Origin of the sequence: Enterocloster aldenensis (assembly GCF_003434055.1) — a bacterium.
Taxonomy (GTDB): domain Bacteria; phylum Bacillota; class Clostridia; order Lachnospirales; family Lachnospiraceae; genus Enterocloster; species Enterocloster aldenensis.
This window is the reverse complement of sequence record NZ_QVEX01000003.1, coordinates 1-115,343: the sequence shown is the minus strand read 5'-3', so window position 1 is coordinate 115,343 and position 115,343 is coordinate 1. Positions and strand designations below refer to the sequence as shown.

At 50.6% G+C, this 115,343-nt stretch carries 102 protein-coding genes, 1 tRNA gene, 2 pseudogenes and 1 riboswitch (1 of these 106 running past the window's edge); of the genes and pseudogenes, 35 read left to right on the top strand and 70 right to left on the bottom strand.

Going from position 1 to position 115,343, the window contains the following annotated elements:
- Nucleotides 1-29, top strand: the 3' end of a protein-coding gene (locus DWX59_RS08865) for a GHKL domain-containing protein (protein ID WP_235844987.1). 1,063 nt of this gene lie to the left of the window's left edge; only the last 29 of its 1,092 coding nucleotides appear in the window; its start codon lies beyond the left edge, outside the window; it ends in the stop codon at nt 27-29.
- 126 nt (nt 30-155) lie between these two features.
- Here DWX59_RS08865 and DWX59_RS08860 read toward each other — a convergent pair whose 3' ends face one another.
- The 8 genes from DWX59_RS08860 to DWX59_RS08825 form a co-directional block, all read right to left on the bottom strand.
- Nucleotides 156-2,153 (bottom strand): bifunctional 4-hydroxy-3-methylbut-2-enyl diphosphate reductase/30S ribosomal protein S1, encoded by a 1,998-nt coding sequence (locus tag DWX59_RS08860; RefSeq protein ID WP_117558195.1) that lies wholly within the window; start codon nt 2,151-2,153, stop codon nt 156-158.
- Nucleotides 2,150-2,833, bottom strand: coding sequence for a (d)CMP kinase (gene cmk / locus DWX59_RS08855; protein ID WP_117558193.1), 684 nt, complete (start codon nt 2,831-2,833; stop codon nt 2,150-2,152). Before cmk ends, DWX59_RS08860 begins: the two co-directional genes overlap by 4 nt.
- 53 nt (nt 2,834-2,886) lie before the next feature.
- Complete coding sequence (locus DWX59_RS08850; RefSeq protein WP_117558191.1) at nt 2,887-4,131, bottom strand: BaiN/RdsA family NAD(P)/FAD-dependent oxidoreductase; 1,245 nt, start codon at nt 4,129-4,131, stop codon at nt 2,887-2,889.
- Nucleotides 4,128-5,633, bottom strand: coding sequence for a phosphate--AMP phosphotransferase (locus tag DWX59_RS08845; RefSeq protein WP_117558189.1), 1,506 nt, complete (start codon nt 5,631-5,633; stop codon nt 4,128-4,130). The genes DWX59_RS08850 and DWX59_RS08845 overlap by 4 nt, the downstream gene beginning before the upstream one ends.
- A gap of 74 nt (nt 5,634-5,707) precedes the next feature.
- Entirely contained in the window at nt 5,708-6,793 is a 1,086-nt protein-coding gene (locus DWX59_RS08840) for a YkvI family membrane protein (protein WP_117558187.1), read from the bottom strand.
- 147 nt (nt 6,794-6,940) lie between these two features.
- A complete protein-coding gene (locus tag DWX59_RS08835; RefSeq protein WP_117558185.1) occupies nt 6,941-8,260 on the bottom strand; it encodes an aspartate kinase in 1,320 nt (439 codons plus the stop codon).
- Nucleotides 8,261-8,470: 210 nt separating this feature from the next.
- A complete protein-coding gene (locus tag DWX59_RS08830) occupies nt 8,471-10,555 on the bottom strand; it encodes a sodium-translocating pyrophosphatase (RefSeq protein ID WP_117558183.1) in 2,085 nt (694 codons plus the stop codon).
- A 212-nt stretch (nt 10,556-10,767) separates the two neighbouring features.
- Nucleotides 10,768-11,358 (bottom strand): hydrolase, encoded by a 591-nt coding sequence (locus DWX59_RS08825; protein WP_117558180.1) that lies wholly within the window; start codon nt 11,356-11,358, stop codon nt 10,768-10,770.
- Nucleotides 11,359-11,609: 251 nt separating this feature from the next.
- On the opposite strand from DWX59_RS08825, the gene DWX59_RS08820 reads away from it, so the two are divergent.
- Nucleotides 11,610-12,122 (top strand): GNAT family N-acetyltransferase, encoded by a 513-nt coding sequence (locus DWX59_RS08820; protein WP_117558178.1) that lies wholly within the window; start codon nt 11,610-11,612, stop codon nt 12,120-12,122.
- A gap of 107 nt (nt 12,123-12,229) precedes the next feature.
- Here DWX59_RS08820 and DWX59_RS08815 read toward each other — a convergent pair whose 3' ends face one another.
- Nucleotides 12,230-16,006, bottom strand: coding sequence for a phosphoribosylformylglycinamidine synthase (locus DWX59_RS08815; RefSeq protein ID WP_117558177.1), 3,777 nt, complete (start codon nt 16,004-16,006; stop codon nt 12,230-12,232).
- Nucleotides 16,007-16,307: 301 nt separating this feature from the next.
- On the opposite strand from DWX59_RS08815, the gene DWX59_RS08810 reads away from it, so the two are divergent.
- Nucleotides 16,308-17,786 (top strand): DUF1846 domain-containing protein, encoded by a 1,479-nt coding sequence (locus DWX59_RS08810; RefSeq protein ID WP_117558175.1) that lies wholly within the window; start codon nt 16,308-16,310, stop codon nt 17,784-17,786.
- A 107-nt stretch (nt 17,787-17,893) separates the two neighbouring features.
- Here the strand turns inward: DWX59_RS08810 and DWX59_RS08805 are convergent, their stop codons facing one another.
- The 3 genes from DWX59_RS08805 to DWX59_RS08795 form a co-directional block, all read right to left on the bottom strand.
- Nucleotides 17,894-19,141, bottom strand: coding sequence for a 6-phosphofructokinase (locus tag DWX59_RS08805; protein ID WP_117558173.1), 1,248 nt, complete (start codon nt 19,139-19,141; stop codon nt 17,894-17,896).
- A gap of 79 nt (nt 19,142-19,220) precedes the next feature.
- A complete protein-coding gene (locus DWX59_RS08800; protein ID WP_117558171.1) occupies nt 19,221-19,823 on the bottom strand; it encodes a histidine phosphatase family protein in 603 nt (200 codons plus the stop codon).
- A 13-nt stretch (nt 19,824-19,836) separates the two neighbouring features.
- Entirely contained in the window at nt 19,837-20,430 is a 594-nt protein-coding gene (locus DWX59_RS08795) for a sigma-70 domain-containing protein (protein WP_117558169.1), read from the bottom strand.
- A gap of 137 nt (nt 20,431-20,567) precedes the next feature.
- On the opposite strand from DWX59_RS08795, the gene DWX59_RS08790 reads away from it, so the two are divergent.
- Nucleotides 20,568-21,443, top strand: coding sequence for a LysR family transcriptional regulator (locus tag DWX59_RS08790; protein ID WP_117558167.1), 876 nt, complete (start codon nt 20,568-20,570; stop codon nt 21,441-21,443).
- Nucleotides 21,444-21,467: 24 nt separating this feature from the next.
- Here the strand turns inward: DWX59_RS08790 and DWX59_RS08785 are convergent, their stop codons facing one another.
- Both DWX59_RS08785 and DWX59_RS29910 read right to left on the bottom strand, forming a co-directional pair.
- Nucleotides 21,468-23,831, bottom strand: a complete 2,364-nt coding sequence (locus DWX59_RS08785) for an ATP-dependent DNA helicase (RefSeq protein ID WP_117558628.1) — start codon at nt 23,829-23,831, stop codon at nt 21,468-21,470.
- A 245-nt stretch (nt 23,832-24,076) separates the two neighbouring features.
- The gene (locus DWX59_RS29910) at nt 24,077-24,196 is read right to left on the bottom strand and encodes a DUF6783 domain-containing protein (protein ID WP_319638807.1); all 120 of its coding nucleotides are present in this window, start codon (nt 24,194-24,196) and stop codon (nt 24,077-24,079) included.
- On the opposite strand from DWX59_RS29910, the pseudogene DWX59_RS29905 reads away from it, so the two are divergent.
- Nucleotides 24,155-24,289: pseudogene (locus DWX59_RS29905) on the top strand (DUF6783 domain-containing protein); the annotation flags it as partial. The gene DWX59_RS29910 and the pseudogene DWX59_RS29905 overlap by 42 nt on opposite strands.
- On the opposite strand, the gene DWX59_RS08780 reads toward DWX59_RS29905, so the two are convergent.
- From DWX59_RS08780 to DWX59_RS08765, 4 genes are all read right to left on the bottom strand, one after another.
- Nucleotides 24,276-24,521, bottom strand: coding sequence for an HPr family phosphocarrier protein (locus DWX59_RS08780; RefSeq protein WP_117558165.1), 246 nt, complete (start codon nt 24,519-24,521; stop codon nt 24,276-24,278). The pseudogene DWX59_RS29905 and the gene DWX59_RS08780 overlap by 14 nt on opposite strands.
- A 320-nt stretch (nt 24,522-24,841) precedes the next feature.
- A complete protein-coding gene (locus DWX59_RS08775) occupies nt 24,842-26,080 on the bottom strand; it encodes a 6-phosphofructokinase (protein ID WP_117558163.1) in 1,239 nt (412 codons plus the stop codon).
- Between the two features lie 31 nt (nt 26,081-26,111).
- Complete coding sequence (locus DWX59_RS08770; RefSeq protein WP_117558161.1) at nt 26,112-26,513, bottom strand: PH domain-containing protein; 402 nt, start codon at nt 26,511-26,513, stop codon at nt 26,112-26,114.
- Nucleotides 26,514-26,757: 244 nt separating this feature from the next.
- A complete protein-coding gene (locus DWX59_RS08765) occupies nt 26,758-27,210 on the bottom strand; it encodes an NUMOD1 domain-containing DNA-binding protein (RefSeq protein ID WP_117558159.1) in 453 nt (150 codons plus the stop codon).
- A gap of 257 nt (nt 27,211-27,467) precedes the next feature.
- Here DWX59_RS08765 and DWX59_RS08760 point away from each other — a divergent pair, with 257 nt between their 5' ends.
- On the top strand, nt 27,468-27,890 hold the full coding sequence (locus DWX59_RS08760) for a bacteriohemerythrin (RefSeq protein WP_117558157.1): 423 nt from the start codon (nt 27,468-27,470) through the stop codon (nt 27,888-27,890).
- 105 nt (nt 27,891-27,995) lie between these two features.
- Here the strand turns inward: DWX59_RS08760 and DWX59_RS08755 are convergent, their stop codons facing one another.
- From DWX59_RS08755 to DWX59_RS08750, 3 genes are all read right to left on the bottom strand, one after another.
- Nucleotides 27,996-29,150: a DUF4317 domain-containing protein gene (locus DWX59_RS08755; RefSeq protein WP_117558155.1), complete on the bottom strand. Its 1,155-nt coding sequence runs from the start codon at nt 29,148-29,150 to the stop codon at nt 27,996-27,998.
- 111 nt (nt 29,151-29,261) lie between these two features.
- Complete coding sequence (locus DWX59_RS28670; RefSeq protein ID WP_165641135.1) at nt 29,262-29,408, bottom strand: hypothetical protein; 147 nt, start codon at nt 29,406-29,408, stop codon at nt 29,262-29,264.
- A gap of 15 nt (nt 29,409-29,423) precedes the next feature.
- Nucleotides 29,424-31,721, bottom strand: a complete 2,298-nt coding sequence (locus tag DWX59_RS08750; protein WP_117558153.1) for an EAL domain-containing protein — start codon at nt 31,719-31,721, stop codon at nt 29,424-29,426.
- Between the two features lie 196 nt (nt 31,722-31,917).
- Here DWX59_RS08750 and DWX59_RS08745 point away from each other — a divergent pair, with 196 nt between their 5' ends.
- Together DWX59_RS08745 and DWX59_RS08740 are read left to right on the top strand one after the other, a co-directional pair.
- Nucleotides 31,918-33,465, top strand: coding sequence for a GntR family transcriptional regulator (locus DWX59_RS08745; RefSeq protein WP_117558151.1), 1,548 nt, complete (start codon nt 31,918-31,920; stop codon nt 33,463-33,465).
- Between the two features lie 85 nt (nt 33,466-33,550).
- Nucleotides 33,551-33,823: a GNAT family N-acetyltransferase gene (locus tag DWX59_RS08740; RefSeq protein ID WP_117558149.1), complete on the top strand. Its 273-nt coding sequence runs from the start codon at nt 33,551-33,553 to the stop codon at nt 33,821-33,823.
- A 57-nt stretch (nt 33,824-33,880) separates the two neighbouring features.
- Here the strand turns inward: DWX59_RS08740 and DWX59_RS08735 are convergent, their stop codons facing one another.
- The 7 genes from DWX59_RS08735 to DWX59_RS08705 all read right to left on the bottom strand — a co-directional run bounded on the left by DWX59_RS08735 (nt 33,881) and on the right by DWX59_RS08705 (nt 40,334).
- Nucleotides 33,881-34,954, bottom strand: a complete 1,074-nt coding sequence (locus tag DWX59_RS08735) for a 5'-3' exonuclease (RefSeq protein ID WP_117558147.1) — start codon at nt 34,952-34,954, stop codon at nt 33,881-33,883.
- Nucleotides 34,955-34,994: 40 nt separating this feature from the next.
- Nucleotides 34,995-35,480, bottom strand: a complete 486-nt coding sequence (locus tag DWX59_RS08730; RefSeq protein ID WP_117558145.1) for a deoxycytidylate deaminase — start codon at nt 35,478-35,480, stop codon at nt 34,995-34,997.
- A gap of 10 nt (nt 35,481-35,490) precedes the next feature.
- Nucleotides 35,491-36,693: an RtcB family protein gene (locus tag DWX59_RS08725; protein WP_117558143.1), complete on the bottom strand. Its 1,203-nt coding sequence runs from the start codon at nt 36,691-36,693 to the stop codon at nt 35,491-35,493.
- Between the two features lie 96 nt (nt 36,694-36,789).
- Nucleotides 36,790-37,536, bottom strand: a complete 747-nt coding sequence (locus DWX59_RS08720) for an MBL fold metallo-hydrolase (RefSeq protein WP_117558141.1) — start codon at nt 37,534-37,536, stop codon at nt 36,790-36,792.
- Nucleotides 37,533-38,060, bottom strand: a complete 528-nt coding sequence (locus tag DWX59_RS08715; protein WP_117558139.1) for an O-acetyl-ADP-ribose deacetylase — start codon at nt 38,058-38,060, stop codon at nt 37,533-37,535. The genes DWX59_RS08720 and DWX59_RS08715 overlap by 4 nt, the downstream gene beginning before the upstream one ends.
- Before the next feature lie 373 nt (nt 38,061-38,433).
- A complete protein-coding gene (locus DWX59_RS08710) occupies nt 38,434-39,543 on the bottom strand; it encodes a hypothetical protein (RefSeq protein ID WP_117558137.1) in 1,110 nt (369 codons plus the stop codon).
- A gap of 17 nt (nt 39,544-39,560) precedes the next feature.
- Nucleotides 39,561-40,334, bottom strand: a complete 774-nt coding sequence (locus DWX59_RS08705; protein WP_117558135.1) for a PP2C family serine/threonine-protein phosphatase — start codon at nt 40,332-40,334, stop codon at nt 39,561-39,563.
- Nucleotides 40,335-40,790: 456 nt separating this feature from the next.
- Here DWX59_RS08705 and DWX59_RS08700 point away from each other — a divergent pair, with 456 nt between their 5' ends.
- Nucleotides 40,791-41,123, top strand: a complete 333-nt coding sequence (locus tag DWX59_RS08700) for a sporulation initiation factor Spo0A C-terminal domain-containing protein (protein ID WP_117558133.1) — start codon at nt 40,791-40,793, stop codon at nt 41,121-41,123.
- 544 nt (nt 41,124-41,667) lie between these two features.
- Here the strand turns inward: DWX59_RS08700 and DWX59_RS08695 are convergent.
- Nucleotides 41,668-41,738, bottom strand: a tRNA-Trp gene (locus DWX59_RS08695).
- A 206-nt stretch (nt 41,739-41,944) separates the two neighbouring features.
- Nucleotides 41,945-43,489: a hypothetical protein gene (locus DWX59_RS08690; protein ID WP_117558131.1), complete on the bottom strand. Its 1,545-nt coding sequence runs from the start codon at nt 43,487-43,489 to the stop codon at nt 41,945-41,947.
- Between the two features lie 134 nt (nt 43,490-43,623).
- Here DWX59_RS08690 and DWX59_RS08680 point away from each other — a divergent pair, with 134 nt between their 5' ends.
- From DWX59_RS08680 to DWX59_RS08645, 6 genes are all read left to right on the top strand, one after another.
- Entirely contained in the window at nt 43,624-44,049 is a 426-nt protein-coding gene (locus DWX59_RS08680; RefSeq protein WP_008787628.1) for a hypothetical protein, read from the top strand.
- A gap of 31 nt (nt 44,050-44,080) precedes the next feature.
- Nucleotides 44,081-44,305 (top strand): hypothetical protein, encoded by a 225-nt coding sequence (locus DWX59_RS08675; protein WP_008787629.1) that lies wholly within the window; start codon nt 44,081-44,083, stop codon nt 44,303-44,305.
- Between the two features lie 279 nt (nt 44,306-44,584).
- A complete protein-coding gene (locus DWX59_RS08670) occupies nt 44,585-45,013 on the top strand; it encodes an RNA polymerase sigma factor (protein WP_008787630.1) in 429 nt (142 codons plus the stop codon).
- Nucleotides 45,006-45,245 carry a helix-turn-helix domain-containing protein gene (locus DWX59_RS08665; protein ID WP_025487352.1) on the top strand — a complete coding sequence of 80 codons (240 nt, stop codon included), beginning with the start codon at nt 45,006-45,008 and terminating at the stop codon, nt 45,243-45,245. Before DWX59_RS08670 ends, DWX59_RS08665 begins: the two co-directional genes overlap by 8 nt.
- A gap of 374 nt (nt 45,246-45,619) precedes the next feature.
- Complete coding sequence (locus DWX59_RS08650) at nt 45,620-45,823, top strand: excisionase (RefSeq protein WP_004613735.1); 204 nt, start codon at nt 45,620-45,622, stop codon at nt 45,821-45,823.
- Nucleotides 45,824-45,900: 77 nt separating this feature from the next.
- Complete coding sequence (locus tag DWX59_RS08645; RefSeq protein ID WP_009271880.1) at nt 45,901-47,091, top strand: site-specific integrase; 1,191 nt, start codon at nt 45,901-45,903, stop codon at nt 47,089-47,091.
- Between the two features lie 312 nt (nt 47,092-47,403).
- On the opposite strand, the gene DWX59_RS08640 is transcribed toward DWX59_RS08645, so the two are convergent.
- A complete protein-coding gene (locus tag DWX59_RS08640; protein WP_117558129.1) occupies nt 47,404-48,480 on the bottom strand; it encodes a M24 family metallopeptidase in 1,077 nt (358 codons plus the stop codon).
- Nucleotides 48,481-48,513: 33 nt separating this feature from the next.
- On the bottom strand, nt 48,514-49,701 hold the full coding sequence (locus DWX59_RS08635; protein ID WP_117558127.1) for a CD0519/CD1768 family membrane protein: 1,188 nt from the start codon (nt 49,699-49,701) through the stop codon (nt 48,514-48,516).
- Between the two features lie 491 nt (nt 49,702-50,192).
- On the opposite strand from DWX59_RS08635, the gene DWX59_RS08630 reads away from it, so the two are divergent.
- From DWX59_RS08630 to DWX59_RS08620, 3 genes are all read left to right on the top strand, one after another.
- A complete protein-coding gene (locus tag DWX59_RS08630) occupies nt 50,193-50,894 on the top strand; it encodes a DUF5058 family protein (protein WP_165641129.1) in 702 nt (233 codons plus the stop codon).
- Nucleotides 50,895-50,908: 14 nt separating this feature from the next.
- The gene (locus DWX59_RS08625) at nt 50,909-51,649 is read left to right on the top strand and encodes a hypothetical protein (RefSeq protein WP_117558123.1); all 741 of its coding nucleotides are present in this window, start codon (nt 50,909-50,911) and stop codon (nt 51,647-51,649) included.
- A gap of 68 nt (nt 51,650-51,717) precedes the next feature.
- Nucleotides 51,718-52,455 carry a helix-turn-helix domain-containing protein gene (locus tag DWX59_RS08620; protein WP_117558121.1) on the top strand — a complete coding sequence of 246 codons (738 nt, stop codon included), beginning with the start codon at nt 51,718-51,720 and terminating at the stop codon, nt 52,453-52,455.
- Between the two features lie 51 nt (nt 52,456-52,506).
- Here the strand turns inward: DWX59_RS08620 and DWX59_RS08615 are convergent, their stop codons facing one another.
- The 10 genes from DWX59_RS08615 to DWX59_RS08570 all read right to left on the bottom strand — a co-directional run bounded on the left by DWX59_RS08615 (nt 52,507) and on the right by DWX59_RS08570 (nt 63,232).
- Nucleotides 52,507-53,421 (bottom strand): YitT family protein, encoded by a 915-nt coding sequence (locus tag DWX59_RS08615; RefSeq protein WP_117558119.1) that lies wholly within the window; start codon nt 53,419-53,421, stop codon nt 52,507-52,509.
- 90 nt (nt 53,422-53,511) lie between these two features.
- Nucleotides 53,512-53,811 (bottom strand): hypothetical protein, encoded by a 300-nt coding sequence (locus tag DWX59_RS08610; RefSeq protein ID WP_147325790.1) that lies wholly within the window; start codon nt 53,809-53,811, stop codon nt 53,512-53,514.
- A 123-nt stretch (nt 53,812-53,934) separates the two neighbouring features.
- Nucleotides 53,935-55,368: an NCS2 family permease gene (locus DWX59_RS08605; RefSeq protein ID WP_369911109.1), complete on the bottom strand. Its 1,434-nt coding sequence runs from the start codon at nt 55,366-55,368 to the stop codon at nt 53,935-53,937.
- 143 nt (nt 55,369-55,511) lie between these two features.
- A riboswitch (purine riboswitch) is annotated at nt 55,512-55,608 on the bottom strand.
- 62 nt (nt 55,609-55,670) lie between these two features.
- The gene (locus tag DWX59_RS08600) at nt 55,671-56,471 is read right to left on the bottom strand and encodes an HD domain-containing protein (protein WP_117558113.1); all 801 of its coding nucleotides are present in this window, start codon (nt 56,469-56,471) and stop codon (nt 55,671-55,673) included.
- 18 nt (nt 56,472-56,489) lie between these two features.
- Entirely contained in the window at nt 56,490-57,881 is a 1,392-nt protein-coding gene (radA, locus tag DWX59_RS08595; RefSeq protein WP_117558111.1) for a DNA repair protein RadA, read from the bottom strand.
- 115 nt (nt 57,882-57,996) lie between these two features.
- Nucleotides 57,997-58,413, bottom strand: coding sequence for an endosialidase (locus tag DWX59_RS08590; RefSeq protein ID WP_117558109.1), 417 nt, complete (start codon nt 58,411-58,413; stop codon nt 57,997-57,999).
- Between the two features lie 87 nt (nt 58,414-58,500).
- Nucleotides 58,501-61,104 (bottom strand): ATP-dependent Clp protease ATP-binding subunit, encoded by a 2,604-nt coding sequence (locus DWX59_RS08585; protein ID WP_227116227.1) that lies wholly within the window; start codon nt 61,102-61,104, stop codon nt 58,501-58,503.
- Between the two features lie 25 nt (nt 61,105-61,129).
- Complete coding sequence (locus DWX59_RS08580; protein ID WP_117558107.1) at nt 61,130-62,170, bottom strand: ATP--guanido phosphotransferase; 1,041 nt, start codon at nt 62,168-62,170, stop codon at nt 61,130-61,132.
- A gap of 4 nt (nt 62,171-62,174) precedes the next feature.
- A complete protein-coding gene (locus DWX59_RS08575; RefSeq protein WP_117558105.1) occupies nt 62,175-62,783 on the bottom strand; it encodes a UvrB/UvrC motif-containing protein in 609 nt (202 codons plus the stop codon).
- Nucleotides 62,784-62,821: 38 nt separating this feature from the next.
- Entirely contained in the window at nt 62,822-63,232 is a 411-nt protein-coding gene (locus DWX59_RS08570) for a GntR family transcriptional regulator (RefSeq protein WP_117558103.1), read from the bottom strand.
- A 249-nt stretch (nt 63,233-63,481) separates the two neighbouring features.
- On the opposite strand from DWX59_RS08570, the gene DWX59_RS28665 reads away from it, so the two are divergent.
- Complete coding sequence (locus DWX59_RS28665) at nt 63,482-63,625, top strand: N-acetyltransferase (RefSeq protein WP_173906061.1); 144 nt, start codon at nt 63,482-63,484, stop codon at nt 63,623-63,625.
- Here DWX59_RS28665 and mobB read toward each other — a convergent pair.
- Both mobB and DWX59_RS08555 read right to left on the bottom strand, forming a co-directional pair.
- Nucleotides 63,615-64,727 carry a molybdopterin-guanine dinucleotide biosynthesis protein B gene (gene mobB, locus DWX59_RS08560; RefSeq protein WP_117558099.1) on the bottom strand — a complete coding sequence of 371 codons (1,113 nt, stop codon included), beginning with the start codon at nt 64,725-64,727 and terminating at the stop codon, nt 63,615-63,617. The genes DWX59_RS28665 and mobB overlap by 11 nt on opposite strands.
- 21 nt (nt 64,728-64,748) lie before the next feature.
- Nucleotides 64,749-65,780 (bottom strand): transglutaminase domain-containing protein, encoded by a 1,032-nt coding sequence (locus DWX59_RS08555; protein WP_117558097.1) that lies wholly within the window; start codon nt 65,778-65,780, stop codon nt 64,749-64,751.
- 226 nt (nt 65,781-66,006) lie between these two features.
- Here DWX59_RS08555 and DWX59_RS08550 point away from each other — a divergent pair, with 226 nt between their 5' ends.
- Nucleotides 66,007-66,381, top strand: a complete 375-nt coding sequence (locus tag DWX59_RS08550) for a hypothetical protein (protein ID WP_235844985.1) — start codon at nt 66,007-66,009, stop codon at nt 66,379-66,381.
- A gap of 9 nt (nt 66,382-66,390) precedes the next feature.
- Entirely contained in the window at nt 66,391-66,600 is a 210-nt protein-coding gene (locus DWX59_RS08545; RefSeq protein WP_117558095.1) for a hypothetical protein, read from the top strand.
- 240 nt (nt 66,601-66,840) lie between these two features.
- On the opposite strand, the gene DWX59_RS08540 is transcribed toward DWX59_RS08545, so the two are convergent.
- Nucleotides 66,841-67,728: a fructose bisphosphate aldolase gene (locus DWX59_RS08540; RefSeq protein ID WP_117558622.1), complete on the bottom strand. Its 888-nt coding sequence runs from the start codon at nt 67,726-67,728 to the stop codon at nt 66,841-66,843.
- A 296-nt stretch (nt 67,729-68,024) separates the two neighbouring features.
- Between DWX59_RS08540 and DWX59_RS08535 the strand changes: the two genes are divergently transcribed.
- The 5 genes from DWX59_RS08535 to DWX59_RS08515 all read left to right on the top strand — a co-directional run bounded on the left by DWX59_RS08535 (nt 68,025) and on the right by DWX59_RS08515 (nt 70,503).
- Nucleotides 68,025-68,594 (top strand): DNA-deoxyinosine glycosylase, encoded by a 570-nt coding sequence (locus DWX59_RS08535; RefSeq protein WP_235844984.1) that lies wholly within the window; start codon nt 68,025-68,027, stop codon nt 68,592-68,594.
- 612 nt (nt 68,595-69,206) lie between these two features.
- Nucleotides 69,207-69,479: a hypothetical protein gene (locus DWX59_RS08530; RefSeq protein WP_180215686.1), complete on the top strand. Its 273-nt coding sequence runs from the start codon at nt 69,207-69,209 to the stop codon at nt 69,477-69,479.
- The gene (locus DWX59_RS08525) at nt 69,460-69,774 is read left to right on the top strand and encodes a YbjQ family protein (RefSeq protein ID WP_117558090.1); all 315 of its coding nucleotides are present in this window, start codon (nt 69,460-69,462) and stop codon (nt 69,772-69,774) included. Before DWX59_RS08530 ends, DWX59_RS08525 begins: the two co-directional genes overlap by 20 nt.
- Nucleotides 69,775-69,799: 25 nt before the next feature.
- Nucleotides 69,800-70,312 carry a ferritin gene (locus DWX59_RS08520; RefSeq protein WP_117558088.1) on the top strand — a complete coding sequence of 171 codons (513 nt, stop codon included), beginning with the start codon at nt 69,800-69,802 and terminating at the stop codon, nt 70,310-70,312.
- Nucleotides 70,312-70,503: a (2Fe-2S)-binding protein gene (locus tag DWX59_RS08515; RefSeq protein WP_117558086.1), complete on the top strand. Its 192-nt coding sequence runs from the start codon at nt 70,312-70,314 to the stop codon at nt 70,501-70,503. The genes DWX59_RS08520 and DWX59_RS08515 overlap by 1 nt, the downstream gene beginning before the upstream one ends.
- 143 nt (nt 70,504-70,646) lie before the next feature.
- Here the strand turns inward: DWX59_RS08515 and deoD are convergent, their stop codons facing one another.
- The 6 genes from deoD to DWX59_RS08485 all read right to left on the bottom strand — a co-directional run bounded on the left by deoD (nt 70,647) and on the right by DWX59_RS08485 (nt 76,781).
- Nucleotides 70,647-71,351 (bottom strand): purine-nucleoside phosphorylase, encoded by a 705-nt coding sequence (gene deoD, locus DWX59_RS08510; protein WP_117558084.1) that lies wholly within the window; start codon nt 71,349-71,351, stop codon nt 70,647-70,649.
- A 4-nt stretch (nt 71,352-71,355) separates the two neighbouring features.
- Nucleotides 71,356-72,123 (bottom strand): GntR family transcriptional regulator, encoded by a 768-nt coding sequence (locus DWX59_RS08505; protein ID WP_117558618.1) that lies wholly within the window; start codon nt 72,121-72,123, stop codon nt 71,356-71,358.
- 105 nt (nt 72,124-72,228) lie between these two features.
- The gene (locus DWX59_RS08500) at nt 72,229-73,134 is read right to left on the bottom strand and encodes an ABC transporter permease (protein WP_117558081.1); all 906 of its coding nucleotides are present in this window, start codon (nt 73,132-73,134) and stop codon (nt 72,229-72,231) included.
- A 3-nt stretch (nt 73,135-73,137) separates the two neighbouring features.
- Nucleotides 73,138-74,169 (bottom strand): ABC transporter permease, encoded by a 1,032-nt coding sequence (locus DWX59_RS08495; protein WP_165641126.1) that lies wholly within the window; start codon nt 74,167-74,169, stop codon nt 73,138-73,140.
- Nucleotides 74,153-75,667, bottom strand: coding sequence for an ABC transporter ATP-binding protein (locus tag DWX59_RS08490; protein WP_117558078.1), 1,515 nt, complete (start codon nt 75,665-75,667; stop codon nt 74,153-74,155). Before DWX59_RS08490 ends, DWX59_RS08495 begins: the two co-directional genes overlap by 17 nt.
- Nucleotides 75,668-75,683: 16 nt before the next feature.
- Nucleotides 75,684-76,781, bottom strand: coding sequence for a BMP family lipoprotein (locus DWX59_RS08485; RefSeq protein ID WP_173906059.1), 1,098 nt, complete (start codon nt 76,779-76,781; stop codon nt 75,684-75,686).
- Between the two features lie 519 nt (nt 76,782-77,300).
- Here DWX59_RS08485 and DWX59_RS08480 point away from each other — a divergent pair.
- A complete protein-coding gene (locus tag DWX59_RS08480; RefSeq protein WP_117558076.1) occupies nt 77,301-78,260 on the top strand; it encodes a hypothetical protein in 960 nt (319 codons plus the stop codon).
- 118 nt (nt 78,261-78,378) lie between these two features.
- On the opposite strand, the gene DWX59_RS08475 is transcribed toward DWX59_RS08480, so the two are convergent.
- The 8 genes and pseudogenes from DWX59_RS08475 to mgtE all read right to left on the bottom strand — a co-directional run bounded on the left by DWX59_RS08475 (nt 78,379) and on the right by mgtE (nt 90,210).
- A complete protein-coding gene (locus DWX59_RS08475) occupies nt 78,379-81,363 on the bottom strand; it encodes a glycoside hydrolase family 2 TIM barrel-domain containing protein (protein WP_117558614.1) in 2,985 nt (994 codons plus the stop codon).
- A 30-nt stretch (nt 81,364-81,393) separates the two neighbouring features.
- Nucleotides 81,394-82,005, bottom strand: a complete 612-nt coding sequence (locus tag DWX59_RS08470; protein WP_117558074.1) for a sugar O-acetyltransferase — start codon at nt 82,003-82,005, stop codon at nt 81,394-81,396.
- A gap of 76 nt (nt 82,006-82,081) precedes the next feature.
- Nucleotides 82,082-82,915, bottom strand: a pseudogene (locus DWX59_RS08465) (carbohydrate ABC transporter permease).
- A gap of 2 nt (nt 82,916-82,917) precedes the next feature.
- On the bottom strand, nt 82,918-83,808 hold the full coding sequence (locus DWX59_RS08460) for a carbohydrate ABC transporter permease (RefSeq protein ID WP_117558072.1): 891 nt from the start codon (nt 83,806-83,808) through the stop codon (nt 82,918-82,920).
- A gap of 163 nt (nt 83,809-83,971) precedes the next feature.
- Nucleotides 83,972-85,360 (bottom strand): ABC transporter substrate-binding protein, encoded by a 1,389-nt coding sequence (locus DWX59_RS08455; RefSeq protein ID WP_117558612.1) that lies wholly within the window; start codon nt 85,358-85,360, stop codon nt 83,972-83,974.
- A gap of 101 nt (nt 85,361-85,461) precedes the next feature.
- On the bottom strand, nt 85,462-86,991 hold the full coding sequence (locus DWX59_RS08450) for a response regulator transcription factor (RefSeq protein ID WP_117558070.1): 1,530 nt from the start codon (nt 86,989-86,991) through the stop codon (nt 85,462-85,464).
- 27 nt (nt 86,992-87,018) lie between these two features.
- Nucleotides 87,019-88,809 (bottom strand): sensor histidine kinase, encoded by a 1,791-nt coding sequence (locus DWX59_RS08445; RefSeq protein WP_117558068.1) that lies wholly within the window; start codon nt 88,807-88,809, stop codon nt 87,019-87,021.
- Between the two features lie 51 nt (nt 88,810-88,860).
- Entirely contained in the window at nt 88,861-90,210 is a 1,350-nt protein-coding gene (gene mgtE, locus DWX59_RS08440) for a magnesium transporter (RefSeq protein WP_117558066.1), read from the bottom strand.
- Nucleotides 90,211-90,626: 416 nt separating this feature from the next.
- Between mgtE and DWX59_RS08435 the strand changes: the two genes are divergently transcribed.
- Together DWX59_RS08435 and asnB are read left to right on the top strand one after the other, a co-directional pair.
- Nucleotides 90,627-92,000: a citrate transporter gene (locus DWX59_RS08435; RefSeq protein WP_117558064.1), complete on the top strand. Its 1,374-nt coding sequence runs from the start codon at nt 90,627-90,629 to the stop codon at nt 91,998-92,000.
- 36 nt (nt 92,001-92,036) lie between these two features.
- The gene (gene asnB / locus DWX59_RS08430) at nt 92,037-93,890 is read left to right on the top strand and encodes an asparagine synthase (glutamine-hydrolyzing) (RefSeq protein ID WP_117558062.1); all 1,854 of its coding nucleotides are present in this window, start codon (nt 92,037-92,039) and stop codon (nt 93,888-93,890) included.
- On the opposite strand, the gene DWX59_RS08425 is transcribed toward asnB, so the two are convergent.
- Nucleotides 93,866-95,263 carry a sensor domain-containing diguanylate cyclase gene (locus tag DWX59_RS08425; protein WP_117558060.1) on the bottom strand — a complete coding sequence of 466 codons (1,398 nt, stop codon included), beginning with the start codon at nt 95,261-95,263 and terminating at the stop codon, nt 93,866-93,868. The genes asnB and DWX59_RS08425 overlap by 25 nt on opposite strands.
- 132 nt (nt 95,264-95,395) lie before the next feature.
- On the opposite strand from DWX59_RS08425, the gene DWX59_RS08420 reads away from it, so the two are divergent.
- On the top strand, nt 95,396-95,743 hold the full coding sequence (locus DWX59_RS08420) for a helix-turn-helix transcriptional regulator (RefSeq protein ID WP_117558058.1): 348 nt from the start codon (nt 95,396-95,398) through the stop codon (nt 95,741-95,743).
- Nucleotides 95,744-95,910: 167 nt separating this feature from the next.
- On the opposite strand, the gene DWX59_RS08415 is transcribed toward DWX59_RS08420, so the two are convergent.
- The 3 genes from DWX59_RS08415 to DWX59_RS08405 all read right to left on the bottom strand — a co-directional run bounded on the left by DWX59_RS08415 (nt 95,911) and on the right by DWX59_RS08405 (nt 99,556).
- Nucleotides 95,911-96,270 carry a cupin domain-containing protein gene (locus tag DWX59_RS08415; protein WP_117558056.1) on the bottom strand — a complete coding sequence of 120 codons (360 nt, stop codon included), beginning with the start codon at nt 96,268-96,270 and terminating at the stop codon, nt 95,911-95,913.
- A 37-nt stretch (nt 96,271-96,307) separates the two neighbouring features.
- Entirely contained in the window at nt 96,308-97,516 is a 1,209-nt protein-coding gene (locus DWX59_RS08410) for an FprA family A-type flavoprotein (RefSeq protein ID WP_117558054.1), read from the bottom strand.
- 102 nt (nt 97,517-97,618) lie between these two features.
- Nucleotides 97,619-99,556, bottom strand: coding sequence for a leucine-rich repeat domain-containing protein (locus DWX59_RS08405; RefSeq protein WP_117558052.1), 1,938 nt, complete (start codon nt 99,554-99,556; stop codon nt 97,619-97,621).
- Nucleotides 99,557-99,773: 217 nt separating this feature from the next.
- Here DWX59_RS08405 and DWX59_RS08400 point away from each other — a divergent pair, with 217 nt between their 5' ends.
- Nucleotides 99,774-101,030 (top strand): RelA/SpoT protein, encoded by a 1,257-nt coding sequence (locus DWX59_RS08400; RefSeq protein ID WP_117558050.1) that lies wholly within the window; start codon nt 99,774-99,776, stop codon nt 101,028-101,030.
- 95 nt (nt 101,031-101,125) lie between these two features.
- Here the strand turns inward: DWX59_RS08400 and asrC are convergent, their stop codons facing one another.
- From asrC to DWX59_RS08370, 6 genes are all read right to left on the bottom strand, one after another.
- Complete coding sequence (gene asrC, locus DWX59_RS08395) at nt 101,126-102,172, bottom strand: sulfite reductase subunit C (RefSeq protein WP_117558048.1); 1,047 nt, start codon at nt 102,170-102,172, stop codon at nt 101,126-101,128.
- Between the two features lie 17 nt (nt 102,173-102,189).
- The gene (asrB, locus tag DWX59_RS08390) at nt 102,190-102,981 is read right to left on the bottom strand and encodes an anaerobic sulfite reductase subunit AsrB (RefSeq protein ID WP_117558046.1); all 792 of its coding nucleotides are present in this window, start codon (nt 102,979-102,981) and stop codon (nt 102,190-102,192) included.
- Between the two features lie 3 nt (nt 102,982-102,984).
- Nucleotides 102,985-104,031: an anaerobic sulfite reductase subunit AsrA gene (gene asrA / locus DWX59_RS08385; protein ID WP_117558044.1), complete on the bottom strand. Its 1,047-nt coding sequence runs from the start codon at nt 104,029-104,031 to the stop codon at nt 102,985-102,987.
- A gap of 223 nt (nt 104,032-104,254) precedes the next feature.
- A complete protein-coding gene (locus tag DWX59_RS08380) occupies nt 104,255-106,024 on the bottom strand; it encodes a cadherin-like beta sandwich domain-containing protein (RefSeq protein ID WP_117558042.1) in 1,770 nt (589 codons plus the stop codon).
- Nucleotides 106,025-106,061: 37 nt separating this feature from the next.
- Nucleotides 106,062-108,329: an SH3 domain-containing protein gene (locus tag DWX59_RS08375; protein WP_117558040.1), complete on the bottom strand. Its 2,268-nt coding sequence runs from the start codon at nt 108,327-108,329 to the stop codon at nt 106,062-106,064.
- Between the two features lie 149 nt (nt 108,330-108,478).
- Nucleotides 108,479-109,870, bottom strand: a complete 1,392-nt coding sequence (locus tag DWX59_RS08370) for a D-alanyl-D-alanine carboxypeptidase family protein (protein ID WP_117558038.1) — start codon at nt 109,868-109,870, stop codon at nt 108,479-108,481.
- A 98-nt stretch (nt 109,871-109,968) separates the two neighbouring features.
- On the opposite strand from DWX59_RS08370, the gene DWX59_RS08365 reads away from it, so the two are divergent.
- The 4 genes from DWX59_RS08365 (at nt 109,969) to DWX59_RS08350 (ending at nt 113,761) form a co-directional block, all read left to right on the top strand.
- Nucleotides 109,969-110,898, top strand: a complete 930-nt coding sequence (locus DWX59_RS08365; protein ID WP_353626758.1) for an AraC family transcriptional regulator — start codon at nt 109,969-109,971, stop codon at nt 110,896-110,898.
- A gap of 73 nt (nt 110,899-110,971) precedes the next feature.
- Nucleotides 110,972-111,211 carry a ribonuclease HII gene (locus tag DWX59_RS08360; protein WP_117558036.1) on the top strand — a complete coding sequence of 80 codons (240 nt, stop codon included), beginning with the start codon at nt 110,972-110,974 and terminating at the stop codon, nt 111,209-111,211.
- A gap of 345 nt (nt 111,212-111,556) precedes the next feature.
- Nucleotides 111,557-112,825, top strand: a complete 1,269-nt coding sequence (locus DWX59_RS08355; RefSeq protein ID WP_117558608.1) for a DNA polymerase Y family protein — start codon at nt 111,557-111,559, stop codon at nt 112,823-112,825.
- 45 nt (nt 112,826-112,870) lie between these two features.
- Nucleotides 112,871-113,761 carry an RluA family pseudouridine synthase gene (locus tag DWX59_RS08350; RefSeq protein ID WP_117558034.1) on the top strand — a complete coding sequence of 297 codons (891 nt, stop codon included), beginning with the start codon at nt 112,871-112,873 and terminating at the stop codon, nt 113,759-113,761.
- Nucleotides 113,762-113,768: 7 nt separating this feature from the next.
- Here DWX59_RS08350 and DWX59_RS08345 read toward each other — a convergent pair whose 3' ends face one another.
- Complete coding sequence (locus DWX59_RS08345; protein ID WP_117558032.1) at nt 113,769-115,259, bottom strand: RsmB/NOP family class I SAM-dependent RNA methyltransferase; 1,491 nt, start codon at nt 115,257-115,259, stop codon at nt 113,769-113,771.
- Nucleotides 115,260-115,343 lie beyond the last annotated feature (84 nt).

Here is a 115,343-nt window from a genome sequence, read left to right as displayed (position 1 = left end):
CCCTGCTGCTGAACCCATTGATGAAATAGTCCAAAGCCAAGAATGGGCCCATAAAAAGGAATATTAAAAAAGGCTATGGATGCATACCGCGCCCATAGCCAGTCCCTTAATGCTTTGCCACATCCCCGCAATTCACCTATCGCGGGCTTATGGTATTATTCTTCTGTGTACTGTGAAATATCCACGTCAGCCACATCAGCATCCTGCTGTACAGGTGCCATCATAGCCTTGATGCTCAGGCTGATTTTATGGTCTGCCTCGTTAAAATCAACGACCCTTGCCTCAATCTCCTCGCCAATCCTCAGCACATCAGCAGGCTTTTCCACATGCTCCCTGGAAATCTGGGATACATGAAGGAGTGCGTCCACGCCTGGCTCCAACTCAACAAATGCGCCAAAATCAGTCATACGTGCCACACGGCCAACCACGATATTGCCAACCGCATACTTTTCAGATGCCTGTACCCATGGATTTGCCTCCGGGAACTTCAGGCTCAGGGCAATCTTCTCGCCCTGTATGTCCTTAATCAGGACCCTTACCTGGTCGCCGGCCTTGAATACCTTCTTGGGATTCTCAACACGGCCCCAGCTCATCTCAGAGATATGAAGCAGTCCGTCAGCGCCGCCCAGGTCAATGAATGCGCCGAAGTCAGTTACGTTCTTAACGGTTCCTTCCACTGCATCACCAATCTGGATCCTGGAGAACAGTTCTTCCTTCAGCTGTGCCTTCTGTGCAACCAGCAGCTGCTTTCTGTCGCCGATAATCCTTCTTCTCTTAGGATTGAATTCAGTGATGACGAACTCAATATCCTGTCCTGCATACTTGGACAGGTCTTTCTCGTAGCTGTCAGATACAAGGCTTGCCGGGATGAACACCCTTGCGCCCTCAACCTCGACGCTTAAGCCGCCGTCCAATACCTGCGCTACCTTTGCGGTCAGGACTTCCTGGTTCTCAAATGCTTCCTCCAGGCGCTTGTTGCCCCTGTCTGCCGCCATACGCTTATAGGATAAAGAAACCATGCCCACGCCGTCATTCAGCTTAATGACCTTGGCTTCCATCTCCTCACCAATCTGTACTTTGGTAGTCAAATCTACATTACTGTCGTTGCTGTATTCATCACGGGTAATAACGCCTTCCGACTTATTCCCTGCAATACTCAGTATAATCTCATCTTTGCTGACTTCGATGACCTGACCGGTGACTATCTCTCCTGTACGTATTGGTTTGGTTGATTCTTCCTCTTCCTTTAATAACTCTGCAAAACTCTGCTCTGCCATTCTGGTATGAACCTCCTCAATAATCTTTTTTGGGGTGGATGCCCCAGCTGTAATACCTACGCTGCGCACAGAAGATACACTATCAGGATCTAAATCGCCGAGTGTCTGAATGTAAGACGTATTCTTACACTCCTTGAGGCAAATTTCATATAGCTTCTGGGTATTGGATGAATGCCTTCCGCCAATCACAATCATGGCGTCTACCTGAGAAGCAATCTTCGCCGCCTCCACTTGTCTTTCCTGTGTTGCATTGCAAATCGTATTTAAAACACTACTATCATAACCCTTTTTTAAAAATTTTTCAACTAATTCTTTAAATTTGTTGTAATTAAATGTCGTTTGGGACACGATACAAAGCTTTTTGCCCTGGGGAAGGACATAATTATCCACCCCCGCCCCATCCTTTACGACCGTAGTGTACTCATTCCCCCATCCCCTGATTCCTTCCACCTCCGGATGTTCCGGACTGCCGATGATCACGACCGCGTCCCCTGCCCCGGAGTGCTCCGACACAATGCGGTGGATTTTCTTCACAAAGGGGCAGGTGGCGTCCACTATCTCCACCCCGCGCCCTTCAAGGATGTCATAAATATGGCGGCTGACACCGTGGGAGCGGATGATCACGGTTCCCTGTCCCTTTGGCAGGAATCTGAGGGCGGCCTCATCCTCCAGCACCATGACCCCCTTTTCCTCCAGGTCCTTGACAACCTCCTCATTGTGTATGATGGGGCCAAATGTGTAGATAGGGCCTTTGGCCTTCCCTGCCTTCAGGGCGTCTATCTGCTGGTACACCTGGTCCACTGCCCGTTCCACGCCAAAGCAGAAGCCTGCGCTTTTTGCCACCACTACCTGGCGCCCCGTCCCTTCCCGGCTCACGCGCCCACCTCCAGACCGCGTTCACAGGCAATGCGGATAATGGCATCCGCCACCTGCTCAATGGTCATCCCGGAGCTGTCTAACAGAACGGCATCCTCGGCCTGCCTGAGCGGGGAGTGCTCACGGTTCATATCCCGGTAATCGCGCTCCCTGATGTCCTCCTCAATCTCCTTCAGGGTGCACCCCACGCCCTTTTCCGTCAGTTCCTTGAACCGGCGGCCTGCCCGTACCTCCACCGAGGCGGTCAGATAAATCTTGGCAGGTGCATCCGGAAGCACGCAGGTACCGATATCCCTGCCATCCATGATCACATCCGTCTTTCTTGCCAGCTCCTGCTGGAGTTCCACCAGCTTCTTCCTTACCGGCGCATAAACGGAGGTGGCCGAAGCCATGCCGCCCACCTCCTCGGTGCGGATAAGGCCGGTGACATTTTCCCCGTTCAGCATGACCTGCTGTGCCCCGTCCTTGTAACAGATGGTCACATCCACATCCCGGCACGCGCGGGCAATGGCTTCTTCATCCCCGGGGCTGATTCCCAGCCGGATAAAATGTAATGCCATGGTTCGGTACATGGCGCCTGTGTCCACATACACGAATCCAAGTTTTTCTGCCACCATCCTGGCTATCGTACTTTTGCCGGCTCCTGCCGGACCATCCACTGCTATGTTAAAATGTCCCATGTATCCAGTTCCTCTCCTGTCTTTTTGTATCTGGTAGGGCGGTGTCTGAAACGTCATTCCCTGGCAGCCCCCTTGCCGGCAGCCCAGCCCGTGGACCATGCAATCTGCAGGTTATACCCGCCTGTAACCGCATCCAGATCCAGTATCTCCCCTGCAAAGTACAGACCCCGGACATGCTTGGATTCCATGGTCCCGGGATTCACGTCCCGGACCGATATGCCGCCCTGGGTAATGATTGCCTCTTTGTAATCCCTGAGGCCTGTGAGGGTAAACTCCAGTTCCTTGGTGGTCCGCACCAGTCCGGACCGTTCCTCTTTCGTAATTTCATTGACCTTTTTATCCGGGTCAATGCCGCTGCGCTTTATGATGACCGGAATCAGCTTGGCCGGATACAGATGGGTCAGCGAGTTTTTAAACTGCCTGTTCCTGCTTTCTGAAAAGTCCCGCAGGATCCTCTCATCCAGATGCTCCCTTGTCAGCGCCGGCTTAAGGTCAATGACCAGCCGCAGGGGCTGTTTCCTGATGGCCTTGGCTGCAAATGAGCTGGCGCTCAGGAGCAGCGGGCCGCTGACGCCGAAATGTGTGAACAGCATTTCCCCGAAATCCCGGTACAGCTCTTTCCTGCCAGCGTATATGGCCGCCTCCACGTTCTTAAGGGACAGCCCCTGCAATTCCTTTACCGTATCCAGTTCCCCTGCCTCAAAAGGCACCAGGGCCGGGGACAGGTCTGTAATCTTATGGCCGCACTCCCTGGCCCATCCATATCCATCGCCCGTGGAACCGGTGGCCGGATAGGACAGGCCGCCCGTGGTCACGATCACGCGGTCCCCGCTTTGCACACAGCCGCCCACACGGATTCCCCTGCACACGCCGTCTTCCACGGCCAGACCTTCCACCCTGTGGTTCAGGCGGACTTCCACCCCCTCCCTCTTTAAAATAGAAGAAAGGGCTGCGATTACATCAGACGACTTGTCCGACTCAGGGAATACGCGGCCGCCCCGCTCCACCTTCAGCCTGAGTCCGGCCTGTTTAAGCAGCTCCATCATATCCTGGTTTGTAAACCCGTAAAAGCTGCTGTACAGGAACTTGGGGTTATTCACCACCGCTGCCAGCATTTCCTCCATATCACAGGCATTGGTCACATTGCAGCGCCCCTTGCCCGTAATGAATATCTTTTTGCCCAGCTTCTCATTCTTCTCAAACAGGTGCACGTGCGCGCCTTCCCTTACCGCTGCAATGGCAGCAACCATGCCCGCCGCCCCGCCGCCTGCAATTATTATCTCTTTTGTATTGCTCATCTTTTTTCTTTTACTTCCTTAATTTTCTTTTCCAGGGCATCCACAACCGTCCTTAAGACCTTTACCCTGGCATACCGCTTATCATTGCCTTCCACCACGATCCATGGCGCATAGGTGGTGGAAGTGCGCACCAGCATCTCGTTGACCGCTTCCTCATACATGTCCCACTTCTCGCGGTTGCGCCAGTCCTCGTCCGTTATCTTCCACTGCTTCATGGGATCTGCCTGGCGCTCCTTGAACCTGCGCTCCTGCTCATCCTTGTCAATATGGAGCCAGAACTTAAGCACCACGGCGCCGGCATTGGCCATGTGGGATTCCATCTCGTTGATCTCCTGGTATGCCCGTTTCCACTCCGCCTCGCTGCAGAACCCCTCAATCCGTTCCACCATGACCCTGCCGTACCAGGTGCGGTCAAAGATGGCAATATGGCCCGCCTTTGGCACATTGTTCCAGAAACGCCACAGATAGTGGTGTACCTTCTCAATGTCATTGGGCGCTGCCGTGGGGTTCACCCGGTAGCCCCTGGGATCCAGCTGGCTTGTCAGACGTTTGATGGCCCCGCCCTTGCCGCCTGCATCCCAGCCCTCAAACCCGATCACCACGGGAATCCTTAACCGGTACAGTTCACTGTGCAGTTCGGATAACCGCTTCTGAAGCTTTTTTACCTGCTCCTTGTACGCTTCTTCTGTCAGGCTCTTGGAAAGGTCAATCCCGGACAACACGCCGTTCTTAAAGCGCTCCCTGGTGGTGGCCGGCGCCGTACCCACTGTCCTACTGTCTGCTGAGGCCTTCCTTTTCTCCAGCTCGTACTGAAGCCTGTCCATGACAGAGGACACGATCTTGGTGGCAGCATAATCCTTATCCACTGATTCAATGATGGCCCACGGCGCATAATCCGTGTCTGTCTTCTCAAGCATTTCCTCATTCATCCTGAGATAGCGTTCATAGTGCCTGTTCCTCTCCCAGTCCTCCTTTGTGACCCTCCAGGAGGTTTCCTTGGAAGCGTCCAGCTTTTTAAACCGCTTTTTCTGTTCCTCCTTATCAATATACAGGAAAAATTTGATGATGACCGTCCCGCCATCGCTTAGCTGCTTTTCAAAGGACAGGATGTCCTGATAGGCGCCCTCCAGCTTGTCCTCGGTTGTCAGTCCGTCAAACCGGTCCACCTGCACGCTGCGGTACCAGCTTCTGTCAAATATGGCAATCCTGCCGTTGGCCGGGGTCTTGGTCCAGTAACGCCAGAGGAAGGGACGCATCTGCTCATCCTCAGTGGGCCTGTCGCAGGCATACACGTCAAATCCTCTTGGGTCCAGGGACTGGATCAGCCGGTTGATCTGGACCCCCTTGCCGGCTGCTCCCATGCCCTCAAACACAATCATGACCGGAATCCCCGCTGCCTTGCACTCCCGCTGCAGCAGCCCCAGTTTCCGGGAGGCCTCATCCATCACCCTGCGGTACGATTTCTTATCCACGGTTTTATTTAAATCAATCTTTTCCAGCATATGCAGTTCCTCCTTGTCTTGAAGCGCATCACCATAGGCTCTTTACTATTTTATCCAGTATACCATACTTTTTATCATTGGAGAACAAATAATCCTTTTATGCCCCTGTATAGGACGCAGGCAACGAACACAAGGCCCAGGTACCCCACCAGGGGATAGAACAGGTTCACCAGTTTAGCGAATGGAAGCATGCCCAGGATATAGGTAAATACGGTTACCGCCGCAGCCATGCCGTGTCTTCCGGTTCCCGGCGGCAGGGGAATCCGGTTGCAGACCGTCCACATCATGGTGGAACAGGAGGAAAAAATGCCCAGGACCAGTACGATGGAGAACACGACCCCCAGCACAAAGGAAATTTCCTTTGCAAGATACAGGGTAGGTACGGACAGGGACGCCGCTGTCCCGCCATGGAGCAGGATGGCCGTGTTCATGATTGCAATTGACAGGACCAGGGTGGCCGCGCCCCAGATTGCCCCCCATTTTGCGTCCTTCCTGCTTTTGGCAGTCATTCCCAGGGCAGTGAAATACGTACTGCCGCTGAGGAAATTAAGGGACAGGTACAAAACAGAACTGACCATCCAGCTGGGCGATGGCCGAAGCCCTGCCAGCGCCGTCCCATACTCCCCTGCCTGGGTGATGTTCCCAAAATCCCGGATTACGGTAACCACCCCCACAAACAAGGTAAATACGATAATCACAGGACCGATGGCAGACACGATCCGGATCAGGCGCTCAAACCCAACCAGATATGCCCCTAAGACCAGGGCCGACATAATCAGGGAGCCAATATACCGGTTCAGCCCATAATACTCAGACAGGGCGGCGCCTGCCCCTGAGACCAGGACGGCAATCAGCAGCAATAAGGTTCCCAGGACCAGCCATGAATAAAAGGTTCCCGCCCTTTTTCCGCAATAATAGGTAAAATGGTTAAATCCGCCGTCCTTTTTGTGGGCATATCCCGTGGTCATAAGCATATGCCCCAGAAACAGGAACCCAACCAGGTTCAGTACCACCACACCATAGCTGTAATAGCCATAGCTTGTGAAGAACTGGAGGATTTCCTGCCCGGTTGCAAAGCCCGAGCCAATCACCCAGGCAATAAAAGCCCCGGCGTATTTCATCACAGCCTTTTTATCACATCTGCCATCGATATTCCCCATCTTCCATCCTCTCCTGACCCTGCGTGGATTTTTTGTTTTCCCGGGCCGTGTCTTAAAAGAATGGCACGGTATCCCACCGTGCCACTCCATTCCTCATCTAAACCATCCTGTATCCCTGCACCCGGGCGGTGCAGGCATCATCCACTATCACAGCTCCGTAATCACGAAAATGTCGTAGATGGCGCGGATAGCTGTCTCAAAATCGTCATTCTCCACGCCTATGATGATATTCCATTCACTGGAACCCTGGTCAATCATCTTCACATTGACCCTTGCGTGGGCAAGTGCGGAGAATATCCTTCCGGCCGTGCCGCGGTTGGACCTCATGCCCCGGCCAACCACTGCAATCAATGCCAGGTCAGACTCCAGCTCCACCGTATCCGGCTCCACTGCCCTGTGGATGCCTGCAATCACGGACTGCTCATACTCCTCAAACTCAGGCTGATGCACATATACGGTCATGGTATCAATACCTGAAGGCATGTGCTCAAAGGAAATACCGTACTGCTCAAATACGCTTAAGACCTTCCTGCCAAATCCCACCTCGGCATTCATCATGGCCTTTTCAATGTTGATGGAGCAGAATCCCTTCTTGCCGGCAATACCGGTAACGGTATGGCGCGGCTTGCGGCAGGTGCTCTCCACAATCAGTGTGCCTTTATCCTCGGGCCGGTTGGTGTTCCTGATATTAATGGGAATCCCCTCCTTGCGCACCGGGAAGATGGCATCCTCATGAAGCACGCTGGCGCCCATGTAGGACAGCTCGCGCAGCTCCTTGTATGTAATGGTTTCAATGACCTCGGGGTCATCCACGATCCTTGGGTCCGTGACCAGCACGCCGGACACATCCGTCCAGTTCTCATACATATCCGCATGGATGGCCTTTGCCACGATGGAGCCGGTGACATCGGAACCTCCCCTGGAAAACGTCTTGACCGTTCCGTCATGGCGTGAACCGTAAAAACCCGGGATAACGGCCTTCTCCACATGCTCCAGGCGCTCGGACAGCTCCTTATTGGTCAGGTCAGGCTCAAAATTACCGTTATCGTCAAAGAAAATCACTTCCGCGGCATCGATGAATTCAAATCCCAGATAATTGGCAACCACGATACCGTTCAGGTACTCGCCTCTGGAAGCAGCGTAATCCCTTCCTGCCTTTGCCAGGAAGTCCTCCTCTATCCGTTCAAATTCGTGGTCCAGGTTCAGGTTTAAGTTCAGGCCGTCAATGATATCCATGTACCTGCTTTTGATCTTCTCCAGGATTTTCTTGTAGGACCTGCCTTCTGCCACCGCATCATAACAGGCATACAGCATATCCGTAACCTTCTCATCCTTGTCACTCCGCTTGCCTGGTGCGGAAGGAACCACATATCTCCTGGACTTGTCAGCCCTGATAATATCCGCAACCTTCTTGAACTGCCTTGCGCTGGCCAACGAACTTCCGCCGAACTTCACCACTTTTTTCATCGTATCTGTCTCCCTTGCTCTTACTTTGCACTGTCTCTATTCTTAACAAAATAAAACACGCTCTGGCCTTTACTGCGTTACAAGTGCAAATAATACCTTACTTTATCAAGGATGTCAATAGGTTTCGATGAAAAAATTTGCGTACAGAGGACATTTGTTTTTACAGGACGGACTTTCTTTGTGGAAAATGTTTGCCGTCCCCGGCCAATCCTACAGCAGGTGCACCGCCACCACCAGTCCTGCAAATACAATGGACACCATGGATGTGAGTTTAATCAGGATATTGATGGACGGCCCGGAGGTATCCTTAAAGGGGTCGCCTACCGTGTCACCGATAACCGCTGCCTTGTGCTGCGGACTGCCCTTTCCCCCGTAAGCGCCGCCCTCAATGTACTTCTTGGCATTATCCCAGGCCCCGCCTGCATTGGACATCATCACGGCCAGCACAAAACCGGTCACCGTGTTGCCTGCCAGAAGTCCTGCCACGCCCTGAGGCCCCAGCAGAAGCCCCACTGCCACGGGAACCGCCACCGCCACCATGGCCGGTGCGACCATAAGCCTCTGGGCCGACCTGGTACACATATCCACACATGCGCCGTAATCCGGCTCGGCCTTTCCTTCCATCAGCCCGGTTATCTCCTTAAACTGCCGCCGCACTTCCACCACAATGGACTGGGCCGCCTCGCCCACCGCCTCCATGGTCAGGGATGCGAACAGGAAGGGAAGCATGCCGCCGATGAACAGTCCGATCAGCACCGGAGGATTGGTGATGGACAGGTCCAGATCCAGTCCCGGCGCGATCTGCCTTACTTTGTCAATATAGGACGCAATCAGGGCCAGGGCCGTAAGGGCCGCGGAACCGATGGCAAATCCCTTGCCGGTGGCAGCCGTGGTGTTGCCCAGGGAGTCCAGGGCATCTGTCTTACGTCTGACATCCCCGGGCATATGGGTCATCTCAGCAATACCTCCCGCATTGTCCGCCACCGGGCCATAGGCATCCGTTGCAAGGGTAATCCCCAGGGTGGACAGCATTCCAACAGCGGAAACGCCCACGCCGTAAAGCCCTGCGTTAAAGTCACCCTTGCCTCCTGCGCAGAAATAACTGACCAGGACCGAAATCCCCACAACGACAACAGGCCCCACCGTGGACATCATTCCCAGGGACAGTCCGCTTATGATGACCGTGGCCCCGCCGGTCTCACTGGAGGCAGCAAGCTTCCTGGTGGGTGAATAGGAATCTGATGTATAATATTCCGTGATGGCGCCGATTGCCACACCTGCAGCCAGGCCGGACAGAATGGCCGCATATACCCCCATCTGTCCCGGAAGCAGGATGCGGATGGCAAAAAAGGCTGCAATCACCACCAGAACGGCGCTGATATAGGTCCCTGTCCTCAGGGCTGTCAGCAGGTTTTTCTGGGTCGCGTCCTCCTTTGTGTTCACGAAAAATGTTCCTGCAATGGATGCAACCACGCCCAGGGCAGCCAGCGTCATGGGCACAGCCACTCCCCTGACGCCGTAGCCCGCGGCCACTGCCAGGGCGGATGTGGAAACAATGGAACCAACATAGGACTCGTAAAGGTCAGCGCCCATTCCGGCCACATCGCCTACGTTATCCCCGACATTGTCAGCAATCACTGCCGGGTTCCTGGGGTCATCCTCGGGAATGCCCGCCTCCACCTTGCCCACCAGGTCCGCCCCCACATCCGCGGCCTTGGTAAAAATGCCTCCGCCCACCCTTGCAAAGAGGGCCATACTGGACGCACCCATTCCAAAGGTCAGCATGTTGGCTGTTATCTGGGCAATCCGTTCCCCCTCAGGCAGGGCGCCAAAGGCCATATTCAGTATGAAATACCACACAGTCAGGTCAAAAAGCCCCAGGCCGACCACCGTGAACCCCATGACGGATCCGGCAGAAAACGCAACCCTCAGGCCCTTGTTCAGGCTCTCCGAAGCGCCCTGGGCGGTCCGGCAGTTGGCCATGGTAGCCGTCCTCATGCCGATGAAACCGGACAGTCCGGAGAAAAATCCTCCTGTCAGGAAAGCAAAAGGTGTAAAAAAACTCAAAAAGCCGCAGATTGCCATTCCCATAAGGATGACAAAAACCGCGGCAAAAAATATTCCTACGCCTTTGTATTGACGCTTCAGATACGCATTAGCACCTTTCTGTACCGCGCTGGAGATTCCCAGCATCTCTTTGCTGCCCCCGGGTTCCTTCTTAACCCTGAAAAACATACAGGCTGCAAAGGCCAGTGCGGCCAGCGAACCGACAGCCACATAATACATAGCATACATAACACCCCTTCTTTCTCAATGTGCAACAAGTTATCCAACGATTCACCCTAATTATAAGATATTCATCGACACTTTTCAATATGTAACCTATTTTTTCTTGCAGATCATCGTATCATTATCTGTGCAAAGAGGAAGGGGCGTCCATTCTCCCCGGACGGGGTGCGGACGGCGCCTATGAATGTTCAATCACGCCTCAGGGTGTGTTTGAACATTCATTCCGTCAGCTGTGCCATCTGTCCATTTACGGATTCCTCGCAGGAACGCATGGCAAGGATAGCCTTCTCCATCAGTTCCTCCAGGCTCCATCCCAGGGCTTCTGCCCCGTCCTGGATTACATCCCTGGAACATCCGGCGGCAAACCGTTTATCCTTGAACTTTTTCTTCAGGCTGGACACCTCCATGTCCATCACGCTCTTAGACGGACGCATCCTGGCCGCTGCGCCAATGAGCCCGGTCAGCTCGTCCACTGCAAACAGTATCTTCTCCATCTGGTGTTCCGGCTTAATGTCCACCATGATGCCATACCCATGGCAGCAGACCGCACGGATGAAATCCTCCTCTGCCCCCGCCTCTTTCAGCAGCTCAGGCGCCTTGATGCAGTGCTCCTGCGGATACATCTCAAAGTCAATGTCATGAAGCAGACCCACAAGACCCCAGAAGTCCGCCTCATCCCCAAAGCCCTGGTCCTGGGCAAACCATCTCATGGCCCCCTCAACAGTCAGTGCGTGAAGGATGTGGAACGGCTCCCTGTTGTATTTCTTCAGTGCCTCCAGCGCCTGTTCCCTGGTCAGTTTTGTTTCCATAATCAAGATCTCCTTTCTTCCTGCCCGGTCCCTCCCGGCACTCCATTGGGGATCCGGGAAAATGCTACTTTCCAGTATAACACCATGATGCAAAAAATCAAGAACGGGTTGGGGAACGCGGCCTTTTTGCTTTTAGGCAAACTAATGGTTGACGGATGCTGTTTTCCTTCTATATACTGACCTTATGCAATAACGGCCAGTATCCTGTCCGGCCGGAACTTCAATCAGACTTATGATCAGGGAGGTACCATATGATATACCGTTTAGCAGACAAGGATGACCTGCCCCGGCTTCTTTCCATGGTGGAGCAGGCCAAGGTTTCTTTCCGGGCCAGGGGCATCGGCCAGTGGCAGAAGGGGGACCCGGACGGTCCGGGGCTTCTTGCGGCCATCGGCCGGAAAACCGTCCATGTGCTGGATGAGGAAGGGCAGGCCATCGGAATGATAACCGTGGTCCAGGGGCCGGAGGCCAGTTACAGGGACATAGACGGCGCATGGCTCAATGATGGGCCATACGCTGCCTTCCACCGCGTATGTGTGGAAGAAAACCACAAGGGCCAGGGACTGGCCGCCAGGCTGTTCGCAGAATCGGAGGACTTTGCCAGGTCCCAGGGATGGCGTAATGTCCGGATAGACACCCATCCGGACAACCTTTCCATGCAGCGTGCCCTGGAAAAAAGCGGTTACCGCCTATGCGGCAGCCTGATCCTGCAGGAAGGGACGGAAAAAGGGGATCTAAGGCTGGCTTACCAGAAAGTGCTCTGAACTGATATCCTGATTCCCCACCACAAACAGGGAATGCCCGGCCGAAACCAAGTCAGCCGTGTATTCCCTGTTTCCATGTCCAATCCAGCCCTTCATACATCACTTAATTACAGCTGGAAGTATTTTACTCCTGATTCGAATATCTTCATATCCTGTTCCCCGTAAATGTTAATGGCCACCGATTCCCCGCGCCGCTCAGAGTGGGCCATCTTGCCCAGGATGCGTCCGTCCGGGCTGGTGATGCCCTCTATGGCCATGTAGGAACCGTTGGGGTTCCAGTATTCGTCCATGGTGATATTGCCCTCATGGTCCACGTACTGGGTTGCCACCTGTCCATTGGCCATGAGCCTGTGGAGCCATGCCTCATTGGCAACAAAACGTCCCTCGCCGTGGGATGCCGGGTTGCAGTATACGCCGCCAAGCCCTGCTCCTGCCAGCCATGGGGATTTGTTGGACACTACCTTGGTATATGCCATCTTGGAGACATGGCGCCCAATGGTGTTCATGGCAAGGGTTGGCGAATCCGGTCCCTGCTCCACGATCCTGCCTTCCGGCACAAGCCCCAGCTTGATCAGGGCCTGGAAACCGTTGCAGATGCCAAGCATCAGTCCGTCACGCTCATTTAACAGCTTTTCCAGTTCCTCCTTCATCACCGCGTTGCGGAATACGGTGGCAAAGAACTTGGCTGAACCTTCCGGCTCATCCCCTGCGGAGAATCCTCCGGGGAACATCACGATCTGGGCGCCCGCTATGGCTTTCCTGTACTCGTCAACGGACTGCCGGATATCCTCAGCGCCCAGGTTCCTGAACACCTTTGTAACCACCTTTGCCCCTGCCCGCTCAAATGCCTTTGTGCTGTCATACTCGCAGTTGGTGCCCGGGAATACAGGAATGAATACGGTTGGCTGCCCCAGCTTATGGTCACATATATACACTGCCGGACTGCGGTAAAGCTTTTCTTCCAGGACGGCCTCCCGGCCGCAGGCAGACCTGCCCGTAACAGTGGGGAACACGTCCTCCAGCGTGCGGGTCCATGCATGGAGGGCTTCATCCATGGTGATGACCGTGCCGCCGTACTCAAATACGCCGCTGTCCGTCACCTCGCCAATGACCGTGTATGGGATGGAAAGCTCCCCTGTCCTGCCTTCTGCAACTTCGCAGACAATGTTGCCCCATCCTGCCCCGAAGAAGTCCCTTGGGTCCACATTATGCTCTATCTTCACACCCAGCTTATTGCCGAATCCCATCTTGCTCACTGCCTCTGCCAGGCCGTTTCCTTCCACTGCATAAGCGGAAATGATCCGGCCGGCCAGGATATCCTCACGCAGCTTTGTGTACCCCTCCATTACCCGGCCGTAATCCGGCAGGTCGTACCGGTCCCGTGCAATCCTGAATTCCACAATCCTGCTGCCTGGTTTCTTAAACTCAGGCGTAATGATATGCCTGCTGCTGTCCACATCCACCGCAAAGGACACAAGGGTTGGCGGCACGTTAATCTCGCCTTCTTCCGTGTCAAAGGTGCCGGACATGCTGTCCTTGCCTCCAATGGACCCAAGGCCAAGGCCAAGCTGCGCGCCATAGGCGCCCAGAAGGGCTGCAAAAGGCTGGCTCCATCTGGACGGGTCGGAGTTCATCCTGCGGAAATATTCCTGGAACGTGAAATGGATCTTGCTGCAGTCGCCGCCTGCGGCCACAATCTTGGCGACCGAGGACACCACTGCATATACGGCTCCGTGGTACGGGCTCCAGCTGGAAAGGTACGGGTCAAACCCATAACTCATCATGGTCACCGTATCCGTGTGTCCCTTCAGTACGGGCAGCTTTGCAACCATGGCCTGCGTCTCGGTCAGCTGGTACCTGCCTCCGTAAGGCATGAACACGGAGCCTGCCCCGATGGAGCCGTCAAAGCGCTCCACCAGACCCTTCTGTGAGCACACATTAAGTCCTGCCAGCATTTCCATCCATTTTGCCTTTACATCCCCCGTTTCCCTGCGCTCAAAGGGATTGCCCTCACGGTTTGGCACTTCCAGGGTCACGTCTGCTTCCTGGTGGGCGCCGTTGGTGTCAAGGAAGGCCCGGCTGATATCCACAATAATCCTGCCCCTCCAGCTCATCACCAGGCGCGGTTCTTCCGTCACCACTGCCACGGTCACTGCTTCCAGGTTCTCCTCAGCGGCATAGGCCAGGAACCGGTCCACATCCGCCGGGTCAACCACAACCGCCATCCTTTCCTGGGACTCGGAAATGGCGATTTCCGTTCCATCCAGACCCGCGTATTTCTTCGGCACCTTGTCAAGATCAATCTTAAGCCCGGCAGCCAGTTCCCCGATGGCAACCGACACGCCGCCTGCCCCAAAGTCATTGCACTTCTTTATGAGGCGGCTCACCTCCGGGCGGCGGAACATCCTCTGGATTTTGCGCTCCGTGGGGGCATTTCCCTTCTGCACCTCTGCGCCGCACACTTCAATGGACGCCGTGGTGTGGACCTTGGAGGAACCGGTGGCCCCGCCGATGCCGTCGCGGCCCGTGCGTCCGCCCAAAAGGATGATGATATCACCCGGGTCGGAAGTCTCACGGATTACATCTTTTCTGGGGGCAGCGCCCATAACCGCGCCGATTTCCATCCGCTTCGCCACATAACCCGGATGATATACCTCTTTTACATATCCGGTGGCAAGACCAATCTGGTTGCCATAGGAGGAATATCCCTGGGCAGCGCTGTTTACGATTTTCCTCTGGGGCAGTTTGCCCTTTAGCGTCTCGCTTAATGGTTTTGTGGGGTCTGCTGCCCCGGTCACGCGCATGGCCTGGTACACATAGGTACGGCCTGACAGCGGGTCACGGATGGCCCCGCCCAGACAGGTGGCGGCGCCGCCAAAGGGTTCAATCTCAGTGGGATGGTTGTGTGTCTCATTCTTAAAGTTAACCAGCCACTCCTCCTGCACACCGTCAATTTCCACGGGCACCACGATGGAGCAGGCATTGATTTCATCGGAAACCTCCATATCCGTAAGTTTTCCATCCCTGCGCAGCTTCCTCATTGCCATCAGGGCCAGGTCCATCAGGCAGACATACTTATCGTCCCGCCCCTTATATATCACTTCCCTGTCAGCCAGGTACTGCTTATATGTATCCTCAATGGGTTCCCTGTAATCCCCGTCCGTAAAGCTTACATTCTTAAGTTCAGTGGAAAACGTGGTGTGGCGGCAGTGGTCGGACCAGTATGTATCCAGCACACGGATTTCCGTTACGGACGGATTCCTGCGCTCTTCCTTTTTATAATATGCCTGGATATGGAGGAAATCCTTAAAAGTCATGGCCAGGTTCAGGGTATCATAAAGAGCCTTTAACCCTTCCCGGGAAAGATCCGTAAAGCCGTCAAAATCCTTAATATCCTCCGGCACCTCAAACCCGGTCACCAGGGTTTCCGGTTTCCTTTCCTCTGCCTCACGGCTGTCCACCGGGTTGATGCAGAAGCTTTTGATGGCAGCTTCCTGGTCCCCGGTCAGGGGCGCGGTGATTACATAGGTGGCTGCTGTCCTGATGACAGGCTCCTCGTCTTCCTTTAAAAGCTTGACGCACTGCTCGGCGGAATCCGCCCTCTGGTCAAACTGTCCAGGCAGGTATTCCACGGAAAATACAAGGTCACCCGGATTCTTTGGGAATTCCTCCTCATATACCTCGTCCAAGGGCGGCTCGGAAAAAATGGTCCCCAATGCCTTCCTATATGTTTCCTCCGACAGGTTCTCAATATCGTAACGGATTAAAACACGCACATTCCTCACATCATCCAGTCCCAGGTAGCTTTCTAACTCTTCCCTCAGCTCGCCTGCCTTAACTGCATAGTCCGGTTTCTTCTCCACAAATATTCGCCTTACGCTCATTTAGCAACCTCCTGCTTTTTGTGACCTTCTATATTGATACAGCCAAAAGGGACCAATGCCCTTTTATCTGTACTTATCATATCACAAGTTATATAAATTAGTAAAATTAATATATTTAATCTTTTTTCACATGTTTTCTTATAAACAATCTCCTGTATCCATGTTGCCTCCTGCAGATTAACTGCAGATCATCTGCATATCATCTTCAGATTCCGCGGAAACTATTATGGCACACATACGTAAATTGTGCTATACTAAAATGGTATGTGGTTAATTTTAGGACAGGGAGAATACAGAAGAAATGAAAATCGGATTTGATAACGAAAAATATCTGACCATGCAGTCAGAACACATCAAAAAGCGGATTGGGGAATTTGGCGATAAGCTGTATCTGGAATTCGGCGGCAAACTCTTTGACGATTTCCACGCCTCCAGGGTGCTTCCGGGCTTTGCCCCTGACAGTAAGCTGCGTATGCTCCTTCAGCTGGCCGACCAGTCCGAGATTGTCATCGTCATCAATGCGGCTGATATTGAGAAGAATAAAGTGCGCCATGATCTGGGCATTACCTATGATGAGGATGTGCTCCGCCTGATCCAGGAATTCAGGGACAAGGGCCTGTATGTGGGCAGCGTGGTGATTACCCAGTACAGCGGCCAGAACGGCGCCGACCAGTTTAAGGCCAAATTAGAGCACAGGGGCATCAAGGTATACCGCCACTACTGCATCGAGGGTTATCCCAGCAATATCCCCCTGATTGTCAGCGATGCGGGCTTTGGCATGAATGATTATATAGAGACCACCAGGCCGCTGGTCATCATCACGGCTCCCGGACCCGGCAGCGGCAAGATGGCCACCTGCCTTTCCCAGCTCTATCATGAGAACAAGCGGGGAATCAAGGCCGGATATGCCAAGTTTGAGACATTTCCCATCTGGAACCTTCCGTTAAAGCATCCGGTGAACCTGGCCTATGAAGCTGCCACGGCGGACCTTAACGATGTAAACATGATTGACCCCTTCCACCTGGAAGCTTACGGCGAAACAACTGTCAACTATAACAGGGATGTGGATATCTTCCCTGTGCTCAACGCGATTTTCGAAGGGATTTACGGCACCAGCCCTTACAAATCCCCAACGGACATGGGCGTCAACATGGCAGGCTTCTGTATCATTGACGACGATGCCTGCCGTGAGGCCTCCAACCAGGAAATCATCCGCCGGCATTATCATGCGCTGAACCGCCTTGCCATGGAGGAAGGGGATCAGGATGAGGTCTATAAGATCAACCTCCTCATGAACCAGGCCAAGATCACCACTGCCATGCGCCGCGTCATTGCCCCCTGCATGGAACGTGCCCAGAAGCTGGGTGCTCCTGCGGCAGCCATGGAACTGGATGACGGGCAGCTGGTGACCGGCAAGACCAGCAGCCTTTTAGGCGCTTCCGCCGCCCTGCTGCTGAACGCCATCAAGGTATTGGGCGGTATTCCCCACAATGTACACCTGATTGCCCCATCCGCGATTGAGCCCATCCAGACCCTTAAGACCCAGTACATGGGCAGCAAGAACCCACGCCTTCACACGGACGAGGTACTGATTGCCCTGTCCATGAGCGCGGCCACGGACAGTACGGCCAAAAAGGCCCTGTCCCAGCTCCCCAAACTGCGGGGCTGCCAGGTACACACCTCTGTCATGCTGTCTGACGTGGATATCAAGGTCTTTAAGAAGCTGGGCGTGGAGCTTACATCCGAACCGGTCTATGAGCACAAGAAGCTGTACCATTAAGATATATGGATTAAGATATACGGATTAAGATGCACCGGATTAAAACAGGGCTGCAGCCCCACTGGAAAAGCCAGCGGCCGCAGCCCTGTTTTTAATTTACCGTCCTGCTACTTTTTCTCCACATCCGTGTAATACAGGTGTCTTGGAAGCCCGTCCGTCATGATTGGGGTAAGTTCTGCCTGGATTAAAGGACGTATGTAATTCACAAATTCTTCCGTCACATAATCCCCATCCTGATTAATCCATTCCCTGGGCACCTTTTTCTCCACATTGGCAACCTTATGCACGTCATAGATATCCGTGACGCACACATAAGGGTCGTCGGAAACCCGTTTGAGGATGACCATCTTGCCGGTCTCCCCTTCAAAGGCCTCCTTCACGGCCGCCCCTCCAACCTGGAACGCCTCCGTGATATCCACCCTGGAGACAATATGGGACGCGCATCTTTGAAGTGAGTTAAACTCAATGGCCCTGGTCTTGCAGCCAACCTCCCGGTTGATTTTCTCCGCCAGGTATCTGGCTGTTCCGGTCAGCTGTTTATGTCCAAAGGCATCCACAAACTCAATCCCCTCTGTCAGTTCGCAGACATAACGGCCGTCCGCCAGCTTCACGCCCTCTGATACGGCAACCACCACCGATTTCTTGCGCCGGTGGAGTCCTTCCACCTTCTTCATGAAAGCATCCACGTCAAAGGTAACCTCGGGAAGGAAAATCATGTCCGGCCCCCCGCAGTCCTCACCCTTTGCAAGCGCGGCCGCGCCGGTGAGCCATCCCGCGTTCCGTCCCATGATTTCCAGGATGGTCACGTTCTGCTGGTCATAGACAAGGCCGTCCCGGATTACTTCTTTTGTAATGGCGCCAATGTACTTGGCCGCGCTTCCATATCCAGGCGTGTGGTCCGTTGCCGCAAGGTCATTGTCAATGGTTTTCGGCACGCCCATGAAACGGATCTTACTGCCATTTAATAAGGAGTAGTCGGACAGCTTCTTAATGGTGTCCATGGAATCATTACCGCCGATATAGAAGAAATACTCCACTTCCAGCCCGTGAAGGATTTCAAATATCCTGTCGTAAACAGTCCTGTCCTCACATATCTCCGGAAGCTTGAAGCGGCATGAGCCAAGATAAGCGGAAGGGGTCCGTTTTAAAAGCTCAATGTCCAGATCCGTCTTGATGTGGTCAGACAGATCCACATACCGCTCCTGCAGCAGGCCCTGGATTCCGTGAAGCATGCCGTATACCTTCCTTGCCCCTCTGTCCCTGGCAGTTTTATAGACCCCTGCCAGGCTGGAGTTAATCACTGCTGTAGGTCCTCCGGACTGTCCTACGATTACATTGCCTTTAACCTCTGTCATAAGAATACCTCCCATATTTAATTGTAAGCGCTTACAAAACTATCTCCATTTTAATATACCCTGGGGTCTGTTTGAAAATTCAGTCCAGGTGGCTGCAGTCATTCAGGTCCACCAGGCGGCAGGCCCCGGATTTCGGGTCATAGTCCATGGTGGTAATGCTTGCATTGCTGACCACAATCTCCTTGGCCTCGGGCTGGCCCTCCAGAAGATGTACGATAAAGTGGGCCAGCGTCCCGCCATGGGCCACCACTGCCGTGTCCCCCTTCATCCCTGACCGTATCATGTCCCAGGCCTGGCGGCAGCGTTCATCCACCTGGTTCAGCGTCTCTCCGCCCGGAGGCGCCACCGTGGCGGGGTGCTGCCACCAGGACTCATACAGTTCCCTGTCCGTGGTCAGTATATCTTCGGCGCTGCGGCCTTCCCAGTCCCCATATCCGATTTCCATCAGCTGTGGCACTGCCTTGACCGTAAGGCCCAGGGGGCCTGCTATGGCCTCTGCCGTCTCCATGGCCCGCTTCTGGGGACTGGAGTAGACAGATGCCACCGGGCGGGATTTCATGCCATCTGCCAATGCCCTGGCCTGCCTGCGTCCCATATCATTAAGCGGGATATCCTGCCTTCCCTGTATCTTGCCCTCCACATTCCAGTCCGTCTGTCCATGGCGTATGATATATAACTTCATGATCCAGTTCCCCCTACCGTTCTTCCATGCTCCATCCATCCTTAATGGGATTGGAGGAATCCGTGTCATCTTCTGTTTCCCCCAAGGCCCGGCCTTCCCCATTGACTGTCAGGGCGTCCAGTGCCAGCTTCATGATGTCCTTGATTTCCTCTTCCGTCATCTTCATCTTGGCAGCCAGTTCCTGGAGCGTGGCCTCCCGGCCCAGTTCCTTGGCCATCATCTGTGATACGGTCTGGAGTACATTGACCCTGGCAGCCATGTTTTCTTCTATTTCGGCTTCCGCTCTCTGTTCCTCAAGGGCCAGTTCCACGGCCTCCCTTACCCTGCGCTCCACAAGTCCGTCCCATGGCTCGCTTTCATCATATTCAATGGCCGCCAGCATCAGGGCCGTATTGGCTTCCTGGACAATATCGGACATGGGCAGCTCCCTGCCCTCATACCCTGATACCAGATCCAGCACATGCCTTAAACTGCCTTCCACCAAACGGCTGCGCGCCCCTGCATCCCCCCGGGCCGTCTCTTTTAAAAGAGCCTTTTTCTCCTGCTCGGTCAAAGGCGTGATACCGCCCATCTCTTCCAGATACATTTCATAAAAATTTTCTGCCATCTCAATCCTTATTCCTTTCAAGATATGTATTAGGATAATCCATCCACTTGTAGAAGTCAAGCAATCGGACAGAAACCTCTTTACAAACCCTTGTCCATCGTGATAAGATAGGCTTAGTTTATAAGGAGGACTTAATAATGGATATTAACTATGAACTATATAAAGTATTTTACCATGTTGCAATTACACTGAGTTTTTCCGAAGCGTCCAAACAGCTTTTCATCTCCCAGTCAGCGGTGAGCCAGTCCATAAAAGTCCTGGAGAAAAAGCTGAACCAGCCTCTTTTCATACGGAGTACCAAAAAAGTGCAGCTCACGCCCGAGGGCGAGATTCTGTTAAAACACATCGAACCAGCCATGAACCTGATTAAGCGCGGTGAGAACCAGCTTCTGGAAGCCCACACATTAAACGGCGGCCAGCTGCGCATCGGCGCCAGCGACACCATATGCCGTTACTATCTGGTGCCCTACCTGAATCAGTTCCACAAGGAATTTCCCAACATACACATCAAGGTAACCAACCAGACCTCCATTGAATGCGCCCGCTTCCTGGAAAACGGACAGGCCGACTTCATTGTGACCAATTATCCCAACTCAGCCCTGGCCGGCAACATGAACACCCGGGTCATCAATGAATTCCATGACGTATTCGTGGCCAGCCGGGCTGCCTTTCCTTTGGAAGGAAGGAAGCTGGGGCTGGAAGAGCTTCTGGACTACCCCATCATGATGCTGGACCGCAAGAGCACCACCAGCGAGTTCCTGCATCAGATTTTCCAGAAACGCCAGCTGGACCTGGTTCCTGAGATTGAGCTGTCCAGCAACGACCTTCTCATCGACCTGGCCCGTATCGGACTGGGGATTGCGTTTGTCCCGGACTTCTGCATCCCTGCAAAGGACAGGAACCTGTTCATCCTGGATTTAAAGGAACAGCTTCCCTCCCGGCAGATGATGGTGGCCTACAATGAAAGCCTGCCTGTTTCCCAGGCAGCCAGACAGTTCATGGATATCCTGTAGAGCGCCGTTCCCTTCCGGCACATGTTAAAAGCGGTTCCAGAACCGTTCCACTGCCTGGCCCACATTGTACCGGCTGACCACTGTATAGGAGCCCCATTCCCTTGGAAACATGGCCACATATTCCGGGCGCAGGAACCGGTCGTCCAGCAGGGCAATCACGCCCTTGTCATGGATGGTCCGTATGACCCGGCCGGCCGCCTGCATCACCTTGTTCATTCCCGGATACTGGTAGGCATAATCAAACCCACAGCCGCCGTGTCCGTCAAAATAATCCCTGAGGATTTCCTGCTCCGTATTCACCTGGGGCAGGCCGGTCCCGATAATCACGGCGCCAATCAGGCGGTCCTCCTTAAGGTCAATTCCCTCTGAAAAGATTCCCCCCATCACACACAGGGCCGCCATGGACTGTTTCCGTTCCCCGTCAAAACTTCTCAGGAAGTCCTCCCTCTCCTCCTCTGTCATGCGGTTCTTCTGGGCCAGCCATGTAAAATCCAGCCCGACCTCCTCCTGCCGTCTGGCAAGGACCTCCTCAATGGCGTGAAGATATTGGTAGGAGGGGCAGAACACCATGTAATTGCCTCTTTTCCCCTCCACGATCCTGCATATATAGTCTGCAATCTTCTCGTATTCATAGGGGCCTCTCCGGCTGTAGCGGCTGCTTACATCGCTGGCAGCCAGCACCAGGCGGTTTTCCTCAGGGAACGGGGACCTGGCATAGACCGCGTATTCCTCCTGGCTGCCGCTGAGCAGTTCTTTGTAGTACTGGATTGGCAGCAGGGTCGCTGAAAAGAACAGGGTGCTGTTCCCGCGGTCCAGGCATTCCTTCAGGTTCACAGCCGGATTCACGCACAATAGCTTTACCATGAAATGCCCGTCCGGCAGAAGCCTTGCATAAATCCTGTAATTGTCATCCAGCCTGTCATAGATATACAGGAAATCCCGGACAGCAAAGTAAAACTCCAGCACCAGGTCCCTGTCCCCAAACTCCACGTTCTCATTCATGAAACTTTCCAGCTCGCCGAACATGGTCATGAGCTGAAGGGCCAGCAGGTTCACATCCGGCAGCAGCTCATAGTCGCTTCCAAGGACCTGGCGGTGGATTATTCCCTCCGCGTCCTCCGAACCGTACGACCTCTTTAGGTCCAGGAACTTCTGGTTTAACTTGTCCAGCTGGGTCAGCACCTTTCCCGCGCCTGTCTGGGACTTGAGGATCCTCCTGACCAGGAGCACGTCTTCCTTCACCAGGCTGGCGCTGTACATCTCCCTGGCCCGGGCCACCAGGTTATGGGCCTCGTCCACCAGGAACAGATATCCCTGCCCCGGCTCCCCCTGGTCAAAATACCGCTTCAGCCTCACATTGGGGTCAAACACGTAATTGTAATCACAGATGATCCCATCCACCCAGTTGCTGATATCCAGGCAGAATTCAAAGGGGCATATCTGATACCGCCCTGCATATTCCAGGACCTTCTCCCTTGTAATCCCGTCCACATCCCCGATGATCTCATAGACCGCGTCATTGACCCTGTCATAATGCCCCTTTGCCCTTATGCAGGCCTGGGGATTACAGTCCGGCTTCTCCATGATGCACAGCTTTTCCTTGGCAGTGATGGTCACTGTGTTAAAATACAGCCCGCTTTCCTTCCTGAGGATGGAAAACGCATCTTCTGCCACACTTCTGGTAATGGTCTTGGCTGTCAGGTAAAACAGCTTCTCCCCATGGCCCTCCCCCATGGCCTTCAGGCTGGGATAGATGGTGGAAAGGGTCTTGCCCACACCGGTGGGTGCCTGTATGAACAGGTTCCTCTTTCTTGCAATGGACCGGTATACATCCACTGCCAGTTCCTTCTGCCCATCCCTGTAGGGATAGGGAAAGGGAAGTTCCTTTAAGCATTCCTGGCGCCGCATGTTGTGATGGCAGATGTACCTGGCCCACTTCACATACTCATGTATCAGCCCTTCAAACCAGACGGACAGGTCCGCGCTGCTCCTCTCCTCCTTAAAACGCCTGATTTCCTCTGTCTCTATATTGCAATAGGTAATCTGGATGCCAATGGTGTCAAGCTTGTTATCATAGCTGTAAAAATATCCATAGCACAGGGCCTGGGCCAGATGCACCGGGTCCGGCTCCTCCAGCCGGCCCACATCCATGTAGATGCATTTAATCTCATCAATCACAACGCCGGCCGGCTCCGTGATGATTCCGTCCGCCCTTCCTTCCACCAGGATTTCAAACATATCCTCCCGTACCCTGTGCTTTAAAACCACTTCCGGGCGGTAACTGCTTCCCATCCGTTTCTGTATCTTCCGGTGCAGCCTGCCGCCAGCCTGCATGGCCTCCTTCTTGGCCCCTGCCGTCCTGCGGTTGTCTAAATCACCACTTCGCATCACGAATTCCACCAGATTACGTACGGATATCTTGATTGGCGGCTGTGCCTGTGTCTGTCCGTCCAAATCCGCTACCTCCTTGCTGCCGGCTGAGGGCGCAAGGCGCCGCCCGGATAAATACGCGTACAGCACCTGCCCCATCAAACAATCTTACGATATCATACCATAAAAACAGGAGGATTGCAAACAGACGTTCGCAATCCTCCTGATTCAGCCCGCAGGCTCTTTCATTGCACTACTTTTAGCTATTTACTTGGGTGTGTTTGAAAATTGCTTTCCGTCAGCTGTGCGCTCCACTTTGTGGGAGATTTGGTCCCGATGAGGGAGGCGTAGCGGGCTACGTTGACCGAATTGGGACCAAATATGCCGCGAAGTGGGGCGTGCAGATGGCGGGAATGAATTTTCAAACAGCCCCTAGAGCGGGAATGAATTTTCAGACACGCCCTAGGCAGCCGTGATTGCGGCTTCCGGTGAAAGTGTGCCCAGATACTCCTCAAATACTTCATCGGTCCCATTGAACTGGACCGTAAGGACCCTGGTCAGGTCCAGGCTCAGCACGCCCAGGATGGACTTGGCATCAATGGTTACCCTATTATAAAATACATCAATATCAAAGTCACACCTGGTAGCTTCTTCCACGAATTTCCTTGCTTCAGCTATTGTTGGCAATATGATTTTCTTCTCTTTCATAATCAAAACTCCTTTTTGGGACGCCCGGTCTTTTGTATATTAAACCATGGTGTCCATGAATGATATTTGGAAAGGTTGACATAAATATACCACCATTGTAATCCATTGTCAAATCCCCCTTCTCCCCTCCCCCATGCCAGGGGGTGTGTTATCATTGTGCAGACTGCTTGGGTTTTGAAGTATTAAACCCGTTTCATTGTGGTTTTTTAAAGGCGGTCCCCAGAAATCTGGAAACCGCCCTTGATTCTTATCTGCCAAATAATGGCTGAATCTGCAAATTTTTAAACTAATCATAGAAATTTTTAGCCATTATGGGTATCCTACCGCTTCAAAACCAGGTGCTGGGGCAGTCCGTTTACCATGAACGGCTGGTAATCCCCCTGTATCAGCGGCTCCACATAATTAACGAATTCCTGTGTCACATAGCTGCCGTCCTTGTTCACCCAGTTCCTTGGCACCACCTTTTCATTGTTGGCAATCTTATGGACATCATAGATGCCGGCCGCGCTCATATAGGGGTCGTCGGATACCCTGTCAATGACAACCATCTTGCCGGTGTCGCCTTCATCCGCCGCCTTAACAGCCGCACCGCCTACCATGAATGCCTCGTTGATGTCCACACGGGAAGCCACATGGGAAGCGCTCCGCTGGAGGGTGGACAGTTCCACGGACCTTGTCTTGCAGCCCAGCTCCGCTGCCAGGAATCCGGCCAGGTAGTCAGCGGTGCCCGCCAGCTGTTTATGCCCAAAGGCATCCACATAATCGCTTCCCCCTGACAGCTGGCACACATACCGTCCGTCCGGGACCTTGATTCCCTCAGATACCGCAATGACGCTGGACGGTTTCTTAACAATCAGATCCTTACACTTTTTAAGGAACTTATCAATGTCAAATGTAATCTCCGGAAGGTATATCAGGTCGGGGCCGCAGCAGTCCTCTGTCTTTGCAAGGGCCGTGGCACCGGTCAGCCACCCTGCATTCCTTCCCATACATTCTATGATTGTGATGGTCTTGCGTTTATAGGAAAGCCCCATGGCATCCCGTATCACTTCCTTGGTGGAGGTGGCTATGTACTTGGCCGCACTGCCAAATCCAGGCGTGTGGTCGGTCAGCGCCAGGTCATTGTCAATGGTCTTTGGCACGCCTAAAAACTTCTGGCTGTGTCCCTTTACAATGGCATAGTCAGACAGCTTCTTGATGGTATCCATGGAGTCGTTGCCTCCGATGTAGATGAAGACCTCAATCTCCAGCTTATCCAGGATTGCGAACAGTTTCTCATAAATATCCGGGTTCTCGTGGATATCCGGCAGCTTATAACGGCAGGAGCCCAGGAATGCGGAGGGCGTCCTCTTTAAAAGCTCAATGTCCATGTCTGAATGGATCTGGGTGGATAAATCCACATACATTTCATCCAGCAGCCCTTCAATGCCGTGGAGCATGCCATACACCTTGTGGAATCCCCTCTCCTTTGCCGTCTTATACACACCTGCCAGACTGGAGTTAATAACTGATGTAGGTCCCCCTGACTGCCCAACAATTATATTGCGTTTTTTACCCATACAAAATCCCCTTTCTTAGTAGTGTCTTTTATTAATAATGGCCGTCCGGCTCATCAAAACCATCGTCCCCATCCTCGTAGCCGCCTATGAATTCCCTTGAGGATACCCGCTTATTATCCCTCTCCTGCTCCACCAGCCCGGAAAGCTGCTCCTTGACATTCTCGCAATCGCGGATATTGTGTATGTCAAATGCCTTCATGGTCTTGTCACTGCTGTCCACATGGATGGTTCCCAGCCCCACGATCCTCTGCCAGAAGGACCTGCGCAGGGACAGATCCAGTATCCTGTAAAGACGGACCTCATCTTCATGGATGTTCAATACGCCGGTCTTAATGAAAAGCCGGTCTTCTGTCAGGCCATACACTGTAAATGTCCAGGGAAGTCCCAGCCAGTTCCTCTTCCTGTCACTCCATATCATATCTTCACGTTTCATCTCCAGTTCCTCCTCCAGCAATATCCTGGTCCGTATTCTCTCATTTATTGTACTATAAATTCTCGCAAATATCCACAGAAATCTCGCAAATACAATCAGATTTCTGCGTTTTTTCTCTTTTTTCCGTAAAGTTCCCACCAAATAAATTACAGCCGCCTTTATGGCGGCTGTACGGTAATACCTATTTCTTCTATATTATAATAATGCATATCCGTTCTATGTAACATACAATTCCAGGTCTTACTTATTCTGTTGGTTCACCGGCTGTTCCTTCCGGACCCTCGGGCTGTACCGGCTGTTCTTCCCACACAAATCCTCCGGCTGTTTTCTGGGCTCCGCTCAGGGCGCATGACAGGCTTCTCCGGCTGATTTTAAGTGCACGGCTGGCATGGGCAATTGAGAGGAACTGTCCAATCACCTCACCATCCAGGGTCTTCTGCACCAGCGGACGTTTATCATGGTTCCCTATTTTACTGGTAAGGTCAATCTCAATGTTTTCCTTTGGGGATTCTGCCAGGACCTTCCTCCACACAAATCCTCCCCCGCTTCTGCGTTCACCATGAGCCGCCCTGGCTATGGAGCCAATGGATACCCCTGTGGCCTCATGGGCTTCCCTGGAACTTTTATAGTCTGCCAGATACACACCTTCGGTAGAATATTGACGATATACATAACCTGCGCTAATTGTACGACTCATCTCTCGTTTTTTCCTCCCATTATCTTTAGATTACCTGATGCACATGGTCATTATATCAACTATTGACTTTTTTGTCCAGACAACTTCTTACCCATATATAACCCCCTATTTACAGTGTATTCGTTTTGTCGAAGATACGATTTGGGAACCAATGTCTGCCTTTTCCCATAAGTGGTTATATTTGTTGCAAAAGTCATAGCAATTTAAAATTATTTGTGATAAATTATAAATATCAAATATTCAGGAGGTATCACACCATGTATGCAGAATTTACAGATGACCTGGTTACAGGCAATACTTTAATTGATTCCCAGCATAAGGAGCTGATTGATAAGATTAACGACTTGCTGAAAAGCTGCGAGGAACGCTCCAATCAAAGCGGCGCAGCCAGGATGTTAAATTACCTGGCAGATTATACAGAATTCCATTTCAGGGAAGAGGAAGGACTGCAGGAATCCATCAGCTATCCCGGCATAAAGGAGCATAAGCAGAAGCACGAGGAGCTGCGGAATACCGTACAGGAACTTCATGACATGCTGATGGAGGAGGAAGGCCCTTCAGACGCGTTTGTAAACGCGGTACAGGAAAAGGTACGGGACTGGCTTTACTATCATATCCAGACCTTTGACCGTTCGGTAGCCGAGTATAAGTTCATGCGTGATAATGCGGAGCGCATCTGACCCTTATAAAAGCAGGCCACGCCGGACACGCCCCAAAAACAGCCGGTCCGGGAATCCAGGATTCCCGGGCCGGCTGTTTTTAATGGATATGTAATTTATTGGTGTTCATGACTCCCCATCCTGGCCCTGGGCCGCCACCGGCCGCACGGAAATCCCATTGATTTCCACATGCTCGCTGATGGTAATGACGATACACGGCCTGCCCTCAATCATACGGTTCTCCACAAGATGGGTCTTATCCGGCGCAACCTTGATGCTCACATCCGGTGTCTTGATTTCAAAGCTCCTGGTGTTAACCACATTGGCCGCCACAAAACTGGTTCCCGGCCCGTCCTCCACCTGTGCGTAGCGCTGTTCGAATTCTTCCAGCTTTTCCGGTGTTGCGCCGTTTGTCTCTAACAGCTTTTTCACCTGATACTTGTCCAGGGTCAGGGGAATGGGCTCATCCTTGGTCTCCTCCACCAGTTCGGTCAGGTTCTCATGAATGTTCTTCACTGTCTCAAAGTCACAGTTTTCTCCCAGCGTCTCCTCCACAAGGGCCTGGAACGTCTCCTTCTGGCTTTTGGCCGACATGGGGATGACGCAGCCTAACAGCTCATCAATCAGGGTTTCCGGCATCTGCTCCGGATTCTTTGCATAATATAAAAGGCTGTGGAGATCCATGTTCCTGTCATTAAAGGCAGGGAACAGGAAGCCCTGTTCCGGCGCCTCCACCAGCCAGTCCCGGTTACGGTTCTCAATGGAATTGGTCAGCGGGTTATAACTCAGGCCTGCCTTGGCAAGCTTTACCGGACAGATGGTGCACTGGATGAACTCGTACACGTATTCCGAGGCGTCAAACATCTCCGTGCCGTCCGTGGCCTTGGCCGGGATATCATAAGCACAGTGTATGAGGATGATATAATAATTCTCACCGTAGTCATAATTGGCAATGACCTTATCATAGAATTCCTCAAGGATGACATCATCCTTTAACTGGCTGTCCCGCAGCTTCATGAGGAAGTGGTGGGTACCGCCCTCCGCCTCCGTATGTAAAGGAAATTCCATATTAATCAGGTTCTTTCCCAATGTTCCTGAAAGCGCATTCCTGAAAATGGTAAAATACTTAAAGGCCTCTTCCTCCGGAAGTGAGAGGAATGCCTCCTTAAGCTCTGTCTTCTTATTCTTCTCCGAATCCACATAGCAGCCGCAGATGCGCGTGATGGCGCAGTTGGCCGGGGTAAACAGCTTTTTTATTTCATTGGCTTCTTTCTTATTCATGACCTATCTCTCCTGTCCCTGCCGCGGTATGGCCATCCACATCCGTCCATGGGGCCGCGGCGCATATTGACAGTTTTTATACTAGAACATATCGGTCCATAAGTCAAGTCCTTAACAGTCCAACGTCACAAGGGTCCATCTCTCATTCTGCCACATGACAAAGCATGGCCTCCTGATTCTGAACCGGTAATAAGTTTCAATCAGATTCTTAAATACGCCGAATTTCATCAGGCTCCGGCAGGGTGGATAGATGGTCATATGTATTGGCTCCTTTCAAGGGTTGATATTACATTCTATGCTGCCTGTCCAGGAAATATGCAGACAGTCAAACTCATCTGCGGGAAGCGGTCCTGCAAACACATACCCCTGTACCATGTTGCAGCCAATGGACCTGAGATACTCCACGGTCCCCCAATCCTCTATGCCTTCCGCCACGGTCTTTACCTTCAGCCGTTTTGCCAGGTCCACCAGGCAGGCAATCACGTCCCTTGCCTTTTGCCCTGACATATTGACGAAAAAGGAACGGTCCAGTTTAATGGAATCCACGTCAAATTCCTTTAAAAGGCCCAGGGATGAGAAGCCGGAGCCAAAATCATCCAGGGAGCAGGCAAAGCCCAGTTCATGCATCCTTTTTATGGCATCCCCGACACGGTTGATTTGATGGTTTTCAAAGAAAATGGACTCCGTCAGTTCAAATTCAATCATGCCCGCCGGAACATGATACTGCTGTGCAAGATCCGCGAACCGTTCCAGGAAATCCTCTTCCGCAAAATGCTGTCTGGACAGGTTGACGGAAACAGGGACCACTGCCTTCCCCTTCTTCTCCCAGCTGCTTATGATCCTGCAGACTTCCCCAAACACATATAGGTCTAATTTACATATTTTTCCATTTCGTTCAAACAGCGGAATGAAGTCAGAGGGATATATGATTCCCCTTTTCGGATGCTTCCAGCGGACCAGGGCCTCGGCCCCTTCCAAGACCCGGCTTTCAAGGCCCACCTTTGGTTGGAGGTATACCTGGAAATCATGGTTCTCAATGGAACCCGCAAACAGGCTGTTCAATTCCTCCTCCATTTTCAGTTCCACGGTCAGGCTGTCATCATAGAACACACATCCAGGCTCCAGATCCGGATTCCTGCTCTGGGAGGCCAGTCTTGCCCTATCCTGGAGGATGGCAATCTCCTGCCCCGGTTCCTCCACCAGGCAGGCGCCCTGCCTGAATGAAAAGGTGTATCCTGGAAGATCCGGATTAAAAAATGAATTGATGTCCCGGATTATCCCGTCCAACCTGTCCCGTATTTCCTGGTATCCGCATCCCCTCAGGCACAGGAAAAAGCGGTCCGACTCACTCCTTGCCATGAATTCGCCCTGGTCCTCACGCAGATGGCCCTCCATTACGCGGTAAAGATATGCAAGGACCCGGTTTCCCGCATGGATGCCAAAACGCTCATTAATCATTTTAAAATGCCTCACATCCATGACTGCAATGGTATATATGCCCGGTTTCATGCCTGGGGCCAGTTCGCGGTACCTAAGTTCAAACGCAGCCTGGTTGGCGCCGCCTGTCAGCGGATCTTCAAAGGCCAGACGTTCCAGCTGCATCCTGTGGGAATGATAAAACCGGTATATGGCATTCAGGAACAAAAAGAAGATCACAATCAGGATGCCTATGATAAGAAAGGTCTGCAGGATATACCGTTGAGCGCCTCCTGAGATGATACCGGCAGGAATAATGGTCAGCAGGAACCAGTCATTTATATCCAGGCTGTTATAGGACAGGAACAGTTCTTCTTTTGTTACTGCTGAAAACTCCAGGATGCCGTCTTTTCCTTGTTTCATATCATCCTGCATGTTCCTTAATTCCCCGGCTGCCTTCTGTTCCTTTCCGCTTCTGAAAATATCATCCAGCCGCAGGAATGGCTTCAGTTCGGACGGCGAGATGACGACCTGGCCGCGGCTGTCAACAATGCAGCTGAGCATGTCCCCGTTAAAACTCTTAGACGCTATCATGGACTGCATGTCTTTCTTGCTGCGCACCCCTACCAGCACCTCGCTTACCGCCCCATCCACGCCATATACAGGAACAGAATAAAATATACTTTCCCCACCCATGTAGCCGGCCCGCACCTCCCCCTGAAAGGACGATTGGACACTGGATATCCCAAAAAAGCTTTTGGGGTCCATGTCCCGGGACACTGCTTCTGAGCAGATATATCCCCCCTTCCTGTCCAGCAGGATAAGAGGGTCGAATTCAAGGATTTCCGCCTTGCGGGCCAGGAAATCACGGACAGATGCTTCATTTCCATGGACATCCATCCTCATTATGGAATCCGCAACCATGATCAGGCTGCTCATCTTATTATGGATTGCTTCCCGGATATCCCTTGACAGGTTCGTCGTTATATCATCCAAATATGACCTGGTGCTGCGGTTCATGGCCATCCGAAGTTCCGACGCATTCCATATGGAAACCCCAAACACAAAAATAAGGATTACTGATAGTAATCCCACCTGTATCCTCCTGATAAGAGGTCTTGATCCCTCCGGCAGGAAATGTCTCTTCTGCTGCATGATTGCATAATCTCCACATCATTGGAATATGCTTTCATTTTAGATTACGGACAATGATTAATCAAGGCAGAATCTGTGCACATTAACATAGAGTACCAGGCATTTTTATGGCGGATTCCGGAGAACATGTTATAATGTCGTATGATAACGGACCGCTTATGTGCGGATAATCATCAGATATGCGGAGGACTTATCGTTGGAAGAAAAAAGAACTTTATATGACTATCTGTACCGGAATTTAAAAGAGCAGATACTGAACGGATACTTTGCCTGCGGCGAACGGCTTCCCTCATTAAACGAACTCTGTGAAATGTACCATGTGGGGATACGGACCGCAAAAGATGTGATCCGTGCCCTGAAAGAGGAGGGACTGATTAAGACCGAGGAAAGGAAACCTTCCTATGTAACGTACTGCAGGCCCCAGTGTACTCCTGACACATACCTGGTCCAGTCTGTCCTCAAAGGCAGGACATCCATACTTCAGGTATACAGGACCATGGAACTTCTGCTTCCTGCCATCTATACCTTTTCCCTGGAGGTATGCAGCAGCGATATGCAGAAACTGTGTTTTGCGCAGCTGTATAAGGACAGCCGCAAGGATCTTCGGACCAGGTGGAAATCAGCATCCCTTTCCCTGTACCGCCTGCTGGACGCGTCCGGCAACCTGCTGTTCCGGGATGTGCTCACCCACCTGGAACTGTACGCACGGATTCCCTTTTTCCTGGAACAGGAACAGGAGGAATGTTTTTCCTTTCCCTACACCCAATACGGAAACCCGATGTGGATTGTGGACGCGGCCGGCACCGGAAATCCATCAGCAATCCACCAGCAGTTCCGTTCGATGTACGCTTCACTTACCCGGTCAGTTGAAATGTATCTGGCGGACACATGCTCCCGCCATCCCAGCGCGGCTGAGGAACGGGAAGACATGTTCCATTGGCATATCCAGCCAGGACGCGACCATTATTATATGCAGATCACACGGTCCCTCATTGACCAGATCGGCCTTGGCCTTTATGGGGACGGTGATTTCCTTCCTCCCGAGGCAGTCCTTGCAGAACAGTACAAGGTATCGGTGTCAACAATCCGGAAGGCCATTGCCATGCTGAACAAGACGGGCTTCTGCCAGACTTACAATGTAAAGGGCACCCAGGTAACCTTGTTCAATGACAATGCAACCATGCGCTGCATGAAAAATAAAGTATTTAAAAGGGATACCCTGACCTACTTAAGCGGACTCCAGTTCATGGCCATCGCGGTCCGGCCCGCTGCCCTGCTGGCCTTTGAACAGATTGACGCCGGGCGGTTGGAAGAACTGAGCCTTGCCCTTAAGGCTCCCTATGCAATCCCCCTGGACCTTCTTATCCGGTGCGTCATGGAATGCCTTCCCCTGCAGCCATACAGGGCCATACTGAACGAGGTTACCGGCACACTGCGGTGGGGATACTATTATTCCTTCTTCAGCGCCGGAATCCAGGCAGACAATCCCCTGGACCGGATAAGCATGTCTGCCTGCCAGTCCCTGATCCGCGGGGATAAAGAGGCCTTTGCCATCCAGCTGTCCCAGTGTTACTGCCATATCCTGGAATTTGTCCGGGATTTCCTGGCTGACTGCGGGCTGCCGGAAGCAAGGAACTTTGTCACGCCCAGGCCCGAACTGCTGGGGTGGGAAGCCTTTGGTCCGGGACCGTCTGAACCGGGATTGCCGGAATCGGAATTGCCGGAACCAGGATTGCCGGAATAAGATAATCCCCTTGCGGATATGGGATGGAAATGATATAATCACACCAAAACGGCGTGGTATGCGCCGGAAAAACAGGAGGATTCAAATGGATTTTACGTATTACCCAAACCGGATTGCCCTGCTGGACGGCGGCGGCCGGGCCATTGCTGAAATCACATTCCCGGACATAGATGAGGATACCGTGGATATCAACCATACATTTGTGGACGAGTCCCTCAGAGGCCAGGGCATGGCCGGCAAACTGATGGAAGCTGCCGTGAACCAGATCCAGTCCCAGGGCAAGAAGGCTGTGCCCACATGTTCCTATGCCGTAAAATGGTTTGAAAAACATCCGGAATACAACAAACTGGTGAAATAGCCTCCGGGCTATTCCACCAGTTTTCTGTTTTCATGTCCATCTGTACCATTTTTCCTGTTATTTTCCAAAAACAGATTCTTCCTTTATATCCAGCTTCCTGCACCACGCCTTCAGCTTATCCTCATCATAACCGGAAACATGGAAATCATCCAGGGTTTCCTCAATTGCGATATCTGTCTTAATGGTAGCCAGCTGCTTTGAAAGCAATGCCGCTGCTTCGCCGCACAGTTCATCCTCTTCCCCTGTCTTTGTAAGGGCCTTATAGGGCGAGCGGCTGATGCCCAGGCCGGATTTCCAGAAGTCCTGCAGTTCCTTTAAAGACGCCTTATCCTTCTCAGCCTCATGGATAGCCGCATAGATTTCCTCAATGGTGCCGTATTCGCCCAGAAGGATGGGGGCTGCGCTTGCCACGCCCTTTACACCCGGTATGTTGTCAGAGGTATCTCCCTGGATTCCCTTAAGGTCGGTTATCTGGTGAGGCCATACCCCCTCCTCTGCCAGGACATGCCCCGCTGTAAATTCAAAGGTTTTCTCCGGAAGATTGACGCTTCTTTTGTCCATTCCATAGGGCGCATAATATTTATCATATAGTTCGTCCGCCTTTTCCTGTTTGGACTGTACCATCCATGCCCTTACATTATGCCCATCATCCACAAGCTGCAGATAATCATGGTCCTTGGTCATCACAACCATGGGAATCCGGTCCCGGAACTTCATCACCAGGCTGCCCGCATAATCATCCGCCTCGTACTGGCTGCTGTAAAGCACCCTGAATCCGGCGTCCTCCAGAATCTGTTCCAGAAGCACGAACTGCTGCTTCAAAGGTTCCGGGGTCGCGGACCTGGTTCCCTTGTAATCCGGGTACAGTTCCCTGCGGAACGTATTCCTTGTCTTGTCGAACACGAAGGCCATATGATCCGGCTGCTGCTTCTTAAGCAGGGAGACCACTGCCTTTAACACGCCAAATATCCCATTGGTATAGGTCCCGTCCGCTGCATGCAGTATCTTATCATAATGCTTCTGTTTTTCCTCGTCTGTCTTGGCAAACATGATTTCCCTGGGCAGCACGGCATAATAACAGGTGGACAGCAATGATGAACCATCCACGATTACAAACTTTCTCTCTGACATATGAATTCCTAACCTTCCTTTGCAATCCTTAAATATGATTTTAGTCATTATACCAGACAAGGCGGTCCGAGGGAACGGTCTCATATCCGTCCGCCTGCTCCCCCACCCGCATGATTACATTGCGTATGCCTGCCTGTATAATCATCCTGGCACATACCGGACATGGCTTTGCCCTGTGGACCGAGTTATCCGCAGGGTTTACGCCTGCCAGATACAGGTCCGCTCCCATGGTCTGTTCCCTTGAACAGTTTAACAGCGCATTCTGTTCCGCATGGATGGCCCTGCACATACCGTAGCCCTCCCCCTGGTGCAGGCCAAGCTGAATCCTTGGGCAGGAACCAATGTCGCAGCAATTGTCATACCCCCTGGGGGAACCGTTGTATCCGGTTGAGACAACCACATCGTCCTTGACAATCACCGCGCCGTATTTTCGTTTGATACAGGTGCTTCTGTATGCAAATGCCTCAGCCACGTTCAGATATGTGTCGATTTTGGATATCCTCTGTATCCCGTCCGGTTTAACCATGAACCTCTCCTTATGTTCCTGCCTTAAAATTATAAATCGGTCTTATCACTTTTTCTATATCAGCCGTGTCCCCGATATTGTCCACAATATCTTTCATGTCTTTGTAAGCCATGGGACATTCATCCAATGTATCCATATTGACCGACGTTGTATAAATCCCCTTCATCTGCTGTTCAAACTCAGGAACGGTAAATGACTTCTTTGCCTGGGTGCGGCTCATAAGCCGTCCCGCCCCATGGGGAGCGGACTGGTTCCAGTCATCGTTGCCCTTTCCGATGCAGATCAGGCTTCCATCCCTCATGTTGATGGGAATTATCAGCCGTTCACCTTTCCTTGCGGAAACAGCGCCTTTCCTAAGTATCATATGTTCTGTATCAATATAATTATGGATGGTCGTAAACTGGCTGACCACATGAAGCCCCATTCCTGCCACCAGTTCGTCCATCATGGCCTGCCGGTTGTATACCGCAAACTCCTGTACCAGCTTCATGTCATGGATGTACTGCTCAAACAACGCGCCTTCCACGTAGGCCAGCTGTCTGGGGACTGCGGTGCGCACCCCGTTTTTTAATTCCTTTAATGCCTTCTGGATTTCTTTTTCCCTGCCCCGGGCCTTCAGTTCCAGAATCAGCTTCTGCTGGTCCTGCCGGGAATTGCCGTTTAAAGCCCGGTATCCCTCGCCCTGATAATGCTCCGCAACCTCCAAGCCCAGATGCCTGCTGCCGGAATGCACAACCAGATAAACATGCCCCTCATCATCCTGGTCAGCTTCAATAAAATGATTTCCGCCGCCCAGCGTACCCAGGCTTTTCTCAGCCCGGTTCAGGTTAATGTTTTCCCCACAGGCCAGTTCACCCAGCCTGCACCGTTCATAATACCGGTGTGTCTGGGTCCTGATGTTAAAACCTGACGGAATCCGGTCATAGATGAGCCGGTCCAGCTTCTGAAGGTCAATCTGCCGCTCCTTTAGCCGTACCACTTCCATGCCACAGCCAATGTCAACCCCTACCAGGTTGGGAACTGCCTTGTCCTTGATTGTCATGGTGGTTCCGATGGTGCATCCTGCCCCTGCATGGATATCCGGCATCAGCCGTATCCTGCTTCCCGCCGCAAACTCCTGATCAAGCAGCAGCATGACCTGGTCAACGGATGTGGCGTCCACCACATCCGTGAAGATTTTCGCCTCATTGTATCTGCCTTTCAGTTCAATCACTGGCGCCCTCCTTATGTCCTGCCGGATACATGGTACCGTATTACAGATCAGAATGCCCAGGGATGCCCCTCTGGCAGACAGTCATCACAAAGCAGTTCACCGTCCACCACCGCGCCGTTGGTCAGTTTCCTGATTGGATCCGGCTTCTCCCTGTCCGTTGTCCATGCCCAGATAACCCAACAGTTCTTGCTTAGTCAGCGGCTCTGCATGGCTTAATATACAGTACCGGCAGTCCATGCGCTCAATGGTCCGTACCAATATCCCCAGCCTGTCCTTGTCCATATAGCCGTCATTATAAAAATCCCCACAGGTTGAATCCCCCAGGAACAATACCTTTTCCTCCGGAATATAAACCAGCACCGTATCCTCTGAATGCGGGGAAATCCCATGGAACATATCCGCTGTCAGACCGCCCAGTTTAAGTGTCATTTTATCAGTAAAGCCAATATCCGAGGGGATTGCCACAATCTCCCTGCCGTCTGCGTATTCCCGTTCCAGGCACGGGTCCTCTTCCTTGAGTGCATCCGCATAAGCGCTGTCCTCCAGCCTTGTCCGCTCCTGCTCAAGCATTTCATTGGTCTTCATATGGGCGGCTGATAAACCGTGGATGTGATGCATCCCAAAAGTATGGTCCCAATGCCAGTGGGTAATGACCGTTATATCAGGCTTCTTCAGATCCGCTTCTGCCAGCGCCCCATAGAATTCGTCCACATGGGCAGCCGAGTTGCCAGCATCTATGGCAAGGCTTATGCGGGAGCCATTAATATACGCCAGCATGGGGCGGTCTGTCTCCGGCTGATGGGGATAATAAAAAATCCGGCTGGTTAACTGTTCCAGCCTCATCTGCCGAACTCCCTGCTGATTACAGAATCATATATCAGCTTTGTCCTGGCATCAAAAAGAACCCATATGATTTCATCCAATGCCCCGTCATGCCCCACCAGGAACTGCTTAACCGCAGCAGCCGCACTTTCCGCGGCCAATTCCACCGGAAAATGATAAATACCTGTTGAAATAGAAGGAAATGCAATCTTTTTAATCCCTTTCTTTACCGCAATATCAAGTGAATTCTGATAACAGGAAGCCAGAAGCCCTGCTTCATTGTGCGTCCCCCCATTCCATACCGGGCCAACCGTATGGATGATATAGGAACAGGGCAGGTCATACGCCTTTGTAAGCTTGGCCTGCCCGGTCCTGCAGCCCCCAAGAAGCCGGCATTCCGCCAAAAGCTCCTTGCCCGCGGCCCGGTGGATGGCCCCATCCACTCCCCCGCCTCCAAGTAAGGACGAATTAGCCGCATTGACAATGGCATCCACACCCTGTATCTTTGTTATATCGCCTAACCTTGTCTGTATCTTTGTTTTCATTCATATCAACCCCCTAATAATGGTTCAGGTTACATTCTGATTAAAAATATCAATTTTACCCTCATAATATTATACCAAAACCATTCCTAATATCAAAGCAAAATATGAAACAAAACAATTCCGGCACCACAATGGCTACCAGAAGCAGGGGATTTGGGAATTTTGATATATAATGTTTGGATAAGGAGAAAGAAAAATGAGAAAAATATTGTATGTGTTTTGATTCTTTATTATTCCCTGGCGGATATGCCTCCCTCATCCGATAAGGACAGACAACCCAGCCATCGGCACGGCACCATCCATGTCTAAAGGGAGGCCGGTTCAATCCAACCAAACCCACTTTTCTTTAAAAATAAGGGTCCTGTCCTCAAATTTATGTATGCTGGACAAAATGATATCCCAAAAAAATCCCTGCCAATATCAAACTTAAAGAAAGAATAATTATTATGGTAAATATAGTATGATTTTTATTGATTTTAGTCGTCACTTCAAGAGTCATTGAGAATATACTAAATGAAAGAATAATAATGCCGCCTAAAACAAGTACCAAGCATACTGCTATATAAAAATTGGCCGAGTTAGCAATCAGGGTTGTTGTACACGTTATAAACGCAATTATTGAAGAAAAAAATGCCAAAAACTCAAGAAAGCGAAGTTTGCTGTCATTCAGTTCCTTGGTAACTTCATTTATTTTATTCTCATAATTTTGAGTTACAATATTTAATCTTTCTGACATTTCGTTAGCTTGTTTATGTAAAACCAAGATGCTTTTTTGAAATTGAGAGTTGTATAGATAATTATTATACTTTATTATACGATTTAACGAATCTTTGTTGTCCCCATTTTCATAGTTTAAAGCCTTAGTTATATAATATGATCCCATATCATACTCACATTTATGAATATATAATCTTCCTAATGTGGCATAATTCTTAGCATATTTTATTTGTGCAGGTTCTGTATTCCAAAGTTCTATGGACTCATTAATTGCATTAATTGCTTCTTGTATAAAACCCTCCCTCTCTTCATCTCCAATAAAATCATGATCTAATCCAGTTGCAATCGTTTCTGCGTAATGATGCAATATAGCTTTATGATGCTCTATTTTCTTTTTAGCTGAACACGCATAAGATATTGCTTTATACATCATATCACTACTAGAATAACTTAACGCAGTATAGCGATATTTAAAAGACAAAACTATATCGTTTAACGCATAATTAATAAAATAACGAGCATAATTGTCTGCTAATTTTATCATTTCTTCAAACTTATTATTCCTGCGAAAATAGATAGAACAAGAATAATAAGCAGAAAAACGAATGTCTTTATCAATATCAGGATCCTCAATAATCGGTACAAAGTATTCATACAAGTCGTTCAGTTCATATGACATTACTAGATTTCTTAAAAATATTGTATATTCAGGATTATCAGTTTTAGGAGCTGATTTTAATTCTTCAGTAAGTTTAGCGTATATCATCTGGAGTTATTAACCTCTTATTGAAAATTAATCACAATTATGGATTTATCGTCTTCGTGTTCAGTATTAGAGAATTTGTTTGATTCAATTACAAGTTCCTTAGCATTATAAATTTTATATGGTGGTTTTATATTATGCATAAGATAGGATTCCATACCATCAGTGGCCAAAATAATCTGAACATTTTTATCTAATTTAAAGTATCCTGTCTTTACAAATGCAATCGCTTTTTCATCACCATTTATTACTCCATATGCATATGGATGATTGGGATTATTACAAATTTCTTCTCGTATTGCACGCTGAGTAAAATATGGTTTGAATTTCTGTATCAAGTCTGTTTGCTTCTCAGTAAAAATAATAGAGTTATTTTCTGATATCTTTAAACCAATGCAATCCCCGATATACGCATAATAAAAAGTTTCATCAACTATCATGCTAGCTATACCTACTGCACCGGGCATAAAATCAAACTGTTTATCAGTGGTAAATTCCCTTATGTTGTTATTTCCAAATTCTATTGATTTCATTAAGAGATTTTCGATATCCTCATGTGATTGGGAATACCTCATATTATTCTTGATATATTCATAAATGCTGTTAGATATTAGATGTGTGACTTTTTCAGATGGACTCGGATTAGGATATCTGCCTTTAATCATGTCTCTTGTTACTCCATCCAAAATAATATAAATTTTCTTAATTTCATCGATTAGAATATAGTCCTCATTTGGCTTATCTTTCCAAATAGTATTTTTTTGAGTAAATTGAGTAAAATATATATTATTCATTCTTTCATCTCACTACACAATAGATTAGTTTATTAAATATATTCCAGATATATAATATTTATTATAACAAAAATCAATTATTATATCTAGTATTTTCCAGCAAATTGAAATATATACATGTTCTTTATATAGAACCACCACTTAGTTAGCTCTTTTGTGTTATCTTATGTGTGATTGTTGCCGCAAGTCCCCACATAAACCGATGATCCCGTTATCAGTAAACGTAACGTCACCGTGTTACGCTACACTGGCATATAATATACACCAGCTACGTATATGACTAGAAAAAGGGTGGAATATATCCGTAATTTGTTAGGTAAAAACAATTATTATAATTTGAAACTGCGCTTTCATAGTTTCCTCGCTACGTCGTACTTTGTCGTATAGTTATGAATGGAATTTTTATATACTCATCCGTCCTTAATGTGTAACCATATATAAGGAGGAATTATTATTATGAATTACGAAAGAGAAGCCAGTCAATTGCTGAGGAGGCTGGGAGCAAACAGCTCCTATGTTGGATTTTACTATGTTACATATGGCGTATCACAAAACATCCAGAAACCTGAACTGATTACCTTCATTACAAAAGGATTATACGCCGAGATTGCAATTAAATACCAGACAACAGTCGGGTGTGTGGAACGTGATATGCGGACTGTTATTAATACTATATGGCAACACGGAAATAGGGAGTTACTGGAAATCATCTTTGAACGAAATCTTACACGCAAACCGCGCAATGGGGAATTTATTGATGCATTATCTAATTATATAATTAATATATAATACTCCAATCATACATTTACATATCATGTCTAATCTGTTCGATTGTTACGGGCACCCTACTTTTTGTAGTAGGTGCCTATTCTATTTTATAAGAAAGGTGGTCATCACACATGACAAAAGCAAGGTCCGATAATAATAGGGATTAAATCCCCAGGCAAAATAACATCTGCATAATACATGGATGGTCTCCCTGTCGGGTACATGGATAAAAAACCTTATCCGATGCCGGACCTGGTCCTGGGCTCTCTTCTCACAGCAATCTCATTATATTATCCTTTTATTGATATTTGCATTTTTCCATGGCTTTTTTTCATTTAAGTTAGGATAAATAAATTTGACAAGACGAAATCAGTGACAAATCCAGTGACACTTTGAATACCTCTAAATGCTGCCAAGTACTAACTGTCATACAATTAGGTGCAACTATCAGAAACTACAATAGACATGATTTTAAATGCATATGCAAAAAGAAAAAGCCCAGAAACCTTATAAAATAAGAATTTCTCGACTTTCTTCGGGTTGGGCTATTCGTTAAAATAGTCAGCAGGGGAAGAGGGGCTCGAACCCCCATCTACGGTTTTGGAGACCGCTGCTCTACCATTGAACTATTCCCCTTTAGTGGACTGCATTTCTGAACCTCAATAAGGATACCATATGATTTGTAAAGTGTCAACTACTTTTTTGTATAATTTATCCTTCCACCTTTAATATTTTACAGAAAGGTCCCCCATGATTTTTATTTTATCATGGAAGACCCTTTGTTTCTTATCTTACGGAACCATTCTCCCGGTTTCCGCCTCTGTCATATCCGCAGGAAAATGTCATTGGACCCATTCACCGTTTTCATTCACAGTATACCCGTCCGGTGTAGTTGTCCCTGTCAGAAGCTGCCCATATCCGCTGCCCTGTTCCTGGCTGAAGTAATACCATTTACCGTCAATCTGGTTCCATCCGGTACACATGGCCCCCTGATTGCCGTCAGACACTGGATTCAGATAGAATTTTTTTCCGTCCGGAGCCGTAAACCACCCTGTTACCATATAACCATCCTGGTCAAAGTAATACCAGTTGTAGCTTCCGTTATAATACAGATATCCCCACTGGCTGCTGTAGGAATTGCCGTAGCTAAATGTCCACTTATCTCCATCTGATGACCAGTATTCCGTGTCATCGTGTCCTGCTCCTTCCCCCTCATCATAATCTGATTCCGATAAATCCACATCGGAATAATCGCTGATATCCCCAATTCCAAACAGGACAGAATATTGTCCTGTTTCTCCTGCGCCCAATGAAAGATCTAACCAGGAACAGGCCATACCGCTGTCCAGATTTTCTAAATCCCCCTCAGGCAAATCCCCTGAGAATATATACTTGGTCCGTTCCCCATAATAACCGTACCACCATCTGTCAATGGGAGCGTCACTCTCATCATCGTCTTTGACAACAAAGGCATTGACATAATCCGTATATCCGTCGTTTCCAAAATTGCGTCCCAACATAAGGATCCCATCCCCTGTACTTTGGACTTTTGCACGGTCATCAACGCCCACACATGTATCTGCGTCTATTCCAAGAGAAAAACCAATTTCCTCATCATCTGTTGTGTTTTCCACATATAATGTCAGCCTGACATAGGAAACACCATCAATTGGTATGATTTCCGCCCGCAGTGATATTTCCAGATTATTGATTTCCTCTTTCATATCTTCGTCAAAACCAAGTTTGCTTGGAGTACGTTCATCTGCCATCAATATCCTGGTGGCATAACCACTATAACTGCTCCGTATTATGTCCTCCCCATTATAGCCGCCTATGTCAAATCCGTTCCCGTTCAAAATAAATATCATGCTGCCATCGTCATCTTCGCTTATCAGCTCCGGTATATTGCTTTTGGGAAGTGCGTCATATAGGGCAGGTACTAATAAATCCTGCTTCAGAATCAATTCCGGATTCTGAAGGTCCGGCTCAACCAGATCATCCGGAAGATTCACTTCTGGTTTTTCTTGATCATCATTTGGATTACTGTCTGGATTTTCATCATCCGGAGGATTATTCGTATCGGCATCCGGGTCATTGTCTAAGTTTTCATCCCCGTCCGGGTCCTCTTTATCAGAGGGTCTGCCTTCTTCCTCTTCGCTTCCGCCTTCTTCGGTTCCGCTTCCGCCGGTTCCGCCTTCACCAATCCCGCGGTTCCCCTCTGTTTTGCCGCTATCCTTGCCGCCTGAGGCGTTTTGTGAATTTTGGCTCTCTCCAAATGCCGTGATTTGTCCGCCTGCAGCCAGACTGTCTATTGGCGCGGCTCCCATGCTGACACATACAGACAGGATAATAGCCGCCACCATTTCCCGATATTTTCTCTTTGTCATATATATCCTCCTTTATCCATTTATTGCTAAATCTAATTATAAATATAGCAAAAAATACAAATGAAATGGAGGTCTTGTGATATAAGTCACTTTTTAATACAGAAAATGTAGTCTTTTGAAAGGTGGAATTAACAATGAAGAAAAAATTATCATTTATCATTGAGATTATTATAGGTATAATCTTTATATGTTTTGGATATTTCGTTATTGATACTGATTATTACGCTACACTTTTTTACGCAATGGGGTTCGGTTTAGCTTTTGCTTCTGGTGTTCAATTATTGAAAATTTGTTATTATGAAATGCCAAAAAATAAAGAAAAATTACAAAATATAAATAGAGAAAATCACATCAATAATGTTGATGAAAGAAAAATATTTTTAAGAATGAAAGCTGGTTCTTTAGTATATCAGTTAATGACTTTCGTGTACTTGTTTGTTGCTTTTGTACTTGCGTTACTTCATATTGAAGCATGGATTATAGGCATTATATTTGGTTTATTCCTACTGCAAACATTTTTAGGGATTATTCTATATAAGCATTTTGAAAAACATTTCTAAAACATTCAGTAAATTGTGACGAGGTAATACTATGATAGGACTTAAAAAACGAGATATTAAAAAAGCATTGAAAGCTGGTGCAAAAGCTGGCGGTGTGTCATTAGCTGATGTTCGAGCTGATATTGAAGCGACGATTGATGAAGCTATGAACAGCACCGACCCAGAAGTGCAGGAGAATTTCAGAAAGTATTTTGGAAATAAACGCCCTACTCCAGAAGAATATATTTACAAGATTACAAAAAAGACAAAAGTTTAATAGAAATCAAGTGCTGTAAGGGGGCTTGTGTCATGGAAAGTTTTAAGCATAATCTTATACGGTCATACACTACCTAACAGCATTTTATTAACAACTGAATATCTCACAGCTTTAATAGCTCGTACAGACTATATGTTTTGTGCGGGCTTTTTTTGTACCCGAAAAAATTTTTTCATTTTTTTTCAAAATCATGCAACAAATCACACCTTGCTGTACAGATATGGTGCGGAAAGAGGGATAAACACTTTTCACGTCATAACGGAAAGGGGGTGTGATGATATGAAACCGTCGGACTTCCAAAAGACAATACAATGTCAATTTGACTGCAAGCTCAAACGTGTAGTGAAAGGCATTGTCCGTAATTATCGCAAAGAATTAAAGCGACGAAGAAATAAGGAAATTTCCTATTGTGAACTTCCAGAAATCGTCGTAGAAAAGCTGGCAGTCTGGGACGAATACGAAAGCGATTATACCGCCTTTGATGTATGTGGTATTGAGGTTCGTGTCCTTGATGATGATTTAGCAGAAGCGATTAAGTATCTGTCTGAAAAAGACAGAGAAATCTTGTTGATGTATTTCTTCTTAGGCATGAGCGATACAGAAATCGGCGACAGATTAAAGATTAACCGTTCAACGTCGTTCCGCAGTAGGAAGAACTCACTTGAAGAAATCAAGAAAAAATTAAAGGAGAACATGAATGATGAATAACACACGCCCGTCATTTTACCTTATTTCGTCGGCTGTGGACGGCAACGTAAATGCGATTGAAAAGATACTGGCGTTGTATGACCCGTACATATCAAAATGTTGTTTGCGTCCGTTCTACGACAAATATGGTAATGTCTGCATAGTCGTAGACATGGAATTAAAAGGACGTATCAGAGAAGCACTTATCAAAATGATTTTGGACTTTGATATTCCTTTAGAAACCGAAGAATAACAAGCAGTAACCGCAGAGCATGATTTGTTCAATCCCCTCTTTCCTGCTCTGCCCCTGCTTTTACATGAAAGCAACACGCTTTCGCCACAGCTCTTTGACAACTGAATAAAGCAGACAGATACGTTTGTGAGATAGCGAGCCACGGGGACTGTACGCCACGACCTTTTCAAAAGAAAGCGAGCGACCCACGCAGTGATCCGAGAGCGACTGTTGGAAAAGTCGTTTTGCCACGACCTATCCTCACAGAATAATGATACGTCCGCATGGTGCGGTTCTGCCCACAAGAATGGGAATAGTTGAGATACTAACGGAGCTTTCCAAAGCCGTCTGCCTGCTTGTAAAAAATGACACACAGTAAAGGGGGTGCATAGATTATGAACAATACTGATGTGCCTATCTGGGAAAAATATACGCTGACGATTGAAGAAGCGTCCAAATACTTCCGCATTGGCGAAAAGAAATTGCGTAAATTAGCCGAAGAAAATATTGACGCTGGCTGGGTTATCGTGAACGGTAACCGTATTCAGATTAAGCGAAAACAATTTGAAAAAATCATAGATACATTGGACGAAATCTAATGTCATTGAGCCGTAGATATGGTATAATAAATATAGCGTATCACGGCTCATTCCATGACGGAAAGGAGCTTTACACTATGTCTAATGTAAAACGAAAAGACGGTAAAAATCGCAATTTGCGTAATGGAGAGAGCCAGCGAAAAGACGGAAGATACGTTTATAAATATACCGATATATACGGAAAGCCACAATTTGTCTATTCTTGGAAACTTGTACCGACAGACAAGACACCTGCTGGAAAGCGTGATGATATATCGTTGAGGGAAAAAGAAGCACAGATAAAAAAAGACCTTAACGACGGTATCGACACAGTCGGCGGTAAAATGACAGTCTGCCAGCTCTACGACAAGAAGAACAGCCAAAGAAAGAACATCAAAAGGGCTACTGAAAAAGGACGACAGTATCTTATGAACGCTCTGAAAAACGACCCGTTGGGTATGAGGGCGATTGATACTGTGAAGCAATCGGACGCTAAAGAATGGGCTATCAGAATGAGTGAAAAAGGATATGCCTATAAAACGATTGATAACTATAAGCGTTCCTTGAAAGCGTCATTTTACATGGCGATACAAGACGACTGTATCAGAAAGAACCCGTTTGAATTTAAGCTAAGTGATGTTCTGGAAGATGATACGGAGCAGAAAGTTATCCTTACACCAGAGCAGGAAGAACGCCTGCTTGCCTTTATGGAAAAGGACAAGATTTACAGCAAGTATTATGATGAGGTTGTGCTTCTGCTGGAAACGGGACTTCGTATTTCTGAATTTTGCGGACTGACGACGCATATTGATATGCAGAACAGAATACTCAATATAGACCACCAGCTATTGAAAGATAGCGAAATAGGCTACTATATTGAAACACCAAAGACCAAAAACGGAAAACGGGAACTTCCATTGACAGAACGGGCTTATCAAGCAATCCAAAGAATACTAAAGAGCAGAGGAAAAGCACAACCGCTGATTGTAGGTGGTTACAGCAATTTCCTATTCTTAAACCGTGAGGGCTTGCCTAAAGTTGCAGGAAACTATGAGGGTATGGTGCGAGGATTGATTAAGAAATATAACAAGTATCACACGGATAAGTTACCGAACATCACACCACATTCATTCAGGCATACTTATTGTACGAATATGGCAAATAGAGGAATGAACCCAAACACCCTGCAATATCTCATGGGACACGCTAACATAACCATGACACTTGGCTATTACGCACACGGTACATTTCAATCTGCAAAAGCGGAACTGGAAAGACTGGCTTGTTAATATCGGAGCTTATATTTACTACTCATTTACTACTTTTGGTTGCATTTTCATGCTGGTAAATGCCAGCTTATGCAAGGTATCTTCCAAAAAGAAAATACCGATAAAGCCCTAAAATACGGGATATATCGGCATTTACCAACTTATGAAAAGATAATCAGAAATTTAGTAAGTTTTTTATAAACAAACGTCATTTTTTATTTTTTTGCATGTATCCTGTTTCAGCTGCCCGCCATCAGGTCCGCTGCCGAAAAAAGCGGACACATTTTCATGTATCCGCATTCCCTTCCCTCATCCTTATTCATATTCCCATACTTATCCAATCACCTTCAGTTCCCTTGGCAGATGGTTCAATGACACTGCCCCGTCATCCGTTACAGCAAACAGGTTTTCAATACGCACCCCGCCCTTTTGCGGCAGATAGATGCCGGGTTCCACGGAGAATACCATACCTTTCTGCAATGGTTCGCTGCAGGACAGGCTGATATCCGGGAACTCATGGGAATCCAGGCCAATGCCATGTCCGGTCCTGTGTGTGAAGTACGATCCATAACCCTCATTGGTTATGATATCCCTGGCAATCCTGTCAATTTCCGAACACGCAACGCCTGGTCTGATTGCGGCAGATGCCTGCAGGTGCGCCTCCAGGACAATATGATAGATTTTCTCCATTTCGGGCGATACTTCTTTGTAAAAAACAGTGCGTGTCTGGTCGGAACAGTAATGTCCATAGGGCGCGCCTAAATCAAACATGATGCAGTCGCCGGGTGTCAGCCTGGTATCATCCGATACATGATGGGCTTCGGCACAATGGGCGCCATATGAGAATATCACATTGGTCCCATAGGCATCTGCACCATATTTTGCAAACAGTTCATAGCGCATGCGGGATAGTTCCAGTTCACTGATATCGCCATTTATATTTTCAAATATTTCAGCCAGTACCTTATCATTAATCAGGGAAGAGGTTGTTAAAATATCCAGCTCCTCCTCATCCTTGATCATGCGCAGGTCATCCACCAGTTTTGGCATATTGACATATCTGGCATTGGGCTGGGCAGTCATTAAGCCCAAGAGGAACCTGGCCTGCCAGTCCTGGTCCACCACAACCGTGCCGCCTTCCTTAATTGCCTTCCCCATAAGCTGTGTGGGGTCCTGGGTGTCATCCCATAATACAAGATCCGCCTTAACACTGGGGTCCACGTGGAATAGCCGGTTCACATAGTAGATTGCGCTGCCGTCTGCATTGATGATTAATGCCAGCAGGCGCCGCATGGGGTCCATATACGCGCCTGAAAAATAAAACACATTGGCTTTTGATGTGACGATTACCTGGTCAACCCCATACTCTTTCATTTTCCCGCAAAGCTTTTGTACACGTTCTGATTTCATATAATACCTCCTGTTATTTATATCCTTTTCATCTTATAGTAACATCGTCCACAGCCGGTACAGCAGATTCGCTGAAATCCCGGCACATAATCCGCCGATGGTATGGCAGGCAATGGCTGTTCCGGTAAACCGCCTCTCGTTCAGGCTGTCCATCATGGCAACATGGGTGCTGAGATATCCGCTCCAGCACATGCACATGGCGGTAAATACAGCAATGTCGTTGGCATGGGCCAACCCGCCTGCCACCATGGCAGGAATCAGGCTGATTGCCGCCCCGGCAGAACCAAGTGAAGTTACCGGCACGGATATTGCCGCCGGGGAAGAAAATCCAAAGAGCGGAACAAAAATAAAACTTAATTTTTCTCCTAGCCAGGGGAAAAATGCAACGCCCTCGTAGGCTGCCCCTGTGTATATCCCCCCTTCTCCCGGTCCATTGGTAAGCATCAGCACAATGGTACAGATAATCAATACACCCGGTATGATGGCAACCCCCATCTTCACACCGGACTGGCCGCCTTCCAGCAGCGCATTAAGCAGGCGGTTGGCCCTGGTTCCCTCCCGCACTTTCCTGTAGCGGATAAGGTCCACCTGCAGGCCGCCCTCGTTTTCAAATCCCTGCTCCGTGCCGTAAAACCTGCTGGTCCTGCTGATCATCAGTCTTGTACTGACAATGCTTCCTATGACAGCGGCAACATTCCCTATCATGACAGCTGATGCAAATGAACCTCCGTCCGCCAGGGGCAGGCTGATTAAAAAAACAGAAATGATAAGCCCCATCCCAAAGGCTGTCCCCAGATTTGTCAGGGCCGGCAGCTGATAACGTTTAAAATACCCTCTGAACCGTTGGTCATCACACAAGGTCAGGACCGCGGGATTATCGGAAAAATATGTTGCAAATACGCTGATGATACTGGCTCCCGGAAGACGGTATAAAGGATACATAAGGGGTGAAATCAGCTGGTTTGCAATTGAAATAACGCCAAACTCCGCCAGGACTCCGGATAAAGCGCCTGCCACCACTGCAATTGCCGTAATATACCATACCGTTTCCATCAATAACGTATAGGCCGTGTTCAACATGGTATTAACCATGTTCACCCCGCCCATCTTCATGCCGATAAGTCCAAAAAGGATGCTTATGGAACATATGCATACCCCGCCTTCCAGACTGACTGCCTCCTTATATCCGGCAGGGGGAATCTGTTGTTTATTAAGTTTCATCTAACTCCTTTGCATTTTGGTAATCTGCTTACAATCGTTGCCATCATTGTATCATAAAATACCCATAAAAACTTTACCGTACTTCAGGTTCAATCATCCGTTTTCTCATGCAAAGATTTAATTAGTATTGTTTTCTGATTATTTACCCCCCCCCCCCCCCGATTATATTATATAATTTTAGCATCATCTCATAAATACTATGCATATTCTCAGGTTTATATATATTTTGTACATATATGTTGTAATTTTTTGTTTTTTTATATATAATTGTTGCAGGTTCTGAAAAAATATAGTTTGTTTTTCCAGCTTACTTTATTAATTATCAGACTCCATCTTAGCGTACAGAAGAAAAATATACAAATGCACTTGGGAATCTGCATGATATCAATCGTTACCTTCTGAATATTTCTGAGATAAAGTCAAATCAGGCCGGAATAAAACAATATATTCAAATCAGGATACAACACATCATGTTATTGGGAGGTATTAAAATGGATTATCTGCAGATAGCGAACAGCCCGACCCTTTGGATTGCCTGTGCAATTCCAGTTTTACTGATTGCTTTTCAGGCAGTCATATTTGTCTGTAAATCCCTGAACGCTGCAAATGCCCTTGGAATCACAAAGCATCAGATTAACAGCGCCGTGCGCAGCAGCGCAATCGCATCATTTGGACCATCTGTTGTTGTGGCCATCGGGGCGTTAGGACTGGTCCTGGCCATGGGAGGACCCATCTCCTGGCTCCGCCTGTCTTTTATCGGGGCCGTACAATATGAGTTAACCGCAGCCACATTCGGCGCCCAGGCAGCCAATGCCACATTTGAAACAATGACACCCCTGGCATTTGCCAATGCCGTATGGACAATGACCATCTGTTCCGTTGGCTGGCTGTTAATGACTGTCCTGTTTGCGAAGAAATTTGACAAAATGACCCACATGATTGCAGGCAATAACCAGAAGGTCCTGGGCATGGTATCCGTAGGCGCGATGCTTGGCTGCTTCGGTAATCTATGTGCAGGCCGTCTGGTCAATCTGGATGCCGGGACCGTAGCCGTCATCGTTGGCTTTGTTGTTATGTGCGCCATGGTGACGCTTGCCAAGAAGACCGGCAAGCAATGGGTCAGCGACTGGTCACTTACCATTGCAATGGTGTCCGGAATGGTGGTCACCATACCAATCACACTTTTAAGTTAGGGAGGGATATACATATGAGTACAGAAGCAGCCATGACCGCAGGAAACAGAACATCCGCTGCATATTATGAGAAAGAATATATTCCCGGCATATATAAATGGGGCATGATTACAAATACACTGGGAATCATCCTTGCATTCCTTCCAGCCATGGTAATATCCGTGGTATTCGGCATCACCCCAAGTTTCAGTATGATTGTGGCCGGAAGTACGCTTCAGCTGATGTCAGGAACCCTGGTATCCTGGCTGGTGGACCCCATTGCCATGTATCCCATGTTAGGCATGCCCGGCATGTTCATGTCATTCCTTTCCGGCAATATTTCGAACCTACGGCTTCCGGCCCTGGCAGCTGCCCAGCAGGGCGCCAATGTTGACGCCGGAACGGAAAAAGGCAACGTAATCGCAACAATCGGTATTGCTGTCTCCAATATTGTAAGCCTTCTCCTTATCACGGGCGCTGTATTGGGAGGCTCTGCCCTTCTTGCCAAACTTCCTGCCAATGTTGTCACCACATTAAACTACATATTGCCCGCGTTATTCGGCGGTATTTTCGGCCAGTTCTTCATGAAAAGCAGGAAGCTTGGCGTTATTGCAATCTCCCTTGCAGTGGGACTGACCATTCTTGTGAACCTCCATCTCTTTGACTGGCTCCCATTCGCACCTTACAATATTGTTGTAATCGTAGCTGTGTTCGGAACAATGTTTGTGGGTAAACTTATGGCTGACAAAGAAGTGCGGAACGGGGAAAACAACTGATAACATATCACCCAGCCCCCTCTCAGAACTGACCGGGGGCTAATTGATAGAAGGACGGCGAAGATAACATGACAAATAAAGTAATCTGTAAAATGATGGATTTCCCCAGCCACGAACAGGGACACTCCCATTCCCATGCGCATATCATCATACCCATAAAGGAACCGGTCCATCTGACACATGACGGAATGAGCTATTACCTTATGCCTGGCAACATGTCATTCATACTGCCTTACTCCTATCACACCTTCAGCGGCAAGTGTCACAAGGACAACATTGTGATGGACATTCCGGAAACAATGATAAAAAAGAAGGATTATGCTATATTTTCCGCCAACCGGATACTTCCGATCAGCAGCACCTTAATGCCTGTCATTGAACTGATCCACCACGAAATCACCGTGAATCCGGCTTCTGATTCCGTGCGGTATTTGTTTTATTATATTTATGACAAATTTGTGGAAAAACAAAGTTTCCGATCCCTGAAGTACATTGCTGAAAATTTTTCAGAAAACCTCACCGTGGCCAAGCTGGCGGAAATAGAGAACTATAACCGGTTCTACTATACGGATTGGTTCAAGAGCAAAACCGGCATCCTGCCCAGCGAATACATCCAGATTGTGCGGATTGAAAAGGCCAAGGCCCTGCTGGCGGATACCGGTTATAAAATCATTGAAATTGCCCTTCAGGTGGGCTATGATAATGCATCTTCCTTTACCAGGACATTTAAAAGGCAGGAACACATATCCCCCCGTGAATACAGGAACCTGTTCCAGAAGCCATCCCCGTCCAGGAAAGCCATGTGACGGCCTTCCCATTCCCTCCATGCCCATGGCCTGCTTATCCTGCCAAACCATTTACTCAAAGGGCTGTATATAAAAATTCCCCACCACGTCGCTGGAATTGATGACGTTCACAAACGTATCCGGATACTGCTCACGGATACGTTTTTTCATTTTCCTCACGTCACCGTCCGAAAGCACGGTGTAAATCAGATATTTCTTATGGGCCGTGTAGGAGCCAAAGCCTTTCAGTATGGTGCTGCTGTGGTTGGTAAGTTCAAGCAGGTCCGCTGAGACGGCGGCCGGATTGTCCGTGACAATCATCAAGGTTTTTTTCTTATATTTCTTATAGAACGTATTGATGACCTGGGTGTTGCAGAACTGGAATATGATGGAATATAATGCCTTATCCATTCCGAATATGGCGCCCGAAATCAGGATGATTACGGCGCTGAATAAAAGCATGTAGTTAAATGTGGATACCTTGTACCTGGCGGACAGGGACATGGCAATAAAGTCCGTTCCTCCGCCGCTGGCATTGCTGTTCAGGACAAGGCTCATGCCCAGGCCATTGATGATTCCCCCGAAAACCGAAATCAGCAGGATGTCCCCTGTGATGGGAATCACAGGCAGCTCATCCACCAGGATGGATACCGTAAACAGGCTGACACAGGATAGGATGGTAAACTTTTTTCCTACCAGACGGTAAGCGAAAACAGCAGGCACTGCGTTGAACACCACATTAAGCAGGGTAAACGAAATCTTCGTATCATAAAAAGTCAGCCCCACCCTCTGTAACAGCTTGGCAAGCCCCGAGAACCCTCCCGGCACCAGTTTCCCCTGTTCCACAAAGGTATTCATATTAACTGCCACAATGAAACTTCCCAGCAGGATGCAGACAATTGAAGCCGCATCCCTCCACCTTTTGTTTTTCTCAAACCGTTCCAGATTCTTCTGATATAATCCGGAAACCTTCCCGTGCTCTTCCATAATATACCTCCTGGCGCTTATTATGCCGCTGTCCGGCCTGTCGGGACATGACTGCCGCACATGACTACCGCACATGATTACCGCATATGGTCACCGGCAGCAAGACAGATAATAAAACAACCCGGCCCCAGCGGCAATCATGCCCGTGATGATTAAATCAGCGTATATTATATTCCTGTCTTCATTTGGACAGTAGAATTCCATGACATCATTGAGGTTATAATATATTTCCACCTCATCCCCATGATTCCCTCCCTTTGCCAAGGCAAGCGGGGTCCTGGCGTCAATGCCGGTATAGCTTGTTCCGTCCACACTGTATGTATAGATGGTATGGCTGGTAAGCACAAAAGAAGGACCGTACATGTAATGTCCCCTCCGGTGCTCGTTCATTTTAAATTGTCCCCCAACTAATCCATTCTTTTCCATGTCTTATGTCATAATAACACAGAACAGCGCAAAAATATAGTGATGAATATCCATAATCCGAATATCCACCACTATACCGCACATCATTTATCCCAATGTCATAAATGCATATCTTACTATAAATACAGCTGAAATCATCAGGGTCAGCACCTTAACATCCTGTTTCCTGCCCGTTGTAAGCTTCATCAGGCAGTATGTAATCAGGCCGAATGCAACTCCGTTTGCAATGGAGTAGGTAAATGGCATGAATACGATGGTGCAGAAAGCCGGAAGCGCATTGCTCATGTCGCTGAAATCCACGTCCCTGATATTACCCAGCATCAGGATGCCTACAAAAATCAGGGCCGGGGCTGTTGCTGCCGCCGGAATGATGCTTACCACCGGAACGAAAATAATGGCTGCCAGGAACATGACTGCAGTAACAAGGCTTGTAAGCCCTGTCCTTCCCCCTGCAGCGATTCCTGCGCTGGACTCAACCACGGTTGTTACGGTGGAGGTTCCAACCATTGCGCCTGCTGCTGTGGAGATTGCGTCTGACATCAGGGCCTGTTTCATATGGATGACTTCTCCATTCTCATCAATCATGCCCGACTGCTTGGCCGCCCCCAGAAGGGTGCCAATGGAATCAAACATATTGACCAGGGAGAAGCTGATTACCAGCATGGTAACCGTAAATAAGGTCTCAATGAAGTTCCCTCCTGCAAATAAACCTGCAAAGTCCATTTTCATAAAGGATACTTCTGCGAAATCCTGGAATTTTACAGCAATGTTCATGTCCAGGTTGGAAATGTGTGTGATGCCCAGCGGGATGCCGATCAGTGTTGCTGCCACAATGCCCAGAAGGATGGAACCTTTAACTTTCCTTGCGTGCAGTATACCCATGGTGACAAGGCCCAAAAGCGCTACCAGGGCGCCGTTAATCAGCGCCATATCCGCGCCTTCCGCCTTCCACTGTGAAAAGTCCACAAGACTTACAAGGGTGGCCGGATTGGCTATTACAATACCCGCGTTCTTAAGTCCTATGATGGTGATAAACAATCCGATACCTGGCGTTATCGCTGTCTTCACCGCGTCTGGTATGGACCGGATGATGGCTTCCCTAAGTCCAATGGCCGTGATGACAATAAAGAAAATACCTGAGATAAATACAATTACCAGGGCCTGGCCATATGTATAGCCCATTCCCAGCACAACCGTGTAGGCAAAAAATGCATTCAGGCCCATGCCCGGCGCCTGCGCAAAGGGAACCTTGGCATACAATGCGCAAAGGGCGGTTCCGATAAATGCGCCGATACATGTCCCGATAAATACGCCATTTGCAATTTTGCCCGCCATTATGGTATCGCCCATAATCATATACGGGTCAGATAAAACCTGAGGGTTTAAAATTAAGATGTAGGCAATGGTTATGAATGTGGTGATTCCTGCGAGTACCTCTGTCCGGATGGTTGAATGATTCCGGGAGACTTCAAAATAGCGGTCTATCAATCCTTTTTTCTGATCCAATGCTATGTCCTCCATGTCTTGTTTTAATCTGTATGATGTCATCAGATTTCTAGTACTGTGATTCATGTAGCTGGATCTTACCGGCTTTCTGCCACCACTCCTTTCCGCCAACAGCTTTCTGGTCACCAAAAAAAGAGCCAACTACATCAGGGCATTGTTATTACGCACCCCATCCATGTAGTCAACTCTTTACGGCAGTTGGTAGAAACTCTGAGCCAATTCTCAGGATATACATAGTGAATAGCACCAATATTTAATACAAAATTAATTATATACCCTAAAACTTTTTTAGTCTATTGGCTTTTTTTCTCAATATTTTACATTAGTTTTTGTGCATTATGTACACCCAACCATTCCCCTGACTTATCTAATAGGGATTTCCGTTCATTTGGAACAGCGCCGGATGACACTACTTCACATAACCTTTGCAGCGTTTCACCCACCTGTCTGCCCTGGGGGACCCCGAGCAGGATCAGGTCATGCCCGGTAACTGCCAGGTCTTTCATCCCAAGGCATCCCTCTTTGGAGGCAATCTCCTCTAAGATGGCAGCTATCCGGTCTATTGCCGCGGTTTTCTCCTCAAGATAATCCGGATTCTGTCCCGCCGCATCACACCGGAATATGGCTAAAAGCCTGCAAAACTGTTCTTTGCCCAGCCGGTTCAGCCAGTTCCTTACACTTTTATGTCTGCCGCGCAGGTTCAGGTCATGGTATTTTACAAGTTCACCCACCTTTTCCCTTGTAACACAATCAAATCCCAGGTCTTCCAATATCCTGCGGGTCATTCCTGCAGATACAGCCCCATGGCCATAGAAATGGCCAATGCCATGTTCATCCTGCGTGTAACAGTGCGGTTTTCCGATATCATGGAACAGGACTGCCAGGCGGACTATGATATCATCCCCTGCAGCGGATAAGGCCTTCATGGTATGCTGCCACACATCATACACATGGTGTATGTTATTCTGTTCAAATCCAGCCATGGCCCTGAATTCCGGAACCATGCCAAAAAGGGCTTCCTGGGCCAGCGCATCATCCGGCAGTTCTTTATCCAGGACAGCCTTTGTAAATGCGTTCCGCGTATATGCCGGTTCCATACAGCCGGTTTTATCTTCCATGCCCCATCCCCTCTTTCCCTACAGTATGTTTATGGCCTCCCTGACATTGGAAACTCCTATGAGTTTCAGGCCTTCCACCGGTTTCAGCTTATCCACGCACACCTTTGGCAGCATGCAGGAGGTAAATCCCAGCTTAGCGGCCTCATTCACCCGCTGGTCGGCCTGGGATACGGCCCTGACTTCACCTGAAAGCCCTACCTCCCCGAATATGATCATCCGCGGGTCCACGGGCCGGTCCTTGTAACTGGATATGAGGGCCATGACAATGGCCAGGTCCAGGGCCGGTTCATTCATCTTCATGCCGCCCGCAATGTTCACATACGCGTCCAGCCGGGACATTTCATAGCGGCAGCGTTTTTCCAGCACGGCCATGAGCAGGTTCACACGGTTATAGTCCGTTCCCGCCGCTGTCCGCCGGGCCATTCCAAAGTTTGTCTCGGCCACCAGGGCCTGGACCTCTAAAAGGATTGGCCTGGTCCCCTCCAGCGAACAGGACACCACTGCCCCCGACGCTTCCTCCGGGCGCCCGTCCAGCATGTATTCCGACGGGTTCCCAACCTCCGCCAGTCCCTCTTCCTGCATCTCAAACACACCGATTTCATTGGTGGAGCCAAAACGGTTCTTGACACTGCGCAGGATACGGTAGGACGCATTCCTGTCGCCTTCAAAGTACAGGACCGTGTCCACCATGTGTTCCAGCACCCTGGGGCCTGCCACCACGCCTTCCTTTGTCACATGGCCCACCACGAAAATGGCAATGCCCCGGCTTTTGGCTATCTGCATCAGTATGGCGGTGGATTCCCTTACCTGGCTTACGCTTCCCGGCGCAGAGGAAATCTCTTCCCGGTACATGGTCTGGATGGAATCTATGACCACAATCTGGGGCATTGACCTGTCAATGGCATGTTCAATCCGGTCCAGGCTGGTCTCACACAGGAAACGCAGGTCACCGGTCACCGGGCCGATCCGGTTTGCCCTCATCTTAATCTGCTTCAGGGATTCCTCGCCTGATATGTAAAGCACCTTCTGTCCTGCCCCGGCCAGATGCCTGCATACCTGAAGCAGGAGAGTGGATTTGCCGATTCCCGGGTCGCCTCCCACCAGCACCAGGGAGCCGGCTACAATGCCGTCCCCCAGCACACGGTCCAACTCCCCAAATCCAGTGGTTATCCTGTCCTGTTCCTCGATATTAATCTCTGACAGCAGCGCCGGCTTTGCAGGATCCGCCCTGTCTCCTGACTGGCTGATCAGGCTGCTGCGCCCTTTGGTTCCCGCACTGCCCGAAGACGGGGCCAGAGGTTCCTCCACCATGGTATTCCAGGATCTGCAGCCCGGACACTGCCCCATCCATTTTGATGATTCATAACCGCATTCCTTACAGAAAAATGCAGTTGTCTTTGCTTTTGCCATCTCTTCCTCCTGTCTGCATGTCCGCGTCATCATGATACAAACACGCCCGGTTCACAGAAAAAGGCCGGAATTGCTTCCGGCCTTATAACTTACATTCCTGACTTACGTCTTCAAATCATCCCCGCCTGACAGCCTTCACCGGAACGGAAATGCCTTCCTCCAGTTCAACGCTCACGCTGAGTTTGCCGCTCATATTGGTCATCATGTTGCCAACCGCTGAGTCATTCACATAAATCTCATAATCCGTATCATTCTCCAGCTGCACCGTAATCTGCGCATCCTTGCTGCCTTCCACAGTGAATTCCACGCCTTCATCCGTAACCCTGAAGTGCTCTGCCGCGGTTCCCGGAACAGATTCATATACAAACATGTCATTGCGCTCCAGCTTGGTAATCTCGTTGTAGGTCTTGACCTTGTACATGTCTCCCTGATATTCAAAATCAGACTTCTTTGCCTTCTGCCCTAACTTGTAATTGCCAAAACTAATGGTGCCATCCTGCTCCGTGCAGATTAATTCTTCAATGACCGGCATCTTCTTATCCTCCTGCTAATTGTGCTTAAGTAACTTCCTCATAAAAATTATACATCAATCCATCCCAAATGACCAGTGAAATAATTCTTAAATTGATTTTCCTGCCGGGGTCCTGCCGGAACCGGCTTTGGCCGGACCGGTCTTTGGACCTGGTTTCTTGCCTGCTTTGGCACCTGCTTTTGTATCTGTTTTTGTATCTGTCCCGGCCGCTGTCTTACCCCCTGAAGCCCTGCGTCTGGGCGCTGCTTTTGCTTTGGCCTTAAAGGTCAGCTTTTCCCCGTCAAAGTCCACGGTCACGGTATCCCCGGCCTTTAAGCTGCCGTCCAGCATTTCCTCTGCCATCTTATCCTCTACCAGATTCTGGATGGTGCGCCTTAAGGGTCTTGCGCCGTATTTGTCATCGTAGCCCTTGTCAATGAGATGTTCCCTGGCCTTATCCGTTACCGCCAGCTCAATCCCCAGCTGCTCCTTGCCGCGCTTTCCAATGGTCCTAAGCATGATATCGGCAATTCCGCGGATATGCTCCTTGGTCAGCTGATGGAACACGATGATCTCATCAATCCTGTTTAAGAACTCAGGCTTAAACAGGCGCTTCACCTCATCCATCACCCGGTCCTTCATAAAGTTGTAATCCGCCTTGGCGTCACTTGTCATGCCGAACCCAAGGCGCTTGGGGGAAATGATGTTTTCCGCGCCGGCGTTGCTTGTCATGATGATGATGGTGTTCTTAAAGTCAATTTTACGGCCCTGGGCGTCCGTGATATGCCCGTCGTCCAATACCTGGAGCAGGATGTTGAACACATCCGGATGGGCCTTTTCTATCTCATCAAAGAGAATGACTGAATAAGGGTTGCGCCTTACCTTCTCGCTGAGCTGTCCGCCCTCATCATAACCCACGTATCCTGGCGGTGAACCGATCATCTTGGACACGCTGTGCTTCTCCATATACTCTGACATATCCACGCGTATCAGCGCGTTCTCCGTGCCGAACATGGCTTCTGACAATGCCTTTGAGAGCTCTGTCTTGCCCACGCCGGTGGGCCCCAGGAACAGGAATGAGCCAATGGGGCGGCCCGGGTCCTTAAGCCCCACCCGTCCTCTGCGGATGGCCTTGGAGATAGCGGTAACCGCCTCCTCCTGGCCTACCACGCGCTCATGGAGAATGCCTTCCAGGTTCATCAGCCGCTCAGATTCCTCCTCTGCCAGCTTCCTTACCGGAATCTTGGTCCAGCCGGACACCACATCCGCAATCTCGTTCTCACTTACCACCAGTTTCCTGGTTTCCTTTTCCTTCTGCCACTTTTCCATGGTCTGGTTTATCTTTTCCCGGAGCTTTTCCTGTTTTTTCTTAATCTCCCCGGCTTTTTCATAGGCCTCCTTCTTAATGGCCTCCTCCTTGCCTTCCTCCAGGGCGTCAATCTCCGCCTCATAATCCTTAATCTTGGACGGCTTGGTGTAATTCATCAGCCTTACCCTGGACGACGCCTCGTCTATCAGGTCAATGGCCTTATCAGGAAGGAACCTGTCATTAATATAACGGCTGCTGAGTTTCACGGCAGCCGACAGGGCGTCGTCCGTGATTTCCACCTTGTGGTGCTCTTCATAGCGGCTGCGCAGGCCCTTAAGGATTGCCTCGGATTCCTCCTCCGTGGGCTCATCCACCGTAACGGGCTGGAAACGCCGCTCCAGCGCGGAATCCTTCTCAATATACTTGCGGTATTCATTAATGGTGGTGGCGCCAATCAGCTGCAGTTCCCCCCTGGCCAGGGACGGCTTTAAGATATTGGAGGCATCCAGCGCCCCCTCCGCGCCGCCCGCGCCAATGATTGTATGGATCTCGTCGATGAACAAAAGCACATCCCCGGAATCAATGACCTCGGATATCACCTTCTTGATCCGTTCCTCAAACTCTCCCCTGTACTTGGAACCGGCCACCATGCCGGATAAATCCAGTGTCATGACCCTCTTGTCCGCAATGGTCTCTGGAACATTACCTGCTGTGATCATCTGGGCCAGGCCTTCCACCACAGCGGTTTTGCCCACTCCTGGTTCGCCGATAAGGCAGGGGTTATTTTTTGTGCGGCGGCTCAGTATCTGGATGACCCTCTGGATTTCCTGTTCGCGGCCAATGACAGGATCCAGCCTGCCATCTGCCGCCAGCTGGGTCAGGTTGCGGCTGTAGCTGTCCAGGGTAGGGGTGGCGTTGCCCTTCCGGCCGCCCTTGGCGCCAATCTCGTCCTTTACCGCGGGAGCGTCCTCGCCCATGGCTGCCAGCAGGTCAATGTAGAGCTTCTGTATGCTGACCCCGATGGTATTCAGCAGCCTGCTTGCCACACAGTCGCCCTCCCGCAGGATGGCAATCAGTATGTGCTCGGTTCCTATCTGCGCCGCCTTAAAGCGCACTGCTTCCCGGTAACTGTTCTCTATGACGCGGCGCGCCCTTGGGGTATAGGCGGTCTGTCCCGTGGTCTGGATGGTTGGATTGGGCGCAATCAGCTGGCTCACCAGCTGGGTCACCCGGTCCTCCTCCACCCCGTTGTCATCCAGTACCTTTGCCGCAACGCCGGTGCCTTCCTGCAGCAGGCCGATCAGCAGATGCTCGGTTCCCACATATCCATGGTTCAGGCCCTCCGCCACTTCCACTGCCAGGCCCAGCGCTTCCTGGGCCTGTGGTGTATATCGTTCCATCATAAATTCCGTGTCCTCCTTACAAGTATTACTTATCTGCTATCTCAGGTAAATTCTGTCTCAAATAGGCTGCCCTCACAGCATCCATCTCATCCTTATCCAAGGGCCGCTTTGCCCAGAGATTTAGGTTGGCAGGCTTAATCCCGATAATCAGGCTGTAGAGGGAATACTTTTTGTCCAGCTTCATCAGGCCGTCTTCCTCTCCTGCCATGAGCTGGGAAATGAAAATCCTGGCATCCTTTTCCGATATCTTCCTGGCGTACTTAAGCACGCCGTAGGACTTGTAGGCCTCGTCCTCCCGCTCCAGTCTCTGGGTGTTAAGGGTCGCGTTCCTCACCCTCATCTCCTGGTTGTTAAGCTGCGCGGCCGCCTTGGTCACCAGCTCCACGATTTCCCGCTCCGACTGTCCCAGGGTCCGCTGATTGGAAATCTCATAGAGGCTGCCATAATTATCGCTGCCCTCTCCATACAGCCCCCGGATTGCCGTGCCGAAACGGCTCATGTCGCCCACAATGCTCTGGAACTTCCTGACCTGGGACAGGGTGGGCAGGTGAAGCACCACACACGCCCGAAGCCCGGTTCCCACATTGGTGGGAAATGAAGTGAGATAACCGTATTTCTCATCGAACGCATAAGAGAAGCGCTCGTTGACATAATCATCCATCACATCTGCCTGATGCCAAAGTTCATCCAGCTTAAGGCCGGATGCCAGGAACTGCATTCTGATATGGTCGTCTCCCCCCAGCACAAGACTGCTGCCCTCGTCCTCTGAAAGGAACAGGCCCGCGGGTTCCTTCTTGTTCACAGCTGACAGGTTCAGAATCCTGCGCTCCCTGAGGGCAAGCTTCTCCAGGTCCTGCATCTCGTCCAGCTGTCCGTATCTGTATTCCTTCCCGTCCAGGCTGCCAAGGTCCTTAAGCCCATCCTTCATGCGTTCCAGCATTTCCCCGCACTGTTCCCTGGTCATCCTGGAAGGAAATGTATACTCATCCCAGTTCCGCGCCAGGCGGATGCGGCTGTAAACAATGTTGGAGCTTTTGTTATCCACACTGTCATACCATCTGCCCATGGGTTCACGCCTCCTTTTTCAGTTCCCGTATCTGGTCCCGGCACTGCGCGGCCAGTTCGTATTCTTCCTGTTCAATTGCATCCTTTAACCTGCTCTCCAGCTCCCGTATCTGTTTATTCACGGCAGCACTACGTGTGCCGTCACCCGGCTGTTTTGCTTCAGGGATATCCGGCGCCTCCTGGCCATCCTCCCCCTTTGCCCGGGATACATCGGGATGCTCCTTTTCAAATGTGCTTCTGAACTTGGGATGCTTGCCCTTATGGCTCTCGCTTCCCTGAAGCTGCTTCATCTTGTCATTGATGAACAGGTCAAACACACCATAGCAGTCAGGACAGCCAAACCGGCTGTTCTCCACAAAATCGTCAAAGCTGGTGCCGCAGGTAGGGCACACAACCTTGCCGCGCACATCCGTCTCCTCCTCATCGTCTTCCAGTCCCAGAAGGCCGGACAGGAGTTTCCCCAGAGGAAATTCACCGTCCAGAATGGCGGCGTACTGACCAAAATCCATCTCTCTTGCACAGTGGGAACAGAGGTTGTGTTCTGTCTTAATCCCGTTTATGATCTCTGTGTATTTGATATTGGCTTCCCGGATCTTGCATCTTTCACATAACATACGAATCCTCCATTTGTCATTCAGGACGCAGAAACGTCCTAATTTTCATCTGCCTCATCTTCTTCCGTATCCATACACCCCCGGGTGTATTTATCGTAAATCTCATCTACCACCTGGTGAACCTCATTCCTGGTAATATTCTTGCAGATTCCCCAGGCAAGCACTACATCCAGGTTCCGGCGCAGTTCGCCCATGGACTGGATCTTATCAATATCCAGGCTTACCACGGCGCCCTTACGGCGGTCCAGCTTTACAAAACCCTCCTGCTTAAGAACGGAATAGGCCTTATTAACTGTATGCATGTTGATGCCGATATAATCAGCCATCTGGCGCACGGAGGGAAGTGTGTCGCCCTCCCGTATCATATCCGTGGCAATCCCCATGATAATCTGGTTGCGCAGCTGTATATAGATTGCTTCATCACTGTTGAAATCAATCTTTAACACCATAAATCCACCATCTTTCGTCTTGTACTGACATAAAAGTTATATTTGTTCTACAAGCAATATAACAATTGCTGTTATTAATAATATAGCAAGGGATAGGCGTTTCGTCAAGAGCAAAAACAATGGAAACTCCCCTCTCCTCCTGCGGCCGGGAGTTCCCCCTTCCCATTGGCAATGAACGATGGGCGGCGGACCATGGAATTATCGGTTATAATTTATTTTATATTCTTGGGGAAAGGAAATGACCATAAAATGTCAATGGATTTCATGATATGGGAAGCCCGGAAAGAAGATACCCACAGCGTCCGTCTGGTCTCAGACGCCGCAGGGACCCAGGCACATGGGTTTTATAAACGCTGTGGATACGGCATGGGAAAGGAGCAGCTTAATTTTTAAAAAATACTGCATCCATGTGATGTATGGCCAGCTCAGCCACCTCATCCAGCTGGTCAAAGGCAAATACCTGCCTGGGTTCCCGGGAACCCTGCTGGCTGACCTGGCAGTCCGCAACATAGGCCAGCACGGTTTCGGGACTGCATACCGGACTGCATGAGATTTCCTGCCTGAGAACCTCGATTTTTGGGTAGGCAGAATTTTTCTGCCCTTCCAGCAAAAGGATGTCCGCTTCCGGAAAATAACCAAAGAAATCCCTGGCCTCCAGCCCGGCCTGGTCCTTGACCAGGGCAAACCGGGTGCCGGAATAGACCACGGTCCCAAAGGCACCTGCTTTTTTCATCCTGTGGCTGTCCGTCCCCGGTACATCTGCCTCAAACTCATGTCCGTCATGTTTAATCACAGCAGCGCGCACGCCTGCCCCGGCAAGTATGGACACCAGATGTTCCAGGAGCCATGTCTTTCCCGTATTCTTGCTGCCGCTGACAGCCAGCACGGGCTGCGCCGCCTGATCCAGTCTCCCATATACTTCAGGTGTGTTCACATTCAGGAACCATTGGTCCGGAATATGTTCCCCGGATGTTTCCACCACCACACAGTTCAGATGGCCCAGGAACCTCATCATCCTGTAATCCTGCTGCTCCATATGCTGCTTAAGGACAGGCAGGCAGGACCTGGAATAAAGGCCGCACATGGGCTGGAGCCGCCTGTCCCTGGTCCTCCACAGGACCGCGTCCACCCCAGGTTTCATATACCGGATAAGACGCTGCGCCATCACGGCCCGAAACAGCGGCATATCACAGGACACAAAGAACAGGCAGTCTTCCCCTGCTGTTTCAAAACAGGACCAGATACCTCCCATGGGGCCTATCCATTCACCGTCCTTCCCTTTTACCGTGTCCTCAATCACAGTAAAACCGCGGTGGGGTTCCCCGGCCTTATAGGCTGCCCTGGAAAGGTAACAGGCCCCTCCAAGCATGCCAAGCTGTCCGCTGATCCGTTCCAGGAATGTCATTCCCTTAAATAACAGCCCGCTCTTATCCTCATATCCCATCCTGCTTCCACTGCCGCCTGACAGGATCACGCTTCCCCAACTATTATCCATCTTGCAGCCTCTCCCTTTATCCTACTCTTTCTGTTCCAGCTCGCCTTCATTGGCTTCTTCTTTGCATATATTTTCCTGAATCTGGTGTTCCAGCACCGCTATCTCCATCACTGCCTGAAGATAATTCACGGACAGCCGGATGTATTTCCCCTTTTCCCTTGCAGCATCAGAGGCAATGCCCGCAATCTGCTCCAATACGGAACGGTTCAGCGCGCCTCCCCTCCAGTGGAACACAAAAAAAGGCTGTTTCTTCCTCAGCACGGCTTTCATCCGTCCGGCCACATCCTCCACCCTGGTCATGGATAGCCGGTTCTCTTTGTAATAGAAACGGGTCCCGTCCGTACACTGCGGTATGGGGTAAACCAGGGGCTCATGGTCCCGGAATATCATCCTGTCATCCAGATTATAGTAATCAAACCGCATCTGTCCATATCTTCCAAGGGAATTATCAAAGGTGGCGTCCAGGTGGTACCATGTATTCTTAAGCTTCACCACATTCCAGGCATGGCGGTAACGCACGCCCTTTTCAGGATTGGCCTGGCTGACGGCAATCAAGCACTCAAGACCCAGCCTGTCGCAGAGTATCTTCACGGTCTTCGCGATACCTTCGCAGACCCCGATTCCCTGCTGCAGCGGGCCGATGATTTCATGGGAATACTGCTTCTTCAGTTTGTCATAGGTGACATTGGCACAGATGAAATCATGGACATACCTTTCCTTTTCGTCCGGGGAAAGGTTCTTTGCAGGCTGGACCAGACGGTTCATCCTGGCCTCCAGGGCATTTTTCATTTCCTTAATCTTTTTCTTCTCAAACATATATTGGGGTATGAGCTGGACATAATCCGAATGTTCCTGATAACGGTAACGGAATCCCTCCACATAAAAAACAGACGGGTGGTCCAGACGAAGCCGGAAGAACAGATCCGACAGATCCCTTCCATCCAGCCGCAGCACCGGAAATTCCGGTGATATCATTTCAAATCCAGCCAGCATGGCGCGGTATACGGACTGTTCCGCCTTATTCATGTGCTGGTAATAGTATTCCTGTTTCATATTTTATCCTGATGCTTCCTATATCTGCTATCCTTTAAGGTATGCTTTGAGACTTCCTGCCGGAAATGTCCCGGCACGTTCCAGTATAGCATGAAACTTTTTATGATACAAGACAGCCTTTTCATGCAAGCCGTCCTGTGATAACATATGGATGTGATAACCATATGCATATATAGGAATCAGCCCGTCCATACCCTAAAAAACAGTAAAAGGAAGGTATCTGAGCATGGTAACATATTCTAACGCTGAAAAAAAGATTGTGGAAAGCGGCGCCGATGCCATACATAAGGTGCTGGCAGGAGATGACGCGGATGCCAAGGAACGGCTCCTGCCCTGCCTGGATTATTATCTTGACCCATATTATAAGAACACGCTGCCCTATGAATCAGAAATCATAAAACTGCTGGAGCACGTCATTATATCCGGCAATCCCCTGTCCGTGAAAGAGGATGCCCTCAATCTCCTGACCAGCTACGCATACCCGCCGTTTTACATACTGGAACAGAATCTGGGGCAGATTGAAGACCAGCTGATGCCTGATGTCATGTATGCGCTGAACATGGGCAGGTCCGATGGGCTGCTGCACGCCCTTCTGGATTAATGCTGCTGCATGTTCCGGGAGCTTGGTGAATATGCCCGGAATCAGGACACCTCCCGCTATGGGGAAATGCCCCGGTCAGCCATCATACAATATTGTGAAAATGGGACCACCGAACTATCCGGTTACTTCAAAAATACCCCCACCCACACCTGGAAGCTGGAGAACCCGCCCAGGACCAATGATAAAGAAGGGCGCCTGCCAAACATAAAGCCTATCTGATTTATCAGATGGGCCCCAGATTTGGACGGTGTTTTACATATGATGTGTGCTTTCAGGACGGATACAAGGCAGGGTTAACCAATGAACAGGTTGTATGGGTTTCCTAGGATGTGTTTGAAGATTCCTTTCCGTCAGCTGTGCGGAAACCATATCTGAAACCACTGCAGGCCCCGCTTTTAAACAGCGGGGCCCACCGGTCACATGCATCCTCCCGATACATTCTCCCATTGCTTTCCCTAATCAGGTAATGGAAGCCTCATATATTTCCTTAATGGACTTGGCCAGCATGCGGTCAAATTCCCCTGCTGTCTGATCCGCGTTAAGGCCTTCGGACAAGGCCCTTGAAAAACTCGCAATCAGACCAGGGCTGCGTCTTAACCGCTCATTGGCCTCCTGTCTGGAATAACCGCCGGACAGGGCCACCACCCTTACCACATGGGGGTCCTCCATGATATCGCTGTAGAATCCATGTTTATCCGGAATGGAAAGCTTAAACATGATTTTAATATCCTGAGGAAGGCCTGCCAGTTGTTTCTTCATCTCCTCCTTCATGATACCCTCGCACTCCGCCTTATCCGGGCTGTAGATATCAATCTCCGGCTCCAAAATGGGAACCAGGTCCGCCCCTGCAATCCTAAGGCCAAGTTCAAACTGCTGGTCAATGATTTTCTTTATTCCTTCCGGATTGGCTTTTTTAATCACGGAACGCATCTTGGTTCCGAATATATGGCGTTCCTTTGCCCTGGCAAGCAGATCCTCAAGACCTGGTATGGGCTTCATGAGGCGCACGCCGTCTTCCTCCTCTGCCAGCCCCTTATCCACTTTCAGGATCGGTATGATTCCCTTTACCTCCCACAGATAATCCGCTGTAAGCCTGTCATCAATCTTACGTTCCATGGTATTCTCAAACAGTATGGCTGCCAGTATATGCTCTGATGTAAACGAAGGGCTTTTGATGATCCTGGTCCTCATCTCATGAACCAGGTTGAACATCTCTTCATCCGTGCCGTACCTGCCTTCATCAATACCATAGTTTTTCAAGGCCTTTGGCGTACTCCCGCCGCTCTGGTCCAATGCTGCAATAAACCCCTTGCCTTCACTCATACGTTTTAACTGGTCCTGGTTCATATGGCTACCTCTCTTTCTTAATTGAAAATAAAAACAGAACAGGAAGACGCATCCTGCGCCGGCCTGTTCCGGGTTCTTTCCTGTTATGCTGGCAGCTGGGCGCAGACCCAATACACCAAAAATAATCACACTGACCCATATATACTTACTATTATTATAGTAAAACCCGCGCCTTATTGTCAATAGGAGTTTCCAGAAGCTGCTAATTGCCGACATTGCCAAATCCATAAATCGTGATACAATACTATCATACATGTTTTCTGCCATACCATGAACGCCCCAAAGGAGTATATCAAATGTCTGCGGAACAGAACATCAACCCTTCACATGAAAAAGACAGTTTTGAAACAGGCCTGCTTCCCGGTTATACCCGGGTCATCCATTCCCTGGAGCCGGTCTATGACAGGAACTCCCGGATACTGATTCTTGGAAGTTTCCCGTCCGTCAGATCGAGGGAACAGGATTTTTACTACGGCCATCCCCAGAACCGGTTCTGGAAGCTGATGGAACGCCTTTTGGAGGAACCTTTCCCTCCTGACTATAAATCCAGGAAGGGCATCCTGCTCTTGAGGGGCATCGCGCTCTGGGATGTGATAAGGTCCTGTGATATCAAGGGCTCCAGTGACCAGAGTATCCGCAATGTGGTTCCCATGGATTTAAACAGGATCCTTAAAACCGCATCCATCCGCCAAATCATCACCAATGGCAGCACCGCCCATGGACTGTACATGAAATACTGCCGGGAACAGACCGGGCGCGATGCAGTCAGATGCCCTTCCACCAGCCCGGCCAATGCGGCATTCACACTGGACCGCCTGGCTGAAGCATGGGCACAGGCCCTTTTACCGTTCCTGCGAAAAGGGTAGGTCCGGACATCCATAAAAAGAACAGGTATCGATTCAGATTTCTCTTCCCCGATACCTGTCTTTTTGTTTCTTCTGCTCTCCTTACTTTGTTATCCAGGTATTCCATGTACATATGCTGTTTTTTATCTTCACCTTTCATCATCAAGTCCATTTAAATGATACTTTCTCGTCATATCATCCAAATGTTCACGTTCCTTGATAACCTACTTGGTTTTTGAAGATAAATACATTCATTGTACCTGGTTTCCTTTTTAACATTTCATCAGGCAGGTTTGTTATCCACTGTTTTCACATATAATCTGGAATCATATGGAAAACCATAAACCTGTTTCTGGCGGACCGTACCTCCTTGTTTTTATTTCGTTCCTTTTGTTAGTTTTAGTATACTCAATCCGCTCTGTTTTGTCAATACTTTTTTGTAAATAACTTATTATTATTTGTTTATTGTTCTTATATTGTAAAATAATCTGTTTTTTAAGATAATATATACAATTTCATCAACATACAGGAGGCCCAAAATAGTTTCCTATTATCTGGAAAAAGTTACATCAAAAAGTCCCTGGCACCGCCATGTTTTTCTTGCCAAAGTCCTGTAAAACAAGTATGATGGATATGAAACCATTGTATCTGGACACCACACAGACAAAAGGAGGTGCAATACCCGTGCATTGGAAGAAAATCATTGCCCCGGTCATCATAACAACCCTGCTGGTACTGTGGTTTGCATTTTACCTCTGTATCTGGACCATAGCGCCCATCCCCCTGCTGCTTAAGCTGGTACTGTGCCTTATTTTCATGGGGTTGATTGGTGTTTCCATTTACAACCTGGTATGCAGGATATTAGAGATAAGGAGCGGTGAGGAAGATGATCTTAGTAAATACTGATTATATTACGGGAAAGGAACTGGATATGCTGGGTCTTGTCAAGGGCAGCACGATCCAGTCCAAGAATATCGGGAAGGATATTACCCAGAGTTTCAAGACCATTGTGGGAGGCGAGTTAAAGGCCTACAATGAGATGATGAACGAGGCCCGGGCCCTGGCCACCAAACGCATGGTCATGGAAGCCGAGGAACTGGGCGCTGATGCAATTGTCAATATACGTTATGCATCCTCCGCTGTCATGCAGGGAGCCGCAGAGGTGATTGCGTACGGCACAGCAGTGAGATTCATTGTTTAAACAGAAAGGCAAGGAGGAAACAAACATGCTGGACAAAACAGTTGCGGGGTTATTAAATACACAGATTAACAAAGAATTCTACTCCGCTTACCTGTACCTGGATTTTGCCAATTATTATAAGGACGCTGAGCTGAATGGATTTTCCAACTGGTATAAGGTGCAGGCCCAGGAAGAACGGGACCATGCCATGCTGTTCATGCAGTACCTGCAGAACAACGATGCCCATGTCACATTGGATGCCATTGATAAGCCGGTCAAACTGTTTGAGGATTTCAGAGGCCCTCTGTCAGCAGGGCTGGAACATGAACGATATGTAACCGGGCTTATCCATGTGATTTATGACGCAGCCTATTCGGTTAAGGATTTCCGTACCATGCAGTTTTTAGACTGGTTCGTAAAAGAACAGGGCGAGGAAGAGAAAAATGCCAGCGAACTCCTGAAACGTTTTGACCTGTTCGGCCACGACCCCAAGGGGCTTTATATGCTGGATTCCGAACTGGCAGCAAGGGTCTATGCCGCTCCTTCCCTGGTGCTGTGATGGGAAAGGATAAGTACATATGCCCGTGTTTTAAAGTAACAAAGGCAGATATCAAAAAAGCAATCGCAGACGGCGCCGGTTCCTTTAAGGAAGTGAAGAAAGCCACCCATCTGGCAGCCGGGTGCGGGCATTGCAAATGCAGGGCAAAAAAGTATACGAAGAAACGGCTGGGGAAATGTTCCGGCCACTAAAAAGACGTGGGGACAAATGCATGATTGCATGGGTCCACCCACGTCTTTTGTTTATCCGCTCCTTGGGGCATATTAACAAAATGCTGTCCGGAATTCTGTTTCCGGACGGCTGCAGTCCTCCGGTTCCTTACATGTGCTGGCCATCACCCGGCAATTTCCAGCGCGCACCGGATCATTGCATCCAGTTTTTTTTCCCGCTCTTCATTGCTCAAAGCCCTGTCATGGTGTATGCTGCTTCCTACGGTAAGCATGGCCAGGGCCCGCTTACCGGTGCGGGCGGCTGTGCAGTAAAGGGACAGGGTCTCCATTTCCTGGGCCAGTACGCCCATCTTCTCCCATTCCCCCTTTTCCCCTTTGCGGTCTTCGTAAAACACATCTGAACTGAATACATTGCCCACCCAAAAGGGGATGCGGCTGCTCCTGGCCTGGGCTGCGGCTGCCTCTAACAGGCCAAAGTCGGCGATTGGGGCAAATGTTCCCGGCAGATGATACTGGCCCGCAAAATTAGAATTGGTACAGCATCCCATGGCAAGGATCAGGTTTCCTATTTCCACGTCCCTGTGCACGGCCCCGGCTGTCCCGATGCGGATAATGGTGTCCACATCATATTCCTGGTACAGCTCGTAGGCATAGATGCCCATGGAAGGGATTCCCATCCCGCTGCCCTGGACCGAAATCCGTTTTCCTTCATAATAACCTGTATAACCGTTCATTCCCCTTACCCGGTTATAACACACCACATCTGACAGATATGTGTCTGCAATGTATTTTGCGCGCAGGGGGTCACCCGGCATCAGGACAGTGCCTGCTATCTGCCCTGGTTTTGCTTCATTATGGAATGTCTTCATCTCATTACTCCGATTTCTTCATCATATTCCTGTCATTCTTCCTGCGGATACTGAGTTCATGCTGGTCCGGCCCGAAAAACAGCTTCTGGGAAAGCACCGGCGTGTCATATTCCGTGTAGAGCACCTCCTCCAGCAAAAGAAGCGGGTCCCCTTCCTGGATGCATAATATATTGGCCAGACGTTCCCTGGCCTGTCCCAGGCGGATTTTGGTATCGCTGTACAGCCCGCTTGTTTCCAGCAGTTCCGTATAGTAACGGTAAACGGTATCCGTGTCCTCCAGATCCACATTGCTGTTGTCCAGCACCTCATGGGGCATATACACCATGGCAAACCCGGCCGGCGTATCCCCGGAATAATAGGTGATATCAATGACGGCCACCACGCTGGAAGGCCGCAGCTTAAGTACCTGCTGGTGCTTTTGTGTGGCCGGCTGGAAGCCGATGGTGGTCACCACCCGGTCCACCGGCTCACTGCAGAAATCCACAATGGGATTCCCAATCCGCTCCAGCCCGCTTTTACTCATATCCTGGTTGGAAAGGACGATATTGCCCTTTCCCTGGTGGTTGATGATCAAACCATCTTCCTGCAGGAGCAGCATGGCCTGCCGTAAGGTACCCCTGCTGACCTGGAGCTGCTCTGCCAGGATGTTCTCTCCCGGCAGCTTGTCCCCGGCTTTGTATTTCCCATCCTTGAGCCATTGGCTGATGGTCTCATATGCAGCCACATACAGCGGTATCTTTACATTCTTTTCGTTAATAACAGTATCCTTCACAGGTCCCGTGCTCCTTTCGTGCGCCTTGGCGTCAGTTCTTATACATGTCCGGCACGGCATATATCTTGTTTAACAATGCCGTGTCTCCTGTATATTAGTATAGAACTAATCCACCAGTTTGCCAAGTGCTTCCGGACCTTTTACCCGTTTTCCCACAAACAGCAGCACAACCAGGGTCACTGCATAGGGCAGCATCTGCACGAACTGGGACGGAATGGACAGATCCGTGAGATAGAACCTGGCTGCCTGGGCAATGGCGAATATCATGCCCGCGCCCATGGAGCCAAGGGGCTGCCATCCGCCGAAGATATTGGCGGCCAGGCCCATGAAACCCCTTCCCGCCGTCATGTCCGTCACGAACAGGTTGTTCTGGGATATGGACAGATAGGAACCGGCCAGGCCCGCGATGCTGCCGGCCAGTATCATTGCCGTGTAGCGGTAGCGGTTTACCGGCACCCCGGCTGTCTGGACCGCATAGGGCTGGTCGCCCATGGCCCTGTACCTAAGGCCGAATTTCGTTTTGTAGAATACCACCCAGACCCCTGCCACAATCAGGAACATGGCGTAAAGGTAGGGGGACTGTTCCTTAAACAGGGCGCCAAGGACAGGAATCCCGGACAGTCCCGGTATGGTCAGGTTGGGGATGGATGCCACGGATTCAGACATGCCCTCTGTCTGCCAGACCGCTTTTAACATCACTGCCGTGATACCGCTGGCAAACAGGTTGATGCCAACCCCCACCACGGATTGGTGGGCTTTCCATTTCAGGCAGAACAGGGCGTAAAACCATCCGATGAGGCCGCCCAGGACCAGGGACAGGACCACGCCTGCCAGGGCCCAGCCCGTGGCATAGGAACCCAGCACTCCTGCAAATGCGCCCACCAGCATGATTCCTTCCACGCCCAGCAGTATGATTCCTCCGCGCTCCGCAATGGTGCCGCAGAGGGCCCCCAGCACAATGGGTACGGACAGCTGCAGGGTCAGGCCGATAAAATTATTAAGCATTTCCATATTTCATCCTCTCTTTCTGCTCCATTTAATCAGTTCCGGCGCCGCTACCAACAGAATTACCAGGCTCTGTATGACAATGACCATGTTGGTGCTGACCATGGTTTCCCTGCTCATGCGCAGGGAGCCCATGTCCATGATTCCAAAGAGCAGGGCCGTGAGAAGGACTCCTGCCGGATGGTTCCTGCCCAATATGGCCACGGCAATTCCCGTGAACCCGAAGGAGGGCGAGAAGCCTTCTATAAACCTGTGGTATTTTCCAAATACCTCCGTAATGCCGGCCATGGCCGCGATACCGCCGCTGAGCGTCATGGACATGATAAGGAACAGGTTCACCCGTATGCCCGCTGTCCCGGCAGCAGATGGGTTGGCCCCCACGGCGCGCAGCTGGTATCCCACCGATGTCTTCCACAGGAAAACGTACATGGCCGCGGCAATGAAGATCAGCAGGAACAAGGCATACGTCAGCTGGGTCCTTGGAAGCAGCCTGCCAAACCAGATTCCCTCTGCAATCAGTTCGGTCTGGGCCGTGGAACCTTCTGTCTTAAAAGGACCATTGACCAGATAGGAGGTGAACAGGGTACAGATATAATTGAGCATGATGGCCACGATTACCTCGTTTGTACTGAACCTGGCCTTGAAAATCCCGGGCACGCTTCCCACTGCCATTCCTGCCAGGATTCCTGCCAGGATGCTGACAACCAGCAGTATGGGGGCCGGAAGGGACCCCAGGGTCAGGGCTGTAATGACACTGGCCATGGCTCCTGCGTGAAGCTGTCCCTCGGCGCCTATGTTTAACATGCCGCACCGCGACCCCATGGCCACTGCCAGGCCGGTAAAAGCCAGAGGGATGCTTTTGCTGATTGTGTTGGCAATGGACTGGGGCGTTCCCAGCGCGCCCTGGATCAGGGAGGTATATGCCCGGATGGGCGATTCTCCTGCCAGAAGGATGAACAGGGCTCCTATCACAAGCGCCAGCCCAATGGCTGCCAGGGATTTGCCTATCTCTGCGGTCTTCTTGTTACATATCCACTTCATGAGCATTTACCTCCTGTTTCTTTCCTGCCATGAACAGGCCGATTTCTTCCTTTGTATATTCCCCATTGGCAAACTGGGCGCTGACCTCCCCTTCATAAAACACGGCGATGCGGTCGCTGAGGTTCATGACTTCAGACAGTTCCGCTGATATCAGAAGGATGGCCTTACCCTGTTCCTTTAGCTCAAGCAGGGTCTTATGTACCTTTTCAATGGCTCCGATGTCCAGTCCCCGGACGGGCTGGGCCACCAGCACCAGACCTGGGTCATGGCTGATTTCCCTGCCAAGGATCACCTTCTGCTGGTTGCCTCCTGACAGCTGGCCGATTTCCTGGTCCACACCTGCGGTTTTTATTTCAAATGCCTCCACCTGCTTCCCGGCGTCCTGTTTCAGTTTCATATAGTCAATAAAGCCTTTTTTACAGTACTGAGGTGATTTCTGGTATCCCAGAAGGAAATTTTCCGTGATGGAAAAACCGGATATCATGGCATTTTTGTGGCGGTCCGAGGGTATGTATCCCAGCCCCATAGCCTTCCTGTCCTTTACAGACATGGTATGGATGGGGGTGCCATCCATAAGGATGCTCCCCTCGGCCACCTTGCGGTTACCCACAATGATTTCCTCCAGCTCCTGCTGTCCGTTGCCGTCCACGCCTGCAATGCCAAGTATCTCCCCTGCATGCACGGTCAGGTTTACGGTGTGTCCGGCCCGCTCATGAAGGCGGACATCCTTTATCTTAAGGACCTCGCGGCCGGCCTTTCCCCTTCCCGCCACCACGGACTCCACCTGCCTGCCCACCATCTGTGTGGCCAGTTCCTTTTCATTGGTGTCAGCAGTATCACAGCAGAATACCACTTTGCCTTTGCGGATAACGGTTATCCGGTCAGACAGGGACATGGTCTCGTTAAGCTTGTGGGTGATGAATACAATGGTCTTGCCGTTCTCTTTAAGCTGACGCAGGATTTTAAATAACTCATCCACCTCCTGCGGGGTCAGCACGGCAGTGGGTTCGTCCAGGATGATGATATCCGCTCCCCTATAAAGGGTTTTCAGTATTTCCACCCTCTGCTTCATGCCCACGGACAGGTTCACCACTTTTTCATCCAGATTGATCCTGAAACCGAACCGCTCCACCAGTTCCTCCACCCGCCTGCGGCTCTCCTTCCTGTCCAGCAGGAAACCGCCGGATTCCTTGCCCAGGATGATGTTCTCCAGGACCGTCAGCTGGTTTACCAGCATGAAATGCTGATGTACCATTCCGATTCCCAGCCCATAGGCATCATTGGGATTGGCAATGGATGCCTTTTCCTCATTAATGTAAATCTCTCCCGCATCCGGATGATACAACCCGAAAAGGATATTCATCAAGGTGCTTTTGCCGGTTCCGTTCTCCCCCAGGAGACAGTGGATCTCCTGGTGCTTTACGGTAAAGTCAATGCCGTCGTTGGCCCGTACCGGCCCAAAACATTTTACAATGCCAACCATTTTGATTGCGTCCATACCTGCCTCCTGTCTCTTAGTTCAGTTCAGATGGTACCTCTATCTCCCCTGCGATTACTTTCTGTTTCAGTTCCTCCAGCCGTGCCAGCATGTCGTCCGTAACCTTGATATTGCTCTCCTCCACATTCACATCCACCCCGCCGTCACTTAAGCCTAACATCTGGTTTTCCCCTGTATAGGTTCCCTCCACAACACTGGCAATGGCGTGGTATGCGCAGGAATCCAGCTTTTTAAGCATGCTTGCCATGATGAAATCCGGAGCAATGCTGTTCTGGTTCAGGTTCACGCCAATGGCCACAAAGCCCGTTTCCTCTGCTGCCTGGAACATGCCCATGCCGGATGCCCCTGCTGCGTGGAAAATCACATCTGCGCCTTTCTCCACAAAGGTCTTGGCAATGGTCTTGGCAGTGGTGGGGTCATTAAAGCCTCCGACGTAGTCAATGAGCACATTCATCTCCGGCTCAATGTACCTGGCACCTGCCTGATAGCCTGCCGCAAACCGGTTGATAAGGGGATTGTCCACGCCGCCGATGAAACCGATGGTCCTGCCGTCCCCCATCTTACTGTCGATGGCCTCTTTCTTGGCCAGGGCTGCCAGGGCGCCTGCCAGGAACGCGCCTTCCTGCTCCTTACAGGAATAGGAGGCCACATTGGCCAGATCGGAGTCAGCGTCCAGAAGGGCAAAACGCTGTTCCGGATAAGCGGACGCCACATTGGTCAGTGCATCCACCTGTTCGGCGCCCACACAGATGATTAAATCATAGTCACCGGAGGATGCCATCTCGTCCTGGATGATTTCCTCATCTGACACCGACTTTGGTTCCACCTCATCATAAGTTATCCCAAAATCCAGGGCCGCCTTCTTCACGCCCTCCAGGGCCAGGTCGTTGAAGGAATTCCCCCCAAGCCCTGCTTCCGTGAAAATGATTCCCACATGGACCGCGCTTCCTGCTGTTTCCCCTGCCGCCTCTCCAGCTGCCGGCGATTCCTGTCCTGCCTTCTGTGCGGCGCTGCCCGCGGATGTTGATCCGCATCCCGTTACCACACTGCCTGCCACGCTGGCTGCTGCCATGAATGCTGCTAATTTCTTCATTGTTCCCATTGTTTTCTTCATTGACTTCCCCTCCGTTTTTATACTTGTTTTAACACTTTTTGTATATGTTCATAAACTTGTTTTACAAGTTAATTAGAATGTATCACCAATTATGTATTTTGTAAATCATTATTTTCATCATCCATTCCACTTCGTTAAAACCGCACGAAAACAGGAGGGGGATTTTGTGCAATTTTACAATTCATCCCATCCCTTTTTCAAACCTTGAGAGGGATTCATTGAAAAATTTATAAAGCATCTTGTTTTGCCATATCCATGGAGTTATACTTTATTCATCCGGACATCAGCTGGCTTATCAGGAGGCTATTCCAATTACACATATCTCACTATGATTCAATCATTCTGATAGTAAGTTTCAATTTATTTCCAACTATGATTTCCCAAAAGGCAAAACAAATAATATCCATGTTGATTATCAACGGTATGAAGCTGCCCTTACCAATAAGGGTATTGTCCGGCGTTCCAAAAAAAGTTATAATAGGAGTAGCTTACCTATGGCCTGCCGGTAAAGGAGGCTGTATGGAGCAAACCAACGTATCTGACAGACCACAGGGTATCCAGGACGTCCCCAACCAGATTGAGGACAAAGTACTGAAAACAGCAGCCATGTTCTTTGGACATGAACTGCTCCCCTATCTTGGCATCAAAGGACGCATGGCCGCTGTGGCACCCACGGAACAGATCCATCTGGATGTGCGCAGGATGGAGGAAGATTTTAATTTCATAATGGAGGATGGGGTATTACGGCATCTGGAATTTGAAAGTGACCAGATTACTGAAAAGGATTTAAGACGATTTCGGGAATACGAAGCATTCTTAAGCCTGACGTCCGGCCGCCAGGTCATTACCACTGTTCTTTGCAGCGCCCATGTCAGGAATCCTAAAACAAGATTAAATTGCGGGATTAATGTATACCGGATAGAATTGGTCCGGATTAAGGATGCGGACGCGGACCATGTATTCAATGACCTGGACATGAAACTTAGACAGGGAGGACGCCTTACCAGAAGCGACCTGTTCCCCCTGCTTCTGGCGCCCCTTATGTCCGGTAACATGGATGTATGCGGACGCATCTGCCGGGGAATGGATATCCTTTGCATGGCGCAGGTGGACGCGGACAAAGATGATATCCGACGCATGGAAGCCGTGCTCTACGCATGGGCTGTTAAGTTCCTGAACAAAACAGATTTAGCAAAGTTAAAGGAGAGGATGGGTATGACATTACTTGGACAGATGCTTATGGAAGATGGAATTAGGAAAGGCCTTGAGAAAGGCCTTGAGAAAGGACTTGAGAAAGGCGAAATGATTAAGCTTATATCCCTGGTCATGAAAAAAGCCAGGAAAGGATTATCCCCGGACGAGACAGCCGAAGTCCTTGAAGAGGACATAAGGGTCATCACCCGGATTTATGATGCGGTTGAGGAGTGTCCGAACCAGGATGAATACACGATTTATGAACGGTTAAGCCAACAGCCCTAAAGGGGGGATAAAAAAGCAGGCAGTCCAGGACAGAATACCATCTGCGCCAGGATTGCCTGCTGCTGCATCTATTGAAAAAACAATAAATTACTTATGGCCATGGGGCGTGCTTAAGCCTTCATCCCTGTCCTGATACCGTCCCCCGTATCACGAACCCATATTCAATATCCTTATCGGCCAAAACATGGTAATCCTCCTCCACATCCGACCCCCAGCTGTCGATTCCGCCCACGCCCCGCATGGCTCCCAGCACGGATACCACGGTCCTGCGCGGCACCGGAAGTTCTTCCCTGTGAAGGGCGTTTTCCAGTTCATGGGGGGTATAGGGGATTGCGGAAAAATGGAACGGCTTATCTTCCATGGCTATCTCAAGGCAGCGGCCCGGACCGTCCGGCTCATGAAGCCGCAGCCACTGTGTATCCACATGGCAGCCATATTCCTGAGGCACCAGATAATCCGGCTTTTCAATCCGGCTTTCCCATACCCCCAGTGCACCGCCCTTTTTCCTGTCAGGATAGGTCTCCCCCTGCCGGCCTTCCCACTGTACCTTCCCAGCCACAAACGGTACGGAGAAACGCAGGCCGAACAGAGGCAGCTGAGGCAGTCCATCCTGCCCATGATAATGGCAGCGCACCCGGATTGCGCCGGAGGTCTCTACGGTGTAGCTTACGCTTACCCGGGCCGCAGGCACCGTACCGGCGGCATACTCATAGATAATACGCACCTGGTCAGGACTTTCCTCGGTATGCCATCCCGTGCAGCTGATGAACTGGTCGGCGCCGCACCAGACAGCGCTCCTGGCAGCGAATCCATTGCCCTTGTCATTCTCAGTGGATGCCCTCCAGAAAGCCGGCATTGCAGGTCGGTACACCCACTCCAGGCCATCATAAACAAGGGAAACCATACCATGCTCTGAGTAGGAGAAAATCACATGGAACCCATCTCCCTTTACTCCCAGCGTAACATCCCCGTGAATAACCGTAAGGCGCTTATGCTCCGCCCCCTGGGTACTTCCGGTCCCTTCACCGGTCCCCGGCCTTCCGTCAACGCCTGTCTCCGTACCGGTACCCGGCCTTCCGTCAACTCCTGTCCCCGCACCGGCCCCCGGCCTTCCGCCAATCCCGGCACCGGCCTTCCGGCCCTCCAGGTCAAACCGCTCCCGCTCCTCTTTTGTGCTGTACCAGTAGCGTACTTCCTGCATGGCGGGCTTTTCCCTTCTGTCAGCAAAAACAATCCCGTTGCCGCAAAAGGCGTAATCCGTGGGTCTGTCCCCAAAGTCCCCGCCATATCCCAGGACCTCCGTTCCATCCACATCCTTCCGGTAAACGGCCTGGTCAATATAATCCCAGATAAACCCGCCCTGATACATGGGATACTCATCGGCCAGCTGGATATAGCTCTCCATACCGCCAATGGAATTGCCCATGTCGTGCATGTACTCGCACAGAAGATACGGCTTCTGCGGATTATCCTCCAGGTATGCCCGTACCTCTTTGGGCGGTGCATACATACGGCTCTCCACATCGCTGATTTCATTAAATTGCCTGTTCCAGAACACGCCCTCATAATGAACCACCCTGGACGGGTCCTTTTCATGGAAATACCGGCTCATGGCCAGGATACAGGTTCCGGCATAGGATTCATTGCCGCAGGACCACCACAGGATGCTGGGATGGTTCTTATCCCGCTCCAGCATGGACGCAGCCCGGTCCACCACACAGGCCTCCCACTCCGGCAGGCTTCCCGGAACGTTCCAGGATGGTTCACATCTGCCCATTTTCTGCCAGGATCCATGGCTTTCCAGGTTTGCCTCATCCATGACATAGATTCCGTTTTCATCGCAAAGCCTGTACCAGAGGCTCTGGTTCGGATAATGGCAGGTGCGCACCGCATTGATGTTGTTGCGCTTGAGGATTTCGATGTCACGGCGCATATCCTCGGGCGTGACGGCGCGGCCCCTTCTGGGATTCCACTCATGGCGGTTCACGCCATTGATGATGATGCGTTCACCGTTCATCAGCATGATCTTATCCTTGATTTCAAAACGGCGGAACCCGGTCTTTAGGGGAACCACCTCAATCACCTCCCCATCCTCCTGCTTAAGGCTTATATACAGCTGGTACATATATGGGCTTTTGGATGACCATGACCTGACGTCCGGGATTTCCTCCTCTGTGAGGATCAGGTACCGGCTGTCCTCCAAACGGCCCTGGCCTGCTCCGTTCACGGCTTTCGCAGCATTTCCCCCAATCCGTCCTGCAGTAACCACATCCCCATCCTGGCCGCACAGCCTCCACTCTGCCATGACACCGCTTCCATCCAGGCTGCGGACCCATCTGGTCTTAAGGGCGCTGCCGCCGTCCATGCCTGCGGAAACCCTGATGCCCAGGGCAAAGGTGCCGGTCCTGTAATCCTCCCCGAGCCCGGCCCGTACCCAAACATCCTCCACATGGTACCTGGGTTTGGCATACAGGTACACACTCCGGAAAATGCCGGAGAACCGGAAGAAATCCTGGTCCTCCAGCCAGGCTGCCGAACTGCGTTTATACACCTCCACGCATAGACGGTTCCCTGTCTTTCGTATCAGCGGGGTCAAATCAAAATCCGAAGGCGTGAATGAGTCTTCCCCATAACCCACAAACTTTCCGTTCAGCCATACATAAAACGCCTGTTCCACGCCCTGGAAGGAAATGCACACGCGCTTTCCTCTTAAGCCCTCATCCAGGTCAAATTCCTTCACATAACTTCCCACCGGGTCATAATCCCAGTCAATGCAGGGCGGCCGCATCTCAGCATGGCCTTCCCATGGATACATGGTATTGATATAGTGGATCCGGTCATACCCCTGGAGCTCCATGTGCCCCGGCACCTCTATGGCGCCCCAGCCGCTGTCGTCAAATCCTTCCTCATAAAATCCGGCGGGGCGGTCGCCTGGCCGCCTGCTCCAGGCAAATCCCCATTTGCCGTCCAGGCTCTGGATGAGCGGGTTTTCCCCTGACTCCATCTGGGCCACTGTTTCATAAAATGCATGGTCTGAATGTGCGTCCAGCCGGTTTACCTGGAAAACCCCAGGGTCCTCCAGCCATTTAAGATCTGCTTCCATCTGTTTCATGCCATATCCTCCCGGTTCATATCAGATATCAATTTTCCGTTCTTTATAATAAAACTGTCTGTCATGCTCCCCGATTTCCCTGAGCACCCGGCAGGGATTGCCCACCGCCACTACATTGGCCGGTATGTCCTTTGTGACAACGCTTCCCGCACCAATGACCGAGTCATTGCCAATGGATACTCCGGGCAGGATGACTGCCCCTGCCCCGACCCATACATTTTCCCCTATGTGCACCGGCATGTTAAACTGGATGGCCTGCCTGCGCAGTCCCGGCTCCACCGGGTGTCCGGCCGTGGCGATTGTCACATTGGGTCCGAACATGCAGTGGGAGCCAATGTGGATTTCAGCATCATCCACCAAGGTCAGGTTGAAATTCGCATAGACCAGATTCCCCATGAACACATGCTTTCCTCCCCAGTTACAGTGCAGGGGCGGTTCTATATAACAGTCCTGTCCCACAGAACCCATCATTTTTTCCAGCAGGGCCCTGCGCTTCTCCTTCTCCCCCGGTCTGGTGGCATTGTAATCATAGAGCAGTTCCATATACTGTTCCTGCTCTTTAAGGATATCCGTATCTCCCGGAAAATACAGCCTTCCCTCTTCCATCCGCTTTCTTGTTCCATCCTGACTCATAAGCCAATTCCTCACTGTCCGCTGTGTATTAAAAAATGTCCGTCACATGTACTGCACGCCATTCCTCCATGCAATTTTACTCCTTAACCGCCCCGGCCGCAATCCCCGCAAGTATATATCTTTGGAAAAACAGGTATATGCAGATGGTCGGCAGCATCACAATGATGATTCCGGCTGCCAGCTGCTGCCAGGACCCCCTCTGGGCATTGGCATAGTCCATCAGGAAGGTGGTCAGGGTGCGCAGCTTATTCTTAGGCATATACAGATATGGGATGTACATGTCATTGATGATATTAATGGCCTTGATGATTACCACCGTGGCCGTGGCCGGCGCCAGAAGCGGGAATATGATCCTGGTAAACAGCCCGAAGTATCCGCAGCCGTCTAACAGCGCGCTCTCATCCAGGGACACGGGCAGGGTGGATATGAACTGCCTGTATATGTACAGCTGCATCAGGTCGGACGCCACATAAATCACAATGGGGGCGCCCAGGGTGTTGTAAAGGTGAAGTCCCTGGATTACCTTAAAACGTGCAATCTCAGTGACAAAGCTGGGAATCAGCATCCCCACAAAAAACAGTCACACGATGAATCCCTTAAACCGGAACTTAAACCGTTCAATGATGAACGCTGTGATGGTGCCGAACATTACATTGAAGAAAATACTTACAACCAGTATGATTCCTGTGTTCTTAAATCCAATCAGCAGGTATTTGTTATTCAGTACCTTCTGGAAATTGTCCAGGGTAAACCGGCTCTTTGGCGGAAGGAGAAGGGGGGATATCTTCACCATGTCTGCCTTGGTCTTAAAGGAGGCAAACAACACCAGTACGATGGGCGCCAGCACAATGGCCACCATGGCCAGGCAGATAAGCTGTTTCAGGATCTGGGTTGTGGTACGCTTTGCCATAATCACTTATCTCCTTTCAATACAATTCCATGGATGATCTTGTTCTGGATTACATAAATCACAACTATCATAACCATGATGGCCACTGCCATGGTTGAGGCAAGGCCAAAATTACTGTAGGTAAACGCAGTCTCAATGGTATAAAGGGTAAAGGTGGAGGACGCGTAACCAGGTCCGCCCGAGGTCATGACAAAGGGGATGTCAAATACCTGAAGCGCCCCCCTGATGTTGTCGAATAACACGAAATCAACCATCAGCATGATGGCCGGGATCTGGATGAACTGAAACATCTGCCATGCATTGGCGCCATCCACCCTGGCTGCCTCCTGAACGTCCTGGGGAAGGGACTGAAGGGCGGCCATGAACAGGATCACATGGTAGCCTGAGAACCTCCACAGGGATACAAATGCCAGCACGAAGTTTACGATTTTGGGATCGGACAGCCAGTTCTGGGACAGCATTCCCATGTGCAGGGCTTTTAAAATCGCGTCAAAAGCGCCGTTAACCGGTGAAAAGAAATAGGAAAAGGCATAAGAAATCGCAACGCCGTTGATGATATATGGCATGAACACCATGGTCTTATAAAACTTGGCGGCCCTGAGTTTGGAAGTGAGCAGCACGGCAAAGGCCAGCTCCACAGGTATCATGCACAGATGGACCGCGAAATAAACCGCGTTATTTTTAAGTGACTGCCATAAATCCGCGTTGCCCAGCATGGATTTATAATTATCCAGCCAGATGAAATCACTGGAAGGCGACATGCCGTCCCAATTAGTAAAGCTCATCCGGAATAAATCAAACGCAGGCAGTACCACAAAACAGATCAGCAGCAGGGTGGGGATGATCAGGGACAGTATGATAAAATTCCTCTTTTTTCTTGCAAGGGAACTCATTGTATTCTCCTCCTTTTCATGAACACTTCATGGATTGATTTTCATAAAAAAGGATACAGCAAAATTGATTCAGGGTTAGGAGTCCTGTTCCTTTTGCTGCATCCGTTACTGTCTGTAGCAGGGCATGCCTGTCCTGCCACGCTATATCTGAAAATTCCTGCCCCTACTGAATCCCCAGTTTCTGCCTTGCAGCTGCCCACTTGGTATTGAGTTCACCCAGCCTTGTATCAAGGTCAAATCCACTGGTAAACATCTCTGCCCCCAGCTTCTTATAATCAAAGGCAGTCTCATTCTGGATGGCCTGGAAATCATCGCCGCCGCCATCATACATAACCATTTCCATATCTGGCTGCGCATTGTCCGCCTCTGCCAGGATTGGATCTTTTTCCTTGGGGAAATTGGTCATGGATGAAGCACTTGTCACATAACTTATGTAACCTGGATACCATGCGTCACTATAAAACCATTCCACGAACGCTTTGGCCAGCTCAGGATTCTTGCTGTGGGTGGTAACGCCCATGAAGGAGTCGCCCTGTACGATTACCCGGAAGGGGTCGCTTTCTGAATCCCTTACCGGAAGGTAGAAGGTACCAAGCTGTGAGTAATCATCCGTACCGTTCTGGATGTTCTGAAGTCCCCAGTCCCCCAGTGCAGTGATTGCAGCCTGTTTCTGTGCGAACAGGGAGGTTGCCTGGTCGCTGCCAAGCCCCAGAGGGTCTTTTCCAAACACGCCGGAGGTAAACAGGTCATTTACCTTGTGGTATGCCTTGGAAATATCGGTGCCATCCGCAAATGGCGCGTCTGTCCTGGCCATGTCATTCCAGTTCTGGCCATTGCCGCTTTCCAGGGCCGGCATGAATTCCATGAATGGGTAATCCGGCCATTCTTCCTTAGCGCCCAGGGCAATTGCCATGAAATCGGGGTTGTCCTTGCCGTAATACTCCTGAAGGGTCTTTGAGACTTCCTTTAACTGTTCCCAGGTAGTAGGCACCTTAACACCGGCTTCCTCAAACATGTCCTTCCAGTAGTATACGTATTCATAACCGGCTGTCATGGGAACGCCGAGGATTTTTCCGTCCAGGGCATAACCTGCCGCCAGTTCATTATTCTTCGTTGCCTCCAGGTCAGAAAGGTCCACCAGATAGTCCTTAAAGCGTGACAGGGTAAATGCCTTATTAAACATCACATCCGGCAGCTGGTTGGCGCTTGCGCGCATCTTCATGGCATTCCAGTATTCAGAGTCATCCTTGATTTTCTCCACCTCAATGTTGACATTGGGATAGCTCTCCTGGAACTTGCCGGCCATGTCATTGGCATCAATGTAATCCATCAGGTTATTGTCCCAGATGGCAAACACCAGGTCGCCGCTCAGTTCCTCGTTCACCTCTGCCTTGACCGCTGCCGCGGTGCTTTCCTCTGCCTTGGACCCGGACTGGGCCTCGGTCCCGGTGCTGGGGGCCGCTGTCCCCTCCCCGTCCTCCGGTGCGCAGCCATACAGGGAACCTGCTGCCAGTGCCGCGCACATGGTAAACGCCAGTAATTTCTTTCTCATGATAAATACCTCCCTTTCCTGCTTCTCTTTGATTCTGTCCATATTTTACCAGTACGAAGGGTATATATCCATGAAAAATGGTTGGATTTCTTGATGTTTCGTCAGGTCCTGCCCCGCTTATAATCCCCGGGGCTGGTCCCATACGCTTTTTTAAACATCCGGTTAAAATGCTCCACGTTGTGGTATCCCACCCGGTCGCTGATTTCATACATCCTAAGGTCCGTGGACTCCATCAGCCGCTTTGCTTTTTCAAGGCGCACACTGGTCAGGTATGTGCTGAACGTCATGCCTGTTTCTTTTGTGAATTTGGTGCTGAAATATTTTTCATTAAGCCCCACATAGTCAGCCGCGCTTTTTAGTGTCATCTCCGGACTTGCGTAGTTGTCCGCAATGAAACGCCGGGCCCGCAGAATTACATCCTCCTGCCGGTCCTCGCGGCAGTTCTCAAGATAGTCGGAAACCCAGCGGAAATAATTGTTCATCCACAGCTCCAGCTCTTTTACATGGGTCAGGCGGCCTATTTTCTCAAAATAGTTGACGCGCTCCGGCAAAAGGGTGGAAAAATCATTTTCATACACACGGAACTGGTCAGCCAGCTGACAGAGGATGTGGAGGCACTCTTCTGTTGCTGATTTCATGTCCATGGTATTAAGGGAGGACAAAAGCCTGTCCTTTTCCCGGGCAGCAGCCACCTTGTCGCCGGAAAACAGGGCTGACATAAAGGGCTGGCAGTGCTGCATCTTTTCCTCCATGACTGCCAGGCGCCCTTCAAAATCCCAGGCAGCGCACATGCCGTATTCCCCTGCCAGCGCGCTCCACTTAAGCAGCTTTATATCCTGGTCAAGGGCCTGGCTTATGCCGTCATATCCAACCATGGCGCTGACCGCGGCCTGTGTCTCCAGGTTCATGAAATCCCTCCACACCTTCTGTGTCTGGCGCGCAAGGGATACGATGCCAGATGGATACTGGACCGGGTCCGTAGCCTTATAATACATCAGGAACTGGGATGGATACACCTTGATGATGTCTGCCTTTGCAGCCATCCTCGGGATCTGCCTGGCCAGGTCCAGCATGGGTCTGGCCATCCCCTCCTCCACATTGTCGGCAAACCGCACGGACTGGCGTTTAAAGTCCACCACCTCAAACAGCACGATGCCATACCGGCCGTCTTTGGGAAGGTTAACTGTCACAAGCTCCATATCCATGGGGTTCATGCCCCCAAGCTCCATATCCGGCCGTACCGGCTCCTGGTTTTTAAAATACTGCCGGTCCACCTTATCCAGCAATTCCTCCAGGGCATGCTGGTTTAAGTCACCCTTGAGCATATAATCATAGACCCCCAGGCGGAAGGCCTCCCGCACCAGTTCAAATTCATTGTAACCGGAAAGCACCACCGTTACGGGGAGAAGGCCTATTTCACCCAGATGGCTGATAAGCTCCAGCCCGTCCATATCCGGCATCTTCATATCTGTTATCAGCAGTTCAACCGGGTTTTCCTTTATGTATTCCACGGCCTGCCTGCCGCCCATACAGTCCCTGACAACCATATATCCGTGCTTCTCCCAGTCAATCAGGGAACGCAACGCAACCCTGACAATACTTTCATCATCCACAATCAAGACACGTTTCATCCTGTTCCTCCCCCTGTACGGACATGCTCAAAGCTTTGGAATGCGAAGGAATGTCCTGGTATAACATCCCTGCCTGCCCTCCATCCAGACCGCGCACTGTTCCCCGAAGTTCAGCTTCAGCCTTCCCAGCACATTCTCAATCCCAATGCTGGTATTGTCGTCATCCAGCCTCTCCTTTGGGTGAAGCAGGCATTCTATCTCCTCCTGTGTCATTCCGCGGCCGTCATCCTCCACCGTGAAAAGGATGGACTCATTCTCCTCCTCCAGGCTGATTTTCAGGTGGCCGATATCATCCTCCTTTTCCGCCATGCCGTGGACAATGGAGTTTTCCACAATGGGCTGCAGGATCAGCCTGGGCATCTTATAATCCAGGCATCCCCGGTCAATATGGTACTCCACCTCAAATCCGTCGGAATAGCGGATTTTCATCAGATAAATATAGCTGTCCAGCACATCCAGTTCCTCCCTTACCGTATAGAAACTAATGCTGCCCCTGAATGAGCAGGAAAGGATTTTGATTAAGGCCTCTGCCATCTTACGGATCCCGTCAAACCTGGACACCTGTGCCATGAAGCGGATGGAATTCAGGGTATTGACAAGGAAGTGCGGGTTAATCTGGGACTGGAGGGCGCGGACCTCTGCCTGATGTTTTTTCTGCTGGACCCTCTCATTCTCCTCAATGGACGCCTTCAGTTCCCTGACCATGCGGTTAAAGGAGTGGATCATGGTCCGGATCTCGCTCTGTCCCGCCGGCTCCACGTGCACGGTAAGGTTCCCTTCCTCCATCTCCCGCATGCCTTCCACCACGGAATGAAGGGGTGCAATGATCTGTCCCAGGAAATATCTGGAAAACAGATAGAACAGCAGGAGTAAAAGGCTGATGACCAGGATGGAAATTCCCATGACCTGGTTATAGGCAGCGGTAAGGCGGGAGGTGCTGACCATGGACACCACCTTCCATCCATTCTCCTCCACCGAGGACACAACCGCGGTATAATTCCCGTAATGCCCTGTCCCATGGGCGTCCACCGAGGTCCTGTAGATCCCGGCCCGGGTGGATGGCAGCCCTTCCAGCAGACGCCCCGCCTCCTCTGTCCTGTCCCCTGCAAACAAAAGCTTTCCCTCCCTGTCCAGGATAAAGGTGACGCCCAGCTGTTCATCCCTGTTGTATCTGCGGATGACCTCTCCCACATGGGTAACGGAAAACAGGCTGACCATCTCCAGTTTCCCGGAGCGGTCCGCCTGATAATCAGGGGCCAGGGCTGCTGCCAGCACAAACTCCCCTTTCTTTAGACGCGAATATGTAAGGGTCTGCCTGGCCGTGTCAAACGCGCCCACGCTGACCACGTTCTTATGTTCCAGGGCCTGGCGGTACCAGTTCTCCTGCTCCATCCTTTCCCTTGAAAGGATTACCTCATCCTTCAGATACACCGTGTTCCCGCCCTTCAGATAGAACATGGCAGACACCGTGTCCTGGGAAGGGACCATGGACACCCGGAATATCTCATCCAGCCGGCTGCTCAGATCATAGCGCTGCTCCTTGTCATCCGTGTCCATGCCAGACACCAGTTCCATGATTTCCCCGTTATTCACAAAGACCAGATGGGACAGCTGAAGGGAGATATTCCGGACCGACTCCGAGAGGCTGGCCTCTATACTGGCCTGTGCGTTCTGTATATTGGCGATGGCTGATTTCTCCATCATATACCGTATGATGCCCAATGTAACCACGCTGACCAGCAGGATGGGAATCACAATCAGAAGGAAAAAGCTTCTGTAATACACGGTTTTTAATGAAAAACGCTTGTTAAACAGCATGGTGTCCCTCTCCTGTCGTACTGGTGTGTGCCTGAATCCCTAGGGTGTGTGCTAGATACTCAGCAGGCTGCAGGCAAGCTGGAAATAAACCACCAGGCTTACCGCATCCACAATGGTGGTAATCAGGGGCGCGGCCATGATTGCCGGGTCCAGATGAAGGATCTGGGCAATGATGGGCAGTGTGCAGCCAATGGTCTTGGCAATCACCACAGTGGCCAGAAGGCTTAATACCACGGTCAGGCAAAGCATCTCCTGTCCCGGGAAACGGATGAGCAGCTGTATATAGTTCACCAGCCCAAGAAGGATTCCCACAATGATACCCACCCGCAGTTCCTTCCACAGCACCCGCAGGATATCACCTGCCTCTATCTCGCCCACGGCCATGCCGCGGATGATCATGGTGCTGCTCTGGCTGCCGGCATTGCCGCCCGTATCCGTCAGCATGGGGATAAAGGTCACCAGCAGCGGGATTACTGCAAACGCTGCCTCGTATTTAGCAAGGATACTGCCTGTTATCATGCTGCTGACCATAAGGATCAAAAGCCAGGCCAGCCTGTTCTTTGCAAGGACGAACACCCCTGTCTTCAGGTATGGCTTTTCACTGGGGATCATGGCAGCCATCTTCTCAAAGTCCTCCGTGGCCTCCTGCTCCATGACATCCACCACGTCGTCCACCGTGACAATCCCAACCAGGCGGTCCTCATGGTCCACCACAGGCAGGCTTAAAAGATCGTACTTGCGGAAGCTTTCCGCCACTTCCTCCTGGTCGTCCGTGGTCACTGCCTTAATCACATGGGTATCCATGATGCTGCCTATGACCTCATCATATGGGTTCATCAGCAGGTCCTTTACCGTAACCACGCCTTCCAATGTCCGCTTTGCGTCCATCACATAACAGGTGTAAATGGTCTCCTTATCCACCCCGTTCCTGCGGATATAGGCAAATGCCTGCTCCACGGTCATGGTCTTTTTAAGGCCCACGTACTCGGCTGTCATGATGCTTCCGGCACTGTTCTCCGGATACTTTAAGAACTGGTTGATTAATTTCCTTGTGTCGGATGTGGAGTTCTTAAGCACACGCTTCACCACATTGGCCGGCAGCTCCTCCAGCATGTCTACCGCGTCATCCACAAACAGGTCATTGACAATGGCGCTCAGCTCATAGTCCGTAATGCTGTTAATGATATGCTCCTGCTTTTCCACGGGCAGGTTGGCGAACACATCACTTGCAACCTCCTTGGACAGCATGCGGAACACCACCACGGTCCGCTCCGAATCCAGTTCCTCGATGAAAGAGGCGATATCCACCTCGTTCATCTCCATTAAAATTTCCTTAAGCCTGCGCAGCTGCCTTGTGTCCAGCAGCTCCATCAGTTCTTTTAAATCAAAATTCTCCTGCATCTTATTCCTTCCATGAATGGTACTATCCATGAAAGCAGCACACAAAATAGCCATAATTACAAAAAACCCCTTGACCGGCAGTTCCCGTAATCCATGGCTATCATCATAAACGTATCTCTATCCCAGACGGTTAACGGCAGTGAAAGCAAAGCGGAACCAAAGCCGTCCCTGGGCATGCCTGATAAAACACGGCCATACCGGCAGCTCCCACTACCATACGCTTATGATAATTGTCTGCTTCCATCTTACGACTTCGACCTTCCACTTAGGTTCACTTCCTTTCATCATTTATTTTAATCCTTATTAAGCATACCAGCCCCGGACCATAAAATCAACCCCCAAAAACAGGATTATTTCACCGGGGCACGGATTTTCTCATACTATAGATTATATTCTTAGATACAGGAGTGACTGTTATGATTGAATCCACCATAGTGCTGACTCCCCTGCACTATGCTTATCTCATCGGCGTCATCGTCATCCTGGCTGTCATGGTCATGAGACGGGACACGCCGGCTGTCTGCATTGCCTTCCTTTTCATCCTGGGCCTCATTGGCTTAAAATCCTTTACAGGCGCCATCATGACCGTATTTAACGCCATCCTCTACGCGGGAAAGGAATTCATGGAGGTATTGGCCACCATAGCAATGGTAACAGCCCTTTCCAAATGCCTGAAGGACCTGGGCAGCGATTACCTTATGATGGTCCCCATGTCAAAAATCATGAAGACGCCTTCCATTACCTGGTGGATACTGGGACTTACCATGTTTTTGTTTTCCCTCTTTTTATGGCCCAGCCCCTCGGTTGCGCTGGTTGGCGCCATCATGCTTCCTTTTGCCGTTAAGGCAGGGCTCAATCCCCTGGCCGCAGCCATGGCCATGAACCTGTTCGGCCATGGATTTGCCCTGAGCTATGACTTTGTCATCCAGGGCGCGCCCGCTGTTTCCGCCGGCGCAGCAGGCATCACCACCACCGGAATCCTCCACCAGGCCTGGCCCGTATTCTGGGTCATGGGCATTGTCACGGTGTGCAGCGCATACCTGTTAAACCGGGAGGAAATGGAAGGGCGCGGACTGCGCCTGACCATCCAGACCGGGGACCTGGATACCCCCAAGGGCGGGAAGATGGCCCTGCTCATGGCCATCCTCACCCCGGCTGCATTCGTGGGCGTGATTGTCCTGATGCTGGTATTTGACCTGAAGGGCGGGGATGCCACCAGCATGGTGTCAGGAACAGCCCTTATCCTCATGTGCCTTGGCGCCTTCCTTGGCTTTGGGAAGGATTCCCTTGAAAAGGTAACCGGATATGTGACGGACGGCTTCCTTTTTGCCATTAAGATATTTGCCCCGGTCATCATCATCGGCGCCTTCTTCTTTTTAGGCGGCGAGGGAATCACCTCCATCATGGGAACAGGCTTTTCCCACGGGATCATGAATGACTGGGCCATGTGGCTGGCCCAGAACGCGCCTCTGAACAAATATATGGCGGCCTTTATCCAGATGGTGGTGGGCAGCCTGACCGGGCTTGACGGTTCCGGGTTCTCAGGCCTTCCCCTGACCGGCTCCCTGGCCCGTACCTTTGGCTTTGCCACCGGCGCCTCCGTGCCTGTGATGGCTGCCCTTGGCCAGATCGCGGCCATCTTCGTGGGCGGCGGGACCATTGTGCCCTGGGGCCTTATCCCGGTTGCAGCCATCTGTAATGTAAGCCCGGTGGAACTGGCCAGGAAAAACCTGGTTCCTGTATGCCTGGGATTTGTCTGTACCTATATCGCGGCCTGTTTCCTGATTTAGGGCCTTATCATCAATCCATGACAGGAGGAAATAACTATGTGCGGAATTGCCGGTTTCTATAACCCTCATGACCATTACCTGAAAGAAAAAGAACACTGCGGGGAAATCCTTAAATCCATGGCGCAGTGCCAGAAACACAGGGGGCCGGATGACGCCGGCCTGTTTTTAAGCGAACACGGCGGGCTCTCCCACGCCCGCCTGTCCATCATCGACCTGGCCGGCGGACACCAGCCCATGGTAAAATCCGGTTCCGGACAGACCTTTGCCATTGTCTACAACGGCGAACTGTACAATACCTGCGAACTGCGCCAGGAGCTGCTGGGGCGCGGCCTTGTGTTCCAGACCTCCAGCGACACCGAAGTCATACTGGCAGGTTATATGGAATTCGGACCTGACTTTGTAAAACGTCTCAACGGCATTTTTGCCATTGCCATCCTGGACACTGCCAAAAACCGTCTGTGCCTGTTCCGTGACAGGGCAGGCGTCAAACCCCTGTTCTATATGGTCAGGGGAGATGAAATCATCTTTTCCTCCGAACCCAAGGGAATCCTTGCTTACCCCGGGGTACGTCCGGCCCTGGATAAAAAAGGGCTTAATGAGATTTTCTCCATAGGCCCTGCCAGGACCTATGGCTGCGGTGTGTTTAAGGATATGGAAGAACTGCTGCCGGGACACTTCCTTATCTGTTCGGCAGAAGGCTTAAGGCTTAAAAGTTACTGGAAACTGGAAAGCCGACCCCATGAGGACAGCTATGAGGAAACCATTGAAAAGACATCCTTCCTGGTCCAGGACGCCGTGCGCAGGCAGATGGTCTCCGATGTGCCCATCTGCACCTTCCTGTCCGGCGGCGTGGATTCCAGCCTGGTATCAGCCATCTGCGCCTCCGAATTAAGGAAGCAGGGGAAACGTCTCACCACATTTTCCTTTGACTTTGTGGACAATGACAAATTCTTTAAGGCCAACTCCTTCCAGCCCTCCCAGGACCGTCCCTTCGTGGACCGTATGGTGCGGTTCCTGGATTCGGACCACCACTATCTGGAATGTGACAATCTCACCCAGGCAGACCGTCTGTATGATTCCGTGCTGGCCCATGACATGCCGGCCATGGGGGACATTGACTCCTCCATGCTCCAGTTCTGCTCCATGGTAAAGGAACACAACAAGGTGGCCCTTACCGGCGAGTGCGCGGATGAGATTTTTGGCGGTTATCCCTGGTTCCACAAAAAGGAATGTTTTGAAGCGCACACATTTCCATGGACCATGGACCTGGAGGCCAGGAAGGTGCTGCTTGATGACAGCTTCATAGAATACCTGGACATGGACGGCTATGTAAGGAATACCTATGAGCGCTCGGTGGCCGAAACCCCAAGACTGCCTGAGGATACGCCGGTGGAGGCAAGGCGCCGGGAAATCGCCTGGCTGAACCTGCGCTGGTTCATGCAGACCTTGTTAAACCGCATGGACCGCGCCAGCATGTACTCCGGCCTGGAAGCCAGGGTCCCCTTTGCGGACCACAGGATCATGGAATATGTCTGGAACGTGCCCTGGGATATGAAGACCAGGGACGGCGTGGTCAAGAACCTGCTCCGCCAGTCAGCAAAAGGACTCCTGCCCGAAGATATCCTCTTCAGGCGCAAGTCCCCTTATCCCAAAACCTATGATACTTCTTATGAAAAGCTGCTGGCTGGCCGTGTCCGCGAAATGATGTGCGACAGCCATGCGCCTGTGATGCAGTTCCTGGACAGAAAGAAACTGGAACGGTTCCTGTCAAGCCCGGGTGATTATGGAAAGCCATGGTATGGCCAATTGATGGCCGGCCCCCAGATGATGGCCTATGTCCTGCAAATCAACTATTGGATGAAAGCCTATGACATTGAACTGGTACAGTAACCGTTCTTCAGTTCCAGACCCGGGGTGTAGAACACGTACCGGTTCTTGCCCAACCGTTTTGCCTCATATGCAGCCGTATCCGCCTTTACGAACAGGGTGTCGTAATCCGTTCCATCCTTAGGGCATATGGCGCCGCCTATGCTGCATGAAAGCCTTAGTCCTCCAAGATTGGGGTCTTCCATGCTGCCCACCGCCTCACAGAGCCGTTTTGCGCATTCCACGCCTCCTTCTTTTGCGGAAATCCCGGTGAGGAGCGCGACGAACTCATCCCCGCCAATCCTGCCCACCATATCCGTGGCGCGCAGGGTATGGCGGAACAGGTCGGCCACGCAGCGCAGGGCATAGTCCCCGCTTCTGTGTCCCATGGTGTCATTAATGCGTTTGAAATCATCCAGATCCATAAACAGCAGGACTGCCCGCGTACAGGTGGGGGATTCCAGGAAACGGCTGATTTCCCTGGATATGGCCTGCCGGTTGTAAAGCCCGGTAAGGGAATCCACCCTGGCATTCTTTAACGCATCCCTTAACCGCTCTTTCTGTCTGCACTGTTCCTGGTATTCCTCCGTAATGTCGTTTCGCAAAAGGAACACGATCCTGCCAGGCCTGTCATAATACACATACTGGAACCGCTTGCGCAGGTACCCTTTTTCCGGATCCTTTACGCCATATGTCAAGACGTGTTCGCCTTCTTTGTCAAGGACGGAAAGGACATGCTTTATTTCCATCTCCCTGGCAACCATTTCCCTGTCCTCAGGCACCACATAACTCATGACACAGGTATGGACCATCTGGCTGTAGCTGCCCGAGGATTCCCGCGGAAGCAGCGCCGAGCCTTCGTTCCTCTTAAACATGGTATATGAGTCCTTATCCGCATCCAGACATATGAGGTAATCGCAGTTCCTGTACACATACCGGTCCACAATCTGCCTTAACAGATAGTTTTCCCCATTCCCATCCCCCAGCCCGGACACATAACATAACACGGTATCATCCCTGCCTGGTTCCGGTATCAGGAGCGTCCTGATCCATATATAATTCCTATCCATGTCCCGGCACCGGAATTCATGGCGCATGGGTTTTCCCTCTTCCATGACCCTCCTCATATGTTCCCTGTTAAATATCCCAAGAAAATCCCTGTATTCCTCAGGGTGTATGTTCTCCCGGGCAAACGTACTGAAATCCTCAATGGATTGGTTCACCGAAAGGCGGCATCCCCCTTCCGTATAAAAAATCCCCCTGCATTGTCCTGTCCCAATGCTGAATTCCATAAGTTCATCAAAAATCCCGGAAAGGAAGGCCGCGCATTCTTTCTCCCGCTTTGCATCCATAACAATGCGGCCGTCAGATTTTCCATTATCTGAATTCCCATCCATAAACCTGCATCCCTCTTTCCTTTATCTGTTTCATGCCGTATATCAGTGTATTTAAGTTCATAAAATATATGTATCGCATAGTAATTCATAATATGTAAACTGTAGTGTACACTAGTATTGAGGTGAATCACAATGCATGATTACGTTAAAACATTAGGTACGGTCATCCGCAAAGCCCGCGAAGAGCAGGGGCTGTCCCAGGCGTCACTGGCTGAAAAACTGGGAATTGATGTCCGTACCATTATTAATATTGAAAACTTCCGCGGGAATCCCAAATTCGAGGTTCTCTATCCTTTGATTACCACGCTCAGGATTCCGGCAGACAGGATATTCTATCCTGGTTCCGATGCCATAGGCGATGCCAAGCAGCAGCTTTTCTGGGAACTGCATAACTGCAGCGAAAGCGAGGCCAGGGCCATCCTTCCTGCCGTCCGGTATATTACGGAACTCCTGCGCGGCCAGCCGTCCGATTTCCTGTAATTTCCTAATCATTTTACTACGTTATCTAAAAAAACACAACCAGATATTCATTACAATTCATATTTTTAATGTACTGCAATGAAGTCCTTGATGAAAAAAAGAACCAGCGGATGCAATTGGCCTGCCGTTGGTTCTTTTCCTTCTGTCATCTGTTAAGTTCCGGGTCCCTAAGACTGTCCCGGGACGCTGATGATCAGTGCAATGATTTCCATGGGTTCCTCACCATAACATGCAATGCCATGGCTGTCCCCGTCCTTACACATATGGTAATCCCCCGGATTTAGTATGGACTCAGTCCCATTGTCGGTCACAAGGGCCTGCCCCTTCAGCACATAATAGCCTTCAAACTCCCCATGGTGTTCATGCACCCCTATGGATGTGCCCGGGAGGAATTCCACCCTGGCAAAGGTCCGCCCCGCGCCGTAAGCCTCATCTTTTGTCATGAACGTATGGAAAACCACATCCCCGTTCCCCTTCTGCACTTCGTGCATGACTTTTACTTCCGTTTCTTCTTTTCTCCTGATCATGGCCCGTCTCCTCTCCCTAGAGCGTGTCCTTATTGTATTACTGCTGATCCATGGTCCTGACAATGGCGTCTGCCATGCCCTCCAGAATGACCAGCTGGTCTTCCTTCAGCGCGGACTTTACAGTCACCGTCTCATCCAGGACCGTCATGTTCTTCATGGAACCGATGATTTCCCGCATCTGCTTTCCTGACAGCACGCCCCATGAACCGTTCTCCATGATTGCAACAGTCCTGTTCTGCAGGTTATGGGCCTTAAGGTCCATGAGGAAATGTTCCATGTTGCTGAAAATCCCTCCGTTATAGGTAACGGATGCAATCACCAGATGGCTGCACCGGAATGCCTCGGATATCATGGTGGACGGGTGGGTGGAGGAGACATCATACATGGCAATATTCCTTACGCCCCTGTCGGCCAGCATCCCGGCCAGTATGTTGGCCGCGTTCTCCGTGTTGCCGTATATGGAACCATAGGCAATCATGACAGCCTTTTCTTCCGGCTCATAGCTGCTCCAGGTCAGGTACTTGTTCACATACCATCCAATGTCCTTTCTCCACACAGGACCGTGGAGCGGGCAGAGGGTAAGGATTTCAAGGGCAGATGCCTTCTTAAGCAGGGTCTGTACGGAAGGACCGTACTTGCCGACGATATTGGTATAATATCTTCTGGCGTCATCCAGCCAGTCACGTTCAAAATTAACCTCATCCGCGAACAGGTTGCCGTTCATGGCGCCGAACGTGCCGAATGCATCTGCTGAAAACAAGGTCTTGTCCGTGGTATCATATGTGACCATGACTTCCGGCCAGTGTACCATGGGAGCCATGATAAAGGTAAATGTATGCCTGCCGGTACAGAATGTATCATTCTCCTTCACGATCACGGCCCTGGAGTCAATATCAAAGTTATAGAACTGCTTGATGATGGGCACGGTCTTGGAGTTGCAGACCACCTTTACCTCAGGATATCTGCGTACAATCTCCCCCAGGGTGGCGCAGTGGTCCGGCTCCATGTGGTTCACCACCACGTAATCCAGGGAACGTCCCTTTAATATTGCCTCTATGTTTTCAAAAAACTGTTCCGTAATGGCACGGTCCACGGTATCAAACAACACGGTCTTCTCATCTGCAAGCAGGTAGGCATTGTAGGAAATGCCCCGGGGAATAGGGAAGGCGTTTTCAAATAATGCCAGCCTGCGGTCTGTCCCGCCAACCCAGAACAGGTCGTCTTTAATGCGCTTTACACAGTACATATTCAGTCATCCTTTCGTTAAATGATGGTCAATGTTTCATTTCGTTTAGAAGTATACTACATTTTACCCCAAATGTCACTGTATTATTTAGGGTACACTTACTCACTGCAGGATTGTCACATCGCTGCTTAAAACGCGGAGGTTCCCCACCGGATTGCCGGCACAGTTAAGGGTACTGAGCCTGCCCAGTCCTTCTAAAGGCGTGATGTCAGTCACATAATTATCCTTGATGTCAAGATACTCCAGATTGGGAAGGGAGGATACAAAGCTTATATCCGTCAGCATGTTGTCTGCAAGGCTGAGCCTTGTAAGCCCGGGGAACGCGGTCAGGAACCCTGTATTATCATTCAGGTCCACCTTATCGTAATCCACGTATACAATTCCTCCTCCTCCGCTGATCTTCACATTTTCATACAGCTTCACCCCGTCCATCCCAAGGATCTTAAGATGCTCATTGGGGGATATCTTTGAAAAATCCAGTTCACATTCCACTCCGTTCAGATAGAGTTCCCTCAGGGCGGGCATGCCGAACAGGGCCGATATATCCTCATAGGTCTTTATGCCATTGAGGTTCAGCACTTCCAGGGAAGGGATCCTGACCACAAAATCCCACTTTGTCTGGTCCGGGATACGGGAGCAGGTTAATTCCTTAAGACTGGCAAGCCCTGCAAAGGGCGCCGTGGAATCAATTTCCACCCATTCCAGTTCCAGTTCCTCAATCCCGCCCATCCCTGACAGATAGGAAACCGTATCCATGCCATTTACCTTAAGACGGCGAAGGCCGGTGAGACCGGCAAGGTCCGGCCGGGCACAGCCGTAAGGCACCTCCAGGCACAGTTCCTTAAGTCCGGTAAGCCCGGACACCGCGCTCATGTCCTTTAATTCACCGCACTTTGTAATGGAAAGGGAGGTTAGGCTTGTATTGCCTTTCAGGCTGTCAAGATTCAGGATTTTGGCCCTGGACAGTGAAAATGATGTGAGCTTTGGCATGTTCTGCACAAAACCGATATCCCTTATGCCCTCTGATTCAATGGACAGCCCTTCCAGCCAGTCCATCACGGAAAGCACGGAAAAATCCTTTAATTCATTGCAGTATTCAAGGGTCAGCCACTTCACCCCCTTCATGCCGGCCAGGGCCTTGATATCCGTCAGGTCAGAACCTTTAAGGGTCAGTTTTTCCACACCGTTCAGCGCTCCCAGCCCATCCAGGCTTTCAAGTCCCGCGCTGATGCGCAGTTCCTTTAACTGCCCCGGATCCTCAAATATAGCAGCCACCTCCCCGGGGGATTTGCCGTAACAGCTGAGCCGGGCAAGGTCCAGCCCCTTAACATCCCCTGCGGACAGATAACCGGCCGCGCTCAGGGATTTAAGCCCGGTAAACCTGGACAAAGCCTTACTGTTGATCTTGGCGCTGTCACGGTCAAATTCCAGCCATGTAAGGGCTGCGTCCGGCTTTTCCATGGGATTGTCAAAGCTATACCCCACCAGTACATAATCCATGGAATATCTATATTCAATCCACTGAAAACGCGCCAGTTCCTCATCACTTACCAGGTCTGCCGCCTTGCCGAAGGCCATGGAGGCCATATCCCCGAATATGCCTGAAAGCTCTGCCTTTTCCTCTTCTTTCCCGGCTTCCGTCCTTCCTGCTGCCTCCGGTTCCCGGACAGTCCCCTGCCCGCTGCCTCCAGGCATCCTGGCGGACCGTGGATTAACCGAAGACGCGGCATGGTCCCCATCCCACCGGTTCTTTACAGCCGTTCCGGATATCACTGCCACAAGCAGGAGGGCAGCGGATATCAATGCCGCTGCGCGCTTCCATCCGCAGGGTTCCCAACCCATGGGCTTTTTAGCCGGACTGGGGTTGATGGGGATATAATCAATCCTTGCGGGGCCGCTGGCAAGACGCACATTCCCCTCCCCCTCATCTTCCAGCACATACCGTGTCCTGCAATACTCACAGACAGCTATATGGGGATTATCCCTATCCAGTTTCAGGCTACCGTTGCAGGCAGTACATTTAAGTTCTGTCAGCTTCATAATTCCTCTCTCTTTCGTCCTTCCTGTCATACGTATCAATTGTACCATATCCGGACATGTTTGAGAATTCCTTTCCGCTGCTTATGTGAAAATGGACAGGCTCCCCCTGCATCCGGACAACGGTACCCCCGCCGGAATTTTCCATTTCAAAATACTGGAAAGTATTTGAATTCTTCTGCGCCTTAAGATATACTGTTTCAAGAGGGAGGTGCCCACCATGGATTTAGTAAACCAGTTTATAGAAAACTACAGAAAAAAATACACATTTTATGAAAATGCCGGGCGCCTGGCTGCTAAGCAGCTGGAGACAGCGCTGCAGTCTGCCGGTATCCGTGCCATTGTCACTTCCAGGGCCAAAAACCCGGGAAGGCTGAAATACAAAACCTTCCACCGGAACGCTGAGAGGGAGACCCCCTATAAAAACATGCGGGAAATATACGATGACATGTTTGACCTGGCAGGTGTCCGCGTATCCCTCTACTTCCCCGGGGACCGCGACAAGGCAGACGCCCTTATCAGCGACCTGTTTACCGTGATGGAGAAAAAACAGTTCCCGGAGCAGTCCAAGACGCCCACCTATAACAAGCGTTTTTCCGGGTATTGGGCCAACCATTACAGGGTGCATATCAGTGAGGAGAACATATCGCCCAACCAGAAAAAGTATGTCCAGGCCCGCATTGAAATCCAGGTGGCGTCCGTCCTTATGCACGCCTGGTCCGAGGTGGAGCATGACCTGATTTACAAGCCCCTGCAGGGCGCCCTGTCCGATGAGGAGCTTTCTATCCTGGATGAGCTTAACGGACTGGTGCTGACAGGGGAAATCGCCCTGGAACGCCTGCAGAGCGCGGGTAATGAGAGGATTAAGAACAAGGAGACCACATTTACCAGCCAATACGACCTGGCCTCCTACCTGTACAATTACCTGAGCAGCCATTTTAAGGAAGAGGACGTTGAACTGCGCATGGGCAATATCGAACTGCTGTTCAAGCTTCTCAGCCGTTTGAAGTTCTTCAAGGTAAAGGACATTGAACCCATATTGAAATCCGTAAAGTTTGAAAAAGACCGCAGGAACATTTCCCAGCAGATCATTGACCAGATCATCACCGGCAATGACAAGCGGTACCACGTTTACCAGGAATTAAGGAACAGCGAAGATGTCTCCGACCCGGAGACCCGCCAGGCCGTCAACTACTTTTTTGGCCAGTGGGTTCCCCTTGAGAACCTTCTTAACCGCGCCGCCGGACGGAACACGCCCAAGTCCTACAGCGCCTTTAACATCAATACCTTAAAGCGCATGGACATCCTGGATAAGGACCTGGCCAACAAAATAGGCGCCCTCAGAAGGACACGGAACGTGCTGATCCACGACATTGAAAAACCGGATGTGGAGGAACTGATGCGGCAGGGGGATGAGATCCATGAGGTTTATGAGAGGCTGAAGGGGAACGCGGGGGGAACTGGCGGAGGTTTATAGGCCTACGGGAGAAAAGATGGGGGTCAGGCTTTGCTGCCTGGCTCCCATCTTTTCCTTGTTTTCTTTGATATATGTGTTTTAACTTTTCTTAAATCTTACACAGTACCTTCCTGGGGTCCGGCATGTTTGTGTTCTGACAGCGGCATCACATGCATGTTGCCTCTCTGCTCATTCTCGGCCCAGAAGATATTGTCGGCTACCTTGGCTTCCGGATTGAATTCCACGCCTTCGAAGATGTGCTTTGCAAACTCCTTGTATCCGGCACGGTCAATCAGGTGGCCGCCATGGAGGTACTCGGGCTTGTAGTCAAGGACCCAGGCGGAGAATTTCTGCCAGTTGGAGAATACGCCAAGGACCACGTCCTCTGTTACCCAGTTCATGAAAAGTTTTCCAGCCCTTGGATTCTGCTTGCCGGTACGGCCGCCCAGGGTTACACGGTAGAGTTTCTTGGTTCCCCTGGTCCATGCGCCGGTGGGACAGATTAAGGAACATTCGCCGCAGCCAACGCAGCAGCAGGCATCCTTGTCAATCTTCCCGTTCTTGTTCAGGCTCAGCACGCCTGTGGCATGGTGCTTACATGCATCCACACAGGAACCGCAGCCAATACAGCGGTCAATGTCATAATCCTGCTTGTTCACACCCATGATCCCAAAATCATTGAAGTTAGCCTTTACACAGTCATTGGGGCATCCTGCAACCGCAACCTTGATGTGGTAGTGGGACGGGAAAATGATTTTCTCAATCTTCCTTGCCAGTTCATATGTATTGATGTTGCCCTTGATGCAGTGGGCGTTGCCGATGCAGGACATAACGTTACGGGCGCCGATGGTTGGATATCCGTAGTCATTGACATCCATGTCCACGTCACACATCTCCACGTCCACTTCTTTGATATAGCCCTTGATGAATTTATTTACTTCTTCAATATTCTCATACTTAATCCCCGGCACGTCCAGGGTCTGCCTGGTACCCATATGGAAGGTCCCGTTTCCGAAACGCTCGCAGAGTTCCTGCACCATGGTCAGGTGCTTTGCCTCTATCATGGCGCCGGGCACCCTCATCTGAAGCATGAACTCTCCAGCCACCTTGGACTGCCTGAAGCAGTTAATCCTTACCTTTTTGATATCTATATCATGATTCATTCTTTGCCACCCCTCTCTTAGTCAACCAGATATTTGGCCTGTGTATAATTGAATACAGGTCCGTCCAGACAGACATAAACCTCATCAATACGGCAGTGGCCGCATTTGCCCACTGCACAGGACATCTTGCGCTCAAAGGACATCCATATCTTTTCTTCAGGCACGCCCTGCCTGATGACTTCAAAACCGGTGAACTTCATCATTGGCGGAGGTCCCACCACCACCACTGCATAGTCATCCCCAAACTCATCAAATGGAATCCTTGATACGAACTCAGTCACGAATCCTGTCTCCCATCCGTCCTTATGGTCTTTGTCCAGGGCATAGATGGTGTCAAAGCGCTCTTTCCAACGCTCTAAATCACCTTTGAAAATAATTCCATCCTCGTTTTTAAAACCGCTGATCAGATGCACGCTTTTTGTAAAATCAGGTTCATCATAAAACTTATTCAGCATACTCTTTACAGGCGCCAGTCCGGTTCCTCCTGTAATCACCACCACATGCTTACCTTTAAACTGGTCAACCGGCCAGCCTTTGCCATAAGCCCCGCGGAGGAACAGGATATCCCCTGCCTGTTTCTCAAAAATCTCATCTGTCACCTTGCCCACGGAGCGGATGGTGAAATCCATGTACCCATCCCCGAATGAGCTGACCGAGATAGGGGCTTCCCCAACCTTTGGTATGGAAAGCTGAAGGAACTGTCCGTGTTCCGGCTTTATATCTGTCTCTACCCTGTATGTATACTCGTGAAGGCTTTCACGCTTAACTTCCAATATCTTACATGCCACAGGCTTTACAATATTCTTCATGGCTTATCCCCTCTCCTGTCCGATTTCCCCTGCTTTTATTTCTTCTATGGCCTCTGCCATCTTGTTCACCGTAGCCACGATGGATATGTACTCAGGACATCGGTCAATACAACGGCCGCATCCCACACACATATGGTAATCCTTAAACCGCGCCTTGTAGTCGTGGAATTTGTGGAGCACCTTGTAGCGCATCCTGTCCCCGGCCCGGTTCCTAAAGCTCATCCCGCCTGCCATGTCCGTAAAGTCCTTTACCTGGCAGGAGGCGGAGGTACGCTTTCTCTCGCCTACGTTGGCATTTTCATTGTATATGATGTCAGTGGTTGTAAAGCAGGTACAGGTGCTGCATGCAACGGTACATGCCCCGCAGGAGATACACCGTTTGTCGTACTGTCTCCACATGGGATGGTCTTTCAGCTTTGTAAGGACTTCCTTGTCAGGAATCTCAGGCACAGTGACCTTAAGTTCATTCTCCTCCACAAAAGCAGGATTGAAGTCCTCATCCTCCATGCCTTCAAAATAAGCGGCAAAGCTTTCATCCTTTACCTGGAAGGAAAGGCCGTCTTCACCGAAACGGACCGCCATGGAATAATCCTCTGCCTTGTTGGTGCCCATGCTGACACAGAAGCAGGTGTCCCAGCCTTCCTGGCATTCCATCATGACAATCTTAACCCGCTCGTTCATCCTCTTATAATACATATCCTCAAAACCGCCGTTCTGAAGGTATATCTTTTCCTGGTGATGCTGGGCATGGATGTCACAGGGGCGCATGAAAATCAGGAGCTTCTTGGAGCCGGCTTTGCTCTCAATGAATTCATCCTCGGTAAAATAAAACAGGGACTGGGTTATGGGGCTTAAGACTTCCTTTGCCGGAAAGTCTGATTTCTCCTTATACTCAATCTCCTTAACACTTGCCACCTGGGCATACTTAATCAGGTCTGTGTCTGAATATCTTCCTTTTCCCACAAACCGTTTGGGTGCCCAGATCTCATACTCGTCCTGAAGCTGCCCAAAAATCCTGTCGGCATCCTTAAATCCAACCTTATATCCCATGAAATGCCTCCTCCTTTACTGGTTATCCTTCTTTATTGTATAATCTATTTTTAAATCTATGTTATTATTATAACAAATCCAAAATGGTATGCCTAATTATATATTGTAATGGTTTAATAATAAAAATTTATTATTCATTCAAATAGGTGTCTAAAATCCACAAAAATACAGCGCTCCGCTTGCCGCGGAACGCCGTACCTTTTATCTGTATCTAATTTCCTTATTATAAATCAAATATCTCAAAATCGTCATTCCCATCATCCTGACCCTTAACAGGCCTTGCCGGCTGGGCTGGGCCGGATGGCCGGGACGGTCTGGGCGGAGCAGCTGATTTGGGCGGCTGCACTGCCTTTGGGGGCTGTACTGCCTTGGGCGGTTCCACTGGCCTTAATGGCTGGGATGGCCTGTCCGTTAATCTGGCTGCGCCCTCATAGCGGCCTGTTTCCCTGTGTCCGGCCGCATCCCCATAACGGTCTTCCTCCAGGCTGTCGTCCGTGTCATCGTAACCCTCATCATCCCCGTACTCTTCCTCATACCCCATCTGGTACTTGCTGGCGCGGCTGTCATCATAAGCAGGATCGTCCTCATAATCCCCTGCATCATCCTGGTCATCATAGGTATCGCCGTATCCGTCATCTTCACCATAACCGTCTTCTTCGCCATAGCTGTCTTCTTCGCCATAACCGTCTTCTTCATAGTCCCGGTATCCTTCACTGTCCTCAGACGGAATCTGTTTCTTTTTCTTTGCGGCTGCTTTGGCCCTGCTGCCTCTTGAACCAGGGGTGCCGTCGCCGCCCGGGCCTCCGTCCTTGCCCTTCTTATTCATCACAACCACAAGCAGGATGATTAAAAGTACAAGTGCAATGGCTACCGTCACTGCCAGAAGTATCTTGAACAGGTTGAAGTCATCGCGGATGCTGTCGTACTGGTCAGCCAGGTTATTGAATACGTCCGTGCTCACGGTGTCACTTGCAGCAGGATCCGCAAAATACCGCTGGATGGTCCGCTCGCTGTCCTTCATATCATAGCGGTAGAAATTCTTCTCACCGGCCTCATTCATTCCATAAACAACACAGTACTCAGGCTTCTCAGAAGCGCCCCATACCCAGCCCTGTACCTTGTGGCCGTCAATATTAATGGTGGTGGGTTTGAATCCGATGGGCACCTCAACCGACGCATCGGGCTGTAATATGGTGATGACCCGTTTGGATATCTCCATCTTGACCTCGGCGGCCGAGGCATCTCCAGACGCGGCGCTGGCGCCGCCCTCTGCCTTGGTTACCACAATGACATATTCCTTCGTGGTCTCTCCATCCTGGGCCGTAACCTTACAGGTGACACGGTTCTCACCCATCTGCAGTTCGTCATTGCCAACCACCACGTTCTGGGCATTGGCGTCCGTTGTCTCTGCACTGATGATTAATTTGTCCACATCCGTACCCACGGTCACCGCATAGGTATCCACATCCGGTGAAAAAGCCGGTGTCAGTTCGCCTGGCGAAACCTTAAGGCTCTTTAAGGTGGCATCCTTGGATGCTGTCTGAAGGGCGCCCACTGTTACCGTCGAACTTCCCTCATGCTCCACTGTCACCAGCTGGTCACCGGAATCATAAATCTCCTGGCTGGTCACCGTTATCTTACTGGTTCCGGCGGTCAGGGCATTAAACTGCAGGGTAAATGCAAGGGTCCCTGTGCCGGGGGTTCCCCCATCGCCGTGGACGCGGACCGCTCCCGCACCGCCGTCCGCATTGGTACCGCTGACAAATTCCAGCGCGCTGGAATCATAGGCCAGCATCACATCTGCATTGGCAAGATTGCTGCTGCTGGTTATCTTCATATTGACCTTGACCTGGCTTCCCACGGTAGCGGAAGGGTCAGAAAATGTTATTTTGGCATTGGCTGCAAATGCAGTCAGCATCTGGGCCGGCATCATGACTGCAATCATACATGCCATAACCAGGACTGCAATCCCTTGTCTCATTCGTCTTATCATCATTTATTCCTACTTTCAGATTATCATGTATTCTCTGTCAGGACTGCACCTGTACAATGGTCACATTACTTCCTCCCGGAGTACTGCCGCTGTCGGCCGGACCGGAACCGCCCGGTCCGCCGGAACCACCCGGCCCGCCGGAACTGCCTGGGCCTCCCGGACTGCCGGAACCGGAACTGCCCGGACTGCCGGTACCTGAACTGCCTCCCGGTGACACCGGGCTTCCCGTGCTGCCGGAGGTAGGTCCTCCGTCCTGCTTCACCACATGGATGGTATAGGTCCGGACATTACCGTTCTGCGCAGTTACCGTTATGATGATATCCGTACTGGTATTTTGCAGGGAAATGCTTCCCGCTCCAGTTACCCTGGCGCTGGAATCAGCTGCCGTGGCATTGACCATAAGGCTGCCCACGGAAGAATCCACAATCAGGTTATACTCATGGGTATCCCTGTTAAAGGACGGGGTCAGGCCAAATCCGTCCACCCCAAGTCCGGAAAGCTTGTTATTGGGGCTTCCGTCCCCGGTGGGGGCAACACATGCCTGCTCCGGCATATTGTTGAACACCGGAATGTGGAATTCAAGGGCCGTGTTCTTCATATCCGATGTATACGCCTGGGCCAGCCTGGCTGCCTCTGAAGCAGCCCCCTGGATATTGCTCATGTACTGGTGCTTATAGGGATTGCTTCCCTGTACATTAAATTTCTTAAGATAGAATGTATTCTGACCGGCTTTTACATAATTATCCCCGTAATTCTGGGCGCCGCCGCGGATGGATTTCTCCACTGTATTCCAGGGACGTCCATAGGAGCCGGACTGGGATGCATAGCGCAGGCCCATCTCAATGGCTGACATGGAACCGGACTGGTATGCTTCCACATTAAAAAAATTATAATAGCCTTCATACCCTGAATAATTGCCGGATATAAGGGGACTGGTGCCGTTATTGCCCTGCTCCTGCAAAATCATGGCTGCCAGAACGTAGGGGCTGACCCCGGACTGGGACGCCGCATTCATGATAATGTCAATATAGGGCGATGCCTCACCGGACGGTGACGTCCCGGACGGGGAGGCGCCTGCCACAGGACCGGAGCCGGACTGGTTGCCGGACGACGGGCTGTTGCCGGACGACGGGCCATTGCCGGATGAACCCGTGCCATCCACTGCCACCGGACCATTCGCCGAAGAGGAGTTATCCTGTCCAGGAGCCACCAGGCTTACATTGGCAGCCACAAACCGGCGTTCCTTTGGCGTAATGGATGCATGAGGCGCTTCCAGGCTGACACTGCCGCTGCCTCCGGAAGAGGGCTGGCTGCTGCCGGAAGAGGGCTGGCCGCTGCCCGCTGAACCGGAAACTCCCGGACCGTGCTGGCTGTCATCATACGTACCCGCCCTTCCGGGGCCGCTTGATGAACCGCCCGATGAACCGGAACCGCTTCCCGGACCGCCGGATGAGCCCGGCCCGCCCGTGCTTCCCGGACCGCCTGCGCCTCCCGGCCCACCGGAGAAATCACTCCCCCCGGTCCCGGTGGAGTTGGTGCTGCCGGAAAGGAACGTGCCGGCCACCATGCTGTTAAGGCCTTCCCTTGTCTGGGTGCCCTGGTTATATTCATGTGCAAGGAACTGGAACACATAGGTCTCATCCAGGAAATTCCTTGGGTCCATATAATACCGGATGATATCCGGTGAAGCCGCTACCCAGTTGCTTCCGTCCAGGCCGGTCCATGTGCTGTTATCCCAGTTATAGGCGCCGTCCGCAACTGATTTCCACGAGGAAACGCTGCCTGAGGATACCAGGTTACGGCTGAGCACGGACTCGTTCTCAATGACCGTATTCCAGTCCAGGCCGGTGTTCTTGGCTTTAAACACCCAGTTGGGATACTGCTGGTGAAGCTGCCTGAGCCCGTTTTTATAACTCTCCGGAAATCCCTGGGAATTCAGATATGCCTCGAAATTAGAATCTGGTGTATAAGAAACAGGGAGCCGCACGTAAACGGATGACACATATCCCGTGTTCACCGCCCCATTGGTTCCCGTGTATTGGATCTGATACCATGTATTGCCGTCTGTTCCCCGCTGTTCGCCGATAACAGTAATGGCTGCTCCTGCTGCCAGCCTTCCCACGGAGGAATATCCGGTGCCTGCCCCGCTGCGGACATTCAGTGATGTGGCTTTTACCGTGGCGGCCCCTGTATATGCATAGGAATCAATCATTGTAAAAGGCGTGGCCACGGATGCCGGGAGATTTGCTGCCATCATCATCCCCAGCATAAGGGCCAGGCCCCTTTTGAATTTCTTTCCCTTCATTATGTATAAATCTCCTGTATTTTCATTCATAACCAATAAAAGCATGAATTTCTATTTTATGACATTAATCCTATTATAATGACAAAAGGCTTCATATGTCAACAAAAACGCAGGAAACTTCACATAATACAAAGATTCGTAAGAAAAGATTAAATAATGTGGCAAGACTTTCCAAAGTCCATGAAAATTCCCAGTACATGCCGCACAACCCTGGAAAATGTCATCTCATCCACCCCTCTGCCTGCATAGACAGGATACTGCTTAATCACCGTCCCATTGAGGCTGTAATCAATGGTCCCGACCTTCTGCCCCTCCCTTACGGGCGCCTTAAGCAGGGCTGGTATCTTCTTTGTCACCTGCACCTGCTCACCCTCGCCCAGCAGCAGGGGCAGATGCATTTCCTCCTCCTTCAGGTGCAGCTTCAGGTCTATGGATTCCTGGCATGTTCCCTCCTCGTCCCAGCACAATCCGCCGGTGACCGGGATATCCGGCAGGACTTCCTCCCTGAACACATCTTTTAATTGGAAATGCTCCAGCCCGTATGTATACAGCTTTCTGGCATCCGTCCATTTATATGTCTTGTGCGGCGGCCAGCCGCATCCTAACAATGCAATGATATAGGTCCTTCCTTCATTTTCCATGGCGCCCACATAGGAATATCCCGCCCCACCGGTAAATCCTGTCTTGCCGGACAGCACTCCCTCCATCATATTAAGGAACGCATTGTGGTTGAAGCAGCTGTAGGAGCGTCTGCCGCTGCTATCTGTGAACGTATGGTTCTGGGTCCTGGTGATACTCAGGAACTCATCCTTTTTAGGGGATTCCATGACGCAGTAGCGCATGATGGCAGCCAGGTCAGCGGCTGTAGTGGAATGGATGTGTTCCACGCCGTCTTTGTCCTTTTTTACCCCGTCCAGTCCATTGGGCGTTATGAAATAGGTATCCCTGCATCCCAGTTCCTCTGCCTTTTGATTCATCAGGGCGGCAAATTCCTCCACACTCCCCCCGATATTTTCAGCAATCATCACAGCCGCATCATTATAGGACTCCAGCATCAGGGCATACAGCAGGTCCTCCAGCCTGTATTCCTCCCCGGAACGCACCCCCAGATGGACCTTGGGCTGGGACGCTGCATAGGAGGAAGCCGTCACCTTATCGTCCAGGTTGCCAAGTTCCAGCGCCAGGATGCAGGTCATGATTTTCGTGGTGCTGGCCATGGGGCGTATGATATCCTGCCCTTTACCATACAGGATGCGGCCGCTGCTCCCATCCATCAGGACAGCTGACTGGGCGTACAGCTTCAGGAAATCCGCGTTTTCCGTCCGTGCGGCCTGGCCCTGACCTGCCTGCTTCTGACCTGCCTGCTCCAGCCCGGCCGGCTCCTGACCGGCCTGCTTCTGGCCCGCCTGCCCCTGCCCGGCCGGCTCCTGCCCTGTCCCTCCTGTCTGCTCCTTTTGTATGGTATATTCCCCTGCCGCTGCCTCCAACTGCCCGCATACAAGGGATATCGATAACGCAATTGTAAATATCCATTGCTTCATGGTACGCCGCCTCTTTGCCTTTATTTTATCGTATTCACAGGCAGTGTGATTTATTCTGTGGTGTGATATAATAGCATCATGAATAGGAGGGACTGCCTGTGTTGAAAAATTTCTGCTGTATTGAATTCCGGGAAGGAAGCAAAGAAGAGATACTGCCTGATTTCATGCCTGATTTTCCTTATATCAGTTCCTATATGGAGTTTGACCGCCAGAAGGCCGGACGTTTTGTACCCTGGCACTGGCATAAGGAAGTGGAGCTGTTTTACGTTGAATCCGGTGTGGTTGAATATTATATCCCCAAAGGAAAGGCGGTTTTCCCTGCCGGCTCCGGAGGATTGGTGAATTCCAATGTGCTCCATATGACAAAATCCAAGGACAGGGCTGCCAATACGGTCCAGCTGAACCACATTTTTGACGTATCCCTTATTGGCGGTCATCATGGAAGCAGGATTGAGCAGAAATACATCCTTCCCCTTACCACCGCATCACAGATTGGAATCATCCGCCTGGATCCAAAACAGCAGGACCAGGACGCCATCCTCAAGGATATCAGGAAATCCTTCCAGATATCCTCCAATGGATATGCCTATGAGATAAAACTGCGCTCTGCCCTGTCTGATATATGGGCCAGGATATTTGCCCTGTCCGCCCCGCTGCTGCATGCAGGCAAAAACAATGATAAGACCGATGACACGCTGAAATTAATGCTCATATATGTCCATGAACATTTCTGGGAAAAAGTTACGGTCAAGAAAATCTCCTCTGCTGCTTTTATCAGTGAGCGCGAATGCTTCCGTACCTTCCGTGAATGCCTGCACACCACGCCGCTGGAATATCTGAGGAATTACAGGCTCCAGCAGGCATGCCGCATGCTGACCCAGGGACAGGAAACAATCACAGCAGTCAGCCATGCCTGCGGACTTGGCAGCAGCAGCTACTTTGGCAGTGTATTTAAGGACTGCTTTGGGTGCTCTCCCATGGAGTACAGGCGAAAATGGCAGGATTGTAATATTACAAGGCAGGTATGATATATAAAACACATGAATCCTGCACTATAATGATATTAGCAAAGATGACAGGCAGTAAAAAGGAGGTTCTGTTATGATTAAGCTGGGTATCATTAATGTGGAGGAATTCCTGCGTACGGTAAATGCCTGCGAAGGCGCTGTATACATGATCCAACCAGATGGCAGACGGACCGATATCGGCAGACAGTATGGTATTCAGAATGACCTGCGCAGGCAGCATTGTGACAATAAGGGTTATCTGAAGCTGATGCTGGATATTCCAGTCCCTTCGGATTATATGAGTATCATCAGTTATTATGCCGGGGATGTATAGGAACAGGACGTCACTGCGGCACAATCAGATCATGGCTTCATGCACCAAGCCCGGGAAACGGTTTCCCGGGCTTCTGTTTTTCCTTTTATTTTCCTTCTCTTCCATGTGGTGGGCAAGATGAGGAATTGGCCCGTCTGCCATGAAACGGATTGACAAGTTGCCTGGTTAACCTTAAACTATAATGTAACAAGGGAATATATGTTCTGTTTTTCCTGTTCCATGTTTTCGGACGCGGACAGGCATGGCATGTTTCTTTATGGATGTTTTATGGATGGGAACCGGAGAACAAAAAGGACGGTGGTATGGGTGGAAAATGCCTGGGATAAAAGAGAGGCGCAAAAAGGTATGGGCCACAGGGAAAGGGAGCGGCTTATTTTTCATATTGACGTTAATTCCGCGTTTTTAAGCTGGGAGTGCGTATACCGGTTAAGCCAGGATCCGGAAGCGCTGGATCTGCGCACCATTCCTTCCGCTGTTGGAGGGGACGCCAGTATGAGACATGGGATTGTGCTGGCCAAATCCCCCCTGGCCAAAAAGTACGGGGTTACCACCGGGGAACCCCTGGCCCAGGCCAGGCGCAAATGTCCTGGCCTGATGGTTGTCCCTTCGCGCTTTGACTTCTATATTAAGTGTTCCAGGCGCATGATGGGACTTCTGGAGGAATACACCCCGGACCATGAGAAATTCAGTATTGATGAGATATTCCTGGACATGACGGAAACCATCCACCTCTTCGGGGAGCCCCTGGCCACTGCCTGCCAGATACGGGAGCGGATTAAGGATGAACTTGGCTTTACCGTGAACATCGGTATCTCCAGCAATAAACTGCTGGCCAAGATGGCCTCTGACTTTGAAAAGCCCGACCGGTGCCATACCCTGTTCCCTCATGAAGTGCCTGCGAAAATGTGGCCCCTTCCCATCCGCGAGCTTTTCTTTGTGGGCAGTGCCGCCCAGAAAAAGATGGAGGCCCTTGGCCTTCATACCATCGGACAGCTGGCTGCCTGCGACCTGGAACTGCTAAAAGCCCATCTGGGCAAACGTTACGCGGTCCTGATCCACCAGTACGCCAATGGCGTGGACGTGGACCCGGTTGAGGAACGGGACCCGATCAATAAGGCCTATGGCAACAGCGTTACCCTGTCCAGGGATATTTCTGATTATGACAATGCATGCCAGGTCCTGCTGTCCCTCTGTGAAACCGTGGGCGCCAGGCTTAGGGCGGACCATGTGCTGTGCAGCAATGTATGTGTGGAGCTGCGCGACTGGGAATTCAGGAACCATTCCCACCAGATGACCCTTGACGGGCCCACGGATTCCACTTCCGTGCTCTACGAATGTTCCTGCCGGCTGCTTAAGGATTTCTGGGATATGACCCCTCTTCGGCTTATGGGCGTCAGGGCGGGCAAGATAAACGACGGCTCATTTTCCCAAATCAGCCTTTTTGACGACCCCGGACTGGTTAAGAAAAAGGAGTTCGAAAAAACAGTAGATAAGATACGGAACAAATACGGCATTGACAGCATCAAGCGCGCCAGCTTCCTCCAAAAAGATTCCATTGTGGACCATGCCGCCAGCAAAAGGAAACACCTGAACCGCCGGGAGGACATGGACTGATAACTGCCGGTAAAACAACCATAAATCCCGTTTACAGGAGATTCCATGATTAAGAAATGCATTGAATACACAATCACAGAGCCATATACCAACCGTACCGTAGAGGAGTTTTTAAAGAGCCGCGGTTATTCCCACCGTCTGGTGGTGTATCTGCGCAATACAGAGGGCAGCCTTACCATTCAGGGACAGCCGGTTTATACCATACACAGGCTGCAATCCGGGGAGGTCTTAAAAGTAGTGCTTACGGAAGAGACCCCGTCCCAGTCCATTGTCCCGGTTAACCTTCCCCTCTCCATTGTATATGAGGATGAGGATATACTGGTGGTCAACAAGGCGGCCGGGGTCCCCATCCACCCGTCCCAGGGTCATTATGACAATACCCTGGCCAATGCCGTGGCCTGGTATTACAGCCAGAAAGGGGAACCCTTCACCTACCGGGCCATCAACCGCCTGGACCGGGATACCACCGGCCTGCTCATCCTTGCCAGGCACATGCTCAGTGCCTGCGTCCTTTCCAATGATATGTTAAACCGCAGGATTAAGCGTGAATACAGGGCCATTGTATGCGGCAGGACAATGGACACGGGAACCATCAATGCCCCCATTGCCCGGGTGGAAGGCTCCACCATTGAGCGGCAGGTGGATTTTGGGAAAGGCGAATCCGCCTGTACCCACTACAGACGGATTGCTTATAATGAACGCCTTGATCTGTCCTTAATCAGCCTCTGGCTGGAAACAGGGCGGACCCACCAGATACGGGTCCATATGAAATCCATAGGCCATCCCCTGCCTGAGGATTTCCTCTATCATCCGGATTACCGCCATATCAGCCGCCAGCCCCTGCACTCCTACCGGCTGGGGTTCACCCATCCCGTGACAGGGCAGTCCATGGAATTCACGGCCGGGCTTCCCAAGGATATGGAGCGGCTTCTGTAGTACCGGATCACATCCATCTCAGCCCCTTGGGGTAATGGTTCTTAATCATTCCCCCTGCCATCTTACACCAGCCAAGGCTGAAACCGTCTGTCAGGACCAGGCCCCAGCCCTTGCCGATTCCTTCTGACAGAAGCCCTCCGGCTGACAGCGTCTCCCCTTTCAGGTAACGGATTACCTCCATGCTGCCGGATGGCAGTTCAATCCATTGCTTCACATCCCCCTTTTTAAGGGCCAGGGCCAGCCCGTGGGAAGGCTCAAACCGTTTCTTTTTCAGGGTACCCATATGAAGCCCGGGGCGCAGGATCTTTAACCCCTCCATGTCCGGCATGTCCGGCGGCAGCAGGTAAAGCTGCCCGCCGAATAATACATACTCTTCCCGATTAAGGTATTGTTCCGGTCCTGTCAGGCTGTCGGTTAAAAATTCCCTGTATTCTTTCAGGAGTTCTTCTTTTTTCCTCCCCTTCAGGTACTCCGCTGGTTTCATGCAGGGATAGCCTTCATATCCATCCGGCCCGTCTTTTTTAAGGACTGCCATGAAGTGTCCTTCCCCTTCCAGGTTCTGGGGCATGATGCGGAATGCCCGTTCCAGATGATACCGGTTCCCTATGTTCCTGTCCGCCAACTCCGTACAGCCATATACGGCCCATCCTGCATTTCCCCGTGTAAATCCTTCATACCCATCCACTTCCTCCAGGCAGAACCCGCTGTGCCGCCCCAGAAAAGCCGCGATGGAGCCTTCATTTTCCTCCGGGGCAAAGGTACAGGTGGAGTAGACCATACGGCCGCCCGGACGGAGCATGGCCGCGGCATTGTCAAGAATCTGTGCCTGGCGCCCGGCGCACATCCTTACATGGGCCTCGCTCCACTGCTCCCTGGCAGCCTCGTCCTTGCGGAACATGCCTTCGCCGGAACAAGGTGCGTCCACCACAATCTTGTCAAAGAACGCCTGGAAATGGGACGCCAGGCGTTCAGGGTCCTCATTGGATACAACACAGTTCTTGACACCCATGCGCTCCATGTTCTGGGACAGGACTTTTGCCCTGGCCGGATGGATTTCGTTGGACAGAAGGAATCCCCTGCCCTTCAGCCGTGATGCAATATGGCTGGATTTGCCTCCTGGGGCAGCGCACAGATCCAGGACCCGGTCTCCCGGCCTGGGGTCCAGAAGCTCTGTCACCGCCATGGCGCTGGGCTCCTGTATATAGTACAGACCAGCCTCATGATAAGGATGTTTACCAGGTCTGCCAGACCCATAATAAAAGCCTTCCTTTACCCAGGGAATCTTCTCAAGGCAGAGTCCTGCCTGCCCTTCCACCAGCCTGGCCAGTGCATGGGCACCTTCCTCCTCCCAGTCTTCCCTTATTCCGTCTGCCGTCTTAAGGCTGTTCAGGCGCAGCCCCTGGACGCGTTCCTTGTCATAGCTGGCTTCAAATGCCTCGTATCCCTCTCCCAGTAATTCCTTCATCCGCTCTTTAAACCGAACCGGTAAATCTACCATCTTATATCCATCCTTTTTCTTCGTACATATACGTTGGGCAATTAGTCGCCGCCACCCGTAAAACGGGTGGCTCGGTGAACGGGT

What these genes read in the sequence shown, in the direction of transcription:
- DWX59_RS08605 (WP_369911109.1), bottom strand. Translation starts at nt 55,368, where the DNA reads ATGGAGGACATAGCATTGGATCAGAAAAAAGGATTGATAGACCGCTAT.
- DWX59_RS08525 (WP_117558090.1), top strand. Translation starts at nt 69,460, where the DNA reads ATGATCTTAGTAAATACTGATTATATTACGGGAAAGGAACTGGATATG.
- DWX59_RS08575 (WP_117558105.1), bottom strand. Translation starts at nt 62,783, where the DNA reads ATGTTATGTGAAAGATGCAAGATCCGGGAAGCCAATATCAAATACACA.
- DWX59_RS08845 (WP_117558189.1), bottom strand. Translation starts at nt 5,633, where the DNA reads ATGCTGGAAAAGATTGATTTAAATAAAACCGTGGATAAGAAATCGTAC.
- DWX59_RS08735 (WP_117558147.1), bottom strand. Translation starts at nt 34,954, where the DNA reads ATGTCAGAGAGAAAGTTTGTAATCGTGGATGGTTCATCATTGCTGTCC.
- DWX59_RS08850 (WP_117558191.1), bottom strand. Translation starts at nt 4,131, where the DNA reads ATGAGCAATACAAAAGAGATAATAATTGCAGGCGGCGGGGCGGCGGGC.
- DWX59_RS08610 (WP_147325790.1), bottom strand. Translation starts at nt 53,811, where the DNA reads ATGAACGAGCACCGGAGGGGACATTACATGTACGGTCCTTCTTTTGTG.
- DWX59_RS08555 (WP_117558097.1), bottom strand. Translation starts at nt 65,780, where the DNA reads ATGAAACAGGAATACTATTACCAGCACATGAATAAGGCGGAACAGTCC.
- DWX59_RS08800 (WP_117558171.1), bottom strand. Translation starts at nt 19,823, where the DNA reads ATGAAGTTATATATCATACGCCATGGACAGACGGACTGGAATGTGGAG.
- DWX59_RS08785 (WP_117558628.1), bottom strand. Translation starts at nt 23,831, where the DNA reads ATGCGAAGTGGTGATTTAGACAACCGCAGGACGGCAGGGGCCAAGAAG.
- asrA (WP_117558044.1), bottom strand. Translation starts at nt 104,031, where the DNA reads ATGGGATATAAGGTTGGATTTAAGGATGCCGACAGGATTTTTGGGCAG.
- DWX59_RS08720 (WP_117558141.1), bottom strand. Translation starts at nt 37,536, where the DNA reads ATGAGGCTGGAACAGTTAACCAGCCGGATTTTTTATTATCCCCATCAG.
- DWX59_RS08470 (WP_117558074.1), bottom strand. Translation starts at nt 82,005, where the DNA reads ATGAGTCAGGATGGAACAAGAAAGCGGATGGAAGAGGGAAGGCTGTAT.
- DWX59_RS08540 (WP_117558622.1), bottom strand. Translation starts at nt 67,728, where the DNA reads ATGAACCAGGACCAGTTAAAACGTATGAGTGAAGGCAAGGGGTTTATT.
- DWX59_RS08490 (WP_117558078.1), bottom strand. Translation starts at nt 75,667, where the DNA reads ATGGACGCAATCAAAATGGTTGGCATTGTAAAATGTTTTGGGCCGGTA.
- DWX59_RS08775 (WP_117558163.1), bottom strand. Translation starts at nt 26,080, where the DNA reads ATGGGTAAAAAACGCAATATAATTGTTGGGCAGTCAGGGGGACCTACA.
- DWX59_RS08665 (WP_025487352.1), top strand. Translation starts at nt 45,006, where the DNA reads ATGAATAACACACGCCCGTCATTTTACCTTATTTCGTCGGCTGTGGAC.
- DWX59_RS08690 (WP_117558131.1), bottom strand. Translation starts at nt 43,489, where the DNA reads ATGACAAAGAGAAAATATCGGGAAATGGTGGCGGCTATTATCCTGTCT.
- deoD (WP_117558084.1), bottom strand. Translation starts at nt 71,351, where the DNA reads ATGAAGACATTCCATAATGAAGCAAAACCAGGGCAGATAGCAGGCACT.
- DWX59_RS08590 (WP_117558109.1), bottom strand. Translation starts at nt 58,413, where the DNA reads ATGCCGGTCATTGAAGAATTAATCTGCACGGAGCAGGATGGCACCATT.
- DWX59_RS08455 (WP_117558612.1), bottom strand. Translation starts at nt 85,360, where the DNA reads ATGAGAAAGAAATTACTGGCGTTTACCATGTGCGCGGCACTGGCAGCA.
- DWX59_RS08835 (WP_117558185.1), bottom strand. Translation starts at nt 8,260, where the DNA reads ATGAAAAAAGTGGTGAAGTTCGGCGGAAGTTCGTTGGCCAGCGCAAGG.
- DWX59_RS08485 (WP_173906059.1), bottom strand. Translation starts at nt 76,781, where the DNA reads ATGAAGAAAACAATGGGAACAATGAAGAAATTAGCAGCATTCATGGCA.
- DWX59_RS08445 (WP_117558068.1), bottom strand. Translation starts at nt 88,809, where the DNA reads ATGCTGTTTAACAAGCGTTTTTCATTAAAAACCGTGTATTACAGAAGC.
- DWX59_RS08345 (WP_117558032.1), bottom strand. Translation starts at nt 115,259, where the DNA reads ATGGTAGATTTACCGGTTCGGTTTAAAGAGCGGATGAAGGAATTACTG.
- DWX59_RS08675 (WP_008787629.1), top strand. Translation starts at nt 44,081, where the DNA reads ATGATAGGACTTAAAAAACGAGATATTAAAAAAGCATTGAAAGCTGGT.
- DWX59_RS08410 (WP_117558054.1), bottom strand. Translation starts at nt 97,516, where the DNA reads ATGTACTGTGTAAAGCGCATTAAAGACGACCTGTTCTGGGTTGGCGGG.
- DWX59_RS08360 (WP_117558036.1), top strand. Translation starts at nt 110,972, where the DNA reads ATGATTAAGCTGGGTATCATTAATGTGGAGGAATTCCTGCGTACGGTA.
- DWX59_RS08780 (WP_117558165.1), bottom strand. Translation starts at nt 24,521, where the DNA reads ATGAAAGAGAAGAAAATCATATTGCCAACAATAGCTGAAGCAAGGAAA.
- DWX59_RS08625 (WP_117558123.1), top strand. Translation starts at nt 50,909, where the DNA reads ATGAGTACAGAAGCAGCCATGACCGCAGGAAACAGAACATCCGCTGCA.
- DWX59_RS08615 (WP_117558119.1), bottom strand. Translation starts at nt 53,421, where the DNA reads ATGGAAGAGCACGGGAAGGTTTCCGGATTATATCAGAAGAATCTGGAA.
- DWX59_RS08670 (WP_008787630.1), top strand. Translation starts at nt 44,585, where the DNA reads ATGAAACCGTCGGACTTCCAAAAGACAATACAATGTCAATTTGACTGC.
- DWX59_RS08515 (WP_117558086.1), top strand. Translation starts at nt 70,312, where the DNA reads ATGGGAAAGGATAAGTACATATGCCCGTGTTTTAAAGTAACAAAGGCA.
- DWX59_RS28670 (WP_165641135.1), bottom strand. Translation starts at nt 29,408, where the DNA reads ATGACCATCTATCCACCCTGCCGGAGCCTGATGAAATTCGGCGTATTT.
- DWX59_RS08380 (WP_117558042.1), bottom strand. Translation starts at nt 106,024, where the DNA reads ATGATAAGACGAATGAGACAAGGGATTGCAGTCCTGGTTATGGCATGT.
- DWX59_RS08475 (WP_117558614.1), bottom strand. Translation starts at nt 81,363, where the DNA reads ATGGAAGCAGATCTTAAATGGCTGGAGGACCCTGGGGTTTTCCAGGTA.
- DWX59_RS08585 (WP_227116227.1), bottom strand. Translation starts at nt 61,104, where the DNA reads ATGATGGAACGATATACACCACAGGCCCAGGAAGCGCTGGGCCTGGCA.
- DWX59_RS08815 (WP_117558177.1), bottom strand. Translation starts at nt 16,006, where the DNA reads ATGAGCGTAAGGCGAATATTTGTGGAGAAGAAACCGGACTATGCAGTT.
- DWX59_RS08495 (WP_165641126.1), bottom strand. Translation starts at nt 74,169, where the DNA reads ATGAAGTGGATATGTAACAAGAAGACCGCAGAGATAGGCAAATCCCTG.
- DWX59_RS08350 (WP_117558034.1), top strand. Translation starts at nt 112,871, where the DNA reads ATGATTAAGAAATGCATTGAATACACAATCACAGAGCCATATACCAAC.
- DWX59_RS08520 (WP_117558088.1), top strand. Translation starts at nt 69,800, where the DNA reads ATGCTGGACAAAACAGTTGCGGGGTTATTAAATACACAGATTAACAAA.
- DWX59_RS08570 (WP_117558103.1), bottom strand. Translation starts at nt 63,232, where the DNA reads ATGGTGTTAAAGATTGATTTCAACAGTGATGAAGCAATCTATATACAG.
- DWX59_RS08620 (WP_117558121.1), top strand. Translation starts at nt 51,718, where the DNA reads ATGACAAATAAAGTAATCTGTAAAATGATGGATTTCCCCAGCCACGAA.
- DWX59_RS08375 (WP_117558040.1), bottom strand. Translation starts at nt 108,329, where the DNA reads ATGAAGGGAAAGAAATTCAAAAGGGGCCTGGCCCTTATGCTGGGGATG.
- DWX59_RS08810 (WP_117558175.1), top strand. Translation starts at nt 16,308, where the DNA reads ATGAAAATCGGATTTGATAACGAAAAATATCTGACCATGCAGTCAGAA.
- DWX59_RS08710 (WP_117558137.1), bottom strand. Translation starts at nt 39,543, where the DNA reads ATGATATACGCTAAACTTACTGAAGAATTAAAATCAGCTCCTAAAACT.
- radA (WP_117558111.1), bottom strand. Translation starts at nt 57,881, where the DNA reads ATGGCAAAAGCAAAGACAACTGCATTTTTCTGTAAGGAATGCGGTTAT.
- DWX59_RS08840 (WP_117558187.1), bottom strand. Translation starts at nt 6,793, where the DNA reads ATGGGGAATATCGATGGCAGATGTGATAAAAAGGCTGTGATGAAATAC.
- DWX59_RS08550 (WP_235844985.1), top strand. Translation starts at nt 66,007, where the DNA reads ATGGTAACATATTCTAACGCTGAAAAAAAGATTGTGGAAAGCGGCGCC.
- DWX59_RS08425 (WP_117558060.1), bottom strand. Translation starts at nt 95,263, where the DNA reads ATGGATGGGAATTCAGATAATGGAAAATCTGACGGCCGCATTGTTATG.
- asrC (WP_117558048.1), bottom strand. Translation starts at nt 102,172, where the DNA reads ATGAATCATGATATAGATATCAAAAAGGTAAGGATTAACTGCTTCAGG.
- DWX59_RS08805 (WP_117558173.1), bottom strand. Translation starts at nt 19,141, where the DNA reads ATGACAGAGGTTAAAGGCAATGTAATCGTAGGACAGTCCGGAGGACCT.
- DWX59_RS08700 (WP_117558133.1), top strand. Translation starts at nt 40,791, where the DNA reads ATGAATTACGAAAGAGAAGCCAGTCAATTGCTGAGGAGGCTGGGAGCA.
- DWX59_RS08355 (WP_117558608.1), top strand. Translation starts at nt 111,557, where the DNA reads ATGGGCCACAGGGAAAGGGAGCGGCTTATTTTTCATATTGACGTTAAT.
- DWX59_RS08580 (WP_117558107.1), bottom strand. Translation starts at nt 62,170, where the DNA reads ATGGGCAGATGGTATGACAGTGTGGATAACAAAAGCTCCAACATTGTT.
- DWX59_RS08480 (WP_117558076.1), top strand. Translation starts at nt 77,301, where the DNA reads ATGGAGCAAACCAACGTATCTGACAGACCACAGGGTATCCAGGACGTC.
- DWX59_RS08730 (WP_117558145.1), bottom strand. Translation starts at nt 35,480, where the DNA reads ATGGTTAAACCGGACGGGATACAGAGGATATCCAAAATCGACACATAT.
- DWX59_RS08460 (WP_117558072.1), bottom strand. Translation starts at nt 83,808, where the DNA reads ATGAGTTCCCTTGCAAGAAAAAAGAGGAATTTTATCATACTGTCCCTG.
- DWX59_RS08500 (WP_117558081.1), bottom strand. Translation starts at nt 73,134, where the DNA reads ATGGAAATGCTTAATAATTTTATCGGCCTGACCCTGCAGCTGTCCGTA.
- DWX59_RS08535 (WP_235844984.1), top strand. Translation starts at nt 68,025, where the DNA reads ATGTCTGCGGAACAGAACATCAACCCTTCACATGAAAAAGACAGTTTT.
- DWX59_RS08420 (WP_117558058.1), top strand. Translation starts at nt 95,396, where the DNA reads ATGCATGATTACGTTAAAACATTAGGTACGGTCATCCGCAAAGCCCGC.
- DWX59_RS08680 (WP_008787628.1), top strand. Translation starts at nt 43,624, where the DNA reads ATGAAGAAAAAATTATCATTTATCATTGAGATTATTATAGGTATAATC.
- DWX59_RS08755 (WP_117558155.1), bottom strand. Translation starts at nt 29,150, where the DNA reads ATGAATAAGAAAGAAGCCAATGAAATAAAAAAGCTGTTTACCCCGGCC.
- mobB (WP_117558099.1), bottom strand. Translation starts at nt 64,727, where the DNA reads ATGGATAATAGTTGGGGAAGCGTGATCCTGTCAGGCGGCAGTGGAAGC.
- asrB (WP_117558046.1), bottom strand. Translation starts at nt 102,981, where the DNA reads ATGAAGAATATTGTAAAGCCTGTGGCATGTAAGATATTGGAAGTTAAG.
- DWX59_RS08820 (WP_117558178.1), top strand. Translation starts at nt 11,610, where the DNA reads ATGATATACCGTTTAGCAGACAAGGATGACCTGCCCCGGCTTCTTTCC.
- DWX59_RS08790 (WP_117558167.1), top strand. Translation starts at nt 20,568, where the DNA reads ATGGATATTAACTATGAACTATATAAAGTATTTTACCATGTTGCAATT.
- DWX59_RS08770 (WP_117558161.1), bottom strand. Translation starts at nt 26,513, where the DNA reads ATGAAACGTGAAGATATGATATGGAGTGACAGGAAGAGGAACTGGCTG.
- DWX59_RS08370 (WP_117558038.1), bottom strand. Translation starts at nt 109,870, where the DNA reads ATGAAGCAATGGATATTTACAATTGCGTTATCGATATCCCTTGTATGC.
- DWX59_RS08825 (WP_117558180.1), bottom strand. Translation starts at nt 11,358, where the DNA reads ATGGAAACAAAACTGACCAGGGAACAGGCGCTGGAGGCACTGAAGAAA.
- DWX59_RS08650 (WP_004613735.1), top strand. Translation starts at nt 45,620, where the DNA reads ATGAACAATACTGATGTGCCTATCTGGGAAAAATATACGCTGACGATT.
- DWX59_RS08760 (WP_117558157.1), top strand. Translation starts at nt 27,468, where the DNA reads ATGTATGCAGAATTTACAGATGACCTGGTTACAGGCAATACTTTAATT.
- DWX59_RS08830 (WP_117558183.1), bottom strand. Translation starts at nt 10,555, where the DNA reads ATGTATGCTATGTATTATGTGGCTGTCGGTTCGCTGGCCGCACTGGCC.
- DWX59_RS08715 (WP_117558139.1), bottom strand. Translation starts at nt 38,060, where the DNA reads ATGAAAACAAAGATACAGACAAGGTTAGGCGATATAACAAAGATACAG.
- DWX59_RS08415 (WP_117558056.1), bottom strand. Translation starts at nt 96,270, where the DNA reads ATGATCAGGAGAAAAGAAGAAACGGAAGTAAAAGTCATGCACGAAGTG.
- cmk (WP_117558193.1), bottom strand. Translation starts at nt 2,833, where the DNA reads ATGGGACATTTTAACATAGCAGTGGATGGTCCGGCAGGAGCCGGCAAA.
- DWX59_RS28665 (WP_173906061.1), top strand. Translation starts at nt 63,482, where the DNA reads ATGTCAATGGATTTCATGATATGGGAAGCCCGGAAAGAAGATACCCAC.
- DWX59_RS08450 (WP_117558070.1), bottom strand. Translation starts at nt 86,991, where the DNA reads ATGAAACGTGTCTTGATTGTGGATGATGAAAGTATTGTCAGGGTTGCG.
- DWX59_RS08795 (WP_117558169.1), bottom strand. Translation starts at nt 20,430, where the DNA reads ATGGCAGAAAATTTTTATGAAATGTATCTGGAAGAGATGGGCGGTATC.
- mgtE (WP_117558066.1), bottom strand. Translation starts at nt 90,210, where the DNA reads ATGCAGGAGAATTTTGATTTAAAAGAACTGATGGAGCTGCTGGACACA.
- DWX59_RS08545 (WP_117558095.1), top strand. Translation starts at nt 66,391, where the DNA reads ATGTTCCGGGAGCTTGGTGAATATGCCCGGAATCAGGACACCTCCCGC.
- DWX59_RS08600 (WP_117558113.1), bottom strand. Translation starts at nt 56,471, where the DNA reads ATGGAAGATAAAACCGGCTGTATGGAACCGGCATATACGCGGAACGCA.
- DWX59_RS08750 (WP_117558153.1), bottom strand. Translation starts at nt 31,721, where the DNA reads ATGCAGCAGAAGAGACATTTCCTGCCGGAGGGATCAAGACCTCTTATC.
- DWX59_RS08640 (WP_117558129.1), bottom strand. Translation starts at nt 48,480, where the DNA reads ATGAAATCAGAACGTGTACAAAAGCTTTGCGGGAAAATGAAAGAGTAT.
- asnB (WP_117558062.1), top strand. Translation starts at nt 92,037, where the DNA reads ATGTGCGGAATTGCCGGTTTCTATAACCCTCATGACCATTACCTGAAA.
- DWX59_RS08630 (WP_165641129.1), top strand. Translation starts at nt 50,193, where the DNA reads ATGGATTATCTGCAGATAGCGAACAGCCCGACCCTTTGGATTGCCTGT.
- DWX59_RS08400 (WP_117558050.1), top strand. Translation starts at nt 99,774, where the DNA reads ATGGATTTAGTAAACCAGTTTATAGAAAACTACAGAAAAAAATACACA.
- DWX59_RS08435 (WP_117558064.1), top strand. Translation starts at nt 90,627, where the DNA reads ATGATTGAATCCACCATAGTGCTGACTCCCCTGCACTATGCTTATCTC.
- DWX59_RS08530 (WP_180215686.1), top strand. Translation starts at nt 69,207, where the DNA reads ATGAAACCATTGTATCTGGACACCACACAGACAAAAGGAGGTGCAATA.
- DWX59_RS08705 (WP_117558135.1), bottom strand. Translation starts at nt 40,334, where the DNA reads ATGAATAATATATATTTTACTCAATTTACTCAAAAAAATACTATTTGG.
- DWX59_RS08765 (WP_117558159.1), bottom strand. Translation starts at nt 27,210, where the DNA reads ATGAGTCGTACAATTAGCGCAGGTTATGTATATCGTCAATATTCTACC.
- DWX59_RS08405 (WP_117558052.1), bottom strand. Translation starts at nt 99,556, where the DNA reads ATGAAGCTGACAGAACTTAAATGTACTGCCTGCAACGGTAGCCTGAAA.
- DWX59_RS08645 (WP_009271880.1), top strand. Translation starts at nt 45,901, where the DNA reads ATGTCTAATGTAAAACGAAAAGACGGTAAAAATCGCAATTTGCGTAAT.
- DWX59_RS08740 (WP_117558149.1), top strand. Translation starts at nt 33,551, where the DNA reads ATGGATTTTACGTATTACCCAAACCGGATTGCCCTGCTGGACGGCGGC.
- DWX59_RS08635 (WP_117558127.1), bottom strand. Translation starts at nt 49,701, where the DNA reads ATGAAACTTAATAAACAACAGATTCCCCCTGCCGGATATAAGGAGGCA.